102 protein-coding genes and 4 pseudogenes (2 of these 106 cut by a window edge) are annotated in these 112,111 nt (G+C 70.4%); 61 read left to right on the top strand and 45 right to left on the bottom strand.

Translation table 11 applies throughout. The features are described from left to right. Positions 1-1,091: the 5' portion of a regulator gene (locus tag ACZ63I_RS25520; RefSeq protein ID WP_469341317.1), read on the bottom strand. The gene continues 412 nt to the left of window position 1, outside the view; the window shows 1,091 of its 1,503 coding nt (coding positions 1-1,091); the start codon lies at positions 1,089-1,091; its stop codon lies off the left edge, out of view. Between the two features lie 226 nt (positions 1,092-1,317). On the opposite strand from ACZ63I_RS25520, the gene lipB reads away from it, so the two are divergent. From lipB to ACZ63I_RS25500, 4 genes are all read left to right on the top strand, one after another. Continuing rightward, positions 1,318-2,109: a lipoyl(octanoyl) transferase LipB gene (gene lipB / locus ACZ63I_RS25515; protein ID WP_469341316.1), complete on the top strand. Its 792-nt coding sequence runs from the start codon at positions 1,318-1,320 to the stop codon at positions 2,107-2,109. A 158-nt stretch (positions 2,110-2,267) separates the two neighbouring features. Next, the gene (locus tag ACZ63I_RS25510; protein WP_469341315.1) at positions 2,268-3,293 is read left to right on the top strand and encodes a lipoyl synthase; all 1,026 of its coding nucleotides are present in this window, start codon (positions 2,268-2,270) and stop codon (positions 3,291-3,293) included. A 239-nt stretch (positions 3,294-3,532) separates the two neighbouring features. Continuing rightward, complete coding sequence (locus tag ACZ63I_RS25505; protein WP_469341314.1) at positions 3,533-3,739, top strand: SCO2195 family GlnR-regulated protein; 207 nt, start codon at positions 3,533-3,535, stop codon at positions 3,737-3,739. 10 nt (positions 3,740-3,749) lie between these two features. Then, positions 3,750-4,448: a DUF4191 domain-containing protein gene (locus tag ACZ63I_RS25500; protein WP_469341313.1), complete on the top strand. Its 699-nt coding sequence runs from the start codon at positions 3,750-3,752 to the stop codon at positions 4,446-4,448. A gap of 85 nt (positions 4,449-4,533) precedes the next feature. Here ACZ63I_RS25500 and ACZ63I_RS25495 read toward each other — a convergent pair whose 3' ends face one another. Further along, positions 4,534-5,001, bottom strand: a complete 468-nt coding sequence (locus ACZ63I_RS25495; RefSeq protein WP_469341312.1) for an RDD family protein — start codon at positions 4,999-5,001, stop codon at positions 4,534-4,536. Positions 5,002-5,222: 221 nt separating this feature from the next. Between ACZ63I_RS25495 and glnA the strand changes: the two genes are divergently transcribed. Further along, complete coding sequence (glnA, locus tag ACZ63I_RS25490) at positions 5,223-6,632, top strand: type I glutamate--ammonia ligase (protein ID WP_041990516.1); 1,410 nt, start codon at positions 5,223-5,225, stop codon at positions 6,630-6,632. A gap of 542 nt (positions 6,633-7,174) precedes the next feature. Here glnA and ACZ63I_RS25485 read toward each other — a convergent pair. Continuing rightward, positions 7,175-7,468, bottom strand: coding sequence for a hypothetical protein (locus ACZ63I_RS25485; RefSeq protein WP_469341311.1), 294 nt, complete (start codon positions 7,466-7,468; stop codon positions 7,175-7,177). A gap of 671 nt (positions 7,469-8,139) precedes the next feature. Here ACZ63I_RS25485 and ACZ63I_RS25480 point away from each other — a divergent pair. Then, entirely contained in the window at positions 8,140-9,015 is an 876-nt protein-coding gene (locus ACZ63I_RS25480; protein ID WP_469341310.1) for a hypothetical protein, read from the top strand. A gap of 579 nt (positions 9,016-9,594) precedes the next feature. On the opposite strand, the gene ACZ63I_RS25475 is transcribed toward ACZ63I_RS25480, so the two are convergent. Continuing rightward, positions 9,595-10,458: a toll/interleukin-1 receptor domain-containing protein gene (locus ACZ63I_RS25475; RefSeq protein WP_469341309.1), complete on the bottom strand. Its 864-nt coding sequence runs from the start codon at positions 10,456-10,458 to the stop codon at positions 9,595-9,597. A 42-nt stretch (positions 10,459-10,500) separates the two neighbouring features. After that, entirely contained in the window at positions 10,501-11,010 is a 510-nt protein-coding gene (locus ACZ63I_RS25470; protein WP_469341308.1) for a hypothetical protein, read from the bottom strand. 901 nt (positions 11,011-11,911) lie between these two features. On the opposite strand from ACZ63I_RS25470, the gene ACZ63I_RS25465 reads away from it, so the two are divergent. Next, complete coding sequence (locus tag ACZ63I_RS25465) at positions 11,912-12,181, top strand: HAD-IA family hydrolase (RefSeq protein ID WP_469341307.1); 270 nt, start codon at positions 11,912-11,914, stop codon at positions 12,179-12,181. A 35-nt stretch (positions 12,182-12,216) separates the two neighbouring features. On the opposite strand, the gene ACZ63I_RS25460 is transcribed toward ACZ63I_RS25465, so the two are convergent. Further along, positions 12,217-12,591 (bottom strand): hypothetical protein, encoded by a 375-nt coding sequence (locus ACZ63I_RS25460; RefSeq protein ID WP_469341376.1) that lies wholly within the window; start codon positions 12,589-12,591, stop codon positions 12,217-12,219. On the opposite strand from ACZ63I_RS25460, the gene ACZ63I_RS25455 reads away from it, so the two are divergent. Together ACZ63I_RS25455 and ACZ63I_RS25450 are read left to right on the top strand one after the other, a co-directional pair. Next, positions 12,529-12,933, top strand: a complete 405-nt coding sequence (locus ACZ63I_RS25455; RefSeq protein WP_469341381.1) for a MerR family transcriptional regulator — start codon at positions 12,529-12,531, stop codon at positions 12,931-12,933. The two genes, ACZ63I_RS25460 and ACZ63I_RS25455, sit on opposite strands and share 63 nt — an antisense overlap. Positions 12,934-13,160: 227 nt before the next feature. Further along, positions 13,161-13,391: pseudogene (locus ACZ63I_RS25450) on the top strand (hypothetical protein); the annotation flags it as partial. Positions 13,392-13,430: 39 nt separating this feature from the next. On the opposite strand, the gene ACZ63I_RS25445 reads toward ACZ63I_RS25450, so the two are convergent. Beyond that, positions 13,431-14,141 (bottom strand): DUF4328 domain-containing protein, encoded by a 711-nt coding sequence (locus ACZ63I_RS25445; RefSeq protein ID WP_469341306.1) that lies wholly within the window; start codon positions 14,139-14,141, stop codon positions 13,431-13,433. A 150-nt stretch (positions 14,142-14,291) separates the two neighbouring features. Here ACZ63I_RS25445 and ACZ63I_RS25440 point away from each other — a divergent pair, with 150 nt between their 5' ends. After that, a complete protein-coding gene (locus tag ACZ63I_RS25440; RefSeq protein ID WP_469341305.1) occupies positions 14,292-15,428 on the top strand; it encodes a Fic family protein in 1,137 nt (378 codons plus the stop codon). Positions 15,429-15,457: 29 nt separating this feature from the next. Here the strand turns inward: ACZ63I_RS25440 and ACZ63I_RS25435 are convergent, their stop codons facing one another. Continuing rightward, positions 15,458-15,919 (bottom strand): VOC family protein, encoded by a 462-nt coding sequence (locus tag ACZ63I_RS25435; RefSeq protein WP_469341304.1) that lies wholly within the window; start codon positions 15,917-15,919, stop codon positions 15,458-15,460. A 186-nt stretch (positions 15,920-16,105) separates the two neighbouring features. Here ACZ63I_RS25435 and ACZ63I_RS25430 point away from each other — a divergent pair, with 186 nt between their 5' ends. The 3 genes from ACZ63I_RS25430 (at position 16,106) to pspAB (ending at position 18,152) form a co-directional block, all read left to right on the top strand. Continuing rightward, positions 16,106-16,453, top strand: coding sequence for a VOC family protein (locus ACZ63I_RS25430; RefSeq protein ID WP_469341303.1), 348 nt, complete (start codon positions 16,106-16,108; stop codon positions 16,451-16,453). A 143-nt stretch (positions 16,454-16,596) separates the two neighbouring features. Further along, a complete protein-coding gene (gene htpX / locus ACZ63I_RS25425) occupies positions 16,597-17,511 on the top strand; it encodes a zinc metalloprotease HtpX (RefSeq protein WP_469341302.1) in 915 nt (304 codons plus the stop codon). A gap of 44 nt (positions 17,512-17,555) precedes the next feature. Further along, a complete protein-coding gene (gene pspAB / locus ACZ63I_RS25420; RefSeq protein ID WP_469341375.1) occupies positions 17,556-18,152 on the top strand; it encodes a PspA-associated protein PspAB in 597 nt (198 codons plus the stop codon). A gap of 15 nt (positions 18,153-18,167) precedes the next feature. Here the strand turns inward: pspAB and ACZ63I_RS25415 are convergent, their stop codons facing one another. Both ACZ63I_RS25415 and ACZ63I_RS25410 read right to left on the bottom strand, forming a co-directional pair. Next, the gene (locus ACZ63I_RS25415) at positions 18,168-18,557 is read right to left on the bottom strand and encodes a hypothetical protein (protein WP_469341301.1); all 390 of its coding nucleotides are present in this window, start codon (positions 18,555-18,557) and stop codon (positions 18,168-18,170) included. A gap of 89 nt (positions 18,558-18,646) precedes the next feature. After that, positions 18,647-19,132, bottom strand: coding sequence for a potassium channel family protein (locus ACZ63I_RS25410; RefSeq protein WP_469341300.1), 486 nt, complete (start codon positions 19,130-19,132; stop codon positions 18,647-18,649). Between the two features lie 201 nt (positions 19,133-19,333). Here ACZ63I_RS25410 and ACZ63I_RS25405 point away from each other — a divergent pair, with 201 nt between their 5' ends. Together ACZ63I_RS25405 and ACZ63I_RS25400 are read left to right on the top strand one after the other, a co-directional pair. After that, a complete protein-coding gene (locus tag ACZ63I_RS25405) occupies positions 19,334-23,155 on the top strand; it encodes an Ig-like domain repeat protein (protein WP_469341299.1) in 3,822 nt (1,273 codons plus the stop codon). A 176-nt stretch (positions 23,156-23,331) separates the two neighbouring features. Beyond that, on the top strand, positions 23,332-24,288 hold the full coding sequence (locus ACZ63I_RS25400; RefSeq protein WP_469341298.1) for an alpha/beta fold hydrolase: 957 nt from the start codon (positions 23,332-23,334) through the stop codon (positions 24,286-24,288). A gap of 3 nt (positions 24,289-24,291) precedes the next feature. On the opposite strand, the gene ACZ63I_RS25395 is transcribed toward ACZ63I_RS25400, so the two are convergent. Next, the gene (locus ACZ63I_RS25395) at positions 24,292-24,741 is read right to left on the bottom strand and encodes a GNAT family N-acetyltransferase (protein ID WP_469341297.1); all 450 of its coding nucleotides are present in this window, start codon (positions 24,739-24,741) and stop codon (positions 24,292-24,294) included. Between the two features lie 184 nt (positions 24,742-24,925). Between ACZ63I_RS25395 and ACZ63I_RS25390 the strand changes: the two genes are divergently transcribed. Both ACZ63I_RS25390 and ACZ63I_RS25385 read left to right on the top strand, forming a co-directional pair. Then, complete coding sequence (locus ACZ63I_RS25390; RefSeq protein ID WP_469341296.1) at positions 24,926-26,617, top strand: SMI1/KNR4 family protein; 1,692 nt, start codon at positions 24,926-24,928, stop codon at positions 26,615-26,617. Further along, positions 26,605-27,135 carry a GNAT family N-acetyltransferase gene (locus tag ACZ63I_RS25385; protein WP_469341295.1) on the top strand — a complete coding sequence of 177 codons (531 nt, stop codon included), beginning with the start codon at positions 26,605-26,607 and terminating at the stop codon, positions 27,133-27,135. The genes ACZ63I_RS25390 and ACZ63I_RS25385 overlap by 13 nt, the downstream gene beginning before the upstream one ends. 68 nt (positions 27,136-27,203) lie before the next feature. On the opposite strand, the gene ACZ63I_RS25380 is transcribed toward ACZ63I_RS25385, so the two are convergent. After that, positions 27,204-27,479, bottom strand: coding sequence for a hypothetical protein (locus tag ACZ63I_RS25380; RefSeq protein ID WP_469341294.1), 276 nt, complete (start codon positions 27,477-27,479; stop codon positions 27,204-27,206). Positions 27,480-27,704: 225 nt separating this feature from the next. Between ACZ63I_RS25380 and ACZ63I_RS25375 the strand changes: the two genes are divergently transcribed. Next, positions 27,705-28,973 (top strand): sialidase family protein, encoded by a 1,269-nt coding sequence (locus ACZ63I_RS25375; protein WP_469341293.1) that lies wholly within the window; start codon positions 27,705-27,707, stop codon positions 28,971-28,973. On the opposite strand, the gene ACZ63I_RS25370 is transcribed toward ACZ63I_RS25375, so the two are convergent. Continuing rightward, the gene (locus tag ACZ63I_RS25370) at positions 28,970-29,881 is read right to left on the bottom strand and encodes a Gfo/Idh/MocA family protein (RefSeq protein ID WP_469341292.1); all 912 of its coding nucleotides are present in this window, start codon (positions 29,879-29,881) and stop codon (positions 28,970-28,972) included. The genes ACZ63I_RS25375 and ACZ63I_RS25370 overlap by 4 nt on opposite strands. Before the next feature lie 205 nt (positions 29,882-30,086). Here ACZ63I_RS25370 and ACZ63I_RS25365 point away from each other — a divergent pair, with 205 nt between their 5' ends. The 6 genes from ACZ63I_RS25365 to ACZ63I_RS25340 all read left to right on the top strand — a co-directional run bounded on the left by ACZ63I_RS25365 (position 30,087) and on the right by ACZ63I_RS25340 (position 37,584). After that, complete coding sequence (locus ACZ63I_RS25365) at positions 30,087-31,676, top strand: hypothetical protein (RefSeq protein WP_469341291.1); 1,590 nt, start codon at positions 30,087-30,089, stop codon at positions 31,674-31,676. Further along, entirely contained in the window at positions 31,673-32,872 is a 1,200-nt protein-coding gene (locus tag ACZ63I_RS25360) for an ARPP-2 domain-containing protein (RefSeq protein WP_469341290.1), read from the top strand. The genes ACZ63I_RS25365 and ACZ63I_RS25360 overlap by 4 nt, the downstream gene beginning before the upstream one ends. 421 nt (positions 32,873-33,293) lie before the next feature. Continuing rightward, positions 33,294-33,881 carry a winged helix-turn-helix domain-containing protein gene (locus ACZ63I_RS25355; RefSeq protein WP_469341289.1) on the top strand — a complete coding sequence of 196 codons (588 nt, stop codon included), beginning with the start codon at positions 33,294-33,296 and terminating at the stop codon, positions 33,879-33,881. A gap of 157 nt (positions 33,882-34,038) precedes the next feature. Further along, positions 34,039-35,301, top strand: a complete 1,263-nt coding sequence (locus ACZ63I_RS25350; protein ID WP_469341288.1) for a sensor histidine kinase — start codon at positions 34,039-34,041, stop codon at positions 35,299-35,301. Then, entirely contained in the window at positions 35,286-35,939 is a 654-nt protein-coding gene (locus tag ACZ63I_RS25345; protein WP_041990477.1) for a LuxR C-terminal-related transcriptional regulator, read from the top strand. Before ACZ63I_RS25350 ends, ACZ63I_RS25345 begins: the two co-directional genes overlap by 16 nt. A gap of 145 nt (positions 35,940-36,084) precedes the next feature. Next, entirely contained in the window at positions 36,085-37,584 is a 1,500-nt protein-coding gene (locus tag ACZ63I_RS25340) for a DUF1996 domain-containing protein (protein ID WP_469341287.1), read from the top strand. 92 nt (positions 37,585-37,676) lie between these two features. On the opposite strand, the gene ACZ63I_RS25335 is transcribed toward ACZ63I_RS25340, so the two are convergent. Beyond that, the gene (locus ACZ63I_RS25335) at positions 37,677-38,138 is read right to left on the bottom strand and encodes a hypothetical protein (RefSeq protein WP_469341286.1); all 462 of its coding nucleotides are present in this window, start codon (positions 38,136-38,138) and stop codon (positions 37,677-37,679) included. A 115-nt stretch (positions 38,139-38,253) separates the two neighbouring features. Between ACZ63I_RS25335 and ACZ63I_RS25330 the strand changes: the two genes are divergently transcribed. Continuing rightward, a complete protein-coding gene (locus tag ACZ63I_RS25330; RefSeq protein WP_469341285.1) occupies positions 38,254-40,242 on the top strand; it encodes a hypothetical protein in 1,989 nt (662 codons plus the stop codon). A 248-nt stretch (positions 40,243-40,490) separates the two neighbouring features. Here ACZ63I_RS25330 and ACZ63I_RS25325 read toward each other — a convergent pair whose 3' ends face one another. Further along, positions 40,491-40,859, bottom strand: coding sequence for a hypothetical protein (locus tag ACZ63I_RS25325; protein WP_469341284.1), 369 nt, complete (start codon positions 40,857-40,859; stop codon positions 40,491-40,493). A 52-nt stretch (positions 40,860-40,911) separates the two neighbouring features. On the opposite strand from ACZ63I_RS25325, the gene ACZ63I_RS25320 reads away from it, so the two are divergent. Next, positions 40,912-41,610, top strand: a complete 699-nt coding sequence (locus tag ACZ63I_RS25320; RefSeq protein WP_469341283.1) for a TetR/AcrR family transcriptional regulator — start codon at positions 40,912-40,914, stop codon at positions 41,608-41,610. Here ACZ63I_RS25320 and ACZ63I_RS25315 read toward each other — a convergent pair. From ACZ63I_RS25315 to ACZ63I_RS25305, 3 genes are all read right to left on the bottom strand, one after another. Beyond that, positions 41,601-42,284 carry a DUF4230 domain-containing protein gene (locus ACZ63I_RS25315; RefSeq protein WP_469341282.1) on the bottom strand — a complete coding sequence of 228 codons (684 nt, stop codon included), beginning with the start codon at positions 42,282-42,284 and terminating at the stop codon, positions 41,601-41,603. The genes ACZ63I_RS25320 and ACZ63I_RS25315 overlap by 10 nt on opposite strands. Before the next feature lie 119 nt (positions 42,285-42,403). Continuing rightward, positions 42,404-44,446: an ATP-binding protein gene (locus tag ACZ63I_RS25310; protein ID WP_469341374.1), complete on the bottom strand. Its 2,043-nt coding sequence runs from the start codon at positions 44,444-44,446 to the stop codon at positions 42,404-42,406. 74 nt (positions 44,447-44,520) lie between these two features. Beyond that, positions 44,521-46,215 carry a glycoside hydrolase family 13 protein gene (locus ACZ63I_RS25305; protein ID WP_469341281.1) on the bottom strand — a complete coding sequence of 565 codons (1,695 nt, stop codon included), beginning with the start codon at positions 46,213-46,215 and terminating at the stop codon, positions 44,521-44,523. A gap of 143 nt (positions 46,216-46,358) precedes the next feature. Between ACZ63I_RS25305 and ACZ63I_RS25300 the strand changes: the two genes are divergently transcribed. After that, the gene (locus tag ACZ63I_RS25300; protein ID WP_469341280.1) at positions 46,359-47,252 is read left to right on the top strand and encodes a phosphatase PAP2 family protein; all 894 of its coding nucleotides are present in this window, start codon (positions 46,359-46,361) and stop codon (positions 47,250-47,252) included. Between the two features lie 39 nt (positions 47,253-47,291). Here the strand turns inward: ACZ63I_RS25300 and ACZ63I_RS25295 are convergent, their stop codons facing one another. Next, a complete protein-coding gene (locus tag ACZ63I_RS25295; protein ID WP_469341279.1) occupies positions 47,292-50,297 on the bottom strand; it encodes a bifunctional [glutamine synthetase] adenylyltransferase/[glutamine synthetase]-adenylyl-L-tyrosine phosphorylase in 3,006 nt (1,001 codons plus the stop codon). 205 nt (positions 50,298-50,502) lie between these two features. Between ACZ63I_RS25295 and ACZ63I_RS25290 the strand changes: the two genes are divergently transcribed. Further along, on the top strand, positions 50,503-51,015 hold the full coding sequence (locus ACZ63I_RS25290; RefSeq protein ID WP_469341278.1) for a pyridoxamine 5'-phosphate oxidase family protein: 513 nt from the start codon (positions 50,503-50,505) through the stop codon (positions 51,013-51,015). A 4-nt stretch (positions 51,016-51,019) separates the two neighbouring features. Here the strand turns inward: ACZ63I_RS25290 and ACZ63I_RS25285 are convergent, their stop codons facing one another. Then, positions 51,020-52,630: a serine/threonine-protein kinase gene (locus tag ACZ63I_RS25285; protein ID WP_469341277.1), complete on the bottom strand. Its 1,611-nt coding sequence runs from the start codon at positions 52,628-52,630 to the stop codon at positions 51,020-51,022. Between the two features lie 59 nt (positions 52,631-52,689). Here ACZ63I_RS25285 and ACZ63I_RS25280 point away from each other — a divergent pair, with 59 nt between their 5' ends. After that, on the top strand, positions 52,690-53,568 hold the full coding sequence (locus ACZ63I_RS25280) for a GNAT family N-acetyltransferase (RefSeq protein WP_469341276.1): 879 nt from the start codon (positions 52,690-52,692) through the stop codon (positions 53,566-53,568). A gap of 16 nt (positions 53,569-53,584) precedes the next feature. Here the strand turns inward: ACZ63I_RS25280 and ACZ63I_RS25275 are convergent, their stop codons facing one another. Next, on the bottom strand, positions 53,585-54,466 hold the full coding sequence (locus tag ACZ63I_RS25275) for a GNAT family N-acetyltransferase (RefSeq protein ID WP_469341275.1): 882 nt from the start codon (positions 54,464-54,466) through the stop codon (positions 53,585-53,587). A 70-nt stretch (positions 54,467-54,536) separates the two neighbouring features. Beyond that, positions 54,537-55,508, bottom strand: coding sequence for a hypothetical protein (locus ACZ63I_RS25270; protein ID WP_469341274.1), 972 nt, complete (start codon positions 55,506-55,508; stop codon positions 54,537-54,539). Positions 55,509-55,665: 157 nt separating this feature from the next. Here ACZ63I_RS25270 and ACZ63I_RS25265 point away from each other — a divergent pair, with 157 nt between their 5' ends. Next, positions 55,666-56,037 (top strand): VOC family protein, encoded by a 372-nt coding sequence (locus tag ACZ63I_RS25265; RefSeq protein ID WP_469341273.1) that lies wholly within the window; start codon positions 55,666-55,668, stop codon positions 56,035-56,037. A 5-nt stretch (positions 56,038-56,042) separates the two neighbouring features. Next, positions 56,043-56,414, top strand: coding sequence for a hypothetical protein (locus tag ACZ63I_RS25260; protein WP_469341272.1), 372 nt, complete (start codon positions 56,043-56,045; stop codon positions 56,412-56,414). Positions 56,415-56,443: 29 nt separating this feature from the next. On the opposite strand, the gene ACZ63I_RS25255 is transcribed toward ACZ63I_RS25260, so the two are convergent. Both ACZ63I_RS25255 and ACZ63I_RS25250 read right to left on the bottom strand, forming a co-directional pair. Beyond that, positions 56,444-57,292: an NmrA family NAD(P)-binding protein gene (locus ACZ63I_RS25255; protein ID WP_469341271.1), complete on the bottom strand. Its 849-nt coding sequence runs from the start codon at positions 57,290-57,292 to the stop codon at positions 56,444-56,446. Further along, entirely contained in the window at positions 57,289-57,714 is a 426-nt protein-coding gene (locus ACZ63I_RS25250) for a nuclear transport factor 2 family protein (RefSeq protein WP_469341270.1), read from the bottom strand. Before ACZ63I_RS25250 ends, ACZ63I_RS25255 begins: the two co-directional genes overlap by 4 nt. Before the next feature lie 92 nt (positions 57,715-57,806). Here ACZ63I_RS25250 and ACZ63I_RS25245 point away from each other — a divergent pair, with 92 nt between their 5' ends. Further along, positions 57,807-58,382: a TetR/AcrR family transcriptional regulator gene (locus ACZ63I_RS25245; RefSeq protein WP_469341269.1), complete on the top strand. Its 576-nt coding sequence runs from the start codon at positions 57,807-57,809 to the stop codon at positions 58,380-58,382. A 5-nt stretch (positions 58,383-58,387) separates the two neighbouring features. Here ACZ63I_RS25245 and ACZ63I_RS25240 read toward each other — a convergent pair. After that, a pseudogene (locus tag ACZ63I_RS25240) lies at positions 58,388-58,831 on the bottom strand (epoxide hydrolase); the annotation flags it as partial. Here ACZ63I_RS25240 and ACZ63I_RS25235 point away from each other — a divergent pair. Then, positions 58,821-59,138: pseudogene (locus ACZ63I_RS25235) on the top strand (CGNR zinc finger domain-containing protein); the annotation flags it as partial. The pseudogenes ACZ63I_RS25240 and ACZ63I_RS25235 sit on opposite strands and share 11 nt — an antisense overlap. A 31-nt stretch (positions 59,139-59,169) precedes the next feature. Here ACZ63I_RS25235 and ACZ63I_RS25230 read toward each other — a convergent pair. Then, positions 59,170-59,256: pseudogene (locus ACZ63I_RS25230) on the bottom strand (glutamine synthetase); the annotation flags it as partial. A gap of 262 nt (positions 59,257-59,518) precedes the next feature. On the opposite strand from ACZ63I_RS25230, the gene ACZ63I_RS25225 reads away from it, so the two are divergent. Both ACZ63I_RS25225 and ACZ63I_RS25220 read left to right on the top strand, forming a co-directional pair. Beyond that, entirely contained in the window at positions 59,519-60,352 is an 834-nt protein-coding gene (locus ACZ63I_RS25225) for a hypothetical protein (protein WP_469341268.1), read from the top strand. Continuing rightward, a complete protein-coding gene (locus ACZ63I_RS25220) occupies positions 60,349-60,579 on the top strand; it encodes a hypothetical protein (RefSeq protein ID WP_469341267.1) in 231 nt (76 codons plus the stop codon). The genes ACZ63I_RS25225 and ACZ63I_RS25220 overlap by 4 nt, the downstream gene beginning before the upstream one ends. 833 nt (positions 60,580-61,412) lie before the next feature. Here the strand turns inward: ACZ63I_RS25220 and ACZ63I_RS25215 are convergent. Further along, positions 61,413-62,774 carry a glutamine synthetase family protein gene (locus tag ACZ63I_RS25215; protein WP_041990448.1) on the bottom strand — a complete coding sequence of 454 codons (1,362 nt, stop codon included), beginning with the start codon at positions 62,772-62,774 and terminating at the stop codon, positions 61,413-61,415. Positions 62,775-63,044: 270 nt separating this feature from the next. Then, positions 63,045-63,647: a MarR family winged helix-turn-helix transcriptional regulator gene (locus ACZ63I_RS25210; protein ID WP_469341266.1), complete on the bottom strand. Its 603-nt coding sequence runs from the start codon at positions 63,645-63,647 to the stop codon at positions 63,045-63,047. 80 nt (positions 63,648-63,727) lie between these two features. On the opposite strand from ACZ63I_RS25210, the gene ACZ63I_RS25205 reads away from it, so the two are divergent. The 4 genes from ACZ63I_RS25205 to ACZ63I_RS25190 all read left to right on the top strand — a co-directional run bounded on the left by ACZ63I_RS25205 (position 63,728) and on the right by ACZ63I_RS25190 (position 67,421). Further along, positions 63,728-64,159, top strand: a complete 432-nt coding sequence (locus tag ACZ63I_RS25205; protein WP_469341265.1) for a hypothetical protein — start codon at positions 63,728-63,730, stop codon at positions 64,157-64,159. A gap of 80 nt (positions 64,160-64,239) precedes the next feature. Next, complete coding sequence (locus tag ACZ63I_RS25200; RefSeq protein WP_469341264.1) at positions 64,240-64,890, top strand: DUF3105 domain-containing protein; 651 nt, start codon at positions 64,240-64,242, stop codon at positions 64,888-64,890. Then, positions 64,887-65,543: a DUF305 domain-containing protein gene (locus tag ACZ63I_RS25195; protein ID WP_469341263.1), complete on the top strand. Its 657-nt coding sequence runs from the start codon at positions 64,887-64,889 to the stop codon at positions 65,541-65,543. The genes ACZ63I_RS25200 and ACZ63I_RS25195 overlap by 4 nt, the downstream gene beginning before the upstream one ends. Before the next feature lie 117 nt (positions 65,544-65,660). Next, positions 65,661-67,421, top strand: a complete 1,761-nt coding sequence (locus ACZ63I_RS25190; protein ID WP_469341262.1) for an NAD+ synthase — start codon at positions 65,661-65,663, stop codon at positions 67,419-67,421. A gap of 40 nt (positions 67,422-67,461) precedes the next feature. Here ACZ63I_RS25190 and ACZ63I_RS25185 read toward each other — a convergent pair whose 3' ends face one another. From ACZ63I_RS25185 to ACZ63I_RS25175, 3 genes are all read right to left on the bottom strand, one after another. Next, positions 67,462-68,487 carry an endonuclease/exonuclease/phosphatase family protein gene (locus ACZ63I_RS25185; RefSeq protein WP_469341261.1) on the bottom strand — a complete coding sequence of 342 codons (1,026 nt, stop codon included), beginning with the start codon at positions 68,485-68,487 and terminating at the stop codon, positions 67,462-67,464. Positions 68,488-68,703: 216 nt separating this feature from the next. After that, complete coding sequence (locus tag ACZ63I_RS25180; RefSeq protein WP_469341260.1) at positions 68,704-69,327, bottom strand: TetR/AcrR family transcriptional regulator; 624 nt, start codon at positions 69,325-69,327, stop codon at positions 68,704-68,706. A 70-nt stretch (positions 69,328-69,397) separates the two neighbouring features. Beyond that, positions 69,398-71,023, bottom strand: a complete 1,626-nt coding sequence (locus ACZ63I_RS25175; protein WP_469341259.1) for an MFS transporter — start codon at positions 71,021-71,023, stop codon at positions 69,398-69,400. A 195-nt stretch (positions 71,024-71,218) separates the two neighbouring features. Between ACZ63I_RS25175 and panB the strand changes: the two genes are divergently transcribed. The 3 genes from panB to ACZ63I_RS25160 all read left to right on the top strand — a co-directional run bounded on the left by panB (position 71,219) and on the right by ACZ63I_RS25160 (position 74,202). Continuing rightward, a complete protein-coding gene (gene panB, locus ACZ63I_RS25170; RefSeq protein ID WP_469341258.1) occupies positions 71,219-72,094 on the top strand; it encodes a 3-methyl-2-oxobutanoate hydroxymethyltransferase in 876 nt (291 codons plus the stop codon). A 219-nt stretch (positions 72,095-72,313) separates the two neighbouring features. Next, positions 72,314-73,351, top strand: coding sequence for an ATP-binding cassette domain-containing protein (locus ACZ63I_RS25165; RefSeq protein WP_469341257.1), 1,038 nt, complete (start codon positions 72,314-72,316; stop codon positions 73,349-73,351). Further along, positions 73,348-74,202 carry an ABC transporter permease gene (locus ACZ63I_RS25160; protein WP_469341256.1) on the top strand — a complete coding sequence of 285 codons (855 nt, stop codon included), beginning with the start codon at positions 73,348-73,350 and terminating at the stop codon, positions 74,200-74,202. Before ACZ63I_RS25165 ends, ACZ63I_RS25160 begins: the two co-directional genes overlap by 4 nt. A gap of 24 nt (positions 74,203-74,226) precedes the next feature. Here ACZ63I_RS25160 and ACZ63I_RS25155 read toward each other — a convergent pair whose 3' ends face one another. Next, positions 74,227-77,556, bottom strand: coding sequence for an ATP-binding protein (locus ACZ63I_RS25155; RefSeq protein ID WP_469341255.1), 3,330 nt, complete (start codon positions 77,554-77,556; stop codon positions 74,227-74,229). A 191-nt stretch (positions 77,557-77,747) separates the two neighbouring features. Between ACZ63I_RS25155 and ACZ63I_RS25150 the strand changes: the two genes are divergently transcribed. Continuing rightward, on the top strand, positions 77,748-78,569 hold the full coding sequence (locus ACZ63I_RS25150; RefSeq protein ID WP_469341254.1) for a site-2 protease family protein: 822 nt from the start codon (positions 77,748-77,750) through the stop codon (positions 78,567-78,569). Here the strand turns inward: ACZ63I_RS25150 and ACZ63I_RS25145 are convergent. Both ACZ63I_RS25145 and npdG read right to left on the bottom strand, forming a co-directional pair. After that, positions 78,559-78,753 (bottom strand): hypothetical protein, encoded by a 195-nt coding sequence (locus ACZ63I_RS25145; RefSeq protein WP_469341253.1) that lies wholly within the window; start codon positions 78,751-78,753, stop codon positions 78,559-78,561. The two genes, ACZ63I_RS25150 and ACZ63I_RS25145, sit on opposite strands and share 11 nt — an antisense overlap. 84 nt (positions 78,754-78,837) lie before the next feature. Continuing rightward, complete coding sequence (gene npdG, locus ACZ63I_RS25140; RefSeq protein WP_469341252.1) at positions 78,838-79,551, bottom strand: NADPH-dependent F420 reductase; 714 nt, start codon at positions 79,549-79,551, stop codon at positions 78,838-78,840. 109 nt (positions 79,552-79,660) lie between these two features. Between npdG and ACZ63I_RS25135 the strand changes: the two genes are divergently transcribed. After that, complete coding sequence (locus ACZ63I_RS25135; RefSeq protein WP_469341251.1) at positions 79,661-80,272, top strand: hypothetical protein; 612 nt, start codon at positions 79,661-79,663, stop codon at positions 80,270-80,272. 79 nt (positions 80,273-80,351) lie between these two features. Here ACZ63I_RS25135 and ACZ63I_RS25130 read toward each other — a convergent pair whose 3' ends face one another. Next, entirely contained in the window at positions 80,352-80,582 is a 231-nt protein-coding gene (locus tag ACZ63I_RS25130; protein WP_469341250.1) for a hypothetical protein, read from the bottom strand. 68 nt (positions 80,583-80,650) lie between these two features. On the opposite strand from ACZ63I_RS25130, the gene map reads away from it, so the two are divergent. Both map and ACZ63I_RS25120 read left to right on the top strand, forming a co-directional pair. Next, positions 80,651-81,508 carry a type I methionyl aminopeptidase gene (map, locus tag ACZ63I_RS25125; RefSeq protein ID WP_469341249.1) on the top strand — a complete coding sequence of 286 codons (858 nt, stop codon included), beginning with the start codon at positions 80,651-80,653 and terminating at the stop codon, positions 81,506-81,508. A gap of 190 nt (positions 81,509-81,698) precedes the next feature. After that, positions 81,699-82,364: a biliverdin-producing heme oxygenase gene (locus ACZ63I_RS25120; protein ID WP_469341248.1), complete on the top strand. Its 666-nt coding sequence runs from the start codon at positions 81,699-81,701 to the stop codon at positions 82,362-82,364. Between the two features lie 22 nt (positions 82,365-82,386). Here ACZ63I_RS25120 and ACZ63I_RS25115 read toward each other — a convergent pair whose 3' ends face one another. From ACZ63I_RS25115 to ACZ63I_RS25105, 3 genes are all read right to left on the bottom strand, one after another. Then, on the bottom strand, positions 82,387-82,998 hold the full coding sequence (locus ACZ63I_RS25115; protein WP_469341373.1) for a PhzF family phenazine biosynthesis protein: 612 nt from the start codon (positions 82,996-82,998) through the stop codon (positions 82,387-82,389). A 136-nt stretch (positions 82,999-83,134) separates the two neighbouring features. After that, positions 83,135-84,730, bottom strand: a complete 1,596-nt coding sequence (locus ACZ63I_RS25110) for an HtaA domain-containing protein (protein WP_469341247.1) — start codon at positions 84,728-84,730, stop codon at positions 83,135-83,137. A 61-nt stretch (positions 84,731-84,791) separates the two neighbouring features. Beyond that, complete coding sequence (locus ACZ63I_RS25105; protein WP_469341246.1) at positions 84,792-86,180, bottom strand: HtaA domain-containing protein; 1,389 nt, start codon at positions 86,178-86,180, stop codon at positions 84,792-84,794. Between the two features lie 170 nt (positions 86,181-86,350). Between ACZ63I_RS25105 and ACZ63I_RS25100 the strand changes: the two genes are divergently transcribed. From ACZ63I_RS25100 to ACZ63I_RS25070, 7 genes are all read left to right on the top strand, one after another. Then, complete coding sequence (locus ACZ63I_RS25100; protein WP_469341372.1) at positions 86,351-87,307, top strand: heme/hemin ABC transporter substrate-binding protein; 957 nt, start codon at positions 86,351-86,353, stop codon at positions 87,305-87,307. 84 nt (positions 87,308-87,391) lie between these two features. Further along, on the top strand, positions 87,392-88,420 hold the full coding sequence (locus ACZ63I_RS25095; protein WP_469341371.1) for a FecCD family ABC transporter permease: 1,029 nt from the start codon (positions 87,392-87,394) through the stop codon (positions 88,418-88,420). Continuing rightward, positions 88,417-89,298 carry a heme ABC transporter ATP-binding protein gene (locus tag ACZ63I_RS25090; RefSeq protein ID WP_469341245.1) on the top strand — a complete coding sequence of 294 codons (882 nt, stop codon included), beginning with the start codon at positions 88,417-88,419 and terminating at the stop codon, positions 89,296-89,298. Before ACZ63I_RS25095 ends, ACZ63I_RS25090 begins: the two co-directional genes overlap by 4 nt. 191 nt (positions 89,299-89,489) lie before the next feature. Continuing rightward, positions 89,490-90,638, top strand: a complete 1,149-nt coding sequence (gene efeO, locus ACZ63I_RS25085) for an iron uptake system protein EfeO (protein ID WP_469341244.1) — start codon at positions 89,490-89,492, stop codon at positions 90,636-90,638. Positions 90,639-90,684: 46 nt separating this feature from the next. Then, positions 90,685-91,938, top strand: a complete 1,254-nt coding sequence (gene efeB / locus ACZ63I_RS25080; RefSeq protein ID WP_469341243.1) for an iron uptake transporter deferrochelatase/peroxidase subunit — start codon at positions 90,685-90,687, stop codon at positions 91,936-91,938. A gap of 32 nt (positions 91,939-91,970) precedes the next feature. Further along, the gene (efeU, locus tag ACZ63I_RS25075; protein ID WP_469341242.1) at positions 91,971-92,936 is read left to right on the top strand and encodes an iron uptake transporter permease EfeU; all 966 of its coding nucleotides are present in this window, start codon (positions 91,971-91,973) and stop codon (positions 92,934-92,936) included. Next, positions 92,869-93,804 carry an SCO2278 family lipoprotein gene (locus tag ACZ63I_RS25070; RefSeq protein WP_469341370.1) on the top strand — a complete coding sequence of 312 codons (936 nt, stop codon included), beginning with the start codon at positions 92,869-92,871 and terminating at the stop codon, positions 93,802-93,804. The genes efeU and ACZ63I_RS25070 overlap by 68 nt, the downstream gene beginning before the upstream one ends. A gap of 129 nt (positions 93,805-93,933) precedes the next feature. Here the strand turns inward: ACZ63I_RS25070 and ACZ63I_RS25065 are convergent, their stop codons facing one another. Next, positions 93,934-94,686: a bifunctional DNA primase/polymerase gene (locus ACZ63I_RS25065; protein ID WP_469341241.1), complete on the bottom strand. Its 753-nt coding sequence runs from the start codon at positions 94,684-94,686 to the stop codon at positions 93,934-93,936. A 218-nt stretch (positions 94,687-94,904) separates the two neighbouring features. On the opposite strand from ACZ63I_RS25065, the gene ddaH reads away from it, so the two are divergent. After that, positions 94,905-95,786, top strand: coding sequence for a dimethylargininase (ddaH, locus tag ACZ63I_RS25060; protein WP_469341240.1), 882 nt, complete (start codon positions 94,905-94,907; stop codon positions 95,784-95,786). Between the two features lie 17 nt (positions 95,787-95,803). On the opposite strand, the gene ACZ63I_RS25055 is transcribed toward ddaH, so the two are convergent. Continuing rightward, positions 95,804-96,190: an STAS domain-containing protein gene (locus tag ACZ63I_RS25055; protein ID WP_469341239.1), complete on the bottom strand. Its 387-nt coding sequence runs from the start codon at positions 96,188-96,190 to the stop codon at positions 95,804-95,806. A gap of 195 nt (positions 96,191-96,385) precedes the next feature. Then, a complete protein-coding gene (locus tag ACZ63I_RS25050; RefSeq protein ID WP_469341238.1) occupies positions 96,386-97,537 on the bottom strand; it encodes a small ribosomal subunit Rsm22 family protein in 1,152 nt (383 codons plus the stop codon). A gap of 138 nt (positions 97,538-97,675) precedes the next feature. Here ACZ63I_RS25050 and ACZ63I_RS25045 point away from each other — a divergent pair, with 138 nt between their 5' ends. Continuing rightward, on the top strand, positions 97,676-99,052 hold the full coding sequence (locus ACZ63I_RS25045) for a hypothetical protein (RefSeq protein WP_469341237.1): 1,377 nt from the start codon (positions 97,676-97,678) through the stop codon (positions 99,050-99,052). 138 nt (positions 99,053-99,190) lie between these two features. Here the strand turns inward: ACZ63I_RS25045 and ACZ63I_RS25040 are convergent, their stop codons facing one another. Continuing rightward, positions 99,191-100,504, bottom strand: a complete 1,314-nt coding sequence (locus tag ACZ63I_RS25040; RefSeq protein WP_469341369.1) for a Bcr/CflA family multidrug efflux MFS transporter — start codon at positions 100,502-100,504, stop codon at positions 99,191-99,193. A 79-nt stretch (positions 100,505-100,583) separates the two neighbouring features. On the opposite strand from ACZ63I_RS25040, the gene ACZ63I_RS25035 reads away from it, so the two are divergent. From ACZ63I_RS25035 to ACZ63I_RS25025, 3 genes are read left to right on the top strand one after another with little or no spacing between them, the layout of a single operon-like run. Next, positions 100,584-101,600, top strand: a complete 1,017-nt coding sequence (locus tag ACZ63I_RS25035) for a Gfo/Idh/MocA family protein (RefSeq protein WP_469341236.1) — start codon at positions 100,584-100,586, stop codon at positions 101,598-101,600. A gap of 58 nt (positions 101,601-101,658) precedes the next feature. Continuing rightward, on the top strand, positions 101,659-102,477 hold the full coding sequence (locus tag ACZ63I_RS25030) for an SDR family oxidoreductase (protein WP_469341235.1): 819 nt from the start codon (positions 101,659-101,661) through the stop codon (positions 102,475-102,477). A gap of 43 nt (positions 102,478-102,520) precedes the next feature. Next, complete coding sequence (locus ACZ63I_RS25025; RefSeq protein ID WP_469341234.1) at positions 102,521-103,453, top strand: PhzF family phenazine biosynthesis isomerase; 933 nt, start codon at positions 102,521-102,523, stop codon at positions 103,451-103,453. Here the strand turns inward: ACZ63I_RS25025 and ACZ63I_RS25020 are convergent. The 3 genes from ACZ63I_RS25020 to ACZ63I_RS25010 form a co-directional block, all read right to left on the bottom strand. Next, on the bottom strand, positions 103,443-103,817 hold the full coding sequence (locus tag ACZ63I_RS25020) for a hypothetical protein (RefSeq protein ID WP_469341233.1): 375 nt from the start codon (positions 103,815-103,817) through the stop codon (positions 103,443-103,445). The two genes, ACZ63I_RS25025 and ACZ63I_RS25020, sit on opposite strands and share 11 nt — an antisense overlap. 2,584 nt (positions 103,818-106,401) lie before the next feature. Continuing rightward, positions 106,402-106,824, bottom strand: a complete 423-nt coding sequence (locus ACZ63I_RS25015; protein WP_469341232.1) for a hypothetical protein — start codon at positions 106,822-106,824, stop codon at positions 106,402-106,404. A gap of 78 nt (positions 106,825-106,902) precedes the next feature. Beyond that, entirely contained in the window at positions 106,903-107,847 is a 945-nt protein-coding gene (locus ACZ63I_RS25010; protein WP_469341231.1) for an aldo/keto reductase, read from the bottom strand. Positions 107,848-108,265: 418 nt separating this feature from the next. Here ACZ63I_RS25010 and ACZ63I_RS25005 point away from each other — a divergent pair, with 418 nt between their 5' ends. The 3 genes from ACZ63I_RS25005 to ACZ63I_RS24995 form a co-directional block, all read left to right on the top strand. After that, positions 108,266-109,399 carry an ABC transporter substrate-binding protein gene (locus tag ACZ63I_RS25005; protein WP_469341230.1) on the top strand — a complete coding sequence of 378 codons (1,134 nt, stop codon included), beginning with the start codon at positions 108,266-108,268 and terminating at the stop codon, positions 109,397-109,399. A 76-nt stretch (positions 109,400-109,475) separates the two neighbouring features. Further along, the gene (locus ACZ63I_RS25000; protein WP_469341229.1) at positions 109,476-111,173 is read left to right on the top strand and encodes a sugar ABC transporter ATP-binding protein; all 1,698 of its coding nucleotides are present in this window, start codon (positions 109,476-109,478) and stop codon (positions 111,171-111,173) included. Then, positions 111,170-112,111, top strand: the 5' portion of a protein-coding gene (locus tag ACZ63I_RS24995) for an ABC transporter permease (protein ID WP_469341228.1). The gene runs 27 nt beyond the window's last position; 942 of the gene's 969 nt are visible here — the first part of the coding sequence; the start codon lies at positions 111,170-111,172; the stop codon falls past the right edge of the window. Before ACZ63I_RS25000 ends, ACZ63I_RS24995 begins: the two co-directional genes overlap by 4 nt.

The raw sequence follows: 112,111 nt of genomic DNA, 5'->3' as shown, positions 1-112,111 counted from the left end.
GCGGCGGCCGTCCTGGCCTCGCCGAGCACGCCGTGGCCGCGCGCCTCGACGGCGTGCAGCAGGGCCTGGACGACGGGCGGCGCCGCCGAGCCGACGCCCTGCTGGGCGACGCGCGCGAGCTGGACTGCTTCGCGGCCGTGGCCGAGGTAGACGGCCTGCCGGCTCATCGTGATCAGCACGTACGAGCCGTACGCCCGGTCGGCGGCTGCCTGGGAGAGCCGGAGCGCCTGGACGAAGTAGCGCTGGGCGAGGCCGTGGGCCGCGATGTCGTACGACGTCCAGCCGGCGAGCCGGGTCAGCTCGGCCGCGGCGCCGAACAGCCTGCGTCCGGTGCTCTCGCCGTACGAGCCGCGCAGCATCGGCTCGGTCTCGTGTTCGAGATAGCGGACGAGCGCCTGCCGGGCGTGGCCGCCGCCGTACGTCTGGTCGAGGGTGCGGAACAGCTCGCCGACGGAGCGCAGCGCCTCGATGTCGCCGGAGGTGACCCGCTGCCCCGCCGCGCGCTCGGTGCGCTGCCGTGGCACGCCGGGGACGCCGGGCACGGCAGGGACGCCCGGGACGCCCGGTGCGGCGGGGAGGGCCGGTGCGGGCCGGGCCGGGCCCGGTACCCGGCCGTTCGGGGCGTGAGCCGCTTCCGGCCGGCCGACCCGGTCGTCCGCCCGGCCGATCAGCCAGTCGCGGCTCGGCACGACGAGTCCGGCCGGGGTGAAGGCGATCTTGCGGAGTTCCGTGTGGCTGCCGGAGTCCTTGCGCCAGAGGCCGGCCACGATGTCGACGGCCTCCTCCGGGGTGGCGGCGAATTCGAGGCCCGCGTAGACGGGGGCACAGGCGTCGAGCCCCAGGTCCTGCGCGGCGAGCCGGCGGCCGAGTCTGCGGGTGAAGACCTCAGCGATCAGTGCGGGGGTGGTGCCGCGGGGTTGCTGCCCGCGCAGCCAGCGCGTCACGGACGTTTTGTCGTACCGCAGATCGAGGCCGTGTTCCAGGCCGAGTTGGTCCACCCGGCGGGCGAGGCCCGCGTTGGAGAATCCGGCTTCCGCGATGAGTGCGGCGAGCTGGCGGTTGGGAATGCGCTGCGGAGGTCGTTCCGACATCAGCTCTACGGTCTCCTGCCTTCCGGGCCCAAGAGCAGCCCTCATGGAACGGCGCGAATTTAGCGGCAGTGGCCGCCCTCACCGGGATGTTCGACCTGGATTCATCCGATCGTGTGAGGATTCTGGGCATAGCTGACGCACACCTGCCGGGCTGCTTGTCGGAGTGCCGCCGTACAGTTGCGGGAGCGCGACATGTGCACGGAGCGGGTCTGAAGGAGGCACTGCCGTGAGTGAGCTGCGGTTCGTTCATCTGGGGTTCGGCGAGCAGGCCGTCGAGTACCGGGAGGCGTGGCAGGAGCAGCGCCGGGTGCACTCGGCGCGCTTCGCCGACGAGGTGCCCGACACCTGCCTGCTGCTGGAGCACCTGTCGGTGTACACGGCCGGGCGGCGCACGGAGGACAGCGAGCGCCCGCTGGACGGCACCCCGGTGGTCGACGTGGACCGCGGCGGGAAGATCACCTGGCACGGCCCCGGGCAGTTGGTCGGCTATCCGATCGTGCGGCTGCCGCGCCCGGTGGATGTGATCGCGCATGTCCGCCGGCTGGAGGAGGCGCTGATCCGTACCGCGACCGACTTCGGTGTGGCGACCACCCGGGTGGAGGGCCGCAGCGGGGTGTGGGTGCTGGGCGACCCGGTGGAGAAGCGGCCTTCGGGCCTGTCGCTGGACTTCGACCCGAGACTGAAGGACGACGAGTTCGACCCCCGGCTGAACGGCCCGGAGTACGCCCCGTCCAACGCGGGCCAGCGCCGGGAGGACCGCAAGCTCGCCGCGATCGGTATCCGCGTGGCCAAGGGCGTCACGATGCACGGCTTCTCGCTGAACGTGAACCCGGACAACAAGGAGTACGACCGGATCGTGCCCTGCGGGATCCGGGACGCGGGGGTGACGTCGCTCGCGTACGAGCTGGGTCATGACGTGACGATCGCCGAGGTGCTCCCCGTCGTCGAGGGGCATCTGCGGGACGTGCTGGAGAACGCCGAACCGGCGCCGCGCGAGGTCGAGCGCGCCAGCGCGTGAGGCGGCGCCAGGGCCGCCGGCCGTAGGGGCCGCCGGGGCCGGGGGGAATGCGGCCTTCTGGCGGGGGGTTGGCCAGACGTAATGCCACGCAAACAACGGGCGTAACCTGGTATTCGCCGAAGAATCGAATGCCGCGCCAGCAGAGAGAGGTGCCGGACGTGTCCGCTGTCGCACCCGACGGACGCAAGATGCTGCGTCTGGAGGTCCGGAACAGCCAGACCCCCATCGAGCGCAAGCCCGAATGGATCAAGACCCGGGCGAAGATGGGCCCCGAGTACACCAAGATGCAGGCCCTGGTGAAGTCCGAGGGGCTGCACACGGTCTGCCAGGAGGCGGGCTGTCCCAACATCTACGAATGCTGGGAGGACCGCGAGGCGACCTTCCTCATCGGCGGCGACCAGTGCACCAGGCGCTGCGACTTCTGCCAGATCGACACGGGCAAGCCCGAGCCGCTGGACCGTGACGAGCCGCGCCGGGTGGGTGAGTCGGTCGTCACGATGGACCTGAACTACGCCACGATCACCGGCGTCGCCCGCGACGACCTGGCGGACGGCGGCGCGTGGCTGTACGCGGAGACGGTGCGCCAGATCCACGGGATGACGGCGGAGCGCGCCGACGGCCGTACCAAGGTCGAGCTGCTGATCCCCGACTTCAACGCGGTTCCCGAGCAGTTGGCCGAGGTCTTCTCGTCCCGGCCCGAGGTGCTCGCGCACAATGTGGAGACGGTGCCCCGGATCTTCAAGCGGATCCGCCCCGGCTTCCGGTACGAGCGGTCCCTCGAAGTGATCACGCGCGCCCGCGAGGCCGGTCTGGTCACCAAGTCCAACCTGATCCTGGGCATGGGCGAGGAGCGCGCCGAGGTCAGTGACGCGCTGCGCCATCTGCACGAGGCGGGCTGCGAGCTGATCACGATCACGCAGTACCTGCGCCCTTCGGTGCGCCACCACCCGGTGGAGCGCTGGGTGAAGCCGCACGAGTTCGTCGAGCTGCAGCAGGAGGCCGAGCAGATCGGCTTCTCCGGTGTGATGTCGGGACCGCTGGTGCGTTCGTCGTACCGCGCGGGCCGGCTGTACCGGCAGGCGATGGAGCGCCGTGGCGCGCCGGTCGACGGGCAGGGCGTCGCGCAGAGCGTGGGACAGGCCGCCGGACAGACCGTCGGACAGGGCGTCGGACAGGCCGTGTGACGCCGACTGTGTGAAGCTGGGCACAAGCGGCTACTTGCCAGTAGAGGCCGGGCGTGCCGCGGTCCGCACGTTCCCCGCAGGTCGGGGGCGCGTACGGGCCGCATCGGCGTGAGAGGGCCCCTCCGTCAAGGTTTCATTCGCGTTTGACCGCTTGGTCACGCCCTGGTAACACCTGTCGGTAACGCTGGACGTACTCACCGCGCTCACTCGCGACCACAGCTCCGAAGGGGACCGACATCATGCAGGCAGCGCCTGTACGACCCGTCACCGAAACCGTCTCCAGCGCCCTGCGCGCCGTCGAGTCGCTGCTGATGAGCGGCGGACAGCGGACAGCCCGCCGCAACGCGTGGACTTCCGTCCTCGAAGACCGCCGCAGGGCCAAGGACCGGGTGGAGGCGCAGCACGTTCTGGAGGCCGTGTCGAACACCGCTTCCCAAGCCACGTAAACTCCCGTACATGGCGAGGAAGGAAAACGCAGACTCTGCTGCGAACCAGGGGCGACTGAAGCAGATCGCTCAGACCTACAAGATGACCAGGCGGGTCGACCCGAAGGTCGGTCTTGTCGTCGGCGGCGTCGGAATCGTCACCTTCGGTGTCCTCCTCGCGGTCGGTTTTCTGATCAACCACCCCCTCTATCTGGGCATTCTGGGTTTCATCCTGGCGTTCCTCGCGATGGCGATCATCTTCGGCCGCCGTGCCGAGCGTGCCGCCTTCGGACAGATGGAGGGACAGCCCGGCGCCGCCGCCGCCGTCCTGGAGAACGTGGGACGCGGCTGGACGACGACGCCCGCCGTCGCGATGAACCGCAACCAGGACGTCGTGCACCGCGCGGTCGGCAAGGCGGGCATCGTGCTGGTGGCGGAGGGCAACCCGAACCGGCTGAAGGGCCTGCTGGCCGCCGAGAAGAAGCGGATGGCGCGCATCGTGATGGACGTGCCGGTGCACGACATCATCGTCGGTGACGGCGAGGGCCAGGTGCCGCTGAAGAAGGTCCGTACGACGCTGCTGAAGCTGCCGAGGGTGCTCGACGGGCCGAAGGTGACGGCGACGAACGACCGGCTGCGGGCGCTGGGCGACCTGATGAGCAACATGCCGCTGCCGAAGGGTCCGATGCCGAAGGGCATGCGGATGCCGAGGGGCGGAAAGGCGCGCTGACGCGCGGCGTCACGAACGTCGGAGGGCGGCCCGGGGAGACCCGGACCGCCCTCCTTTACGTGTAAGCGTCCTTTACGTGTAAGCGTCAGATCCGAACCTGAACGGCGCCGGAGGCGCGGTCGTGCAGTCCGCGTCCGTCGCGGTCCCAGATCAGCGCGGGGACGGCGAGGCAGAGCAGCACGCTGCGGACGAGGACCCGGCCGATGCCGAGCCGGCCGCCGGTCAGCCTGACGACGCGCAGCCCGAAGAGCCGCTTGCCGGGGGTCGAGCCGACCGTTCCGACGGTCAGGAGGCTCAGTACGAGGAGGACGAGCAGCGCCCAGTTCCCGGCGCGGTGCATCTCGCCGCCGGCGAGCAGCCCGTACGAGATGACCAGGCAGAGCACCCAGTCGACGAAGATGGCGCCGAACCGGCGGCCGAGCGGGGCGACGGAGCCGGGGCCCTGTTCCGGCAGCCCGAGCCGCTCACCGCGGTAACCGAAATCAACACCCATGTCCTCGGCGGCCGCGCGCGGTCCCGAGAGCCACGATCCGATTGCTTGCCTGTTGTCCACCCCCACACGGTACTGCGACCGGTTCCGCACCGTCCGGACGGGGTACGCGAATCCCAAGGTCAACACCGCGCACCCAGGGCGGTTAACTTGGGTGAAACAACCGGGTCATGCTGGAGAAATGCCGGAAACCTATGGTCGGCTCCAGCGTGTGCCCCCACATCGGCCGCACGACCAAGCGATAAGCCCCCGCCCCTCCCCGGGTCGGGAGGAGGAGGAGCTGGATGTTCCAGAACGCCGACGAGGCCAAGAAGTTCATCGCGGACGAGGACGTCAAATTCGTCGACGTCCGATTCTGCGACCTGCCTGGCGTGATGCAGCACTTCACGATCCCGGTCGGCTCGTTCGACCCGTCCGAGGAGCTGGCCTTCGACGGTTCGTCGATCCGCGGCTTCCAGGCGATCCACGAGTCGGACATGGCGCTGCGCGCCGACCTGTCGACGGCCCGGGTCGACCCGTTCCGCCGCGACAAGACGGTGAACATCAACTTCTTCATCCATGACCCGATCACGGGTGAGCAGTACAGCCGCGACCCGCGCAACATCGCCAAGAAGGCCGAGGCGTACCTCGCCTCCACCGGTTTCGCCGACACCGCGTACTTCGGCCCCGAGGCCGAGTTCTACGTCTTCGACAACGTGCGCTTCAACACGACGGCGAACGAGAGCTTCTACCACATCGACTCCGAGGCAGCCGCCTGGAACACCGGCTCCACGGCCGACAACCGCGGCTACAAGGTGCGCTACAAGGGCGGTTACTTCCCGGCCCCGCCGGTCGACCACTTCGCCGACCTGCGCGCCGAGATCTCCCTGGAGCTTGAGGCTTCCGGCCTCCAGGTCGAGCGCCAGCACCACGAGGTCGGCACGGCCGGCCAGGCGGAGATCAACTACAAGTTCAACACGCTGCTCGCTGCGGCCGACGACCTGATGCTCTTCAAGTACATCGTGAAGAACGTGGCCTGGCGCAACAACAAGACCGCGACGTTCATGCCCAAGCCGATCTTCGGTGACAACGGCTCCGGCATGCACGTCCACCAGTCCCTGTGGCAGGGCGGCACGCCGCTCTTCTACGACGAGCAGGGCTACGCCGGCCTGTCGGACATGGCGCGCTACTACATCGGCGGCATCCTGAAGCACGCCCCGTCGCTGCTGGCGTTCACCAACCCGACGGTCAACTCGTACCACCGCCTGGTCCCCGGCTTCGAGGCCCCGGTCAACATGGTCTACTCGCAGCGCAACCGCTCGGCGGCGATGCGTATCCCGATCACCGGCTCGAACCCGAAGGCCAAGCGCGTCGAGTTCCGCGCCCCGGACCCGTCGTCCAACCCGTACCTGGCCTTCTCGGCCCTGCTGCTGGCCGGCCTCGACGGCGTCAAGAACAAGATCGAGCCCCCGGAGCCGATCGACAAGGACCTCTACGAACTGGCCCCGGAAGAGCACGCCAGCGTAGCCCAGGTCCCGACGTCCCTCCCGGCGGTCCTCGACGCCCTGGAGGCGGACAACGAGTACCTCCAGGCGGGCGGCGTGTTCACGGCGGACCTGATCGAGACGTGGATCGACTACAAGCGCACCAAGGAAATCGCCCCGATCCAACTCCGCCCGCACCCGCACGAGTTCGAGCTGTACTTCGACATCTAAACCGCGGAGCTCGAACTCGATAAGCAACAGCCGATCGCAACGAGCGTTAGCCCCGCCGGACCCTGGGGCTAACGCTTGTTTCGTCTTCCCAGGCCGACCCATCCGGGCTCCGGGTGACCTCCTCCGGCAAGCTGAGGACGCTATTGAGCCGCCTTCACGCCGATTGCCCCTCAGAGGGCTTAGGGATACGCCAGACGATCTGGAATCGCTCGGCATCGGGAAGTCCGGACGGACCCACCGGACCGATCTGCTTGATCAGGTAACCGAATGCAATACGATGCGCCTCCTCAGACACCTCATCCCAGGTGCCGGAGCCACGATCATCACTTCGGGCATCAAGCTCAGGTCGGACTCGTTCTCCAGCATCTCCGCCCGGTCATCGCGATCCATCGTCTCGTCGGCGCGCATGGCATGGAACGACTCGGGGCCCAATCGCCGAAGCACCTCCTGGCAGCCGTGCCCGAAGGCCGCGTACGCCTCTATGGCCTCCCGGTCGGGTTTGTGGCGGTCTTACGGCGTACCCTCCTCCTCGCTACTGACAATCACTGAAACGATTTCAGCCCGCCCGACTCTCTTTCGGTGATCACGCCCCACAGGGACAGGAACCTGGCCGCCTCGGACTCCTCGCCGCGAGGTGAGCTGCACAGTCCGGCCAGCACTACGACGATATGGTGAACTATTTTCCAGCGCGGTACCCGGATCCCGCCGACGGCAGAGCGCACGGTCTCGTGGCCGGCATCTGACAACTGATCTTCGCGGCTGCGGATGAGCGTGCTCACCTTCCGGAAGCTCAACCGTCCGGCCGCGCGGTGCAGTTCCTGCGGCGCCTCGGCCAACTCCCGGTGTGCACCTGTCAGCGGCCTGGATTGTTGCGTGTGCGGCAAGTCTTTCGGCAAGGACCTCGCCGCCATACCGCTCGGCCGACACCGACGTCCAGGCTCTTGGGTTGCCGCCCGTGTCTGACCCGGCTAATCACCCAGGCGCGACGAACCACGACGCCGCCCGGATCCAGGAGGCCCAGCAGGCTCCAGCGGAGTTCTCGACCTGGGCGCCGGCACATGAACGCCATCTCGCCAGGCTCAGGAGCGCGCAAGAGGCAACGGCGACAGTGGCCAAGTTGGCCCGAGGCGGCGACATCTAGGCACTACGCGTCGCCTGGCCTCTGGTCTCACTGGAGTCCGCGTACACCTGGGTTGCAGAGAAACCAGAACCGCCCGCCTCCGTGGCACAGTCCGAGGGTTGAACGTGGCAGCGGTCGGTCTGGTCGAGGATGCCCGGCGTGAAGGACCACTGGACGATATTCATGCGTTGGGCGCCGGGCCGCACCTCAAGTAGACACTACGGCCAGGGCTCGTTTTTGTGTCACTCAGTCGGGAAGTTCTGTCGATGCGGCAGGATACGACCAGAACCCCCATAAAAGAGATCACCTGAGGATACAGATAGCGCAATATTGATCATCTGTGATCAAAGGTGAGGAACCTCGTCGCTGACAACATATAATCAGTGAATGACTATCGATAATGCAGAGCCGGAGGAGCCAAACGAAGAACTCGTCTCACGAATCGTCAAGGTAACCCCTGAACTCGCCGAATTTTTCCTGACTAAGGCTGCGGTGAACAGACGCCTGAACACGAGTCAGGTCAGAGTTCTGGCGGAAACCATTCTCCGAGGAGAATGGAAGCTAACTCACCAGGGAATTGCCTTCGATAGCGATGGGGCACTTCTCGACGGTCAGCACCGTCTCCATGCAATCATGGAGGCAAAAACCACAGTAGAGATGATCATTTTTGAGGGACTATCAAAAGAAGTCTTCTCAGTTCTTGACACTGGAAAGCGTCGAAGTGCGGCCGATACTCTCTTCTCGACCGGCGAGAAGTACTTGCCCCAGCTTTCCTCTACCGTCCGCCATGTAATTCTCTTCAAGACGATGCCTAATGTCCCCTGGAGAGGCGCCCAGGCTCGTGTTTCGAATGACCAGATCCTGGCGGAATACAACGAGGATCCGGAAGGTTACAGAGAATCGGTCACCATCGGTCGCGAGCTTTCAAAGCACCTGTTCGCGAGTTGGCCCGCAGTGTCAACGGGGGTTTTCTTAACCACTGAGGCGGCGCCCGCCGGAGAGATCGAATCATGGATCTCCGGCCTTAAGTCAGGTGCGAGCCTGGATCCCCACGATGCGAGGCTCGCACTACGTGAAGTGGCGAAAGACATCCAGAAGCGGGGTTCCAAGCGCAGGATGAACATGCGCGACCAGGTGGCGATCTACATCAAAGCATGGAATGCCTGGGTCGATCCCGAGAAGGCCGGAGAACTGCGCCTTCATCGACTGAAGAAAACGGAGAAAATGCCTATGCCAATCAAATTGCCATTTGAGTTCAAGTAACTTGATCCAGAGCCAAATCGGTAAATCTCTATTTGTCTAAAATATAGGACTCCGACTTTCATCAGGGATGAGTATTTTCATTGCACTCGCAGGTTGACCACATCGTTGTCCAAATACTATTCAACGAAACAGGTCACAAAAGAGTTCCGAATATAAGGAAGCGGACGGTTCTTAACGGCCATGTCCAGTCGGCGGGTTGATCGTTATCCCGGTTATGGCAGCTCCGCCGTGGATCGTGCCGGATATCCGGGCTGCAAACCCAATCTGGACCGACAATAGCGTGCAGGATGCTGTTTCCGCTGCGTACCACATTTAGTGGTAACACCTGCCAGGAGTCGACTCTTCCTGGGCATCTCGTACTGGCGACGTCCGCGAACCTAGCACCAGCGGTGCAAAGGGGCTCCGAACAGGGACTTAGTGAGTTGACTGGGACGGGTCGGCTCCTGGCGCCACCTGACCACCGACAACACGGCACATCGCACGTGATCATCCCCTACCGCTGACAACCGCAAGGACGCCATCCAGCTCGTTCCGCCAAAACATGGGGCGACATTCACGAAGCCTTCCGCCAGGAAGGATTCAGGCGCGACTGCTGCGAACGATGACCTTCCCGGACTCCCCGAATACGATTACTTCCCGGCCAAGAGATTTTGCGAGTCGTTCGATAAAGTCACGCGAAATCGACTGCGAAGGCCGGCCTGAGCTTTGCACCACAATAGTCACATTCTCACCCTCCCAAGAGGAACTGAGAGCCTCCCAGCCAATCTTAGCGAATGACAACGAAATGAACTTCTCTTCGCTGATACGGCGAATTTCTCGAGGCGGTCGCCTCGATGTGCCGTCCGCTCGTAGTTCGCACCTCTCGATCTCGGCCATCCGGTGGTCAAGTTGGCGAGAAATGAGAAGGATCTCCTCCGTCATATCAGCTTCGGAGCGTCGCACGGAATCCAATAGACCATCTGTTTCCTTGATGTTTCTTACAATGCTCTCGAAATCCGGCCAGCTTCTCTGGAATGCTCGCTCTAGCCTTTCACGGGAGATTGCCAAATTTCCTGCAGTATCGTTGATGTCGAACAGAAATTTCTGTGCGTCTTCCATGCTGCCACCGTTGATAGCCTGGAACTGACTAAGAGGGCTGATTAGATCGGTCATCCTCATACCCACTAGGAACGGAATTACATAGCCCCCGTCAACCTGCTTAGAGAGAGCTCCAGCCTCAAAGTTGATCCAAGTCGAATTTTGATTCTCTGGTGTTACACAGATGATCCCGAAGTTCGTTTCGGAAAGCTCATCAGTAATCTCTCGAACCCCTCTACTCCCTGCGGAGATGTCCAGACTAGAGAGCCAGGGATTAACATACTGAAGTACGTCTGGCAACCAGGACCACAGGGCTTCAGCAGTCTTCTTTGAACGCTCCCCTGACCAACTCAGAAATACTTTCATAGCGATGCCCTTCTGGGTGGTGGATTCATCGTCAGACTCGAATCAGCCGGACTCACGCGCCGCCCTAAGCAGGAGCGCCTGTTCCGCCTTCAGCGCGGCGTACGAGTCTCGGACATAAAACAGAAAATTGGACCCAGGATGGCGAATCAAAGTGGACTTATCGTGACCCGCGCCCTCCCAATCCTCCATAAGGGCCTGATAGGTCGCCGTGTGAGCACAAAATTCTAGAACCACCGGAGGCATTTCGATCCCGATGATCAAATCCCCCTGTGCCGTGATAATCTCTCTTATTTGTTGGGCGATCGGCGCGAACACCGATTTAATCCACGTACGCCATCGCATCTCTTCCACTTCCGGGAACGGACTTCCGACTGAAATTACGCCAACTGGCTCGATGTATCTTCTCCGGTATTCATTCCACGCCTTCTCGTTTGTTTCCGCGAGAACGAGAAGTGGGCCGTAAAGGTCTTTTAGTTGACTGCTAACCCTGTCGATTCGTGCCTGTTGAAGAGATCTACGAGCCTCTCCTTGGTGGTTCAGCCAGTAGGCCACGACGGCAATTAGGATGCTGGCGCAAGCCGTTACCATTGCTGCTGTCATTAGACCCGATTACACCCTTCTAATACTATTGAAGCATGACTTATAGGAACCTCGCCACCTTGCGAACACAATACTCTCAGAATGACCAAAGAAGCCTTTTCGAAAAGATATTCAAATCTCGCACAATCATTCCACGGAAAAGTGAATACCCGCTCGGTCGTTCGACATCAGGTTCGCAGGGTCAGGTGACCCTCCAGTAGGACGCGGACCGTCACAGCGGATCGGGCCGCAACTACGTTGACAAGATCACCTGATGGCCGTCATCGTCACCAACTGCCCAGTCCACCTTTGGAGTTTCCTCACCCATCAGCAATTGAGACCTCTCGGAGAGTCTTCGCCGGCACCCCGTCGGCCTTTGTCTGCGACACCCGCTGGGGCGAGATCTGTCGGCGCGCGGGGCAGGGCCACGCGCTGCGTGCCCAAGACGAACAACGAACAGGACTAAACCTTTAGGCCACTTGACCGGACATTGAACCCCGCAGATCACCGGGGCGCGCTATTGATCATCGGATGCGAGCCTGGGGAGATTACTGACAGCGCCTGGGCGTTTCTCAAGCCCCTGCTGCCACCTGTGGGGCGGCTTCGTGGTCGGTGGCGCCGGACGGGCTGGCCTTCCAGGGGCCTGGCCTGAGCAATTCGGCCTGTGACAGACCGTTCACGGGAGCTTCGCCCGCTGGGCCGACGGCATTTGGGACCACCTCCCGGCCGCAGCCCAGTGGCAGGCGGAGGCGTACTGGCTGGTCGCGATCGTCTTCACCATGGTGCGAGCCCACCAGCACACTGCGGCCAAAGGAGGCTCAAGGAACACGCACTCGGACGCTCGCGCAACGGGCTGACCGATGAACTTAACCTCTTGGGCCGGATCGGGTCCGGGCCCGGACGGCCCCGGACCCGGTCCGGCCGCTTCGTCGCGGACAAGGGCTACTCGGCCCGAATCAGTCTGGTCAAACCCGATCTGCAAGTGCTGCTGACCGCCACGGAGCGCGTCGACGCGCAGCCCATCGATTGCCTGTTCGTCGACGACACCGGCGAGAACGTCGAAGTCGTCAGGGAATTCGGCATGGTGGCCCACCACTTCAGGGGCGCGGCGGGGTTGTGCACCGTCCTCAGTACCTGCCTCTGATCCCCGGTTCTGCCACCACGAGGTAGGCAGCAAGCTCAGTGCTCGTACGACGCGTAGGTGAGGTAGCCGTTGTCGCCTTTGCGCAGAGGCAGGTGCGAGCGGAACCGATCGACCAGGTCGGCGTTGGCGAGGTAGGCGCGGGCGAAGCGGATCAGGTCGGCGCCGAGGCCGCGCCAGCGCTCGGCAGCCGCGCGGTCGGCCGCCACCGGGTCCGCCGGGTGCACCGGACTGACGACGAGCGCGCCCGGCCAGACGCAGCGGAGCCCCAGGAGCGTCTGCTGGTCCGTGGAGGCGGTGAGGTGGACGTAGGCCAGGTTCAAGGGTGCCAGTGCGGTGAGCAGCGCGCCGTGCAGCTCCGGGATGTCCTCGTCGACGGCATCCCACAGGCCCGCGCCCGGCGAGAGTCGGATGCCGACACGCGCGCCCCCGACGGCGTCCGCGGTGGCCGCGACCGCTTCGACGGCGAAACGCGGGTCTACGTCGAGACGGACCTTTATCGAGTGGAACTCCGCCAGTCCCTCTACGCGGTCGGCATCGCCAGCAGCGCCATCACGGAGATCCTGCCGTGCGTCGACACGCCCAGCGCGGACCACTCCGACCACGCGTGGGCACGCGTCCGGGAGCACCGGGACGGCATCGCCGGCAAGATCGACGAACTCGCCCGGATGCGCGACGCACTCGACGACGTCCTGGAACAGCACCGACTCCGCCAGCAGAACGCCCCGACCCCTGACGGCGATACCGGTTGCTGAGCGGCCCGCTGTCCCGAGCACCGGAAGTCCGTGTTCGCGCCTACGCAGTTGACCATGGCCCCCACCTCCAGCGAGCGGCCGTCCGACAGCTCCACCAGTCCTCGGCGAGGAAGCGTGCCAGTCCGCTGGGGGCAGTCGGCGCCACAGGTCCGCGGTGACACCGCGGAGGCTGTCGACTCCGGGGCGCCAGTCGCCCCGCCCCGGTCCCGTCATGGGTGACGGAGGAAGATGCCGCCGACGAGGTACTGACCATGCCTTTCGATATGGCCGGCAGAGAGGCGTACGAGGCGGCCAACCGCGTACCCCTGGAGCGCGCCGATCGCTTGGTCGCGGTCTGGAACGGCCGACCGCCGGGCGGCAAGGGCGGCGGCACGGCCGACGTGGTCGTGGACGCCCGCGCCGCCGGCGTCCCGGTCGATGTGGTGTGGCCGGAGGGTGCGGTGCGAGCCGGGGTGTGAACTCGGCGCCTTCGCCCCGGCGTTAACGACCTTTGTGGTTCAGACGGTCGCGTACGGTCCCTCTGCCGCCTTGGTGTGCTGCATGTGCGTCAGCTTCCGTACGAAGAGGATCGCGAGGGCGGCGGCCGCGATGTCGGCGGCGTCGGCGGCGAGTATGAGGCCCACCGACTGCCGGTACGTGTCGAGGTTGTCCGACCTGCCCAGTGCCGAGCCGAGTCTGGCGAGGACCAGCGAGAGGATCCACGTGGCCCACCACGCGGTCAGCGGCGTCCGCGGTACCGCGCTCCGGTATCCGTCGGGCCTGGTCGGGGTGCTGGCGTCCCAGGACGCGGAGGCGATGCCGTGCGGTATCCAGAGTTGCCCGAGGGGGATGAACCAGCCGCCGATCGCCCAGCCGGCGGACCGGCCCCGGATGTCCTGGACGAAGACCTCGGCGTTCTTGCGGGACCGGTGGAACCAGATGATGAACACGACGGCGGTCGCGCTCAGCGCCGACACGTAAAAGCTGGAGGCGAGGCCGACCAGCCGGTCGGCCCGTTCCCCGTCCTCCACGGTGTACCAGGCGAACCCGCCGTCCGAGACGCCGCCCAGCAGGCTGTACATGTTGACGTGCGCGACGATCGAGAACACGTCCGTCGCGGCGCACAGCGCGAGCAACGCGGTGACGGCGAGGGACAGCCCCTTGGTCGGCTTCAACCGCGGTCTTACGTACAGATTGCGCGGCGGTTTGAAGGCAGGCGTGCGCGACATGACTGAGAGAACCCCCCACGGGTACGGCAGCCGATCACCGAAGGACCGAGCAGCCCCCCAGCTTGGGTTCTGCTTATATCACCGCCCAGTCGTCGGCACAGGCACGGACGATCATTCGACGTGGTGATTACGTCAATCTATCGTTGGTGCATGCTCTACCCGACTCCCGCTCTTACTTCTGATGACGAGCGCGTCCTCGACGCCATCGGGCAGATGCGCGAGGTCCTGCGGCACCAAGTGCGGGTAACGCCTGCGAAGTGGACCGCGGGGTTGCGGAAGTTTCTCACTGCCGACGCCGTGGCTGCATCCAACTCCATCGAGGGCTTCAAGGTCGCCACCGTCGACGTCGAGGACCTGATAGAGGGTGAGCGCGACGTCGAAGTCTCCGAGGAGAACCGCGAGGAGACCCTCGCCTATCAGCGGATGATGACGTATGTGCAGACGCTGCACGACGTCGCGGACTTCAGTTACGGCAAAGGCCTTCTCAACGCCCTCCATTGGATGCTCCAGGGGCATCGCCACAGCCCGCGCAAACCCGCCGGCCAGTGGCGTCGAGGCCCGGTGTACGTCACCGACACCCGCGATCCGAGCATCGCCACGTACACCGCACCCGACGCCGGGGATGTCCCCGCGCTCATGGGCGAACTTGTCGACTGGCTCAATGACGACGACGGCTCCCACCCGCTCGTACGGGCCGCCATGGCGCACCTGCATCTGGTGTCGGTCCACCCCTGGGCCGACGGCAACGGCAGGATGTCCCGGTCCCTGCAGACACTCATGATCGCTCGTGAGGGTGTTCTCGCCCCGGAGTTCTCCTCCATCGAGGGCTGGCTCGGGCGCCCGGGCAACACATGGGAGTACTACCGCGAGCTCAACAGCCGCGGCACCGTGTACCTACCCGACCAGGATGTCTCCAGTTGGGTTCGCTTCAACCTCACCGCGTACCACCAGCAGGCGCAGACCGTGCAGAGTCGCCTCGATCGCTCGGGGCGGGTCTGGGGCGAGCTCGCGGCTTTCGCCGAATCGACCCACCTGGATGAGCGAGCTGTGACCGCTCTGCACGACGTGGCCATGGCCGGGCGCATCCGTCGCTCTCGCTACGAGCATGCTGAAGGCCTCAGTCTGCAACAGGCGCAACGCGACCTACGCGATCTCGTCACCGCCCAGATCCTGGTGCCCGTCGGACGTACCCGGGCCCGTTACTACACGGCCGGCCCCCGCTTCCCGCAGCAGGCCCTGGACGTGGCGCACACGCCTATGACTCTGGTCGATCCGTACGGCGGCTGACCTCGGCGTACGGGTCGCGGTCGCGTAGGTCAGTCCAGGCAGAATTCGTTGCCTTCCGGGTCTGTCATGACGATGAAGCCCGCGTTCAGTGGGGGTTCTGGGTCGCTGCGGTGGAGGCGGGTGGCTCCTAGGGAGACCAGGCGGGTGCATTCGGATTCCAGGGCTGCCATGCGGGCCTCGCCCTGGAGGCCGGGGGCGGCTCGGACGTCCAGGTGGACCCGGTTTTTGGCCACCTTGTCCTCCGGGACCTGCTGGAAGAACACGCGGGGGCCGTGACCCTCCGGGTCCTCGATGGCTGACCTGGTGTTGCGTTCCGCCTCCGGGACGCCGAGTTGTGCCAGGAAGTCGTCCCAGGCGGCCAGGGGGTCCGCGCCCTCGGGGAGGTCCACTCCGGGTGGGGCCGGGTGGATGTAGCCCAGGGCTTCGCGCCAGAAGGTCGACAGGGCCTTGGGGTCGTGGGCGTCGAAGGTGACCTGGATGTGGCGGCTCATCGGGGGGCTCCGTTCTGGGTGGGGGCGGTGTGGGCTGTGGTGTGGACGACACGGTTTCACCCCTTGCGGACAGGTTCTGTCCGCCATACCGAGGTCAGGCTGCTGGGGGTACGGCTGACCGATGAGTCCTGGGGGGTGCGGGAGTCTGGTGTTCGTACAGGAGTGTTTCGAGAGTGGGAGTCGGCCATGGCCGTAGGGATTTTCGCGGGGATCGCGGTGCGTGACTACGCGAGCGCGCTGGAGTGGTACAAGCAGTTGCTGGGAGCGGAGCCGAGCTTCTACCCCAACGACATCGAAGCGGTCTGGCAGCTTGCCGAGAACCGGTACGTGTACATCGTCCAGGACACCAAGCGTGCCGGTGGCGCGGTGAGTCTGATCTGGATGGACGAGCCTGATGCCGAGGTCGCGCGGATCGCCGAGCGGGGGTTGCTGCCGGTGGAGATGGAGAAGCACGGCGCGGTGTGCAAGTGGGTCTTCCATGACGCCGACGGCAACGAGACGGGCATCGGCGGTGAGGTCTCTTCGGCGGAGTAGGTCTCCCCGGCCCCTCGTCGATCGTTCGTAGGGGCGTTTCGGACACCGGACGCGCCAGTCCGTCGCCGACCCGTTCACAGCTTTTTGGTCAGGAAAGTGACAGAAGGAGGAGAATTGACCGTGCGGGGGTAATCGCACAGGAGATGATGATGACGCGGAGTCGCTACACCCCGGACCGCGGCCTGACCACGCGCATGGTGACCACCATGTTTCTGATCGGTCTGCTGTACGTGGTGCTTGTCGGTGTCCTGCTCGCCGTGTTGCAGGGTGCCTGGTTGATCATCGTGGTTGTCGCGGGCGCGCTGTTCGCGGCGCAGTTCTTCTTCAGTGACAAGATCGCCGCGCTGAGTATGGGGGCCCACGAGGTCACCCCCGAAGAGGCGCCCGAGCTGCATGGAGCCGTCGACCGGATCTGCGCGCTCGCCGACATGCCGAAACCGCGCGTTGCCATAGCGCGGAGTGACCTCCCGAACGCCTTCGCGACCGGGCGCAGCGAGCGTACGGCGCTGGTGTGTGCAACGACGGGGCTGCTGCGCAGGCTGGAGCCCGCCGAGCTTGAGGGCGTGCTGGCGCACGAGATGTCGCATGTCGCCCATCGCGATGTCGCGGTCATGACCATCGCGTCGTTCCTCGGGGTCCTCGCCGGACTCATCGCCCGGGTCGCGCTCTGGAGCGGGCTGGCCCGCGGCGGCAACCGCGACTCCAGTCCCCTCGGCCTGGCGCTGCTGCTGATTCCGCTGGTCAGCGCGGTGGTGTATGTGATCGGTTTTCTGCTGACCCGGCTGCTGTCGCGCTACCGCGAACTGTCCGCCGACCGGGCGGCAGCCCTGCTCACCGGCCGGCCTTCGGCGCTGGCCTCGGCGCTGACGAAGGTCAGTGGCCAGATGGCGCGGATTCCTACGGAGGACCTGCGGAAGGCCGAGCCGTACAACGCGCTGTACTTCATCCCCGCGTTCTCGTCGAAGGAGAGCCTGGGCCGGCTGTTCTCCTCGCACCCGACCCTTGAGCAGCGCCTCGACCAGCTCGCCCGTATCTCGGACGACCTCGGCCGCGCGTGAACCGTGCAGGACCCAAGACCATCACCAGGCAGGAGTCCGTACCCGTGGGCCTTCTCGACACCATCCTCGGCCGCAGCAAGCCGGTCCAGCCGAACCTTGACCAGCTCTTCGCCCTGCCGTCCGCCGCGCTCACTCTTGAGGCCGGCACCGGATTCCGGCCCACCGGGGCGGGCTCGGTGTGTTTCGCCGGTGTCGAGGGCGGTGAATTCGCGCGCATTCGGCAGGACATCGGGGAATTGCTCGACGTCGACACGTCCGCCGACGATTCCCCGGTACGGTTCAGCCGCGACTCGTACGGCTACAACTGGCTTCTCGCCCAGCGCGCGCCCGATGACATCTCGGCTCTGGTGACCGATCTGCACGCGGTCAACACGTCACTCGAAGCAGCGGGCTTCGGGCCGCAGCTCCTCTGTTCTCTGCTCGGTTTCCGCAATGACGCGGACGGTACCGGCGAACAGCCTCTCGCGCTCGTCTATCTCTACAAGCGAGGCGCTTTCTTCCCTTTCGCTCCACTGCCCGGCAGTACGGAGAAACGCGACAGCCAGCTCGAACTCCAGGTGCGGGCGGCGCTCGGCGCCGATCTGCGGATCGAGCCTGATCTCGCCCGCTGGTTTCCCGTCTGGGGTGCTCCCGGGCTGTGACGACATCAGGGTCTCTCAGCGGTGCCACGGGCGCCTTCTGTGCCTGCCCGCCTTCGCATCCTTGCTGGTAGGAGCCGTCGGCGCGGGCGAGGCATCGCCCGCACCGCCGTCCGTCGGCGGGTGCAGCCCCTCCGTCGAATAGTCCGTCGCCGCGATGGCGTCGATCAACTCCTGATCGGTGAAATCCTCCGAGCCGGGGATATGCGGTACGAATCCGACGAGGCCGCCCTCGCTCAGCACCTCAGCTTCGAGACCGGAGCCGCCGCCCATGTCCCACAGGGCTTCCACATTCAGATCCAGGACCACCCGGATTCCGAACTCGTAGACCCCCGTCTCGGCCACATGCGCCATCACCCCGCGGTCGCGCAGCGCGGCGACCAATCGACTGGCACGTTCAGATTCCACGGCAGGTACCGCCTTTCGCAACGCTTCCATCCACTGTATTCCCGACGGGTGCGGGACGCGGTTCTCCGCTTACGTACGCAGTTCTCCCCTCACGTACGCGGATCCCTGATCAGTTGCTCCAGGCGATCGAAACGCTCATGCAGCGCGCGGATCTCCTCACTCGCGTCCGCCTTCCCCCGCTGTTCCAGATGGCCCGCGTCCGCGACCATCGCGCGCACCCGGCGCGCCGCCGAGCCGACGAACCAGGTCGCGATGGCCGCCGTCACGATGCTGAACGCCGCGATCCCCACGAGCATCACCAAAGTGGCGATAACTCGCCCCCAGGCGGTGACGGGATAGAAGTCGCCGTAGCCGACCGTGGTGGCCGTCTCGATCGACCACCACAGCGCCCGGGGGAAGCTGGTGATCGTGGCGTGCGGCGCCGACTCCTCGATCGGGACGATCACCCACGAGCCCACGAGCAGGAGCAGGACCGTGAATCCGGCCGCCCAGAGCGCGGCTCGGACGTGCAGGCGCCGGCCGTGCGCGCTCGCCAGCAGGCTCCTCAGGACGTACAGGAAGGACGACGGCTGCACGGCGACACCTCGGTGCGGGTGGGTGCGGGTGTAGTGAAATAAGCCAACTTGTCCTTTATAGCGTTACGTCGTGATCAATTGGCTGGAACGTTTCGATTTCCTGATCGATTTCACCTAGTTGCGGTGTCAACCTTTCTCCCGGCTGTCGAACCGATCGCTGTCTCCGCGCCGCTCGGCGCTTGGGAGTGAGGTCAAGCACAAGTGAAGATATCCAGACCAACCAGGACGCTTCTGCGTCCGTTCGCCGGCTGCATAGCCGGACTGCTGACGGTGGGCGCGCTGTCGATCGCGTCGGCCCCGGCAGCATTCGCCGCATCCGCTGCATCCGCCGCATCCGCAGCGACGACGTCCGCCGCCGACTCGTCCGTCGTCGCCTCGGGTGACGGGTGGACCGTCACCCAGGGCGCGGGCGGCTATCTCGTATCGCTCACGCTGGAAGCCCCGTTGCCCGTCAAGGACGACGTACCCGAACTCTTCGCCGACGGGACCGATCTCGGCCCCGCCGCCGAGTCGGCGGACGGCCGTACGCTGACGATCGCGACCCCCGACACCTCCGTGGCGACCGCCAAGAAGATCACCTGGCAGTGGTCTAGCGGCGGTTCGAGCACAGCCGTCGGGCCGACCACGCTGCCCTCGGCGAGCGCGCAGGCCAAGGCGCAGCGCAAGCTCACCTCGCAGGCCGTGCCCAACGAGATCGGCGGCTCGGGCACGACGTCCGACGACCCGACCACCATCGGCACCGGCGGATACACCATCGCCGACTACAACTTCGGCGCCCAGTCCGTTCCGCTCGCCGACATCGGCGGCATCCGCGGCGAACTCGAAGGCCGCGTCTACGTACCGACCGACAAGAAGCCGCACCCGCTGGTGGTCTTCCTGCACGGCCGGCACAGCTCCTGCTACAACACCACGACGCTCAGGGGCGCGAGCGGCTGGCCCTGCCCGGCCGGCACCACGCCGATCCTGAGTTACGCCGGTTACGACGCCGCCGCCGAGGCCCTGGCCGCCGACGGCTACACCGTCGTCTCGGTCTCCGCCAACGCGATCAACGCCAACGACAACCAGCTCTCCCCCGACGACGGCGCGATCACCCGCGGCCAGCTCGTCCTGGACACGCTGACCATGCTCAAGAAGGTCAACGCCGGGGAGCCGGTGAGCTACCACGACGCCGCGACCGACCAGGACGTCACCTTCGACCAGGCCCTGACGGCCGGTCAGTCGACCTACCCGGCGGGCACGTTGAGCGCCACCTCGCTCGCCGGCACCATGGACTTCAGCAAGATCGGGCTGATGGGCCACTCACGCGGCGGCGAGGGTGTCGTCACAGCGGGCACCCTCAACGAGGCGCTGCCCGAGCCGTGGAACATCAAGTCGGTCTTCCCGCTCGCCCCCATCGACTTCACCCGTACGACCCTGCCGGACGTCATGACGACGACGCTGCTGCCGTACTGCGACGGCGACGTCTCCGACCAGCAGGGCCAGCACTTCTTCGCCGACTCGCGCGACGCCTTCTCCGACAACGTCCTGCGCTCCAACCTCTGGGTCATGGGCACGGACCACAACTTCTTCAACTCCGCCTGGACCCCGCCCTCCCCGGCCGCCTCGGACGACTGGTCGGCGGCCGACGACGCGGTGTGCGGCACGAGCGCCAAGGCGCTGGCGTCCGGCAAGAACATCCGGCTCACGGCGGCGCAGGAGTACCAGGTCGGCGCGGCCTACATCTCCGGCTTCTTCGAGTCGACGCTGGGCGGCCGGAGCCAGTTCGACGGCATGTTCGACGGTTCGCAGGAACTGCCGCCGTCCGTCGCCGACTTCGCCGATGTGCGGACGGTCGCGCAGCAGCCCGCCTCGAAGCGCTCCGACATCACCTCGTTCAAGACCACCAGCCCGCTGATCGGGACCACGTCAGGGGCCACGGCCACGGTCTGCGCCAACAAGTACGGGCGTACGGTGCCCGAGCCGTACCCGTACTGCACCAACCCGGGCTCCACGCTGAGCAATCAGCAGGTGCCGCACTGGACTCCGGCGTCCTTCGCGCCGAACGTCCCGCTCAACGTGATGACCCACCTGACCTGGACGGCGGCGACCGGCGCACTCGGTGTGACGCTGCCGGCCGCCAAGCAGAACGTGTCGGCGTACAGCGAGCTGACGGTGTCCATGTCGCCGGACGAGAGCGTCACCGCCGGTACGGACATGACGCTGGGCGTCACCGACTCGGCGGGGCACAAGTGGACCGGCCTCGTCTCCGAGTTGAACAAGTGGGGCGTGACCAGGATGCCCGCCAGCGGTACGTCGACCAACCTGGGCAAGATCGTGCTCCAGCAGGTGTCGGTGCCCACGGCGACGCTGGCGGCGGCGGGTCTCGATCTGAAGCATGTCACCAACGTCAGCTTCACTGCGGCCGTCGGTGTGGACGGTGTACCGACCGGCGGTGTGTATCTGTCGGACCTCGGCTTCGACAGCAAGGGCCTCGGCACGGCGAGTGTGCACACGCGGCCCACGGTCAACGTCGCTCCGAGCACGGCCGAGGAGGGCAACGGGCCGGGCGCCGACGAGGTCGCCGTCTATCTCTCGAAGCCCAGCACCACGCCCGTCTCGGCGTACTTCACCGCGATCGGGTCGGCGACCGGCAAGGTCGGACTCGCCATGCAGAAGGTCACCTTCGACCCGGGGACGACCTGCCAGGTCCTCGACATCCCGGTGAGCGGTGACACCACGGCGGGTACGACGGCGAGCACCGCGTACAAGCTCGGCGTCTCGAACTCCACCGAAGCGGTGCTGGGCAGCCATGACTTCGGCACCATGACGGTGCGCGAGGACGACGGGGTGACCGGCACGGCGACCGTCGCACCGCCCGTCGGTGTGCAGGGCGACGTCTGCGCCGAGCACGAGGCGCTGGCGCACCCCGGCACACTGACGGCGGACGACACGAAGCCGGCGCCCGGCGGTACGGTCACGCTCGGCGGCGCGGGCTACCGCGACGGCGAGAGTGTGGCGTTCGGCATCGGTTCCACCGTGCTCGGCAGCGCGATAGCCGGGCCCGACGGGACGGTCTCGTTCCCGGCCGTGATCCCGGCGGACCAGCCCTTCGGGGCCGCCACGATCAGCGCGGTCGGCGCGGGCTCCGGCTTCACCGAGTCCGCCGGCATCGCCGTACTCGCGACGACGGCCACCACACTGACCCTCGAACCGGCCGCTCCGAAGATCGGCCAGAGCGTCACACTGAAGGCCGCTGTCACGGGCGGTGTCGACGGTACGGTGGTGACCTTCTCCGACGGGACGACGGCGCTCGGCACCGCGAAGCTCAGCGGTGGTACGGCGTCCTTGAAGGTGCCGGCCGGCTTCAAGGCCGGTACGCACGCCTTCACCGCGGCCCTGGCGGCGACGCCCACCACGGACGCGTCCGTCTCCGACACGGTGCAGCTTGTGCTGACGAAGGGTCAGAGTTCCATCGCCATGGCCCTGTCGGCGAAGTCCGCCTCGTACGGACACGCGGTCTCCGGGGTGTTCTCGGTGGCCGGCGCGAGCGGCGGCACGGTGACCGTGAACTACGGCACCGGCAAGCTGTCGGCGAAGCTCGGCGCCTCGGGCGCGGGCAAGTTCACCCTCCCGGCCACCTTGTCGGTGGGGGCGCACACGGTGTCCGTACGGTACGACGGAAGCGACTCCGTCGACCCGAGCGGTACGGCTTCGCAGAAACTCACCGTCGCCAAGGCGAAGTCGTCCGTCACCCTGACCCTGTCCAAGACCAAGCTGGCGCGGGGCAAGTCCGAGACCGTCAAGGTGACGGTCGGCGGGCACAGCGCCGCCGCGTACCCGACGGGCACGGTCACCGTCACGGCGAAGGTCGGCGGGACCACCACCACCCACAAGGTCACGCTGAAGGCCGGTGCCAAGGGCAAGCTCAGCTTCTCGATCACACTGCCGAAGAAGAAGGGCACGGCGTCCGTCACCGCCAGTTACGGCGGGGACGCCAACTTCACGTCGAGCACGTCGGCGCACAAGCAGGTGAAGCTCACCTGATGCCACTGCCGCACTGAGAAAGCGCGGGGGGAGGGACCGGCCGCCGGTCCCTCCCCCCGCCGTCTTGCCAGAACGGCAAGTCTCCTTGCCTTCCCCGCCGCCGGGAGCGAAGGCTGGGACCCGCGGGCATCAGCAGCGTCCGTCCGCACCGTTCGCACCGTCGCGCAGGAGGACATATGCAGCACCGATCGGTCGACGTCCCGGGCGGCCGTATCCATCTGGTCGAGGAGGGCACAGGCCCGCTCGTCCTGCTGGTCCACGGCTTTCCCGAGTCCTGGTATTCGTGGCGCCACCAGATCCCCGCCATCGCGGCGGCCGGCTATCGCGCTGTCGCCATCGACGTACGCGGTTACGGGCGGTCGTCGAAACCCGCGGCGGTCGAGGACTACCGGATGCTGGCGCATGTCTCCGACAACGCCGGTGTCGTACGGGCCCTGGGCGAGGAGACGGCGACGATCGTGGGCCACGACTGGGGCTCCCCCATCGCGGCCAACTCGGCGCTGCTCAGGCCCGATGTCTTCACGGCGGTGGGGCTGCTCAGCGTGCCCTACGCGCCTCGCGGCGGCCCCCGGCCGACCGAGGCCTTCGCGCGGATCGGCGGGGACGACGAGTTCTACGTCAGCTACTTCCAGCAGCCGGGCCGGGCCGAGGCGGAGATCGAACCCGATGTACGCGGCTGGCTGGCCGGGGTCTACTCCGGGCTCTCGGGCGAGACGATGGCGGCCGACGGCAACAGGATCTACTTCATCGCCCCCGGCGGGAAGATGTCCGACCGGTTCACCGGAGGGCCGCTGCCCTCCTGGCTCACCGAAGACGAACTCGACCACTACGCGGGCGAGTTCGAACGTACCGGACTGACGGGGGCACTCAACCGCTACCGCAACGCCGACCGGGACTGGGCGGATCTCGCGGCCTGGGACGGCGCGCCGATCACCCAGCCGTCCCTGTTCGTCGGAGGCGCGCTCGACGCGTCGACCCGCTGGATGTCCGACGCCATCGCGGCGTATCCGACGACACTCCCCGGCCTGACCGGCTCGCACATCCTGCCGGACTGCGGGCACTGGGTGCAGCAGGAGCGGCCGGACGAGCTGACCGAGCTGCTGGTCAACTGGCTTACCGGGCTCAAGGGTTGAGGGTCACGTGGTGACCTGGATGACCATGTCGGGGCGGTCCCACTGCACGGCAGGCGGGTTCGCGGCCAGTGTGCCGGTGCGTACCGCCCCCACACTGCGGTAGAAACCCTCGGCCGGCGGGTGCGCGACGACCCGCACCCGGTCGAGTCCGGCCGCGCGCGCCTCGCCCTTCATGTGCGCGACGAGACGGCGGCCGATGCCCTGCCCCTGGACGTCGTCGGCGACGAACATCAGGTCGAGTTCGGGCGGGCTGAGCACGAGCGAGTAGAAGCCGAGCAGCCGTCCCTCTCCGGCCACGGCGGCGAAGACCCGGTGGGTCTCGATGTAGTCGGGGCCCACCCGGAAACCGTCGGTCATCGCCGCGTAGGGGCCTTCGTACGCCCTGGAGCGCTGCACGATCCGGCTGAGCCGCTTGGCGTCCCGCGCGGTGGCCCGTCTGATGATCAGCTCCATACGTCCATGCTGACATCTGACAGGGGGCCCGGCCTGCGGGGGGCACCTCGGGGGGGGCGCCTCCGGAGCATCGCGGGGGTCACCTCCGGAGCCTCGCGGGGTCTCGCGGGGTCTCGCGGTGAGGGGTGGCGGAGAGGTGCACAACGGTCTGCTCATTGTCAGTGGGTCCTGGCACCATGAGTCCATGAAGATCTACAACTGGCGTCCCTTCCTTGAGCGGTGGAGCGCGGACTGGGCCGACTCCCCCGGTGCTCTCGGGCGGGACTGTGCGGACGAGGAGACCCTGCGGACCCGCTGGCTGGGGTTCGAGCCCGTGAGCGAGGAGCGCATCGCCGCGCTCGAAGAGCGGCTCGGTACGCGGCTGCCGCCGACGTACCGGTCGTTCCTCGCGACCACCGACGGCTGGCGGCCGGCCGGCACCTCGGTCCACCTGCTGGGCACGGCGGAGGGTGTCCACTGGCTCGGCCGTACCGAAACGCGGGAGGAGTACGAGGCGCGGCTCGGCGCGCATCCGTCGGAGGAGGAGGTGCTGATGGCGGGCATGTGGGACCGCGCCCTCCAGTTGTCCGTGGACTCGGACATGATCGACGTCCTGCTCGACCCCGGCGATGTGAACGCCGACGGGGAGTGGGCCGTATATCTCTATTGCGGCTGGTCAGGGGAGTTCCCTGACCGCTACGAGTCGTTCATGGACGTCATGCAGCATCTGTTCCGCGACTTCCACCGGCGCATCGAGAACGGCGGCGCCGCGGTCAACGAGACGGCGCGCGAGCTGGACGCGGCCGTGGAGGAGGCGCGGCTCGCGTGTCTGGCGGGGGCGGATGTCGACGAGCAGTTGGAGCTGCTGTCCGACGCGGCGGCGCACGGCAGGGGCGCGGCGGCCGAGCTGGAGAGGCAGGTGCGGTCGATGCTCGCCGAACAGCGCGTGAGCGGCCAGGAGTACCAGGCGCCGGGGGCCTTCGGACGGGCCGTGACCGCCGCCCGTGAGCAGGCGCGCTGGGGCGAGACGGAGGCCGCGTGGCAGACGGTGGCCGCCGCCGTGCCGGACTGGGAGCCGGGCGGCGCCGGCGAGATCGCCCCCGTCCGGCTGCTCGCTGACCCGGTCCTCGGGCCTGTGATCACCCCGGAGCGGGGCAGGTACATCCTGGAGACGCCGCGCGCCGGACACGGCGCCACCGACCGAACGGAAGCGACCGCCCCCCACACGGCCGCCTCCTCGGCGGAGGACGGGCTCGACTGGCTCGCGGGCTCCGAGCAGTACGGCCGCGCCTACCGCTTCGTGTGTGTGCACGGCGTCTCGCCGCAGGAGCTGGCGACCCGAATAGGCAGCGGGCCGCTGCTGCCGCCGTGCGACGAGAGGGACGTCCGGCGGATCCGGTCCGAGGGTGACAATAAGGGGGTCGCCCGGGTGGGAGCGGGCGGAGGCGGCTGGAGCTTCGCCTTCGAGACGATGACCGGTCCGTACCAGCCGGGGCGGGTCGAGGGCCCGGCGGACGAGGCGTCGGCGGGCACCCGGTCGGTCGTGGTGTGGGTCAGGGGCGGCAACGCGTCGGGGAGCACGCCGGGCACGTTCCACTTCGCGTACGCGGAGGACGGCAGGGGCGTGCACGGATTCACCGTGCACGGCGGGAAGACCGAGCAGTGGGGGCCGCTGCCCGACAGCCTCGATCCCGAGGTGCTGCTGCCGGGTGCGGGCGTCCCCGAGCTGGACGTGGACGACGAGTTCGAGGCGCTGGCCGCGATAGCGGACGAGTTCGGGCTCTCGTTGCCGTCGTTCGCGATCCAGCATGGGCGGCTGCATGCCGTCGAGTCGCGGGACTGGATCAGGCCGCCGGGTCCTGGCGAGTCGTACGCCACCTTGGAATGGACCAAGTGATCCACACCGGCCCGATCGGCACGGAGCGGCTGACCCTGCTGCCGCTCCGTGTCGGGCATGCCGAGGAGATGGCCGTCGTGCTGTCCGATCCGGCGCTGCACGCCTTCATCGGCGGGACGCCGGCGACCGAGGCCGAGCTGCGCGCGCGGTACGAGCGCCAGACGGCCGGCTCCCCCGACCCTCGGGTGTCTTGGTGCAACTGGGTGATCGAGGCGGACGGCGGACGGCTGGTGGGGACGGTCCAGGCCACGGTTACGGAGCCGGAGCAGGAACCGGAGCCGGGCGGCGGGGCGGGTCCCGTCGCCGAGATCGCCTGGGTGGTGGGGACGCCCTGGCAGGGCCGGGGCATCGCGACCGAGGCCGTCAGGGCGCTGGTGGACCGCCTCGGCAGTCAGGGCGTGCGCAGGTGCGTCGCGCACATCCACCCGGACCACACCGCGTCCGCGGCGGTCGCGGCGGCGGCCGGTCTTGCGCCCACCGGTGAATGGCACGACGGCGAGATCCGCTGGCGCCGCTGAACGGAGCGGAGCGACACCAGCGGATCGGGGCGGGTCGGGTCGATCGGTCAGGTCAGGGATCGGCGCGGTCAGCGGATCAGGGCGCGGACCATCCGGCAGGTCGTGTCGGACGGACGGTGGATCCCGACCCGGTCCGCTGTCGCGCGTATCCGTCGGTTGTCGGCATTGGCCGGGTGGTAGACACCCGTGTCGAGCAGGGCGATGGCCAGACGCATGGCCTTGAGCCGTCGGTTGTGGGTCACATACCACTCACGGGGCTGCCCGGCGGGCAGTGGCTTGCGCTTGAGGGGCGGCAGGATTTCGAAGGTTTTGGTGGTGGTTGTCGTGATCGTGGCAACAGCCATTCGGCGACCTCCCGGCACGGTGGTTGGAACCCTCACGAACTCCCTCCATTTTACCGCCCCCCACTGACAATCACCCCTGGCCAGAGGGTGTTTGGCAGGGGACGCACGGTACGGCTGTGACCCCGGGGGCGGGCTTCGCGCGTGGCGTTCACCCGGTGATCGTTTTGTCCGGCTATCTTCCCTTTCGATATGAGAATCTGTCGACGCGCCTTGTTTCCGCTGGCCTTGTGCGTTGCCACGGCCCTCACTCCGAGCCTGAGTGCCACTCCGGCTGCGGGCACCACCCCGGCCGCAGGCGCCACCCCGGCTGCGGGCACCACCCCGGCCGCAGGCGCCGCGCCCGCGCCCTGCCCGCCGTCCGTCCCTTACCGGTCGGGGACCGCCGGCTACCACACGTTCCGTATCCCGGCCGCGCTCCAGGTACCCGGGGGTGCGCTGCTGGCCTTCGCCGAGGGCAGGCGCGACTCGGCGGCGGACGACGGGAACATCGATCTGGTGCTGCGCCGCTCCTTCGACGGCGGCTGCACCTGGCAGCCGCTCCAGGTGGTCGCCGACGCCGGGGCCGACACCGTCGGCAATCCCGTGCCGGTGGTCGACCCGCGCAGCGGGGACGTGGTGCTGCTGTCCTGCCGTACGCTCGGCGGCGCGACCGAGCGGCAGGTGCGGTCAGGCGCCGTCCCCGCGTACGTCCGGCGGGTCTTCCTCCAGCGCAGCGCGGACGGCGGTGCGAGCTGGACGCCGCAGCGGGACATCACCGACACGGTCAAGCCCGCCGACTGGCGCTGGTACGCGACGGGCCCCGGCCACGGCGTGGCACTGCGCCACGGCCCCCGGCGCGGCCGGCTGCTGGCGCCCGCGAACAACAGCTCGGCCGTCACGGGGAAGGGCGGCGCACACGCCCTGTACAGCGACGACGGCGGGCTGAGCTGGCGGATCGGCTATCGCAGCGGTGCGGCGGACGAGGCGCTGGCGCTCAGCGAGACCACCCTGGCGGAGCTGCCAGGCGGCCGGATCTACGTCAACGCCCGCGCCCATGACGCCACTTCGGGCAGCAACCGCGCCGCGGCCTACAGCGGTGACGGCGGGCTGACCCTGTCGTCGGCGTTCCGGCCGCAGCCGCAGCTCACCGGGCCCGTGGTGCAGGCCAGTGTGCTGCGGAGCGGCCCGGCGGGGACGGGGCCCCTGCTGTACTCGGGCCCCGCCGACCCCGCGGGCCGCCGCCGGATGCGGGTGTGGGCGAGCCGTGACGGCGGGGCGTCGTGGCGTCCGCTGTGGACGGTGTCCGACGCCCCGGCCGGCTACTCGGACCTGGTGCGCTTCCGGGCGGGTGGCAGGACCGGCGGGACCGCGCGGACGGGGCTGCTGTACGAGACGGGGGCGCGCACGTACAGCGACACCATCGCCTTCGCCCCGCTGCCGGTCCCGCTTGCCCCGCCCCGGCCCCCGCGGGCGCCGATGCCCTGGGCCGGACGAGACCTCGCGGACACGCCTTAAGGCTTGGCTCCCGACCCCGCGCTCTCCTCCGCCTGGACCAGGATCTCCGTCAGCCGCAGCCCGAACCGTACGTCGCAGTCGTGCGGCCGTCCCGTGCGCACGGCCTCCAGCAGCGCGTCGATCGCCGCCTCGAACGAGGTGACCGGGTCGCCCCACTCCTTCGGCAGTGACGCCGTGCCGTGCAGGCCGCTGATCTCGATGCCCGTGCTGGCGCCCGCCTGCGGGGCGCTCAGGCTCAGCGCCGCCGAGCTGGCGGCGCCCGAGGTGTGCCGCAGCACCAGATGGGTCAGGTCGGGCTCGGTGCGTACGGCCGTCACGTCCGTCACATCGCCGAGCAGCGGGATGAGGACGGACAGCGCGTGCGGGCCGACGTCCCACAGGCCGCCCTTCTCGCGCCGCCAGGGCGAGTCGGCGTACGGGCTGTCGGCGCCGGGGCCGTACAGCGCGCCGAGCCAGTGCGCGTGAGCGGTGAACCAGTCGCCCTTCGCGGCCTGTTCGTCGATCCAGCGCGCCGTGCCGGGGGCGAAGCGGGCCGTGCAGAAGACGACCGACTGCACACCGGCGGCCTCGGCGGCGTCCGCCACCTCGCGGGCGCCCGCCACGGTGGTGGCGACCGGCTTGTCCATGATCAGGTGGCAGCCGGCCGCCGCCGCACGCGCGGCGAGCGGGGCCTGGATGTCGGGCGGCAGCGCGAAGGCGACGGCGTCGCTCGTCTCGAACAGCGCGTCGAGGCCGCTGTCGCCGGAATGCGCCGGTACGTCATGGTTGGCGGCCAGCGCCGCCGCGGCCTCGGGACGGCGGCCCCAGACGCCGCTCAGGTCGAGGCCGGGATGGTCGGCGAGGGCGGGGGCGTGGGTGCGCTGCGCCCAGGGGCCGGTGCCGAGGAGTCCGATGCGTGGCTTGCTCATACCGCTCAGTGTGCCGGTTCCGTGGAAAGTGTGAGAGGCCGGGAGGTAAAAGCACGCGAGGTCGGCGGCCCTACCCGCGTAGAGTTCACGGCGCCGGCCGCGGGCCTTCGGTGTGACTTCCGGGACTTGCCTTTACAGCAATCATTTCGCTGCTCACGCCCCCATGCCCCGGCCGGCTCTCCGACGCCTGCACCGGGGGGACGCCATGACGGGGAGCACGGAACACACCACGACCGCGGAAACCACGGGGACCACAGAAAACACGGCAACAACAGCAAGCACGGAGACCACCGGAACCACGGAGACCTTCGCCGATCTGGTCGCGGCCGAGGACGTGCTGCTCTTCGTCAACGCCGCCGTGACGGCGACCGGGCAGCGGGAGTTCCGCTCCACCGCGCGCACCCAACGCCTCTCACTGGCCTTCCTGCACGAGTACGTGCGCGTCAACTACCGCCCGGTGTACGCCGCCGCCCTCGCGCTCGACATCAACGACCACAACGCGGCGCTGATCATCGAGCAGTTGCTGCGCACCGCGCGCGACGCGGACCCTGCGGAGAAGCGGGCCGAGGGTCAACTGATCGCCGCGCGGCTCGCCGTCCTGCCGCCGCAGCGCGTCTACCGGCTGTTCGGCCGGCTGCGCGCCGCCGGGGTCACCAACCGCCGTACCCGCGCCATCCTGCGGGACTGGCTGGCGGCCCGGCCCGATCTGGGCCATGACGCGGTGAAGTACCGGCACGGCCTGAAGACGGCCGCGCGCCACTTCCATCTGCCGCTGGCGGACCAAGGGCACGCCGAGGTCGGGGACTTCCTGTTCGCCCCCGCCCGCCGCAAGCGCTACGACCACGCGCTGCTCGACGCGTACCGCCGCGCGCACTTCGAGCAAGGCGCCCTGTACGAACTGCCGTTCACGGTCGCCGAGGGCTTCGCGGCCAAGCACGGGGTGGACCGCGCCGCCCTGCTGGAGCGGGCCGCGCCCCGGATGACCCGCTTCGAGCGGCTGCGGACGCAGCGCGGCGCCGAGGACGGATCCGTCCGGCGGGCCGACCTGTCGGTCATGCCGCTGACCCGACTCGCCCTGTACGCGCTGTCGTTCGCCCCCGCCGAGCGGGCCGCGCGCCGCGAGGAGCTGACCGGGGCGCTGCGCGCCGCCGCCCGGCGCACGGCGGGGCCGTACCGGAACACCTGGGGGCGGGTGGCCGCCGTGCTGGACGACAGTTACTCCTCGGCGGGCTCGGGCGAGAAGCGGCGCCGTCCGCTCGCGGTCGCGCTGGCCTGCCACTTCCTGCTGGCCGAGCTGGCGGAGCCCGGTGGCTACACCCCGTTGTGGACGTCGGGTGCCACCGATCCGCTGCTGGCGCGTCCGCTCGGCCCCACCCCGCTCGGGATGCGGATCGTCGACGCGCTGGAGCGTACGCCGGACCGGCTGGTGATCGTCTCGGACGGCTGGGACAACGCGCCTCCCGGGCTGGCCGCCGAGGTGCTGCGGGTGTGGCGGACCCGGCTCGACCCGGAGCGCCGGACGAGCGTCGTGCATCTCAACCCGGTGTACAACGCGGATGTCTTCGACGTACGGCGGCTGGCGCCGTCCGTGCCGACCGCCGGCATCAGGGACGCGGAGGATCTCCAGGCGCTGGTGCAGATCGCCCGGTTCGCCGAGGGCCGTACGGGACTGGCCGAGCTGCGGACCTATCTGGACCTGCGGGTACGGCTGTTCGTGGCCGACGACCGGTGCTGCGCGTTTCCCGGCGACGTCCCGGACGCCGTTCCCGGCGCGACCCCCGAGGAGCCACGATGACCCGCCCCGAAGGGGCCCGCCTCGAACCGGCAGCCCCGCTCGATTCCGCCCGCCTCGAACCGGCCCCGCTCGATCTGACCGGGCTCACCGCCCGGCCCGCGCAGGTGTGGGGCGGCATCCGGCTGGTGCCGCTCGTCCGGGACGAGCCGGTCGCGGGCCTGCGGCTGCACCGCGAGGTCTACGACAGCTTCGGTGTCGTCGAACTGGACCGGCGCACCGCGTACGTCTCGTACATCCCGCACGGCTTCGTCGCCGACTGGTCGGGTGCGGAGAACGACGAGCAGGCGCGCGGCGAGGGCGCCGCGTACGGCACGCAGCTCGGCGCCGGCCGGCCGCACACCGTCCCGGTGCGCCGCCACCACCGCATGGTGAAGCACCGCAAGCCGACCGCCCGCGCCCGCTTCCTGCCGCTGCATCTCGCCCTGGAGGGCTATCTCTCGCTGCATTTCGGCGGCCCGTCCATCGCCTGGGACGAATGGTCCCAGCAGGCGGTACGGCAGGGGCTCACACCGCGCGAGGAGGACACCTTCCTCGGGCTCGACGTGCGCGGGCTCGCCGACGCGCTGCGGATCTTCGAGATCCACCCCGGTCAGTGCGGTGTCATGGTCTACGCGGCCGACGCGCTCGCCGCCGCCTTCGTCGTACCGCACCCGGCCGACTACCGCGCCCTGCACCCGACGCTGGTGCAGGACATGTACGGCGAACTGCTGTACCAGTACGCGTTCTTCGGCGGCCCGGTGGCGGAGTTCACCGCGCGGATCCGGGACACCCGGGAGCTGGCGACGCTCGCGGATCTGCGGGCGGCGGCCGGCGCGCAGGAGCGGGAGTGGTCGGAAAACCACGACGCGGTGCTGGCGCGTGCGCTGCTGACCACGTCGTACTCGTTCGAGCGGGTGTACCGGATGGGCGGCTTCGAGCTGCGCAGATTCCTCCCGCCGTTCGCCCGCGACGAGGCGGAGCAGCACATCGGCGAGCTGATCGTGGACGGTGCGGGGCGTACGGCGTATCTGAAGACGTTCCGGCTCTCCGGCGCCCAGATCAGGCGCGGCCATCTGCTGAGCAGTCTGGCCGCGCACGACTGGCGTCTGGAGTCGACGGCAGCCGCGCTCGGCACGGATGCGGCGGAGCTGGTGCGGCGGATCCGTGCGGCCGGTTTCGGGCGTTTCCTGAAGGGACGGCCCGAGCTGGGCGGGTGACTCCACCCTCGTCCCTCTCTGTCCGAGCAGGACGGACAGGGACGCGCAGGACGGCAGGGCCGGATCAGGGCCGGATCCCCGCCCGGCGGCTCCGATACGGGTACGCGGGGGACGGCCGGCGCTGTGGCGGCCGTCTCCTTTGCGTACTCCTGGCATCGGTCCCGCTGTCCGGCGCCCCGGAATCTGCTTCAATGGGGGCATGGCCAGCTTCCAGCACACCGCGACGGGTCGCACCGACCTGGAGCCGTTCTGGCCGTCCCGGCAGCATCACGACTTCGACCGGGTGTGTTGCCGCGCAAGGAACGCGTCGGCCCTCTAAAGCCTCCCCAGGTCTTCGGCCGCCGCGCACGACGTACGTCCGTGTCACCCACGTCCGTCCCGCCTCCCAGGCGACTCCTTCGCGCGAAAGAGCTGACCCCTCATGGCGAACTCCCGTTCTTTCTCCGTGGCCACCGCCGCGAGCAACGCACCTACCCCGCTGCACCCGCAACCCGCGAGACTGCGCGCCGTCGAGCAGTCCGACATCGACCAGGAGGGGCCCACCGCCCAGGTGGTGGACTTCCTGCCGCCGGGGGCGACCTGGCTGCCCGCGCCGCCGCACACGCTGCCCACCCTGCCGGGACAGCCGCCGATGATCGGCTACCTGGTACTCGTACCGGCCGATCTCGACCCGCGCGGCGCCGTGCGGGCCGTCGCGCCCCAGCAGCAGGGCCAGGCCGGGGCCGCCGCCGGTCCCGTACAGATCGACGGCGCCGAGCGGACCGCCCTGGTCGACGGCAAGCAACTCGACCTGACCTACCTGGAGTTCGAACTCCTCGCCCATCTGGTCGCGCATCCGCACCGGGTGCACACCCGGGACCAGCTCGTCACCACGGTGTGGGGGTACGGGCACGTGGGCGACGGGCGGACGGTGGACGTGCATGTGGCGCGGCTGCGCCGCAAGCTGGGCGCCGAGCACCGCCACACCATCCAGACCGTGCGCCGGGTCGGCTACAAATACGCTCCCTGAGACCCCGGCCTGTCCCTGCCCGACGGTGGTGCTAGCACCACCCGAGGACGGGGGCGGAAGCGGCTGCCGTGCCGCGCACGGCCCGGTCAGGCTGGTACCCGAAGCCCGGAGGTCGGGCCGACGGAGGCCGGACCGGCCGTGAGAGGGAGTGACCGTGATGAACGGGACCAAGACCCGACAGGCGCTGATCGCGGCCGCCCGATCGCTGGGCCTCGGGATCTACGCCCTGACCGCTTCGATCGTGCTCTTCGTCCTGTCGGTGGTCTCGATCTCGCTCGTCCTGGCCGGAGTCGGCTTCTTCACGACTCCCGTCGTCCTGACGGCGGTCAGGAACTACGCCGGCCAGCGGCGGCAGCTCGCCGCCGCGTGGTCGGACGTCCGGATCGACTCGCCGTACCGGCCGTTCCCGAAGGACGTCAGGAGCGGGATCACCGGACGCGTCGAGCGCACCACGCTGATGATCAACGACAGGGCGACCTGGCGTGATCTGCGGTGGCTGCTCGTCGACATGACGGCCGGCTTCGCCGTCCTGATCCTGAGCGCGTCCCTGTTCCTCTACGGAGCCATGGGGTTCGTGCTGGCGCTCGGGCTGTGGCGGGCGTTCCGGCACGACCCCTACTGGTTCGCCTTCATCCCGGTCGACAGCCAGCTCACCGGCGTCCTGGCCGCCGTACTGGGCGCGGGTTTCCTGGTCGCGGGAGAGCGCTACTGCGCCGCCCTGCTCAAGGGGCACTTCACCCTGACCCGTTCGATGATCGCCCCCGACCACGAGCAGGAGCAGGCGCTGCGGATCGCCCGGCTCACCGAGTCCCGGCACGACGCCCTGGACACCTCGGCCGCCGAGCTGCGCCGAATCGAGCGGGATCTGCACGACGGCGCGCAGGCCAGGCTGGTCGCGGTGGGCATGGACCTCGGCACGATCGAGGCGCTGATCGAGAAGAACCCGGCCAAGGCCAAGGAACTCATCGGCAAGGCCCGCCAGTCGTCGGCGGAGGCCCTCACGGAGCTGCGCGACCTGGTGCGCGGCATCCACCCGCCGGTACTCGCCGAGCGCGGCCTCGGGGACGCGGTGCGGGCCCTCGCGCTGCGGCTGCCGGTGCCGACCGAGGTGGCCGTGGACCTGCCGGGCCGGGCGGACGCGCCGGTCGAGTCGGCGGCGTACTTCGCGGTCTCCGAGACGCTCACCAACGCGGTCAAGCACGCCGACGCGAGCCGGGTCTGGGTCGACGTCTCGTACGGCGGCGGCATGCTGCGCGTCGCGGTCACCGACGACGGGAAGGGCGGCGCGCGGACCGACGGCGGGACGGGGCTGAGCGGACTTGAGCGCAGGCTCGGTACATTCGACGGCATCCTGGCCGTCAGCAGCCCGTCCGGCGGCCCCACCATGGTGACCATGGAGATCCCTTGCGAGTTGTCCTAGCCGAAGATCTCTTCCTGCTGCGCGACGGTCTGGTCCGGATGCTCGAAGCGTACGACTTCGAGATCCTGGCCGCCGTCGAGACGGGACCAGAACTGACCAGAGCGTTCGCCGAGTTGGAGCCGGACGTCGCCGTCGTCGACGTCCGGCTTCCGCCGTCCCACACGGACGAGGGGCTGCAGTGCGCGCTCGCCGCCCGCCGCGCGCGGCCGGGTCTGCCGGTGCTCGTCCTGTCCCAGCATGTCGAACAGCTCTACGCCCGGGAGCTGTTGGCCGACGGGACAGGCGGGATCGGCTATCTGCTCAAGGACCGGGTCTTCGACGCCGACCAGTTCATCGACGCGGTGCGCCGGGTGGCCGGGGGCGGCACGGCGATGGACCCGCAGGTGATCCAGCAACTGCTGTCGCGGCGGGCCCAGGACAAGCCCATCGGCCGGCTCACCCCGCGTGAGCGCGAGGTGATGGAACTGATGGCGCAGGGCCGGTCGAACGCCGCCATCGCCGCCCAACTCGTCGTCACGGAGCGGGCGGTGGCGAAACACACGTCGAACATCTTCGGAAAGCTCGGGCTGCCCGTGTCGGACGACGACAACCGGCGGGTCCTCGCCGTGATCGCCTATCTCGACCACGGTCAGGAATGAGCGGTATCCGCCCGGTTTGGTGTCGGAGATTTCTATGAATTCACTGAGCGTCTGAACAGGCCGCGAATACGGTCCGTATGGAACGGAGCGCTTCTCCCCCTGCCGCAGATTTCCCTGTAACCGGCAACGAAGCTTGAGGAGTTCCATGCGACGCGCAACAAGAAAACGCTCGACACTGGCGAACCGGGCGATTGCCGCTGCGGCTGCCTTGCTGCTGGGCGGGGGTGGGCTGGTAGCGGTCAATGTCTACGCATCCGCCGGAGAAGGCCACGCCGGCAAGTCCCAGCAGCAGCACACCCGTTTCGCCGGGCATCACGTGTCGACCATCCACTGTCCCGATGTCTCCAACCAGTTGACGGACGTCCCCCCGGCGGCCCGCCCCCAGGTGGACCAGCAACTGGCGGCGATCGACAGCCAGATAACCGATGCCTACAAGCGGTTCGCCGACCGGCGGACCCAGATCGACCAGGATCCGGCCGTCGCCAAGAGCGCGGTCCTCGACCCGCTGAAGGCCCAGCGCCTCACCGGACTGAACCGGATCTACGAGGCGCTGCGCCGCGCCGGCCACCGGCCGCACCGGCTGGACGACCTGGCGCCCTGCTCGATGCAGGGTGACGACAACGGCGGTGGCCAGGGCGATCCGAGCGCTTCCCCGAGCCAGGACGCGGGCACCAACCCGAGCGCCGATCCCGGTGCCGACCCGAGCGCCGCCCCGAGCGGCGACCCCGGTACGGGCGGCGGCCAGGCGGGCCAGGGCGGCAACGGCCCCGAGGCGTCCGACTTCGTCGACATCAAGAGCGTCCGGCCGAACGTCCGCACCCCGCGCCAGGCGCGCGGCGGCTCGAAGGGCAGTTTCACCAGCAATTGCGGACGTAATGAGGAGGGCAAGCACAATTCGGACAACGTCATTGTCGCTCCCGGCGTGAGCAATGGCGCGCACCACGTGCACGATTACGTGGGAAACAAGGCCAATGACGCATTCGCCAGCGACGACGCTTTCGCCGCGGGTGAGACCACATGCAGCAACCCCGGTGACAAGTCGACTTATTACTGGCCGGTGGTCCGGCTGCAGAACGGCAAGGCCGAGGACGACGCCAACGCGGACGGCGGCGGCAAGGAAGGAAATGCCGGAGAGATTCAGACCCCGGCCCAGGCGACCATCAAGTTCGTCGGCAGCCCGGTCGCCAAGGTGACGGCGATGCCGCGATTCCTGCGCATCATCACCGGTGACGCCAAGGCGTTCACCAACGGTGACGCCAACGCCAACGCGTCGTGGAGCTGCACCGGATTCGAGAACCGCCAGCTCAAGGACAAATACCCGATCTGCCCGCAGGGCAGCAAGGTGGTCCGCACCTTCAAGTTCCAGAGCTGCTGGGACGGTCAGAACACCGACAGCGCCAACCACCGCACGCACGTGGCGTTCGCCGACCAGAACGGCCGCTGCGCGGCCGGGTTCAAGGCGATCCCGCAGCTCCAGCAGCGCATCGTGTACGACGTGCCGCCGGGCCCCGGCTTCGCGCTCGACTCGTTCCCCGAGCAGTTGCACAAGCCCATCACCGACCACGGTGACTTCATCAACGTCTTCGACGAGGCCCTGATGAACCGCCTGGTGAGCTGCATCAACAGCGGGCGAAGCTGCCGCTGAGGCACTGCCGGCACCGGTCCCGCCGCTGCCACCCGCCACCTGCCGCCCGCCGTCCGGTTCCGGGGAGGAGCCGGGCGGCGGGTCTCGCGGTGTCAGCCCGTGCCCTCCATCCCGGGCATCCCGCTCATGTCCATCCCCGGCATCCCGCTCATGTCCGTCCCCGGCTGGTGGGACGCTCCCGTCTCCACCGTCCCGCCGAGCCGGCCGCGCAGCGCGGCGACGACCGTCGGGGTGCCCACGGCAACCCACTTGCGGCCCACGAGGTACGAACCGCCGTAATCCTTCGCCTCGTTGATCCACTCGCGCTGGCCGCGGTCGGTCGCGAACGTGGCGAGCACGTACTTCCCGTCCCCGGTCGTGCAGTTGGCCTGCCGCAGCTCGCTCGCGTCGGTCTGCAGGTTGGGATCGCACTTCGCCTTCGATGCGATCTGTTCGAGGCTCCCGGTCGCCGTCTTCGGCACCTCGGGGGCCTCGTCGTCGTTCGCGCCGCAGCCCGCGAGCAGGACCAGGGCCAGGGCCGCGATCGCAGGTGCCGTTCGTCGTTCGGTACGCATGCGGTCATCGTGCCCCCCGCGTACGGCGTCGCGCGGGGGAACGGCGGGATGGCGCGTTTGCCCGATCTCGCACCGGGCGGAGTGACCATCGCACCATTCGATCGTTCTGCGGTACGTGCGCCCCACCGATGCCGTCACCACCGCAGCCCCCGCCCCCGGTTCCGCCGCCTCCGTCGGCGTCGACCAGGCCGAGGCGTCCCTCGTCGAGCACTACCCCCGTCTCGTACGCATCGCGTATCTCGTCCTGCCGCCGTCGCTCGGCCGCAACCGGCGGGTGCTCACCGCGCACGCGCTGGCGCAGCGCGCCCTGCCGCGCGGGAAGGTACGGGCCGCCGACGGGACGGGCATTCCCGCCCCGCGCTCCACCGAAGCGGGTTCGCCCGCGCAGGACGCCGGTTACGTGTTCGTACGCGGCCGGGTGCTGCGCCAGGCGCTCGACGCGGGGCTGCCGCTGCGCAGGCTCTCCTGGCCCAAGCGGGCCCAACTCCCGCCGCTGCTGCCGCACGTGTGGGGGCTGCGGCTGTTCCCGCGTTCCGGCGGCGCCGACGAACTCGCCCTGGACCAGTGGCTGTCGGCGCTCTCCGGGCCGGCCCGCGCCGCTTTCGTGCTGCGCGCGCTGGAGCGGCTGGCCGACCCCGACGTACGGCGGGTGCTGAGCGCCGCGGGGACGGCGGCTCCCGCAGCCGCGCTCGCCGAGGTGGACAGCGCGGCGCGCTCCGGGCCGGCGGCGGGGGCGGCGGAGCTGCTGCTGTCGCCCGAGTTCGACCCGTGCTCGCTCCAGGCGCGCCCCACCGACCTGATGCGCCGCCGCCAGCACGGCAAGGCCGCCCTGGCCGCCGCAGCGGCCCTGCTGGTGTGCGGGGCGCTGCTGGGCATCCCCGGCGACGGCTGGGCCCCTGACGGCGCAGCCGCGCCCTCGTACGCCCTCAACCCGGCGGCCGAGTCGGCGCTGGATCCGGCGAAGGTGGTGCGGATCGCGCCGACCGCCTGGGAGAGCGCCCCGCGCACCGACTTCACGGTCTGGCCCGCGCGCGGCGGGCTGACCCACGACACCGGGCTGCTGCGGCGCGCGCTGGCGGTCTGGGCGCGGCCGGGCCCCACCGTCCATGTCTCGGCGACCCCCGGCACGCCGTCGGGGCCGCCGATGGGCTCACCGCAACTGCTGTACGCGGGCGTGGTGAACGGGGCGCGTGTCGTGCTGCTGCACGACGGGCTGCGGGTCGTGCGGTACGCCGAGTCGGCCGGGGGCGAGACGGGCGCGGCGCTCGACTTCGCCCGGGTCGACGGCGCTGACGGCGCCTCGTCCGACGCGCTGGTGGTGGGCCGCTCCGACGGCAACGTCCGCTATCTGACGGCGCCTTGGGTCGGGTCCGCCTCCGTGCGCGACCTGCTGACCCCGGCCGTCGCCGCGCGGCCGCTGCACCGGAACGCGGACGGGGTGACCGACCCGATGTCGAGCCCCACCCCCGCGGGCACCTGCACGTCGTGGGACACGCTGGACGTGCGGGACGTGCGGGACGTACGGGACGGCTCGGCGCACCGGCTGCTCACGGATCTGGGCGAACTGGCCCCCGCCCGGCTGACGTACGGGTCCCCCACCGACCCGAAGGACCCCACCGGCGAGGCGGCGCGGGCGTCCTGGGCGCGGTCGGCGTGCCTGCTGTCCACGATGCGCTCGCACGGCGTGCGGTCGGTCAACTCCTGGCAGTACGCGAGCCAGGAGCTGCCCGAGTCGAACGGCACGGCACGGTGGGTGTGCACGCGCGGCGACACCTGGCGCGGCGCGGGCAGCAGGGAACTGGCGCAGTTCCAGGCGCCGTCGCTGAACACGTCGGCGACGGGGGCGGTGGCGGCGCAGGCGGAGGACTCCCCCGCGTGCGGGACGCGCGCCGGGCAGGTGCTGGCCGGTGTGCTGTGGAAGTCGCGCGGCGGCAACTGGTTCCTGCTGGCGGCGGGCAGTTCGCAGTTCCGGTCCCTGTCGGCGTCCGGCGGTGTGACGGGCACGTCGGACGGGCGGCTGCTCGCCGTACCGGCCAAGGAGGGCGCGCGGGCGTCGCTGGACGGGCAACTGGCGGACGGCTCGGAGACGGGCGCGCTGCGCTGAGCGGACCGTAACGGCACGGCGTGGCGCGGCCGCCGCCCTCGGGGCGGGGCTCGCGCCGCGCCTGCACGGGGCAGCGCGCGGCGCCGGAGTTGACGTGTGGCGAGCGCAGGCGGGCAGTTCGGCACGGCCGGGAGTGCGCGGCCGGCCACCACCGACCGACCGTCGCGGGCCGGACGGACCTCGCGGGCCGAACGGCCGTCACGGGCCGGACGGCCGTCGCGGGCCGGACGAGACAGGGCGGGCGCGACCTAAGGCAGCAGCAGCCAGTCCGCGCCGAGGGCCGCGATGAGGCCGACGCCCAGCAGCCACGTACCGAGCCGGGTGCGGCCGTGTCTGCTCAGCTCGATCACCACACCGCACAGGATCATCGCGAGTCCGTACACCCCGACCACCAGCAGCGACGTGCGCTCCGCCAGTCGCATCGCGAGCAGCCCCGCCATCACGGCGAGCACCACCGAGGCCAACGCGACGCGGATACGCCGGGCTTGACGGGGTGTCAGGCCGGGCTCGGGGTCCGCCGGTAGGTCGACGGCCTCGTCCGGGTCCAGCTCCTGGTCCCGTTCCTGGTCCAGCTCCTGGTCGTGTGCCTGGTCCTGCTCCTGGTCGGATGAGCTCATGAACGGGGAGCGTAACGGACACCTCGCCGCCTCCGCCCGTTAGGCTGTTCATATGACGACCGGGGTGCGCCGAAGGATGGGCGTCGAAGAACGGAAGCAGCAGCTCATCGGTGTGGCGCTGGAGCTGTTCAGCAACCGCTCGCCCGAAGACGTCTCGATCGACGAGATCGCCGTCGCGGCCGGTATCTCCCGGCCGTTGGTGTACCACTACTTCCCCGGCAAGCAGAGCCTCTACGAGGCGGCGCTGCGGCGCGCGGCCGACGAACTGGCGGCCCGCTTCCGCGAGCCGCGCGAAGGGCCGCTCGGGGAGCGGCTGCTGCGGGTGATGGGACGGTTCTTCGACTTCGTCGAGGAGCACGGGCCCGGCTTCTCCGCGCTGATGCGCGGCGGCCCCGCGGCCGGTTCGGTACGGCGGGCCAACGCGATGATCGACGAGGTGCGGCAGGCGGCCTACGAGCAGATCCTGTCGCATCTGGAGGTGTCCGACCCGCCGGCGCGGCTCGAACTCGTGGTGCGCTCCTGGGTGTCGCTGGCCGAGGCCACCGCGCTGCTGTGGCTGGACGGCAAGCGAATACCGCGCGCCGAGCTGGAGTTGCAGCTCGTACATGACTTCGCCGCCCTGGCGGCGGTGAGCGCCGCTCAGGACGACGAGATGGCCGGGCTGCTGCTGCGCATCGTCGCGGTCGAGCCGGCCGACGGACCCTTCGGGGTCCTGGCCGGCCGGCTCGCCGGGCTGCTCGCTCAGGCGTAAGTCACGCTTACCTGGGTGAAGCCGAGGGAGTGCAGCAGGCCCTGGAGCATGCTGGTGGTGTTCTTCTCGGCGCGCGCGTTCAGCTCGCTCTCCTTGGCCGCCTCGCTGATGTGCTTGGCCGCGAGCTGGTTGACCGCCTTCTCGCTGCCGGGGTTGTCGGAGAACAGATCGCCGAGCCGGTCGAGCAGGCCGCGCTGCTTGTCGACCGTGTACGAGCGGTCCGGGTCGAGGGCCGCCTTGCCGAGCGTCGCGTGCGGGAGACGCAGCGTCGCCGTGGTGCGGTCCTTGTTCGTCTTGACGCTGTTCTCGCCGATGTGGCTGAAGTCGACGTACGAACTCACAGTCCCGGCGCCGACATACAGGGTGCGGGTACCTCGGATCGCGTCCGGCAGGAACTTCGCGTCCTTCTCCAGGTCGACCACGACCTGGAAATTGCCGGAGGCCGCCTCGTAACGGTCCAGGTCCTGGATGGACTGGAGGAGGGTCGGCCCGGTGCGGTCGTGGGTCTCGCTACCGAAGAAGTCGTCGAAGCCGGGGATCAGGTCGAGCCGGCTGCCGAAGAAGAGCAGCGCGAGCACGACGACCAGGGCGATGGGCAGCTTGGCCCACCAGGACAGACGCGACGTGCGCGTCTCGGGCCGGCGGTTGTCCGGTTTCACGTCGGTGGACGTCATGCCTAACTGGTTGCCCGTACGCGCCAGTTCAACCGGAACCGGCGCGCTTCGTTACCGGCCGGTGCCGTTCGTTACGGGCCCGGGTTCTTCGTTATCCGTTGGAGGCCGTTCGGGGCCTGCTAGAAGCCCTCGTCACCGGACACATGCCCCTGGAGCACCCGGACAAGCCCCTTCTCCCTGTCGTCCTCAAGACCTTCGTTGAACGCGTTGTCGTACGCCGGACCCCCGACGGCTTCCCGGGCCTGGCGCTCCCACTCGGCGCGTACAGCGGCGAGTTCGGGGCTGCCGCCCTCCGGGTGGCCGATCATGTGCCAGTGGGCGAGCCCCGCGCCGTACGCGTGCGCGGCACCGACGCCGTTGCCCTGGGCGGCCATCGCACCCGCGAGCAGATCGAGGCCCAGCGCGATGCCGAAGCTGTCGCGCAGCTCGAACTTGCCCAGCAGCATCGCCCGCGCGTGGCCCTCCGCCTCGCGCGGTTTGCCCTTCATGAGCTGGACCAGGGCGAGTTGGTGGTCGGCGTAGGCCCTGGACCACCGTTCGCCGTAGCGCAGGCTCAGCCGCTGGACGGCGGTGGCCTCCTCGCCCGCCTCGTCGAGCCGGCCGAGGGCGGAGAGGGCGAAGACCCGTATGACCATGCAGCGCAGTTGCGAGGGGGTCTTGACCGGGTCGCCCGACAGGGTGCGCACGGCCCGGTCGCAGAGCGTGTAGGCGGCCTGGGGCCTGCCCATCAGCAGCGAGGTGAAGCCGAGGGTGTGCGCGGCCAGCAGCCGGGACTCGGGGTCCTTGTCGTGCCAGGCGGAGATGCCGCACTCCTCGCCGTAGCGGTACGCGGCTTCGTGGTCGCCCTGGAGCGCGAGGACGATGCCGAGCGCCCACAGGGCGCGGGTGTGGTCGGGGCCCGGCGCGTCGTGGGCGTCGACGGCGCGCTCCAGGAAGTTGCGGGCCTCGTGCAGATGGCCGCAGCAGCTCCAGAACAGCCCGGCGCGGCCGGCCATTTCGACGGCGGTCGCCGGGTCGGTGCGCAGCAGGTGCTCGATGGCGGCGCACAGATCGGCGTGCGTGTCGGCGACCCGGCGGTACCAGGCGACCTGGCGCGGGCCCAGCCAGCCCGCGTACGCCTGCCGGGTCAGCTCGGCGAAGTGCGCGGCGTGCCGGTCGGCGATGAGCTGCTCCTCGCCGAGTTCGGCGAGCCACATGGCGCCGTACTCGCGCAGGGTGTCCAGCATCCGGTAGCGGCTGCCGTCCTGGCGGAGCACGGACTGGGCGGTGAGTCCGGCGAGCGCCGCCGGGATGTCGGCGGCGGCGAGCGGACCGCCCGTGCAGACGGCGACGGCGTCCTCGGCGTCGATCTGGCCCCGGAAGACGGAGAGTCTGGCCCACAGCAGACGTTCGAGCGGTGCGCAGAGTTCGTGGCTCCAGCCGATGGCCGTGCGCAGGGCGCGGTGGCGCTGCGGCCAGACGCTCTTGTCGGTGAGGATGTCGAACCGGGAGGTGAGGCGGGCCGCGATCTGTTCGACGCTGCTGTCGCCGAGCCGGGCGCAGGCGAGTTCGACGGCGAGCGGGATGCCTTCGAGCCTGCGGCAGATCTCGGCCGCGGCGACGGCGGTGCGCGGGTCGTCGAGGCTCAGGTGCGGTGCGATACGGGCGGCGCGGTCGCGGAAGAGCTGGAGGGCGTCCTCTTCCCCGTCGAGCGGCAGCGGGGTGACGTCGATGCGGTGTTCGTCCGTCGCGCCGAGCGGATGCCGGCTGGTGGCGAGGACGGTGAGGCCGGGCGCCGCAGTGAGGAGTTCGCCGACGAGGTGGCGGCAGGCGTCCACGAGCCGTTCGCAGCAGTCGAGGACGAGCAGCAGCTTCCTGTTCGCGAGCCATTCGCAGAGCGCTTCGACGGGGCTGCGCGTGGTGTGGTCGAGGAGTCCGACGGCTTCGGAGACGGTGGAGAGCAGCAGCCGCTCGTCGTACAGCGGCGAGAGGTCGACCCAGGCGACTCCGTCGGGGCGGCGCTCGACCGCCGTACGGGCAGCGCGCAGGGCGAGCCGGCTCTTGCCGACACCACCGCTGCCGATCAGGGTGATCAGCCGGTGCTTCTCGATCGATGCTTCCAGGACGGCCAGTTCGGTCCTGCGCCCCACGAAGCTGGTCGTCTCACGCGGAAGGTTTCCCACCACGGGACACAGTTTGGCGCAGTTGCGGCTCGCTGTCGGCACCCGTGGCGGGATCTGTCACAAACCCGTTGACGTCATTGGCCGGTTTCCGCCGGGTGCGCGGACCACCAGACCGTGGTGTCGGCGGGCAGTACGGTCTTGTCGGCGGCCAGCGGTCCGCTGGCGAGCAGCACGCTGCCGTACCCGGCGAGGCGTACGGGGCTGTCCGTCGTGTTGACGGCGCAGACGAAACCCGGGCGGCCGAAGACGAGTACGCCGTCCGGTGCTTCGAGCCATTCCACCTCGGCCCCCGCGCCGAGGCCGGGGTGGTCCTTCCGTGCGGCGAGCGCCGCGCGGTACATCTCCAGGGTGGAACCGGGGTCGCCGGTCTGCGCCTCGACGCTCAGCCCGGCCCAGCTCTCGGGCTGCGGCAGCCAACTGCCGCCCGCGCCGAAGCCGTACGAGCCGCCGTCCCTGGTCCAGGGGATCGGCACCCGGCAGCCGTCGCGGAAGCCGTCCTGGCCGGCCGCGCGGAAGAACGACGGGTCCTGCCGCACCTCGTCGGGCAGGTCGGTGACATCGGGCAGCCCCAACTCCTCGCCCTGGTAGAGGTAGGCGGAGCCGGGCAGCGCCAGCATCAGCAGCGTCGCCGCGCGGGCCCTGCGCAGCCCCAGTTCGCGGTCGCCGGGCTGCCGGGTCTGGATGCCCGCGCCCGGCGGACCGGCGAAGCGGGTGGCGTGCCGCGTCACGTCGTGGTTGGAGAGCACCCAGGTGGTGGGCGCGCCGACGGGGCGCATCGCGGCGAGCGAGAGGTCGATGACCTGGCGCAGCTCGTCGGCCCGCCAGGCGGCGCTCAGATACTGGAAGTTGAACGCCTGGTGGAGTTCGTCCGGGCGGACGTAGTTCGCCGTACGGTCGACGGTCGGGGTCCAGGCCTCGGCGACGGCGATCCGCTCGCCGGGGTAACTGTCCAGCAGGACGCGCCAGTCGCGGTAGATCTCGTGCACGCCGTCCTGGTCGAAGAACGGCAGGATGCCGTCGGCGAGCAGCCGGACCGTGCCGCCGTCGCCGATGTCGGGCATGCCGGGCGCCTTGACGAGGCCGTGGGCGACGTCGATCCGGAAGCCGTCGACGCCCGCGTCGAGCCAGAAGCGCAGGATCGAGCGGAACTCGTCGGCGACCGCCGGGTGGTCCCAGTTGAAGTCGGGCTGCTCGGGTGCGAAGAGATGCAGATACCAGTCGCCGGGCGCGCCGTCGGGGTCGGTGGTGCGGGTCCAGGCGGGGCCGCCGAAGACCGAGGGCCAGTCGTTGGGCGGCAGTTCGCCGTCGGGGCCCTTGCCCGGACGGAAGTGGTAGCGGGCGCGCAGCGCGGATCCGGGGCCGTCCCGCAGGGCCTGCCGGAACCACGGGTGGTCGCTGGACGAGTGGTTGGGCACGAGATCGAAGATGACGCGCAGACCGAGCACGTGGGCGTCGCGGATCAGCGCCCGCGCGTCGTCGAGCGTGCCGAACATCGGGTCGACGGCGCGGTAGTCGGCGACGTCGTACCCGGCGTCGGCCTGCGGGGACGCGTAGAAGGGGCTCAGCCACACCGCGTCGACGCCGAGGTCCCTGAGGTGCGGCAGCCGGCCGCGCACCCCGGTGAGATCGCCCATGCCGTCGCCGTTGGCGTCGGCGAAGCTGCGCGGGTAGACCTGGTAGATCACCGCGTCCCGCCACCAGCCGGAGCTGGGCACCGGTGCGCGGCGCCCGGAGGCGCCGACGGCGGTCGCGGCGATGTGCTGGGTCATGATGTCCCTGAAGTGTCTTGTTGTCGCTTGATGTGGCTTGATGCCGGAATTCGCGGCCCTGTTCGCGACTGCCCGCGAATGCGGGCCCCCCGCCGCCGGGGGATGATCGGTCGGATGGTGGGTATCTGGCAAACTCTCTCACTATGGGTGAAACGACCGTGCAATCGCAGGAAGGCCGACCGGCTGCCACGTCACCCACGAAGGACGAGGAAGCCGAGGCGTCAGAAGTGACAGAACCGCAGGCCACGGCAGCCCGCCGGAGCTGGATCCAGCGGGCGAGGACGCCCCGCCACCCACGGATCTGGTTCGAGATCCTGCTGATCGGCGTCAGTTACTGGGTATATTCGCTGATCCGGAACGCGGTCCCCGAACAGCGCGTCAAAGCCTTGCACAATGCGAACTGGATTTGGCATACCGAACACACTTTGGGAATCGCGTTCGAACAAACGGTCAATCACGCCTTGAATTCTGTGACCTGGCTTATTGTAAGCATGAACTACTACTACGCAACTCTGCACTTCATTGTCACCATCGGTGTGCTCATCTGGTTGTACCGCCGCCATCCGGGCCGTTATGCCGCCGCCCGGCTCGCCCTTTTCGCGACCACCGTGGTGGCCCTGCTCGGTTACTACCTGTATCCGCTGGCGCCGCCGCGGCTGATGACGCACACCCACTTCATCGACACGGTCGCCGTGCACCAGACCTGGGGCTCGATGTCGGCGGGCAGCCTCAAGCAGGTGTCGAACCAGTACGCGGCCATGCCGTCGATGCACATCGGCTGGTCCCTGTGGTGCGGGATCACCATCTTCGCGCTGGCCAAGGCGCCCTGGGCGCGGATCCTGGGCCTGCTCTACCCGTGTGTCACGCTGCTGGTCATCGTCTCCACCGCCAACCACTTCGTGCTGGACGCGGTCGGCGGGGCGCTCTGCCTGGCCTTCGGGTACGGCGTGTCGTACGCGTGGTACCGGCGGCTGCCGTACCAACTGCCCAGACTCCCGGCGGCAGACGAGAAGCAGCGGGCGTCCGTCGGCTCCTGAGCGGCCCGCTGTCCGGGGCGCCCGGTCACGCGGCGCGCGCTACGTCGCGTCGTAGAACAGCTCCTCCATCACGGCGCGCGCCCTGCGCGTCGTACGGCGGTAGTCCTCCAGCATGTCGCCGATGTGGCCGGGTCCGTAGCCGAGGTAGCGGCCCATCGCGCCCAACTCCCGGCCGTCGGAGGGGAACGTGTCGCCGGGCCTGCCCCGCACCAGCATCACGCCGTTGCGTACCCGCGTCGCCAGGACCCACGCCTCGTCCAGCGTCCGCGCCTCCTCCTCGCCGAGCAGACCCGCGTCCCGCGCGGCGGCGAGCGCGGCGCGGGTGCGGGTGGTGCGCAGCCCCGGCTCCGCCCACGCGTGCCGCATCTGGATGAGCTGGACCGTCCACTCGACGTCGGAGAGCCCGCCGCGGCCCAGTTTGGTGTGCAGGGTCGGGTCGGCGCCGCGCGGCATCCGCTCCGTCTCCATCCGCGCCTTGAGCCGGCGGATCTCCCGTACCGCGTCCTCGCCGAGGCCCTCGACGGGGTAGCGCAGCGGGTCGATCAGCTCGATGAACCGGCGGCCCAGGTCAGCGTCGCCCGCCATCGGCTCGGCGCGCAGCAGGGCCTGGCTCTCCCAGCCCAGCGACCAGCGGCGGTAGTACGCGGCGTAGGAGGCGAGCGTGCGGACCAGCGGGCCGCTCTTGCCCTCGGGGCGCAGATCGGCGTCGATCATCAGCGGCGGGTCGGCCGTGGGGATCTGCAGCAGCCTGCGCATCTCGGCGACGACGGTGTTGGCGGCGCGGGCCGCCTCCGGCTCGTCCACGCCTTCCCGCGGCTCGTGCACGAAGAGCACGTCGGCGTCGGAGCCGTACGCCAGTTCGTGGCCGCCGAAGCGGCCCATGCCGATGACGGTGAAGCGGGTGGGCAGGGTGTCGCCCCACTCCGCCCGCACGGCGGCGCGCAGGGCGCCCGCCAGGGTGGCGGCGTTGAGGTCGGTGAGGGCGTTGCCGACCCGGTCGACCAGTGCGCCGGGATCCTCCTCCGCCGGGCTGTCCTCCGTACCGTACGAGCCGATGAGGTCGGCGGCGGCGGTACGGAACAGCTCCCGCCTGCGCACGCCGCGCGCCGAAGCGACGGCGCCCTCTGCGGTGTCGGCCCTGCCGACGGCGGCGATGACCTCCTGCTCAAGGCCCGCGCGGGCGCGCGGCTCAAGACCGTGCGGGTCGCCGAGGATGGCGACCGCCTCGGGCGCCCGCAGCAGCAGGTCGGGGGCGAGTCGCCCGGCCGACAGGACACGCGCCAGATTTTCGGCGGCCGCGCCCTCGTCCCGCAGCAGCCGCAGATACCAAGGCGTCTTGCCGAGGGCGTCGGAGACCTTGCGGAAGCCCAGCAGCCCGGCGTCCGGGTCGGCGGAGTCGGCGAACCAGCCGAGCAGCACCGGCAGCAGCGTCCGCTGGATGGCCGCCTTGCGGCTCACGCCCGACGACAGCGCCTCCAGATGCCGCAGCGCTGCCACCGGGTCGGCGTAGCCGAGCGCTTCGAGCCGCTGCCCAGCCGCCTTCGCGCTGAGCCGGATCTCCCCGGGGGCGAGCTGGGCGACGGCGTCGAGCAGCGGCCGGTAGAACAGCTTCTCGTGCAGCCGGCGCACCACCGAGGCGTGCCGCTTCCACGCCTTGTTCAGCTCGGCGACCGGATCGCCGCGCAGGCCGAGGGAGCGGCCGAGCCTGCGCAGATCCGCCTCGCCCTCGGGCACGAGATGGGTGCGGCGCAGCCGGAAGAGCTGGATGCGGTGCTCCATGGTGCGCAAGAAGCGGTACGCCTCGTCCAGTTGGGCGGCGTCCGCCCTGCCGACGTAGCCGCCGGCCGCGAGGGCGGCCAGCGCTTCGAGCGTCGAACTGCGCCGCAGCGACGAGTCGTTGCGGCCGTGCACCAACTGCAGGAGCTGCACGGCGAATTCGACGTCCCGCAGGCCGCCGGGCCCGAGCTTCAGCTCGCGCTCGACCTGCCCGGCCGGGATGTTGTCGACGACCCTGCGGCGCATCTGCTGCACGTCGGGCACGAAGTGGTCGCGCTCGGCCGCCTGCCAGACCAGGGGGGCGAGCGCATCGATGTACTCGGCGCCGAGCGCCGCGTCCCCCGCCACCGGACGTGCCTTGAGCAGCGCCTGGAACTCCCAGGTCTTGGCCCAGCGCTGGTAGTAGGCGAGATGGCTGCTGAGCGTGCGGACGAGCGGCCCGTTGCGGCCCTCGGGCCGCAGATTCGCGTCGACGGGCCAGATGGTCCCCTCGGCGTTCGTCTCGGAGCAGATCCGCATGAGGTGCGAGGCGAGCCGGGTGGCCGCCTGGACGGCCCTGCCCTCGTCGGCGTCGTCGGGCGCGTCCTCGGGGAGGTCGCCGACGAAGATCACGTCCACGTCGGAGACGTAGTTCAGCTCATGGCCGCCGCACTTGCCCATGGCGATGACGGCGAGCCGGCAGGCCGCCGCGTCCTCGGGCGCGGCGGCGCAGGCCATCTTCAGCGCCGCGCGCAGGGTGGCGGTGGCGAGGTCGGCCAGCTCGGCCGCCGCCTGCGCCACGTCCGTCGTACCGCACACGTCCCTGGCGGCGATGGCGAGCAGGCAGCGGCGGTAGGCGACCCGCAGCGACACGGGGTCGGTGGCGCCGGCCAGGCCGCGCTCGAACTCGGCGACACCGGGGTGCAGGTCGGCGGACTCGTAGGTGACCAGGACCTGCCAGTCCGCCGGGTGCCTGGCCAGATGGTCGCCGAGCGCCTCGGAGGCCCCGAGCACCCCGAGCAGCCGGTCCCGCAGCGGCTTCGCCGTGACCAGTGTGTCCAGCAGGACGCTGCGCTCCTTCGGCTCCTGCGCCTCGGCCAGCCGGACGAGGCCGCGCAGGGCCAGATCGGGATCGGCGGTGGCGCCGAGCGCGTCGAGGAGCAGCGGGTCGGACCGTATGCCGGACATCTCGGGGGCGTCGAGGAACCGCTCGGCGGTGGAGGGGTCGGTGAAGCCGTGCCGCAGCAGACGGGTGAACGTACTGCTCCTGCGCCCCGGCAACGACGTCATCTGGGTCTCTCTCTCCTGTCGCACCGCCCCCGGACCACGGGGGTCCCGGGCCTGCCGGGCCTCTCGGACCTGCCGGACCTCTCGGATCAAGGTCCGGATCCGAGAGTAGCCGCAGCCCAGCGATGAGTCTCGACCGCGCGCACGGTCTGCATTCTGCGTAGGGCAGGAGCCAACGTACGGAGCGAACGACCGAGAGGACCGCGTCATGGCGCAGCAGACACCGCGTACCGAGCTGGACGCCCGTTACGGCGAACCGCAGGCCACCGCGACGGAGTGGGGGCGGGCGGTGGCACTGCTGACGGAGGCGGAGGTGTTCTGGCTGACGACGGTACGTCCGGAGGGCCGCCCGCACGTCACCCCGCTGCTGGCGGTGTGGTCGGACGGCGCGCTGTACTTCTGCACGGGGGCGCGGGAGCGCAAGGCGCGCAATCTCGCCGACAACCCGGAGGTGGTGCTGACCACCGGCACGAACGCCCTGCACGGCGGCTGCGACCTGGTCGTCGAGGGCCGGGCGGTACGGGTGACGGACGACGCCCGGCTGACCGCGCTCGCCACGGCGTGGGAGGGCAAGTACGGCGCTGACTGGCACTTCGACGTACGGGACGGCGCGTTCACCGGCGAGCAGGGCAATGTGGCGTACGTCTTCGAGGTGGCGCCGCGCACGGCGTTCGGCTTCGGGAAGGCGCCGTACAGCCAGACGCGGTGGGAGTTCGGGTGAGGTGTCAGGGGGCGGCCCGGTCGACCGGGGCCGCTGTGGGCGAGCGCCGCGACACGGCCAGCACAATGGTCAGCCCCAGGCCGACGCCCAGCCACACCAGCAGCGCCCAGAGCGCACGGATGATCCAATCGCCTTCCTCAAGACCTTGGATGACGAGATAGCAGGACGCCGACACCAGGGAGACGAACGAGAGCAGTTCACCGGAACCCGAGGGAAGCCCGGAAACCCCCTCCCCCATCGCCGAGACGGCACCGGCCACCAGCAGGGAGAGTGGTAGTTCCAGAATTCCGACGAGCAGCATCCACCAGGAGAAATCGACCACGAGCCCGCCGACGGCGCAGGCCAAAGGCACGCCGATGATCGAGCAGCCGAGAAGCGCGCTTTCCATGTCGGGCCTGGTCTTGCTCCACAGCACGTTCAACACCAGCGCGACGGCCAGCGCGATCGCCGGGGCCCACCACAACTCCGTCTTCGGAGTGGTCGCGATCAACCCGACGTTGACGGCGGCGCCGCCCAGTACGACGACCCGTCTGGTCGTCCGGCGCGACAGCCGGTCCGGCACGGCGGGTTTGGTCTTGGCAGCCGGCGCCGGGCTGACCGCTGCCGGCTCCTCAACGACCGGCGCCGCCACGGGCGAGTTGACCACCGGCGGCTTCGCCGGAGCCGGGACCGGGGCCGTGGCCGTCGGCGCGAAGGCGTCAGCCACGCGCACCGGCGGAGGCACCGGCGGCGCGCTCACGCGCGGCGGCGCGGCCTGCGCCTGCGCTCCGTCCGGGAGCGCGCCGATCCGGTCCGCCACCGTGCGGGCGTCGGCCGGGCGCAGGTCCGGGTCCTTGGCGAGCAGGTCGAGCACCAGCGCGTCCCACTCGGGCCCGAGCCCCGGCCGGTGGGCGCTGGGCGGAGTCGGCGGCTCGTCCAGGTGTTTGCGCAGCACCACGTGCCACGCGCTCGCGGGGAACGGCGTACTGCCGGTCAGCAGTACGTACAGCACACAGCCGAGCGAGTAGAGGTCGCTGCGCGCGTCGAGCGCGCGGTCGCCGCGCGCCTGTTCCGGTGACATGTAGGCGGGCGTGCCCATCATGCCGCCGGACGCGGTGAGCGTGGTGAGGTCGGTGGTGCCGGTGAACCGGGCGAGACCGAAGTCGAGGACGACAGCGCGTCCGTCCTCGTTGAACATCACGTTCGCCGGTTTGAGGTCGCGGTGCACGATGTCCGCCTTGTGGGCGACCTCCAGGGCCCGGCAGATGTCCCGCGCCCATGCCTTGATTTGGGCGAGATCCGTCCGCGTACCGTTCAGCAGGCGGTCGAGGGAGCGGCCGGGCAGCTCCTCCATCACCAGGAACAGCACGGTGCCGGTGGGCAGTTCCTCCGTACCCGAGTCGTGGACGGTGACGATGTGCGGGCTGTTGAGCCGGGCCGCCGCCATCGCCTCGCGTTCGAACCGCTCCGCCGACACCCGCTCGGCCTCATCACCCAGCCCCGCCTGCGCGTTGAGCGTCTTCACCGCGACCGGGCGGCGCAGCCGCTCGTCCGTGGCGTGCCACACCGTGCCCATACCGCCCGAGCCGATGCGCGCGCCGATCCGGTAGCGACCGGCCAGCAGTGTGCCTTCCACGCGGCATCTCCCCCTCTTCCACGACGTTCGCAGTCTGTCACCGGTGGTTGGCTTGCTGTGTGACTTCGGACAAGGAATCGCCGACCCGGGCCCCGGACGTGCTGGCCCGGATCGACCGCTATCAGGACGCGCTCCCCCGCAGGGCCGGGCGGGCGGAGGACTTCGGGCCGTTGACGCTATTCGTACGGCGCGACGGCGGCGGCCCGCTGCACGCCCGCCCGTCGCCCGGCGGCGCCGCCGCACGGCGGGCGGTGCGGGCGGCGGATGTCGAGCGGGTACGCGACCGGCAGCGGGCGCTGGGCGTTCCCGAGGTCTTCGAGTGGGTCGCCGAGTCGGCGCCCGAGCTGCGCGAGGCGGCGGAGGACGCCGGACTGACCGTCCTGGAAAGGCCGTTGCTGGTCTTCCCCGACGACGTACCGGCACCTCTCGCTGCGGCGGACGCCGTACCGGCCGGGATCTCGGTACGTACCGTCGCGGCCGACGACCCCAGGCTGGCGAGCGCGGTCGCCGTCGCGCATCTCGCCTTCGCCGAGCTGGGCACGCACGTCGGTACGGCGGGCGCCGCCGAACTGGCCTTCGCCGTACGGGCGTACGCCCGCGAGACCGCGCGGACGGCCGAGCAGATCCGGGCGGGTACGATGACCGTCGTCGCGGCGGTGGAGCTGGCGGCGGGCGGCAGGGCAGGAGGCGCGCTCAGCTCCGGGATGCTGCCCGGCGTGGTCGACGGCTGCACCGAGATCAGCGCGGTCGGTACCCTGCCTGCCGCGCGGCGGCGCGGACTTGCCACGGCGGTCACGGCGCGGCTGGTGGCCGAGGCACGTGAACTCGGCGCGCGGACGGTGTTCCTGGGCGCGACGGACGAGACGGTGGCCCGTATCTACGGCAGGCTCGGCTTCCGCCGCGTGGGTACGTTCCTGGAGGCGGAACCGGCGCGCTGAGCGCTTCTCCCCGTACTCACAGGTCGAGCTGGAACTCCAGCGAGGTGTGCGTGGGGACGTACCCGAGCGCGTCGTTGATGCTCCGCATGGGCTGATTGGTCTCAGCCGTATCGGTCAACAGACCTTCCAGCTCCGGGTGTTGTTCGCGCGCCTGCCGGATCGACTCGGCCTTCATCCAGCGCCCGAGGCCGTGCCCGCGGTGCTGCGGCAGCACGGCGGTGCCGTAGTGCTGGCCGTCGCCCGTCCCCGTGCCGGGAACGACCAACTCGGTGAACCCGGCGATCGAGCCGTCCGACTCGGCCACGGCGGCGACGGTGTGCAGGATGTCGCCCCGGACCTCGACGGCGCGCGCCGCGCCCTTGACCCGGTCGGCGTCCCAGACCTGCCGGCCGTGGTCGGCGTCGTCCAGCGGCATGTCGTCCATGGCCCGGCGGGACGCGGTGAAGGTGTCGAGCAGCTCGTCGGGCACGGTGCCGTCCCAGGCTGTCAGCCGGTACCCGGGGTGCGGGCGCTCGACGAGGGCGGTGAGCGCGGCGGTGTCGGCGGCGACGAGCGGCAGCCGGGTGTGCGTCAGCGCCAATACCTTCCGGAAGCCCCGGGCCGGCAGGAACTCCTCCCCCGCCGAGCCCGGGTCCGGCTGCGCGATGACGGTACGCCGCCCGTCGGCGCGGGCGGCGGCGACGGCGGCGTCCAGCAGCGCGGACCCGACCCCGGCCCGCCACTCGGCCGGATGCACCCGCAGGTCGAGTTCGGCGAGGTGTTCCTGACCGGCCCCGGTGAACATCCGCAGGAACGCCGTACCGACGGGACTTCCGTCGACGCCGATGGCGAGCCACACGAGCCGGTGGCTGGTGGCACCGCGGTCGGGATCGACGAGCGGGACGACACGTATCGGCACAGCATCTCCGTCATCAGCGGGGGGGATCGCGGCGGGGCCGCAGCGCGGGCTGCGGCGGCGATCCCCAGTATCACTGCTGGAAGTGGCCGGGTCCCACGACTTTCCACTGCTCGGTGTGCGGGGTCCTGACGGCCGGGTAGGGGACGGCGAAGTCCAGCACCTGCTTGGTGGTGCGCTTGATCGCCCACAGCGTGGGCCGCTTGGCGGACCGGTCCCAGGCGATGGCCTGGCCCTCGACGTCCGGCAGGGTGACGGTCGCGTCCCACGTCAGGTCCGAACTCTCCGCCGGGATGCTCATCACGTACGCCTCGCCGAGGTCGTGCCCGGTGAGCCAGAGCCGGCCGTCGGGGCCCCAGGAGCCACCGGAGTTGCTCATGGGCCGCACCCGGTCGAGGATCGCCTGCGGGAGCGTCCAGGACTGCTCGACGGCGAACTTGTCGTTCAGCTTCACGATCTGGGTGTTGTCCGTCCTGCCATACGGCTCGGTCTGCCCGGACCCGACGATGTCGTAGTTGGCGAACCCGGCCCACCAGGCGCCGTCGTGGCGGTCGAGCCAGGTCAGCGAGCCGCGGTAGACGCCGAAGCTGTACGTGTCGATGTGCCGCATGGTGCGGGTGTCGAAGACCTCGACCGAGCTCTTCTCGGGGTACGTGCTGTAGTTGGACGTCGCGGCGTAGAGCTTGCCGCCGACGACGGTGGCACTGTCCATGTGCGTGATGGGCCCGCCCGCGGCACCGACGAACTGGAGCAGCGGCTTGCCGGTGGCCCTGTCGTGCTTGGTGATGGTGCTGTTGTTGACCGCGTAGAAGTACTTCTTGTCGACGGCGACGCCCTGGTTGGCGTCGAAGGTGTCGTACGACCTGGCGAGCGTCGCGGTGAGCACGGGCGGCGCGGGCGCGGCGGCGGGGGCCTTGACGGGCGCCTGCACGCTGTTCGCTGCCTGTACCGGCCCGGCGGCCTGCGCGGGCAGCCCGAACCCCAGCAGCGCTCCAGTGGCGATCGAGGCGACGGCTCCGGTGAGGATCTTCGTTCTGGCGAGCATGGTGTCCTCCATGAAGGATGCGGGTCCGGCGGCAGTGACCGGACCAGCGCCTGACGCGAACTGCTTCGGCCCGCCGCCGAGAACACTCCCGCCCTGCCCGCTCCCCCGTGCAAACTCGACCCGACCGCACCATGAACCGATCACGTAGGGACGGCGCATGCCGCTATCGCTCCACCACATCGTCATCGACACCCACGACCTGCCCGCCCTGGCCCGCTTCTGGTCCCAGGTGCTGGACTGGCGGATCCTCTCCGAACGCGCCCGCGAGGTGGTGATCGGCCCGTCCGAGACCGCCCCGGTGGGAATCTGCTTCATGCCGTCCCCGGACGACAAGACCACCAAGAACCGCCTCCACCTGGACCTGACCCCGTCCCCCGAGGACCGCGACGCCGAAACCGCCCGCGTCCTCGCCCTGGGCGCGACCCGGGTGGACGTGGGCCAGTCGGGAACGGAGTCCTGGACGGTTCTCGCGGACCCGGAGGGGAACGAATTCTGCGTGATCCGCCCCAAAACGACCCTGATCGCCTGACGCCCATGACCGCCAGGCGGAGGAGCCCTCAGGAGAAGAAGCAACTGAGCTATCTCAAGGACCGGCGCAACAAGTACGGCGAGAACGACAAGCGTTCACGCAAGAGCATCCGGCACCACAAGCGGGCCACCAACAGCGCCAACCGCCGACGGATGCAACTCACCCTGGCCCGCCTGACCAACTCCCCGGTCGCCGACACCGACCCCGTCGAACGGGCCGTGTCGCGGCGGCGGCCCAAGTCGTGGAAGAAGGTTCCGGATGCGCCGCTCGGAGAGGTGGTTGTCGGGGGCCTGGAACGCCGAGTCCGCACCGGAACCGAAGACGGTCGGCGTGCGCGCGTACGTATCGCCAAGGTGCGCAGGCGACTTGGCGAATGAGGCGGGCGCCCGCCGGTCGCGGTGGAACGTCAACTGCCTGATCGCAGCTCGCTTTCGAGAAGGGCGCGGAAGGTGCGTGCGGGGCGGCCCGTGAGGCGTTGGATGGTGTCGGTGACGCGGTCCTCGGAGCCCTCGGCGATGGCCTGGTCCATGGCGGCCAGCATCGCGGCGAACTCCGCCGGGATCTGCGCCGCGAGGTGGTCGCGGAGCTGTTCGTACGACAGCGGGCGGTGGGTCACCGGGCGGCCGGTGACCTCGGTGGTGATCGCGGCGATGTCGTCGTAGCTGAGCGCCTCGGGTCCGGTGAGGACGAGATCGGCGTCGGGGGCGTGCGCGTCGGTGAGGGCGCTGACGGCGACGGCCGCGATGTCTTCGGCGTCGACGAAGCCGACGCGGCCGCTTCCGGTCGCGGACCGGATGATGCCCTCGTCGCGGATGCTCACGGCGTGTGCGTGCGCGCCGGTGAAGTTCTGCATGAACCAGGAGGGCCGCAGCACCGCCCACTCGTCGAACAGACCGGGCAGCGCCTGGTGCACCGCGCCCACCGCGGGCCCGCCCTCGGGGATGGCCGAGGAGCTGAGCAGCACCGCGCGGCGCACGCCGACCGTACGGGCCTGGCGGAGGAACGGCAGCATGACGGCCGCGGGGTCGGAGTCGCCCAGCGGCGGGATGAGATAGACGCGGTCGACCCCGTCGAGGGCGGCGGCGTGGGTGTCTGGGGCGTACCAGTCGAAACCCACCGGCTCGGCGCCCGGGACGGGAGTGGCGCGCCGGCTGGCGGCCCGGACCCGGTGGCCTGCGGCCGTGAGTTGCGCGGCGGTGCGGCTGCCGGTGGTGCCGGTCGCGCCGATGACCAGTGTGGCGGCTGCGGCGGTCATCGGTTGCTTCCCGCGAAGTCGGTGCCGGGTTCGAGCACGGCGAGGGGGTTCCAGTAGTCGCGGTACGAGGTGAAGCGGCCGTCCTGGACGGTGACGACAGCGATGTACGTCATGTCGAACGGGCTGTCGGTCTCCACCCGGCGGCCGACGCCGCGCATCTCGACCACGATGACCTCCGGATCGGCGGTCTCGTGGATCCGCAGGGCGGGGAAGTCGTGCAGATCGATGTGGTCCGGGTAGTGCCGCATGTAGTCGGCGACGGCCGCCCTGCCGTCCAGCCGCGCGGGCCAGCCGTCGGGGGCGAAGGGGAATTCCATGACGCCGCCCTCGGCCCAGAGGCCGACCCAGCCGGACATGTCCTTGTCCAGCAGCAGTCGCAGACTGTGGCGGTAGAGATCCGCCGGGGAAGTCGGTGCGGACATGAGTATCCTCCCTCTCATACAATCCGGACCTCGGGTCCGGATTGATATCGACGATACGGACCCGGGGTCCGTTTCGCAAATGGAGGAGCACCATGACCGAGCGCAAGCCCCGCAAGGACGCCGCCCGCAACCGCGAAGCCGTCCTCGCGGCAGCCGACGCGCTCTTCGCCCGCAGCGAGAGCCCCGAAGAGATCACCATGGCCGACATCGCGGCGGCGGCCGGCGTCGGCAAGGGCACGCTCTTCCGCGCCTTCGGCGACCGTCCCGGGCTGCTCCGCGCGCTGTACGAGACGCGACTCGAACCGCTCAGAGAGGCGATCGAGACCGGCCCCCCACCCCTGGGCCCCGCCGCGCCACCCCGCGACCGCCTGCCGGCCCTGCTCGACGCCGTCCTCTGCTTCAAACTCGACAACCGCCGCCTCGCGCTGGCCCTGGAGGAGGTCGGGAGCAACAGCCCTTACCAGGCCGGGCATTACGAGCGCTGGCACCGTCTGCTCCGCGACGTACTGGACCAGATCCCGGACCTCACCGACACCGACTTCACCGCCCACGCCCTCCTCGCCGCCACCCGCGCCGACCTCATCGAGCACCTGGCCGAAAAGGAGCGGGTACCGCGCGAGCGAATGCGCGCCCAACTGGCCGCCTTCACCGCCAGAGTCCTGGGCTGATCCCCTCACCCCCGCGGTCCGGCATGAGCGGCCAGCACCGCCGCGAGGCCGTCCTGTAGATCCTTGACGAAATACTCGGGGACCTCCAACGACGGGAAGTGCCCTCCGGCTTCGGGCGACTCCCACCGGACGATCTGGCGGTACCGCTCCTGCGCCCAGGGGCGCGGGTACTTCTCGATGTCGCGGGGATACGTGCTGATCGCCGCCGGGACGTCGACCCGGAGTTCAGGGTCGAGCGAGGCGTGGCTTTCGTAGTAGATACGGGCCGATGACGCACCGGTCCTGGTCAGCCAGTACAGGGTGACGTTGTCGAGGAGCCGGTCCCTGGAGATGGTCTCGAACGGGCTGTCCTCGGTGTCGGTCCACTCGGCGAACTTGTCGAGGATCCAGGCGAGCAGCCCGACCGGTGAGTCGACGAGCGAGTAGCCGATGGTCTGCGGGCGGGCCGCGGCCGTCCTGACGCCCGAGGGCAATCGGCGCTGGCGGCTCAGCTCGACGTCCTCCGTGGAAGACGCCCTGGGAGTCATCGCGGCTGACGCGATCAGCATCATCACCGGCGAGCGAGACGGAAAACTGGCCTTGTGCGCCTCGCCGACCTGCCAAGCGGCCTTCTTCGACACCAGCCAGAGCCGCACCCGCAGATGGTGCGACATGAACACGTGCGGGAACCGTCAGAAGAAGGCGCGTTTCCATGCCCACAGGCACGGTGCCGACGCCGCTGCCGGCGCCAAAGACAGCGGGGCCGACGGTCAGTGACCGTCGGCCCCGCGTGGTGTTCCGTCCGGAGTCAGAGCACCGGGAGGCTCTTGCGGAGTTCGAAGGCCGTTACCTCGCTCCGGTACTCCTCCCACTCCTGCTTCTTGTTGCGCAGGAAGTGATGTGAGGCCCCTCCGAACTGCGGTCATGCACTGATCATCGCTGTGACCAGGTGCCGAGCTGTCAATGGTTGTCAACGATAGTCACCGTTGAGTGACCTTCCACGGCCCCGAGACGGCCCAGCGCGGATCCTGTGGGCTACGCCGAAGCGCGCCCCTAAGGGGGTGCGTCCAGCGCTCGTCGTGCACCAAGCCCGCCAGGCCCCTGTCATCGCCCCCTGTTGCGATCGGCAGGCGGTCAAGCACTGCTAGAACTGTCCTATGACCTTGCCGTGCAGCAAGTCCCAGATCGAGCGCCTGGGCAAGCGATTGATCACCCAAGGGGATCCTGCGGAAGAGGATCTCTCTCTACTCAACGAGCTTCTCGTTGCCTACGACGAAATCTTGGCATCGGCCATGGATGACGTTCGAGAACTGGGATTCAACCCGACGGGGCGGATCAAGAACACTGGAACGATCCTGGAGAAGCTTCACCGCCATGGGGGCTCATGGCTCAAGAGCATCCAGGATCTAGCGGGCATGCGCGTTGTACTGGCAACCGGACGGGTCGAACAGGATGCCGTTACGGCGCTGATCATGGACCTCTTCGCGAAGAGCTGCCCTCGGGAGCCCAAACTCATTGACCGCCGGAAGAACCCAAGCGCCGGCTATCGCGCCGTGCATGTGGTCATCTACCCCGAGGGAGTGGCCGTCGAGGTGCAGGTGCGCACCCGGTGGCAGCACGAGTGGGCGGACGTCTTCGAGAAGCTGGCAGACCTGGTCGGCCGCGGTATCCGATACGGCGAGCCACCCATCGAGTGGTGGGACGTGATCATGGCCGCACATGGGCATGCGTCGCCAGAAAGGCTGGCCAGCCTGCGGGAGCTACACGACACGTCCTTCGCCGTGCACGAAGCCATGGTCAGGTCGGCACTGGCGATGGCAGAGCTTATCGAGGCGCTGGAGCAAGAGGAAGCGGCTGGCACAGATCCAGATCATCCAGAAATGCGGAAGTTGTGGCAGTACGTGCAAAATGACCTAGCCGATTTCAGAACCCGCATGGGCGACATGACCCCTGTGCCAACCATGGAGCAGCTTGGTACGGTAGAGGCATGACGAATGTCCTTGTGGTGTACGACCGCTCCGCTGGTCGACTGCTGCGCGAAGAGCAGTATGACCGCCGCCAGGATGCCCTACGTGCGCGCTTCGCCACGGAGAGGGAGTTCAAGGGGTGTTCGAACGTCGAGGTTGTGGTCCTGGGGGCCAAGAACCGTAACGACCTTCTGAAGACTCACGCTCGCTACTTCCTGGGCCTGGACGAGCTCGCCGCCCGCATGGCGTGACATCTGGCTTGCGAGCCACGCCGTAGACGCGGCTGCCCACCAGCGTCCACTTGATCCGACTGCTACGCTCCGTCGCTACGCTGATCTTCGATCACGGAGCGTAGCAGTCGGATCAAGCGGACGCCACCCTCTTTCCTTGGGCTTTACCCTCCACCGGCTCCCGCCTCCACGATCCACCCGACTCCCATCCCGTTCGCCTTCGACCCACACACCGTGGAGCGGGCGTGGTTCAGGGCGTCAAGGTGGAGCGCGCCACTGTACGAACGACCTTGACGCCCTGGGCCGCGACTGCTCGGCTCCGCCTGGGTCGAAGGTGGTCGGGATGGGAGCCCCACGACGCTCGCCACGCTCCGGCCGGCACTCGCGAACGGCGGCCCTCCCATCCCGGAGTCTGAGCGCCCCCGCCGGAGGCATGTCTTGAAGCCGCGGGCTTGGTCTCGTCTCATGCCCCTCCGGGCCTATCCACTGCGGGCGTGTGTCGGCGGCGGCAGCGCCGAGCGGGCCGAAGGCAGGAGCGCGGGCGCAGCCAGAGCCGGGAAGCGCGCCCGGCGGAGCGGAGCGCAGCCGGGTGCCTTGACGCGGGAGAGAACATCAAGGCTCTGAGCACGTACCTCGGGCACACAGATCCCGGGTTTACTCTGCGGACGTACACGCACCTGCTCCCCAGCAGCGAAGGGCGGGCCCGTCTCGCCATGAACCGCGTTGTACCAGGACCGCCTTTCTCAGCCTGCCGGCCCACAGAGGGCCCAGGGCTGATCATGGTCGCGGGCGGGTCGTCTCAACTTGACTGAGCGAACCGCCCGCGAAGTGTTCGTTAACCCTCTGACCTGCCCCTACAGCACCGGTAGGCTCTTGCGGAGTTCGAAGGCCGTTACCTCGCTCCGGTACTCCTCCCACTCCTGCTTCTTGTTGCGCAGGAAGAAGTCGAAGACGTGCTCGCCCAGGGTCTCCGCGACCAGTTCGCTGCGTTCCATCAGGGCGATGGCCTCGCCCAGGTTCTGCGGGAGGGGCTCGATGCCCATCGCTCGGCGTTCCGCGTCGGAGAGGGCCCAGACGTCGTCGTCCGCGCCCGCCGGGAGTTCGTAGCCCTCTTCGATGCCCTTCAGGCCCGCTGCGACCAGGACCGCGTAGGTGAGGTAGGGGTTGGCGCCCGAGTCGATGGAGCGGACCTCCACGCGGGCCGAGCCCGTCTTGCCCGGCTTGTACATCGGGACGCGGATCAGGGCCGAGCGGTTGTTGTGGCCCCAGCAGATGTACGAGGGGGCCTCGCCGCCCGAGCCGGCCGTGCGGCTGGAGCCGCCCCAGATGCGCTTGTACGAGTTGACCCACTGGTTGGTGACGGCGGAGATCTCGGCGGCGTGCTTCAGCAGGCCGGCGATGAAGGAGCGGCCGACCTTCGAGAGCTGGTACTCGGCGCCCGACTCGTAGAACGCGTTGCGGTCGCCCTCGAAGAGGGAAAGGTGGGTGTGCATGCCCGAGCCCGGGTACTCCGAGAACGGCTTCGGCATGAAGGTGGCCTGCACGCCCTGCTCCAGCGCGACCTGCTTCATGACCAGCCGGAACGTCATCACGTTGTCGGCCGTGGACAGCGCGTCCGCGTAGCGCAGGTCGATCTCCTGCTGGCCCGGGGCGCCCTCGTGGTGGCTGAACTCCACCGAGATGCCCATGGATTCGAGCATCGTGATCGCCTGGCGGCGGAAGTCCATGCCCACGTTCTGCGGGGTGTGGTCGAAGTAGCCGGAGCTGTCGGCGGGGGTGGGGCGGGTGCCGTCGACCGGCTTGTCCTTCAGCAGGAAGAACTCGATCTCGGGGTGGGTGTAGAAGGTGAAGCCCAGGTCGGAGGTCTTGGCCAGCATCCGCTTCAGCACGTAGCGCGGGTCGGCGAAGGACGGCGAGCCGTCGGGCATCAGGATGTCGCAGAACATCCGGGCCGTGCCGGGCGCCTCGGCGCGCCAGGGCAGGATCTGGAAGGTCGCCGGGTCGGGCTTGGCGATCATGTCGGACTCGTAGACGCGGGCGAAGCCCTCGATCGCCGAGCCGTCGAAGCCCATGCCCTCGTCGAATGCCTGCTCCAGCTCGGCGGGCGCGACGGCGACCGACTTCAGGAAACCGAGTACATCGGTGAACCACAGACGCACGAAGCGGATGTCGCGCTCCTCCAGCGTCCGGAGCACGAATTCCTGCTGCTTATCCATGTTTGCTGTCCTACCCATCTTTGCTGGTCAGGCCATCCGCTCCGATGCCGAGGGCACGTGGGGGGCTCCTGGGGGCACGCATCGGCACACGAGCATCCCACCGCACGATTTCCAGCACGTTGCGAGGTTCTGTACGGGGCCTCGCGACGGGGTGGAAGTGCGTCCCCGCTGCCCATAGTGCCTGCCCAGACGGCGTGCGGCTAACAGCGGACCGCAATCGGCGCCGCAAGGGGGAGCAAAACGGGAGGTAAGAGGAGGGAAAGAAAGGGGTCAGGAGGCGTGTCGCGGGTGGGTGTCCGACCAGCCGGGGGGATACGCCTCCGCCGTGTCGCCGGGAATCGCCGGCTCCCCGCCCGCCTCGGTGAACGCGGCCAGCGCGGTGACCAGGGCCGACCGCTGGCCGGGGCTGAGCCGCTGGACGATCACCGCGACCTCGCGGTGGCGCGCCGCCTTCACCTCGGCGACCAGCCTGCGCCCCTCGGGGGTCAGCCGCAGCATCGTCTCGCGCCGGTTGTCGGGGTTGCTCTGCCGGTCGGCGAGGCCCGCGGCGATCAGCCGGTCCAGCATCCGCATGGCCGTGGACGGATTCACCGCGAGCCGCTCGGCGAGCCGCACGAGCTTGGCGTCGCCGTGTGCCGCGAGCACCATCAGCAGCCGGAACTGCGGCAGGGTGACCGCGTCGGTGACGGCGGCGAGGGAGCGGGCGGACACGGCGATCAGCAGCCGGGACGCCGCCAGCACCGCGGCGGTCACGTCGTCGACGCTCGGTTCGGCGTCCGGGGCGGCGGACGCGTTCGGAGCGTCCGGGGCGGCGCTCGGCTCGCCGACGCTGTCCGATTCGTCCGGTGAGGGCGGCTCTGCGGGCTCGGTCATGGCTCTTTGTACCGCGTCGGACCCCGCTCCCGTACCGCGCTGTGCCCTACCGAGGGTCGTACGCACTACGATCTGCGCCCATGGGGGGACCGCGGCACCGTCAGCGAATACGGGTCACGCGTCCCACGGCGCTGGTGGGTGTCGTGGCGACGCTGTTCGCCGCACTCCTCATCTGCGCCGGCTCCGCCGACCACCCCGGCATGACGGACGGGGCGGACACGACGGCTACGACGGTTACGACGGCCGCGACCGGCATGACCCTCGTCACCGGCGCCGGGCCCGGCCGTCCCGCCGAGGCCGCCTTCGTCTGCCCGTACGACCCCACGGGGTGCAGCCTCTTCCCGCATCTGAGCCCCGCCGTACTCACCGTGCCGCCGCCGGCCGCGCCGCTCGGCGCCGACGTGCAGCCCGTACGTCTCGAACTGCCCCGTCCCGACGGCCGGTCGCTGCGGTCCGGCGGGGCGCGGGCCCGCCCGCCCGACCTCCATGTCCTTCAAGTGCTGCGCACCTGACGGAGCCGGTTTCCCCGGCCCAGGGTTCCGGTCAGGAACCCCCCTCCGTCCCCCAGTCACCCCCATAAGGACACACCATCATGGCTTCCAAGTCCCAGTCCGCCGAGCGCAAGGCCCGAATAGAGGAGATGCGCCGCGCCGAGCACGCGCGCGAGCGGCGCAACCGCATCCTCACGATCTCCATCAGCGCCGTGGTGGTGCTGGCGCTCGTCGGGTTCGGTGCCTTCGTACTCAACAAGAAGTCCGACGAGAAGGACGAGCAGCAGGCCGCGGCCAAGGCGCCCATCAAGGGTGAGAAGTCCTGGGACGCCAAGAAGCTGACCCGCAACCACGTCGAGAAGGCCGTCAGCTACCCGATGAAGCCGCCGGTGGGCGGCGACCACAACCCGGTGTGGATCAACTGCGACGGGGAGGTCTACAAGAAGGCCATCCCTGACGTCAACGCCGTCCACGCGCTGGAGCACGGCGCCGTGTGGGTCACGTACACCGACAAGGCGTCGGCCGACGACGTGAAGGCGCTCGACGACAAGGTCTCGAAGACCCCGTACTCGCTGATGAGCCCGTACCAGGGCCAGGCCGGCGCGATCATGCTGACCGCGTGGGGCAAGCAGGTCACGGTGGACAGCGCGAGCGACCCGCGGGTCAACGCCTTCTTCACCAAGTACGTGCAGGGCGCGCAGACGCCCGAGCCCGGCGCCGCCTGCACGGGCGGGCTGGACGGCCCCAAGTGAGCCGCACCAACTGGGCGGCGATCACCGCCGTCGTGCTGGCGCTGCTGTTCGCAGGTACGGCCAGTGTGATCGCCGCGGGGAACGACGACGGGCCGAGCGGGCCGTCCACCCCGACGACGCAGTCGGCCGACGCGGGCTTCGCCCGTGACATGGCGATCCACCACCAGCAGGCCGTCGAGATGTCCTTCATCGTGCGCGACGACACGGACGACGAGGACGTGCGCCGGCTGGCGTACGACATCGCCAACACCCAGGCCAACCAGCGCGGGATGCTGATGGGCTGGCTCGACCTGTGGGGGCTGCCGAAGACGGCGGCCGACCAGGCGCCGATGTCGTGGATGCCGATGGACCTGCAGATGGGTCCGGGGCACGCGATGCACCAGGCCCACGACGGCTCGCTGATGCCGGGCATGGCCACCAACACCGAGCTGGACCAGCTCCGCACGGCGCGCGGCAAGCAGGCCGAGGTGCTGTACCTCCAGCTCATGACCGACCATCACAAGGGCGGGATCTCCATGGCCGAGGCGTGCGTGAAGCTGTGCGCGCCGGGCACCGAGCGGGATCTCGCGCAGGGCATGACCCTGTCGCAGCAGTCCGAGATCAAGCTGATGGCGGACATGCTCAAGGAGCGGGGCGCGAAGCCCCGCCCGTAAGCGAGCAGCGGGCAGCGGTCGGCGAAGGGTCGCGGTGCGCGATCGCCGGGCGCGGCCGGGGTGCATGTCCCCGGCCGCGCCCGGCATCGCGTCAGAGAGACGATTACACTGGGCCGCGTGCCTCAACTACGTCTCGCCCTGAATCAGATCGACTCGACGGTCGGCGACCTCGCCGCGAACTCCGAGGCGATCGTCCACTGGACCCGGCACGCCGCCGAGCAGGGCGCGCATGTCGTCGCGTTCCCCGAGATGGTGCTGACCGGCTACCCCGTCGAGGACCTGGCCCTGCGGTCGTCCTTCGTCGAGGCGTCCCGCACGGCGCTGCGCGCGCTCGCCGCGCGCCTCGCCGACGAGGGCTTCGGCGAGCTGCCGGTGATCGTCGGCTATCTGGACCGCTCCGAGCACGCCCAGGCGCGCTACGGACAGCCCGCGGGGGCCCCGCAGAACGCCGCCGCCGTGCTGCACGGCGGTTCCGTCGTGCTGACGTTCGCCAAGCACCACCTGCCGAATTACGGCGTGTTCGACGAGTTCCGCTACTTCGTCCCCGGCGACACGATGCCCGTCGTACGGGTCCACGGCGTCGACATCGCGCTGGCGATCTGCGAGGACCTGTGGCAGGACGGCGGCCGGGTGCCGGCCGCCAGGTCGGCGGGTGCCGGGCTGCTGGTGTCGATCAACGCGTCACCGTACGAGCGCGAGAAGGACGACACCCGGCTGGAGCTGGTGCGCAGGCGCGCCAGGGAGGCCGGCTGCACCACGGCCTACCTCGCGATGATCGGCGGCCAGGACGAGCTGGTCTTCGACGGCGACTCGATCGTCGTGGACGAGCACGGTGAAGTCGTGGCGCGCGCACCGCAGTTCTCCGAGGGCAGCGTCATCCTGGATCTCGATCTGCCGGCCGCCGCCCCCGAACCGCCGACCGGTGTCGTGGACGACGGGCTGCGCATCGACCGCGTCGTCCTGTCGGAGAAGCCGCTCCCGGCCTACGAGCCCGAGCTGACCGGCGGTTACGCCGACCGGCTCGACGCGGACGAGGAGATCTACTCCGCCCTGGTCGTGGGGCTGCGCGCGTACGCGGCGAAGAACGGCTTCAGCTCCGTACTCATCGGACTGTCGGGCGGGATCGACTCCGCGCTCGTCGCCGCCGTCGCCTGCGACGCGCTCGGCGCGCCGAACGTGTACGGGATCTCGATGCCGTCCAAGTACTCGTCGGAGCACTCGAAGGGCGACGCGGCCGATCTCGCCGAGCGGACCGGGCTCAACTTCCGTACCGTCCCGATCGAGCCGATGTTCGACGCGTACATGGGCTCGCTCGCTCTGACCGGGCTCGCCGAGGAGAACCTCCAGGCGCGGCTGCGCGGCACGCTGCTGATGGCACTGTCCAACCAAGAGGGCCAGATCGTGCTCGCGCCGGGCAACAAGTCCGAGCTGGCGGTGGGCTATTCGACGCTGTACGGGGACGCGGTCGGCGCGTACGGCCCGATCAAGGACGTCTACAAGACGGCGGTGTTCCGGCTCGCCCGGTGGCGCAACCGCGCGGCCGAGGAGCGCGGCCAGACCCCGCCGATCCCGGAGAACTCCATCTCCAAGCCGCCGAGCGCCGAACTGCGCCCGGGGCAGGTCGACACGGACTCGCTGCCGGACTACGACGTGCTGGACCGGATCCTGGAGCTGTACGTCGACCGCGACCAGGGCAAGGACGCGATCGTGGCCGCCGGCTTCGACGAGGCCATGGTGACGAGGACCCTGCGGATGGTGGATGTCGCGGAGTACAAGCGGCGGCAGTACCCGCCGGGCACGAAGATCTCGGCGAAGGGCTTCGGCAAGGACCGCAGGCTGCCGATCACCAACCGCTGGCGGGAGAAGACCGCCAACTGACAGGCGGCCACCTGACAGGCGGCCACCCGGGCAGGCAGGCTCAGAGTTCGACGCGCGCCGCGATCGGCAGATGGTCGCTGCCGGTCCTCGGGAGCGTCCAGGACGAGGTCGGCTCGACGCCGCGCACCATGATCTGGTCGATGCGCGCCATCGGGAAGGCGGCGGGCCAACTGAACCCGTAGCCGTCCCCCGCGGCGCCCTGGGTGGAGCGCATCTGCGAGGTGACCGAGTTCAGCGAGCGGTCGTTCATCGTGCCGTTGAGGTCGCCGAGCAGGATGACCCGGTCCAGCGGTTCGTCGGCGATGGCCTCGCCGAGCGCGTCGGCGCTGTTGTCGCGCTGGTTGGCGGTGAATCCGGCGTGCAGCTTGACCCGTACGGACGGCAGGTGCGCCACGTAGACCGCGACCTTGCCCTCGGGCGTGGTGACGGTCGAGCGCAGGGCCCGGGTCCAGCCCATCTTCGTGTCGACGGGCTCGGTGCCGGTCATCGGGTACTTGCTCCACAGCCCGACCGTGCCCTGCACGGAGTGGTACTTGTACGCCGCCGCAAGGCCCTTGACGTACGTCGGCACGTCGCCCGCCGTCAGTTCCTCCAGCGCGACGACGTCGGCGCCCGACTTGACGAGGTCGCGGGCGGTGCCGGTCGGGTCGGGGTTCTCCGCGTTGACGTTGTGCGTGGCGACGGTCAGGTCACCGCCGCTGACCCCCCTCTCCAGGAGCAGCCCGCCGAAGAGGTTGATCCAGACGACGGCCGGGAACAGCAGGGCGATCAGCGCGGTCGCCGAGCGGCGTACCAGGGCGAGCACCAGGATCACCGGCACGAGCAGGCCGAACCAGGGCAGGAACGTCTCGATGAGGCTGCCCAGGTTGCCGATCTTGTTGGGGATCTTCGAGTGCAGGCTCATCAGCAGCGCCACCAGCACGGCGAGGACGGCGAGGACGACGCCGCGCCGCCAGACGTTCCGGTCGCCCCGCCAGCGGTCGACCGGGTTCAGCACTCGTCGGACCCCCGTGCGCTCGTGGTGCGAGCCGGCCGTCACCGACTCCGCCGTGTACTCCTGCGTCATGTCCGCCGCCCTCACTGCCTTGCCGTGGTGCACGCCCGCCCATGACCCTAGGGGATTCGAGAGGCGGTTTCGTTGCCGTCCCGCGACGGCTGTACGGACACGAGGACGTAACGGACGGGCCACGGGGTTCCGGTCGTGGACGAATGGGCGGCGGCTGTGACAGAACGCGCATGTGGCGCTCGTCCGCCCCGCATCGCCCCGCATACGCCGGGCGCGTCAGTGGTCCTCGCCCCGGGGGCGCAGCCCCTCCAGCACCGTACGGACGATCTGCTCGGCCAGGCCGTCGGGGAGTTCGCCGTACGGGCGGTGCACCGAGCGCATCAGCATGGGGCCCGTCAGCAGGTCGTTCATGAGCTGCGGATCGACGTCGTCGCGCAGCTCGCCCGCGGCGACCGCGCGCAGGATCACCTCGAAGACGGCGGCGCGGCGCGGTGCGATGACGGTGTCGTGGTACTCGTCCCACAGCCTGGGGTGGCTCTTCATCTCGACGAAGACGTTGTGCAGCATCGCCGAGGAGCGCTGGGCGAGGCCGCGTACCCGCATCGCCTCCAGGATGACCACCAGGTCGTCCAGGGCCGAGGTGCCGGGCAGGGCGGGCTCGGGCGGTTCGACCTCGCGCAGGACGTCGACGAACAGCTCTTCCTTGCCGCGCCAGCGCCGGTAGATGGTGGCCTTGCCGACGCCTGCCGTGCGGGCGATGCGCTCGATGGAGAGGGCGCCGAGCGGGACGCCCTCCTCCAGCAGGGTCACGACGGCGGCCAGGATCGACCGCTCGACCGCTTCACTGCGTGGCCTGCCGCGCCGCTGCTCCGGTGCGTGACCCTGATCGCGCGCCTGCACGTACTCCGCCTCTCGCCGTCCCCCGGGCCCCCGCCTTGTCGATTCTCCCGCACGGCGGGGGCCGGGACCGTCAGCGCCGGGCGGCCGGTTCCGTGGCCGGTTCCCGCTTCTCGTCGCCGCCGTTCGGCGCCTCGCCGGACCCGTCGGCCGCCGGGCGGCCCGGCAGGAAGAGGACGACCACGAGGGCGCCGATCAGCGCCACGGCGGCCGAGCCGATGGCCGTGATGTGCATGGCGTGCAGGAAGGCGTCGTGCGCGGAGGTGATCAGCGGCCTGCCCGCGGGGCCGAGCTTCTCCGCGATGCCGATGGTCGCCTCGATCGACTCCCCCGCCGCGTCCCTGGCCCCGGCCGGTACGGCGCCGAGGTGCCCCTCGATGCCGCTGCGGTACGTCGCCGACAGCACCGAGCCGAGTACGGCGATCCCGAGCGCGCCGCCGACCTGCCGGAAGGTGTTGTTGACGGCCGAGCCAGAGCCGGCCTTCTCCCGGGGCAGCGCCTGCATGATCGAGACGGTCACCGGCGGCATGATGTGCGCCATTCCGGTGCCCTGGACGAAGAAGACGACGCACAGCACCCAGACGGGCGTGCTGGCGTCGAAGAAGGCGAACATCGCGAGTCCCGCGGCGACGAGCACCATGCCCGCCGTGCAGACGGCGCGCGCGCCGAACCGGTCGACGACGAGCCGGGCCCGCGGCGCGAAGACCATCTGGGCGGCGGCCAGCGGCAGGATCAGCAGCCCGGACTGGAGCGCGCTGTAGCCGCGCACGCTCTGCAGGTAGAAGGCGGAGAAGAAGGTCACGCCCATCAGCGCGAAGAACACCAGCGCGATGGCGGCGACAGCGGCGGCGAAGGCCGGCTTCTTGAAGTACCCGACGTCGATGGCCGGATGGCTGCTGCGCTTCTCGTGCCAGACGAAGCCGGCCAGCACGGCCACCCCGCCCAGCAGCGGGCCGAGCGAGGAGGCCGCGGTGAAGTCGGCCAGCTCGCCGCCGCGGATGATCCCGTACACCAGCAGGACGAGTCCGACGATGGACAGCAGCACGCCCAGCGGGTCGAGCTTCCCCGGCCTGGGGTCCCTGGAGTCCGGCACCAGCAGCACCATGGCGATCAGCGCGACGGCCGCGACCGGCACGTTCACCAGGAAGATGGAGCCCCACCAGAAGTGCTCGAGCAGCAGTCCGCCGGTGATGGGCCCGATCGCGATGCCGAGGCCCACACCGCCCGCCCAGATACCGATGGCCTTGGGCTGCTCGTCGCGCTCGAAGACGTTCATCAGCACGGCCAGCGTGGCCGGCATCACAAAGGCGGCGCCGAAGCCCATCAGGGCGCGGTACGCGATGAGTTCGGCGGGCGAGCCGGACATCGAGGCGAGCGCCGAGCCGACGCCGAAGACGACGATGCCGAAGAGCAGCACCTTCTTGCGGCCGATGCGGTCGCCGAGCAGTCCCGCGGTGAAGAGCAGTCCGGCGAAGACGAGCGTGTAGGCGTTGATGGCCCATTCGAGCTGGCTCTGGGTGGCGCCGATGCCGGTGGGCTTCGGCGCGGCGATGGTCTTGACGGCCACGTTCAGGATCGAGTTGTCCAGCACGACGATGAGCAGGCTGAACATCAGGACGGCCAGGATGGCCCAGCGCCTGCGGTGGACGGTTTCGGGTATGCGTGGCGCGGCGGCGGGGCCGCCGGACGGTATGGACATGGCGAACAGCGTAGGGCAATTTCGATACGAGACCGTCTCGTATTGGAAACTCTTTGCCCTTTTCGGGTCTCCTCGCGGGCCCGGCGAGACCCGCCTGCCCCACCCCCACTTCCCGTCAGCCCCGCGGAGTGCCACCATGGGTGTGGTCCGGGGACGCCGTCAGGGCGCCTCGAGATGACGAAAGGGCCGTCGGCCATGACGCTCCACTCTGCGCAGAACCCGCCCGCGGGCAGCCACTCCGACAGCGGCAAGGCGCTGTACGGCGGCAAGAGTTCCCGGCGCATCACCGTCCATGACATCACCGCGGCGAAAGACCGCGGCGAGAAGTGGCCCATGCTCACCGCGTACGACGCGATGACGGCGTCCGTCTTCGACGAGTCCGGCATCCCCGTGATGCTCGTCGGCGACTCGATGGGCAACTGTCATCTGGGCTACGAGACCACCGTGCCGGTCACCCTCGACGAGATGACGATGCTGGCCGCCGCCGTCGTGCGCGGCACCAAGCGCGCGCTGATCGTCGGCGACCTGCCGTTCGGCACGTACCAGGAAGGGCCCGTACAGGCCCTGCGCAGCGCCACGCGGCTGGTGAAGGACGCCGGCGTGGGCGCGGTGAAGCTGGAGGGCGGCGAGCGCTCGCACAGCCAGATAGAGCTGCTGGTGCAGTCCGGTATCCCGGTGATGGGGCACATCGGGCTCACCCCGCAGTCGGTCAACTCGATGGGCTACCGGGTGCAGGGGCGCGGCGAGGAGGCGGCGCAGCAGATGCTGCGCGACGCCAAGGCCGTGCAGGACGCCGGTGCCTTCGCCGTCGTGCTGGAGCTGGTACCGGCCGAGCTGGCCGCCGAGGTGACCCGGATCCTGCACATTCCGACGGTCGGGATCGGCGCGGGTCCCGAGACCGACGCGCAGGTGCTCGTGTACACCGACATGGTCGGCCTCACGGGCGGCAAGGTGCCGCGCTTCACCAAGCAGTACGCGAATCTGCGGCAGACGATGGGCGACGCGGCGCGGGCGTTCGCCGAGGACGTCGTAGGCGGAACGTTCCCGCAGGAGGAGCACACGTTCCACTGACGCGCGTCGTGCACCGAAGCGCCTCCCACTGACCACTCCTCGCACATCCGACAGCCCGCCGATCATCCCCCGTCGGCGGGCTGTCGCACGTCGTCGTCCGGTCGCCGCATGGCCGCCGCATGGCCGCCGCCCGCCCGGTGTCGGGGCGTTGTCGGCGGTGTCGGCGGCCTGTCGGCGGCCTGTCGGTGGATTGTCGGTGGCGTCTGGTGCTATGTACCCATGACGCGAATCGACAAGAACCCCAGCGGCAGCCGCACGGGCATCGCCGTCGAGGTGCGGGGGCTGGTCAAGCACTACGGCGCGACCAAGGCGCTCGACGGCATCGACCTGGACGTGCGCGAAGGCACCGTCCTCGGTGTCCTCGGGCCCAACGGCGCCGGTAAGACAACTCTCGTACGGATCCTCTCCACACTGGTCCAGCCCGACGCGGGCACGGCGGTGGTCGCGGGCTACGACGTGCTGCGCCAGCCCAGGCAGTTGCGCCGCACCATAGGCCTCACCGGCCAGTACGCCTCGGTGGACGAGAAGCTGTCCGGCCGGGAGAACCTCTACATGATCGGCAGGCTGCTCGACCTGTCCCGCAAGGACGCGCGCCGCCGTGCCGACGAGCTGCTGGAGCGCTTCTCGCTCACGGACTCCGCCAAGCGGCCCGTGATGCAGTACTCCGGCGGTATGCGGCGCAGGCTCGACCTGGCCGCCTCGATGATCGGGCAGCCCGCCGTGCTCTACCTGGACGAGCCGACGACGGGCCTCGACCCCAGGACCCGCAACGAGGTCTGGGACGAGGTGCAGCGGATGGTCGCCGAAGGCGCGACGGTCCTGCTGACCACGCAGTACATGGAAGAGGCCGAGCAGCTCGCGAGCGAGCTGACGGTCATCGACAAGGGCAAGATCGTCGCCAGCGGCGCCGTGGACGAGCTGAAGGCGAAGGTCGGCGGCCGCACGCTGCAGATCAGGCCCACGGACCCGGCCCAACTGCCCGCGATGGCACGGGCGCTGACCGAGGCGGGTCTTGACGGGGTGTCCGGTACGTCCGTGGTGCCCGACGAGGGCCTGCTGTACGTTCCGATCCTCAGCGACAGCCAACTGACGGCGGTCATCGGACTGCTGGCCGAGCGCGGCTTCTCCGTCGCCCATATCGGCACCCATCTGCCCAGCCTGGACGAGGTGTTCCTGGCCATCACCGGCGAGAAGCTGACCTCCGATTCCGACACCGGGGCCGACGCCGGCTCCGCGCCCGAGGAGGTCGCCGTATGAGCACCACCACGCTTCCCGCATCCGCACCCGAGCAGACGGGCGTACCGGCCCGCAAGCCGGTCGACGAGGGGCGGATCGGGCTGCGCGCCAATGTGCGCCACATCGGCGCGCTGGCCCGGCGCAACGTCCTGCAGATCAAGCAGGACCCGGAGTCGATGTTCGACGTCCTGCTGATGCCGATCATCTTCACGCTGCTGTTCGTGTACGTCTTCGGCGGCTCCGTCGGCGCGAGCATCGGCGGCGGCCGTGAGGCCTATGTGAACTATGTGGTGCCCGGTCTGATGGCGATGATGGGCATGAACATCGCGATGGCGGTCGGCACGGGAGTCAACGACGACTTCCGCAAGGGCGTCATGGACCGGTTCCGTACGATGCCGATCGCCAGGTCGTCGGTGCTGATCGCGAAGATCGTGGTCGAGATCGGCCGGATGCTGGTCGCCACGGCGATCCTGCTCGGCATGGGCTTCCTGCTCGGCATGAGCGTCGGGACCTCCGTCCTGGAACTGCTCGCCGCCGTCGGTCTATCGCTGGTCTTCGGCGCGTCCCTGATGTGGGTCTTCATCCTGCTGGGTCTCACCATGAAGACGGCGCAGGCCGTCCAGGGGGTGGCCATGCTGGTCCTGATGCCGCTGCAGTTCGGCTCGTCGATCTTCGCACCGCCGTCGACGATGCCCGGCTGGCTGCAGAACTTCACCGACTACAACCCGCTGTCGAATCTCGCCGACGCGGCGCGCAATCTGCTGAACGGCGGCCCGGTGGCCCACTCCGTGTGGATCACGCTGGCCTGGGCGGCGGGGATCACGCTGGTGACGGCGCCGCTCGCGGTGGCCAGGTTCCGCAAGAAGTCCTGAGCCGACGACCCGGTGCTCCCGGGCTCAGACGAGGGCGACGGCCTCCTCCATCGTGAGGCCGCCGCCCTCGGCGCGTGCCGCCTCGTAGCGGGCCGTGTCACCGCCGAGCGACGCCAGCACGGCCTCGTACGCCCCCCGCATGATCGTCCGCTCGGTGGCGACGCGGAAGTGGCCCGCGGGCAGCAGGGCCTCGTACGCGCCGATCAGCCGGGCCGCGTCGTCCGCCCGTTCCCCGCCGAGACCGCCGAGCGCCCAGGCGGCCGTCAGCAGATGCAGGGCGGCCATCTCGGGGGCGATCATCCGCGACAGCGGTTCGTTCGCCTGTATCGCGGCCTCCCGCGCCAGCACGCGCGCCCGCGCGAAGTCGCCGTCCGCGCAGTCCAGCCAGGCGAAGGCGCCCTTCGCGAACCCCTCGAAGACTGCCAGCGAGTCGCTGGTGAGCGCGGGCCGCAGCAGCTCCAGTTGCTCCCTGGCCTCGTCCCTGCGCCCGCTGCGGCCGAGCCACATCGCCAGGAACAGCCGGGCGATCGGCACCGGTTCGCGGTCGGCCCGGTCGTCCGCCGCCTCCTCGCCCTCGGCCAGCGCCGCGCGCAGGATCCGCTCGCCCTCCTCCGCGTGGTCCGCCTCCAGCAGATTGCCCGCCAACCGGCAGCGCAGCAGCGTCACATGGCCGCGGGCGCCGAGACCTTCGGCGTAGCGGATGGCCGCGGTGAAGTCCTCGACGGCGCCGTCGAAGTCGCCGGCCCGCTCCCTGGCCTCGCCGTGCGCCGACAGCGCCTCGGCGGCGCCCCAGTCGTCACCGAGCCGCTCGTAGATCTCCCGGGCCCGGTCGGCGTCCCTGGCCGCGTCCTCGGCCGAAATGCCCCGGTTGGCGAGGAGGTTGGCGCGTGTCTGGAGCGCGGCTGCCAGCTCCCAGTCGAAGCCGAAGTCCTCGCAGGCGTCGACCGTCGCGTCGAGAGCCGCCAGCAGCCGTTCCCCCTGGCCGGTGAAGAGCATCGAGAAGAACCACATCGTGCCGGGGAACCGGCAGGTCTGCGGCAGTCCCGCGCGGTAGACCTCGCTCACGGAGCCGAGCCATTCGACGCGTTCGTTCATGGTCCAGTCGCGGTCCGAGTGATCCATGCTGACCAGCTCGATCAGCCGGACCTCGCGGCGCGCCTCCAGCAGCACCTCGGGGCTCATGGGCGGCGGCGCGTCCGTGCACCGCTCGTGGACCGGCTCGGCGGGCTCCAGGGGCGGGGCGAACGGATCGGGGCCGAGCGCCGCTCCCGCGCTCGCCCACTGCATGGCGTCGAAGCGCAGGTCGCGCATCTGCCAGTACCAGGCGAGTGACAGCACGAGGCAGAGCACTTCCTGCTCGTCCTCTGCGGCGACGGCCCTGCGCAGCGCGGTGCGTACGTTCTCGTTCTCCAGCTCCAGCCGGGCGAGCGCCGCGCGCTGTCCGCCGCCGCGCAGTTCGGGGTCGCTGGTCCTGGCCAGCTCGCGGTAGTAGGTCAGATGGCGCCGTTCGGTGGCCTGCCGGTCGCCGGCCTCGTCCAGCCGCTCGGCGGTGTACTCGGCGACGGTCTCCAGCAGCCGGTAGCGCATGCCGCCGTTCTCCGAAGGGGCCGCGACGACAAGGGACTTGTCGATGAGCGAGCCGAGCAGCCCGGCGACCTCGCGGGCCGGTACGCCGGGTCCCGCGCACACGGACTCGGCGGCCGTCAGGTCGCAGCCGCCGGAGAAGACCGACAGCCCGCGCAGGACGGCGCGTTCGGGCAGGGCCAGCAGGTCCCAGGACCAGTCGACCACGGCCCGCAGGGTCTGCTGGCGCGGCAGTACGGTCCTGCTGCCGCTGGTCAGCAGCCGGAACCGGTCGTCGAGCCGGTCGGCGATCTGGCGCGGCGTGAGCAACCGCAGCCGGGCGGCGGCCAGTTCGATCGCCAGCGGCAGCCCGTCGAGCCGGCGGCAGATCTCCGCGACAGCGGCGGGATCGTCCGCCGGATCGAACTCCGGCCGCACCGCCCGCGCCCGCTCCGCGAACAGTTGGTGCGCCGGGTCGCGCGGCAGCGGCTCCACGGGCCGCAGGGCCTCGCCGGGCACCCCGAGCGGTTCCCTGCTGGTGGCCAGGACGGTCAACTCGGGGCAGTGTGCCAGGAGTTCCTCGGCGAGGGTGGCGGCAGCGCCGATCACATGCTCGCAGTTGTCGAGGATCAGCAGCATCCGGCGGCGCGCGCAGTGCTCGGCCAGCCGGGCGAGCGGATCGCCGGAATGCCGTTCCACGGCGCGCAGTTCTTCGGCGCCCGCGCCGCGCAGCACGGTCTCGCGGGCGCCGAGGGCGGTCAGTACGGCCTCCGGGACGCCCTTGGGGTCGTCGAGGGGGGCGAGTTCGGCGAGCCACACGCCGTCCGGCCACCGCTCGGCCATCGCTTCCGCCGCCTCCTGCGACAGCCGGGTCTTGCCCGCGCCGCCGGGGCCGAGCAGGGTGACGAGCCTGGCCCGGCCGAGGTCGTCACGGAGGGTGTCGATGTCGCTCTCGCGGCCGACGAAGCTGGTGAGCCTGGCCCGGAGGTTGCCGCGCGCCCTCGCGGGGGCCCCGGCGGGCGCGGGACGGGCGCCCCGGAGCTGCGGGGGCGCCGGGGGCGGCGGCTCGTGCCCTTCGTGGAGCAGTTCCTGGTGCAGCGCGGCCAGTTCGGGCCCCGGGTCGGCGCCGAGCCGGTCGGCGAGCGCGTGTCTGACGTGCTCGTACGCGGCAAGCGCCTCCGCCGGGCGTGACGCGTCGCGCAGGGCGCGGATGCGCAGCGCCTGGAGTGGTTCGTCCAGCGGGAACTCGTCGCAGAGGGCGGCCAGTTCGGGTAGGGACTCCTCGGCGGCGCCCAGCGCGACAGCGGCGGCCAGCCGGGCCTTGCGGGCGCCGGTCCGCCGGGTCTCCCAGCGGACCGCCTCGGGCGCGCGCTCCGGGAGGTCGGTCAGGGCAGGCCCGTGCCAGAGCCCGAGCGCGTCGTCGAGCAGCCCCGCCGCCTTGGCCGGGTCGCCCGCCCGCAGCGCCCTGGCGCCCTCGTCGGCGAGCCGGCCGAAGCGGTGCAGATCCACGTCCTCCGCGTCGACGCCGAGCTGGTAGCCCCCTTCGTACGAGGCGACGGCGCCGGAGCCGAGCGCCCGCCGCAACCGGCCCACCAGGGCCTGCACGGCGCCCACCGCGTCGGCGGGCGGATCGCCGTCCCACACCTCGGCCACGAGCACGGCGACGGGCACGGTACGGCCGGGCCGCAGCGCGAGGGCCGTCAGCAGGGCACGCAGCCGCGCCCCGCCGATGGCGACGGGGGTGCCGTCGTCGTGCAATGCCCGGGTCGTGCCGAGGACGGAGATACGCATGGCCCCATTGTCCCTGTACGCGCCCGGCAGCTCACACCGTCCGCACGCTTCCGGCGCTGTGCCGGGCGACCACCCGGGCGACCACCCGGACGCCGACGGGACCGGGGGAACCAGGTGCCCCGTCGGGTCGTTTCCCCCGCGTCACCAGTACGGTCGATCCGCACAGCCGCCGACCAACGGGAGAACCACCCATGACCACCGCCATCAACCGCAACAGCGACCGGCGGATCAGTCCCGTCTTCGTCGGGATCGTCGCCGTCACCGCGGTGGCAGGCTGGGCCGTGTGGGAGAGGTACGCGGCCAGCGCCGGTTTCGCCGTCTTCCTGTTCGTCACGGGCGGCTGGATCGTCTCGCTCTGCCTGCACGAGTACGCGCACGCCCGCAGCGCCCTGCACAGCGGTGACATCTCCATCCCCGGCAAGGGCTATCTGACGCTCAACCCGCTCAAGTACACGCACGCGCTGCTGAGCATCGTGCTGCCGGTGGTCTTCGTGATCCTCGGCGGGATCGGGCTGCCCGGCGGTGCGGTCTTCATCGAACGGGGCCGCATCCAGGGCCGCTGGAAGCACAGCCTCATCTCGGCGGCGGGCCCGCTGACCAACGCGCTGTTCGCCGTCGTCTGCACGGCGCCGTTCTGGCTGGGCGGGCTCGACGGGGTACCGATGGAGTTCCAGTACGCGCTGGCGTTCCTCGCGCTGCTCCAGGTCACCGGCGCGATCCTGAACTTCCTGCCGGTGCCGGGGCTCGACGGCTACGGAGTGATCGAGCCCTGGCTCTCGTACAGGATCCGCCGCCAGGTCGAGCCGTTCGCACCGTTCGGGCTGATCGCGGTGTTCGTCATCCTGTACATCGGCAGCGTGAACGAGGGCTTCTTCGACGCGGTCGACGCGGTGCTGCGGTGGCTGGGCGTCAGCAACCCGAACGCGGCCTACTGCGGGCAGAACCTCTACCAGTTCTGGACGAGCACCGACCCGTACTGCAAGGCGGGCGCCGGGCTCGGCTTCAGCCGGTGACGGTCGTCGTACGGGCCGCGCGCTCCGCCTTCGCCCTGCGCAGGTAGTACCAGGACATGTTGGACGAGAGTCCCGCGATCAGCACCCATACGATGCCGAGCAGATTGCCCTGGACGAAGGAGATGACGGCGGCTGCGACGGCGAGGACGCAGACGACGGTGGCGTACACGGCGAGGCGGGGCATGGGGGTCGGCTCCTGTCGGCGGCTTCCGGACTGCGGTCGTACGCCGTCCAGTGTCCCCCATGCCCGCCGCCCGGCGGACGCCGGTCAGACGTCCGTGGCGCGCAGGCCCGCGTGGGCCTTGTAACGGCGGTTCATCGAGATCAGGTTGGCGACCAGCGACTCGACCTGGTGGGCGTTGCGCAGCCGGCCCGCGAAGACGCCCCGCATGCCGGGGATCCGGGCGGCGAGCGCCTGGACGAGGTCCGTGTCGGCCCGTACCTCACCGAGCACCATCACATCGGTGTCGATCAGCTCGATCTCCGGGTCCTGGAGCAGCACCGCCGAGAGGTGGTGGAAGGCGGCGGTCACCCGGGAGTCCGGCAGGAGCGCGGCGGCCTGTTCGGCCGCGCTGCCCTCCTCGGGGGTGAGGGCGTAGGCGCCCTTCTTGTCGAAGCCGAGCGGGTTGACGCAGTCGATGACGAGCTTGCCCGCCAGTTCGGCCTTGAGGGACTCCAGGGTCTTGGCATGGCCGTCCCACGGCACGGCGACGATGATCACGTCGCTGCGGCTCGCGCAGTCGGCGTTGGCCGCGCCCTCGACGCCGTGGCCGAGTTCGGCCGCCGCCGCCTCGGCGCGCTCGGCGGCGCGCGAGCCGATGATCACTTTCTGTCCCGCCCTGGCCAGCCGGTAGGCGAGACCGCGGCCCTGGTCGCCGGTGCCGCCGAGCACGCCGACCACGAGACCTGACACATCGGGAAGGTCCCAGGGGTCCTTGGCGGGGGGCTTGGGCGCGGCGCTGCCGTCGTCAGTAGAAGTCATGCCACTGACATTAGTTCGCGTCGGCGGATCGCGTCGGCGCTCCCCGTTCGGGTGAGGCGCGGCCGATCGGCGGGTGTGGGCGGGGCGGGCTGCGGCAGGATGCGGCGCCATGGATGCCGTACGTGTCGCCCTGCTGCGGGAAGTTCTGGCCGGTACGCGCTGGCCGTCGGCGACCCGGCGGTTCGCCGGGACGCTGCGCTCCTCCGTCGTCCCGCAGGGCGGTGGGCTGCTGCTGGTCGGCACGGAGGAGTACGAGCCGTGGCATCTGGCGGCGCATCTGGTCGACGAGGCGGCCTGGTCGGGGCAGCCCGAGCTGGCCCCCACGCTGGTACGGCACCAGGTGCGGCCGGGCGAACCGGCTCATCTCGCCGTCGGGCTCGGCCGGCTCGCCGGGGCGGGCCGGGGCTCGACGCTGCTCGTGGTGGCGCCCGACCGACCGGGCGAGGGGCTGCTGGAGCGGGTGCACGACGCGCGCAGGGCCGGTGCGACGGTGCTGGCGCTCGACAGCGGCGACCCGGAGGTGCACGGCCTCGCCCACGAGGCGCTGACGGTGCTGGAGTCCGACGCGGTGCCGGGTGTGGACTTCGACACAGTGCAGCATCTGGTCAGCGCGGCGGCCGGGGAGAACAGCGTGCCGGGACCGCGCGGCCGGCGGCGCTTCAGGGACCGGCTCTCCCGGTTCGCCGACCGGCTGACGGCGCCGCCCCCGGCCCGCTGGTAGGGGGCGCGGCGCGGGAGCGCACCGTACGAAACGCGGTTGCACCGCGCACCCTCAGGAGATCGGGCTCAGGAGATCGGGCTCAGGAGGTCGGGCCGTCGCCGCGGTTCGCGTCGTGCCAGTGGGGGTCGTTCTCCCACTCCTCGTTGCGCTCGCGCGCCGTCTCCATCGCGTGCTCGGCCTCCTGGCGGGAGGCGTAGGGCCCCATCCGGTCCTTGGCCGGGCAGTCGGGGCCCTCCTCGACCTTCTTGTGCTGCAGGCAGTAGTACCACTCGCCGGGTTTGCCGGCTGTGCGCTTCTTGAACAGGGCCATCTTCATTCCTTCCCTCGACGCCATGCTGCCCCATGAGGGGCGTTCGAACGCTGGATAGACTCTTTGTTATGTCTGGCCAGTCGCTGCTCGTACCAGGGGAGCTCTCTCCCGCACGCTCCGTCCCCGGAAACATCCGGCGCCCCGAGTACGTCGGGAAACCGATGCCGGCGCGGTACACCGGGCCTGAGGCGCAGACCGACGAGATCATCGAGCGGATGCGGATCGCGGGCCGGATCGCGGCCGACGCGCGGGAGGAGGCGGCGAAGCACATCGCGCCCGGGGTGACCACGGACGAGCTGGACCGGGTGGCCCACGCGTACATGTGCGACCACGGCGCCTACCCCTCGACGCTCGGCTACCGGGGCTTCCCCAAGTCGCTGTGCACCTCGGTCAACGAGGTGATCTGCCACGGGATCCCGGACTCGACCGTGCTGCGGGACGGCGACATCGTGAATCTGGACGTCACCGCCTACATCCACGGTGTGCACGGCGACACCAACGCCACGTATCTCTGCGGCGATGTGGACGAGGAGTCGCGGCTGCTCGTCGAGCGGACCCGCGAGTCGCTGAACCGCGCGATCAAGGCCGTCAGGCCGGGCCGGCAGATCAATGTCATCGGGCGCGTCATCGAGTCGTACGCGAAGCGCTTCGGCTACGGCGTGGTCAGGGACTTCACCGGGCACGGCATCAATACCTCGTTCCACTCGGGTCTGGTGATCCCGCACTACGACAGCCCGCAGGCCACGACCGTGATCAAGCAGGGCATGACGTTCACCATCGAGCCGATGCTGACCCTCGGCGGACACGACTACGACATGTGGGACGACGGCTGGACGGTCGTGACGAAGGACCGCAGGCGGACGGCGCAGTTCGAGCACACGCTGGTGGTGACGGCGACGGGGGCCGAGATCCTCACGCTGCCCTGAGCCGGGCGCCGGGTGGCGGGAGCCATGAGCCGGGTGGCGGACGCCGGGGTGGCGAAGTCTTACCGACAGCACGTCGGGAAACTGTTGACTTAGGTAAGCCTAAGTTAGAGGATCGGTGCTGGCGGCGCGCTGTGCCGCCGGCGCAGGCGCGTTCGCCTGCTCCCGCACCTCTCGGCCCCGGAGGCCAGCCTTGGACGCAACCGCCACCGCCACCCCGTTCTCCACCCTCCTGCGCGAGGCCACGCACGAGGAGCACACCCGGACGAACACCTCCACCTTCATGACCGACATGCTCGACGGCGGGCTCGGCGTGGACGCCTACACCCGGTACACCGAGCAACTGTGGTTCGTCTACGGGGCGCTGGAACGCGCCACCGACCTGCTGGCGGACGATCCGGTGGCCGGCCCCTTCGTCCGGACGGAGCTGGCCCGCACGCCCGAGCTGGAGCGCGATCTCGCGTATCTGAAGGGCGCCGACTGGCGCACCGGGCTGGAGCCGCTGCCGGCGACGGCCACATACGCGGCGCGAATAGAGGAGTGCGCCCGCACCTGGCCGGGCGGTTACGTCGCCCACCACTACACGCGCTACCTCGGCGACCTGTCCGGCGGCCAGATCGTCCGCGACACGGCGGAGAAGACCTGGGGCTTCGCCCGCAAGGGCGACGGGGTGCGGTTCTACGTCTTCGAGTCGATCGCCAACCCGGCGGCCTTCAAGCGGAGTTACCGCGAGATGCTCGACACGGTGGCGGCCGACGAGCTGGAGAAGCGCCGCATGGTCGAGGAGTGCAAGCGCGCTTTCGACTTCAACGGCGCCGTGTTCGCCGAGCTGACCGCGTCCTTCTCACGCACCGCGTGACCGTACCGGGGCCGGACGCTCCCTAGGCGGGGTCGTCGCCCGCAGGCCCCAACAACCGCACCCGGCCGCCGAGTTCGATCTCGCCGTCCGGGGCGGGCGCCGTGATGAGCTGGGAGCCGCGGCCCTGGGTGATGTTCAGGGCGCGGCCGAGCCGGTCCGTGAGCAGCAGCGCCGCTGCGCCCGTGGCCTCGTCCTCGTCGATGCCGTCGTCCCGGCGCGGAAAGGCGCGGGCCCTGACCCGGCCCGCCGCCTCGTCCTGCCAGGCCCAGGCGTAGAGCCAGCCCTCGCCGGGCGGCGGCGCGGGCAGCGCGTCGACCTCGGCGACGGAGCCGTACTGCCGCAGCTCGCGCGGCGGCGCCCATTCGGGCCGTGCGGTGATCCAGGTGAACTCGCCGTCCTGGCGCACCCACACCTCGCCCGCCGGCGGGTTGACCGCTTCCACGTCGAGCAGCCAGGCGACCCCCACCAGCGGGTGTCCCGCGAACGGCAGCCGCAGCCCCGGTGTGTAGATGTCCACCACGCCGCGCTCCGGGTCGTCGACGAACACCGTCTCGCTGTAGCCGAGTTCGGCGGCGATGGCCTGCCGGGACGCCTGGTCGGGATGGTTTCCGCCCTCGCGCACGACGCCGAGCATGTTGCCGTGCCGGCCGTCGGCGGCGCAGAAGACGCGGAGCACGTCGATGTCAGTCACCCCGGCATTGAAGCACCACGGCGCGCACGGCCGCACCGCCGGTTCTCGGGCGGTGCGGCCGTGCGCGTGCGCTGTCGGGTCAGCCGGCGTGCGGTGCCGTACGGCGGCGGCGCGCGGCGAAGACGACGGCTGCGCCCGCCGCAGCGATGGCGCCGGCGGCGCCGAGGAGGGCGCCGGTGGGCAGGTCGGAGCCGGTGGAGGCGAGGGCGCCGGTGTCGGTCGTCAGACCGCTGCCGCCGACGGAACCGCCGCCCGTGGTGCCGCCGGTGCCGGAGCCGCCCGTGCTGCCGGACGGGCTGTCCGTGCCACCCGTACCGCCGTTGCCGCCGATGCCGCCGGGGAGGTCGGCGTCCGCGTCCAGGGAGACCGCGAGTGTGAGCGTGTCGAGGGCCGTGCCCGCCGGGTACATCCCGCCGAACGCCTTGGTGCCGTCGGCGGTGAGGGTCGCGGGGACGGCGCTCAGGGTCAGCACGCCGTCCTTGGCGGCGAGTTCACCGGCCGGGAGGTCGAGCGTGGCGAAGGTCAGGTCCTGGTACGTCGAGACCTTGCGCGTCTCGCGGTCCTTGGTGGCCACATCGGCGACGAGCGTGCCCTTGCCGTCCTTCACCGCGACCTGGAAGCCGCTGAGGGTGAGGTCGAGGACGTACTCGCCTGCCTCCTGGTGGCCGAGGAAGCGGACGCTGCCGCCGAAGGACGCGGCCAGGCTCTGCGCGTCGGCGTCGAAGGTGCCGGTGCCCTTGGGGAAGCGGTACGCGGCGCCCGACTGGGTGGCGCCCGCGGCGAGTTCGACCTTGCCGGCCGCGATCGGGCCCGTGATGTACGTACGGAAGGACTCCTTGACGCCCCAGTCGAGGTTGCCGTCCACGATCGCGCCGTCCACGGCGGCCGGCTGGGAGGCGGAGGGCGGGACCGGGGTCGAGCCGGTGGGCGTCGGGGTGGGCTTCGTGGTCGCGGGCGGGTCGGTGGGCGCGGTCTCGGTGGGGGTGGGCTCCGGGTCTGTGCCGGGGTCGGTGACGGTCGGCGAGGGGTCGGGCTCCGGGGTCGCGTAGTGGACGGCGAGCGTGGCCGGGTCGAGCGCCGTGCCTTCCGCGTACATGCCGTTGAACGCCTTGGCGCCGTCGGCGGTCAGCTTGGCCGGGATGTCCTTGAAGACCATCGCGCCGTCGGCCGTCTCCGGGCGGACGCCCGCCAGGTCGATCGAGGCGAGGTCGATGTCGTCCTGGGTGGCGCCGTTGAGGGTGACGTCCGCCTGGATGGCGCCTGTGGTGCCCTCGGTGACGAGCTTGACGTCGGCGACCTTGATGTCGAAGCCGTGGGCGGCCGACGAGAAGCGCACGGCGCCGTCGAAGTCCGTGCTGACGTTGTGGGTGGCCGGGTCGTAGGAGCCGGTGCCGTTGCCGAAGGTGAAGGCGCCGTTGCCGGCCGCCTGGGTGGCGCCGTCGGACGGGGTGACGGTGCCGGCGGCGATACCGGTCACGTAGGAGCGGAAGGACTGCTTGAGGCCCCAGTCCAGGGTGGAGTCGGTCAGCGCGAGCTTCGGTGCGGCGGCGGGCGCCGCCTGCGCCGCGGCGGGTCTGCCGGCGGCGAACGCCGGGAGCGCGAAGGCCGTCGCTCCCAGGGCGGTCACCGTCGCTACGGCGGCGGCGAGTGCTATGGGACGGGCGGTGGTTGCCATGGTTCGGAGGTCTCCTCTGAGGTGGTGTGTCGTGCTGCGTGAGGGGGTGGTGCGAGCGGGCTCAGCGCGCGGTGCGTCGCCTGAGGGCGACGTACACGCCGAGTGCCGCGAGGACGAGCACACCGGCGCCGATCGCCGCGTAGGTCCCGGCGCCGGTGGACGGCGCGGACGAAGCGGCTTCGGCGGGCTGCTCGGTGGGGTCGGTGGTGGCGCGCGGCGGCGCGGACGGCGCCGCCGACGCGGCCAGGGCGGTGTCGCTGCCGAGGTCGGGCAGGGCGGGCAGTTGGGCCTTCGTGTCGACGGCGACGGCGAGCGAGAGGGGGTCCATCGCCGTGCCCGCCCCGTAGAGGGAGCCGAAGACCTTGGCGCCCCGCGAAGTGAGCTTGGTGGGAGCCTCGTTGACCCGTACCAGCCCCTTCTTGGCGGTGAGGTCCTGCGCGGGGAACGTCACCAGGGGCACGGCGTTCGCGGACAGCGTGCCGGTGCCGTCCTTCACCCGCACGGTGACCTTGGTCAGTGTCAGGTCGAGTCCGGTGCCCTGGAAGCGGACACTGCCGTCGAAGGCCGCGTCCAGTGTGCGGTGGGCGGGGTCGTAGCTGCCCTTCCCGCGCGGGAAGCGGAACAGCGCGCCGCCGTCCTGCGCGCCGCCGCTCAGCGTCCACTTCCCCTGGGCGATGGGGCCGGTGACGTACTCGCGGTAGGTGCGGCGGACGCCCCAGTCGACGGCCGCCGTCCGGAAGGCGCCGGCGGTGTGTTTCTTCGGTGTGCGGGATTTCGGTGTGCCCGGTTTCGACGCGGACGTCGTCGCCGGGGCCGGCTCGGCGGGGGTCAGTGTGTCGACCGAGAGGCTGACCGGGTCGAGCGCGGTACCGGCCGTGTAGTACCCGGCGAAGGCGGTGGCGCCCTGCGCGGTGAGCCTGGCAGGGAGGTTGTTGAGGGTGACGGGGGTCGAGCCGCCGCGCATGGAGATGCCGGACAGGCCGAGGGTGGCGAGCGGGACCTGGGCTGCCGTACTGACCCTGCCGGACCCCTTGGCCTTGCTGGTCATGTCCGCGTAGAGGGTGCCCGCGCCGCCGGAGATCCGCACCGTCGGCCGGCTGATGGTGAGGTCGAGTTCGTACGAGCCGTCCGTCTTGCGGTGGCCGAGGAAGTGCACGCCGCCCGAGAAGCCGGCCCGCAGCGCGCCGCTGTCCGGGTCGTAGGAGCCGGTGGCCGAGTGGAACTGGAACTGGCTGCCGCCGACGGTCGCCGCGCCTCCGGTGAGGCGCCAACTCCCGTTCGCGATGGGCCCGGTGACATAGCTCTGGAACGAGGACTTGATGCCCCAGACGAGTCTGCCGCCCCGCACCGTACGGTCCGCCGCCTGCGCGCCGCCTGCGGGGAGCAGCGCTCCCGGCAGGGCGACGAGCAGTGCGGCGGCAAGTACGCGCACGGGTCTGAAGGGCAGCATAGCGGGACTCCTGGAGGGCGTGGGAGATACGGGACTCGCTAGGAAGGTAAGGCTAACCTAAGCTACATTCAAGCCAGAGCGGAACCCTCCGCCACCACAGGAACAGGACGGTGCACTCCGTGCACAGATCACGCCTGGCGGGTGCACTCGTCTCGGTGCTCGCCCTCGCCATGACCGCGACCGGCTGCGGCGCCGACGGTGGCACCAGCGCGAGCAGCACCGGCACCGCCGCACGCCCGGTCGACCGCGTCGAGCCGCTGGCGACAACCCCCGTACCCCGGCTGCCCGTCACCGTCGACTCCGCCGACGGCGGCAGGACCACCGTCACCTCGACCGACCGGATCGTGCCGCTCACCGGCTCGCTGAGCGAGATCGTCTTCACCCTGGGCCTCGGCAAGCACGTCGTGGCGCGCGACATCACCGCCACCTTCGCGCAGGCGGCCCAACTGCCCGTGGTGACACGGGCGCACGACGTCTCGGCGGAGAGCGTGCTCTCCCTGCGCCCCACGCTCGTCATCGCCGACACGACCACGGGACCCGCCGAGGCCGTCGACCAGATACGCGCCGCCGGTGTGCCGCTGCTCGTCGTGAAGCCGGCGAAGTCGCTCGCCGATGTGGGCCCCCGGATCGACACGGTGGCCGCGGCCCTCGGCGTCAAGGCGGCGGGCACCGCGCTCAAGGAGCGTACGGAGCAGCGGATCGCCGCCGTACGGAAGGACATTCCGGCGCACGGGAAGGGCGGCGGGCCCCGGGTCGCCTTCCTCTATCTGCGCGGTTCGGCCTCGGTGTATCTGCTCGGCGGCGCCGGGTCCGGGGCGAGTTCGCTGCTCGAAGCGGCCGGAGCCGTCGACGCGGGCAAGGCGTCCGGGCTGCGGAAGGACTTCACGGCCATCACCAGCGAGGCGCTGGCGAAGGCGGCGCCCGACGCGATCCTCGTCATGACCAAGGGACTTGAGTCCGTGGGCGGCCCCGAAGGGCTGGTGAAGATCCCGGGCGTCGCGGAGACCCCGGCGGGGATGGACCGCAGGATCGTCTCGGTCGACGACGGGGTCCTGCTGAACTACGGCCCGCGCACCGACGAGGTGCTGAAGTCGGTCGTCGACCAGCTCTACCCGGACGGGAAGTGACGGGCCGTGACATCGACGTCACGACCGACGTCCGGACCGACGCCGTCCCCGGCGTCACGTACGTCCGCCGCGCCGCGCGTACGGCTGCCCGGTAACACCGCGCTGCTGACCGGCGGGATGCTCGCCGCGCTGCTGCTCCTCGCGCTGCTCTCCGCCGGCATCGGCGCGTACCACATCCCCTTCGGCGACGTACTGGCCTCCGTACAGCACCGGTTGGGGCTCGGCGGTACCCCGCTCGACCGGGTCGGCGAGAGCGTCCTGTGGAACGTACGGCTGCCGCGCGTGGTGCTCGCGCTGCTCGTCGGCTCGTCGCTGGGCTGCGCCGGGGCCCTGATGCAGGGGGTGTTCGGCAATCCGCTCGCCGAACCCGGCGTCATCGGGATCTCGTCCGGGGCCGCCGTGGGCGCCGTCGCCTCGATCGCGCTGGGGCTGACCTTCTTCGGCAACTGGACGGTGACCGTCTGCGCGTTCGCCGCCGGGCTGGTGACCGTCCTGCTGGTGTACGCGCTGTCCCGCTCCGGCGGCCGTACGGAAGTGGTGACCCTGATCCTCACCGGCATCGCGGTGAACGCGTTCGCCGGGGCGCTGATCGGTCTGTTCATCTTCTTCGCCGACAGCGCGCAGATCAGCCAGATCACCTTCTGGCAGCTCGGCTCGCTGGCGCAGGCGACCTGGCCGAAGGTGCTCGCCGTGCTGCCGTGCGCGCTGGCGGGCCTCGCCGTGGCGCCGTTCTCCGCAGGCAAGTTGGATCTGCTCGCGCTCGGTGAGCGGCCCGCCCGCCATCTCGGCGTCGATGTGGAGCGGCTGCGGGTGGTGCTGGTCCTGGTGGTGGCGCTGCTCACGGCGGCCGCCGTCGCCGTGGCCGGAATCATCACGTTCGTCGGACTGCTCGTACCGCACCTGCTGCGGATGGCGCACGGGCCCGGACACCGGTTCTTGGTGCCGGGCAGCGCACTGGGCGGCGCGCTGGTGCTGGTGGCGGGCGATCTGGCGGCCCGTACGGTCGCCGCGCCCGCCGAGCTTCCGCTGGGGGTGCTGACGGCCCTGTTCGGCAGCCCGTTCTTCTTCTGGCTGCTCCGCAGGACCCGGCGCGGACAAGGTGGCTGGGCATGATCATCAACCGTCTCTTCGGTGACGCGCGCGGACTCGCGCTGCCCGAACGCCCCTCCCCCGGCGCGCCCGTCGCCGAAGCCACCGGACTCCATGTCCGGCTCGGCGCGCGCTCCGTGCCCACCAAGGACACGCCCGGTAGGGACGTGCTCGCCGGGATCGATCTGCGGGTGCGCGCCGGTGACGTGCTCGCGCTCGTCGGACCCAACGGCGCCGGCAAGTCCACGCTGCTCGCCGCGCTCGCGGGCGATCTGCCGCCCACGGACGGCGGGATACGGCTCTGCGGCCGTCCCGCCGCCGACTGGTCGGCCGCCGAACTCGCCCTGCGCCGCTCCGTGCTGCCCCAGGCCGCCACCCTCTCGTTCCCGTTCCCGGTCGGGGATGTCATACGGATGGGCCGGGCGCCCTGGGCGGGCACGGAGCGGGCCGACGAGGACGAGGCGGCCGTCGCGGAGGCGATGGCGGCCACCGAGGTCGGCGCGTTCGCCGGCCGGCCCTTCTCCGCGCTCTCCGGCGGCGAACGGGCCCGGGTCGCGCTGGCGAGGGTGCTCGCCCAGCGGACCCCGCTGCTGCTGCTCGACGAGCCGACGGCCGCGCTCGATCTGCGCCACCAGGAACTGGTGTTGCGGATCTGCCGGGAGCGGGCGGCCGCCGGGGACGCCGTCGTGGTCGTCCTGCACGATCTGGGGCTCGCCGCAGCGCACGCCGACCGCGTCGCCGTACTGCACGACGGCGTGATCGCCGCCGAGGGACCGCCCGCCGAGACCCTGGACGCCGAACTGCTCAGCCGGGTCTACCGGCAGCCCGTCGAGGTGTTTCCGCACCCGCGGACGGGGGTGCCGCTCGTGATCCCCGAGCGAGCACCGAAACCGCCTTCTTGACCTGCGCTTTACCTGATCGTGGGACGACCCGCAGCAGACCGTGACCGCACTGTGTCCCGGACCTGAAAGTGACCGAAGAGTGAGATACGTATCACTGGACGGACGCCCATCGGCCAGGTAAGCCTTCGTTAAGTTAGGTCTGCCTCACCTGCTCGTGCCACCTACCTCTTCCAGCCATTGTGGAGCCCCGCATGCGCCCCGTCCGTCTCTCCGTCGTCACCGCGGCCACCGCACTGGCCGCTCTGACCGCCGTCACCGGCTGCGCCGACAAGAGCGACTCCAAAGCCTCCAGCGGCGGCAGCGGCTCCATCCAGGTCACCGCCAAGGACGACTCCTGCACCGTCTCGAAGAAGTCGTTCCCCTCGGGCCATGTCGAACTGGCCGTGGAGAACAAGGGTTCCAGAGTCACCGAGGTCGAACTGCTCTTCCCCGACGACCGGATCGTCACCGAGCGCGAGAACCTCGGCCCCAGCACCAGCGCGAAGATCACCGCCGAGGTGAAGGCCGGTTCGTACGAGATCGCCTGCATCCCCGGCATGAAGGGCGACGGCATACGCCAGAAGGTCACCGTCACCGGCGGTACCGCCGCCAAGCGCAGCCCGGAGATGGACGCGGCCGTCGCCGGCTACCGCAAGTACGCGCAGGAGCAGGCCGACGCGACGCTGCCGAAGGTGAAGGTGTTCACCGACGCCGTGCGCGCGGGTGACCTGGAGGCCGCCAAGAACGCCTTCGCGCTCTCCCGCGTGGGCTGGGAGCGCACCGAGCCGGTGGCCGAGTCCTTCGGCGACATCGACCCGAAGACGGACACCCGCGCCGACGGCCTGGAGGCGGGCCAGAAGTGGACCGGCTGGCACGCGCTGGAGAAGCAGCTCTGGCAGGACAAGAAGCTCGGCTCCGACGCGGCGCCGCTCGCCGACCTGTTGGACAAGGACCTCGCCGACTGGCAGCAGCGCGTGGGCAAGGCCGAGATCACCCCGACCTCCATGGCCAACGGCGCCAAGGAGCTGCTGGACGAGGTCGCTTCGGGGAAGGTCACGGGCGAGGAGGACCGCTACAGCCACACCGACCTGTCCGACTTCAAGGCGAACGTCGAGGGCGCCCAGCAGGCGTACGAACTCCTCAAGCCCATCGCGTCGAAGAACGACGCGGCGCTCACCACCGAGCTGGACAAGCAGTTCACCGCGATCGGCGCGCTGCTCGACAAGTACCGCAGCACGTCGAGCCCCGACGGCTTCGTCTCGTACGACAAGGTCACCAAGGAGCAGCGCAAGGAGCTTTCGAACGGCGTGAACGCGCTCGCCGAGCCGCTCTCGAAGCTCGCTGCCGCCGTCACCAAGTAAGCCCGGGATGAGGCCGAGCAAGACCGAGATGAGGGGAGAGCCCACGATGGACGAGGCGACCAACTCGTCTTCCCCGTCGCGCCGTTCGCTGCTGGGCTGGGGCGGCGCCGGGCTCGCGCTCGGCGCCGCCGCGGCCGGCGGTACGGTCGCGGCCCTGCGGGACGGGGGCGGTGACTCGGCGGCGCCCGCCGCCGATACGGGCGCCGCCGTGGCCTTCCACGGCCCGCACCAGGCCGGGATCGCGACCGCGGTACAGGACCGGCTGCACTTCGCCTCGTTCGACGTGACGACGGAAGACCGCGCGGAACTGGTCCAGTTGCTGAAGGACTGGACGCGGGCCGCCGAGCGGCTGACCGCGGGCAGCACCATCGGCGAAGGCGCCTTCGGCGGTATCGACGAGGCGCCGCCGGACGACACGGGCGAGGCGGTCGGGCTTCGCCCGTCCCGGCTCACCCTGACCGTGGGCTTCGGCCCAGGCCTGTTCGCCAAGGGCCGGTTCGGGCTCGAAGGACAGCGCCCGCCGGCCCTGGCCGACCTGCCGAAGTTCCCCGGCGACAACCTCGACCCGGCGCGCAGCGGCGGCGATCTGTGCGTCCAGGCCTGCGCCGACGACCCGCAGGTCGCGGTGCACGCGATCCGCAACCTGGCGCGGATCGGCTTCGGCAAGGTCGCCGTCCGCTGGTCCCAACTGGGCTTCGGCAAGACCTCGTCCACCACCCCCGACGCCCAGACGCCGCGCAACCTCTTCGGGTTCAAGGACGGCACGGTCAACATCTCGGGCACCGACACCAAGACGCTCGACGAGCATGTCTGGGTGCCGGAGAAGGACGGGCCCGGCTGGATGACCGGCGGCTCCTACCTCGTGGCCCGCCGGATCTCGATGCGCATCGAGATCTGGGACCGCACCGGGCTCAAGGAGCAGGAGGACGTCTTCGGCCGCGACAAGGGCGAAGGCGCCGCCTACGGCAAGGCGCACGAGCGTGACAAGCCCAACCTCAAGGCGCTGCCGCCGACTTCGCACGTACGCCTGGCCCACCCCGACACCAACAACGGGGCCAGGCTGCTGCGCCGCGGCTACTCCTTCACCGACGGCACCGACGGACTCGGCCGGCTCGACGCGGGGCTGTTCTTCCTCGCGTACCAGCGCGACATCCGCGACGCCTTCATCCCCGTACAGACGCGCCTCGCGCGCACCGACGCGCTCAACGAGTACATCCAGCACGTGGGTTCAGCGGTCTTCGCGATCCCGCCGGGCGTCCGCGACAAGGACGACTGGTGGGGCCGGGCCCTGGTCTCCTGAGCAACTGATCTCCTGAGCAGAAGGGTCCCGCCGTGTTCGGCAACTATCTCATCGGTCTGCGCGAGGGTCTTGAGGCCAGTCTCGTCGTCTGCATCCTGGTGGCCTATCTGGTGAAGACGGGCCGGCGTGACGCGCTGCGCCCGATCTGGATCGGGGTGGCCGTCGCGATCGTCATCGCGCTCGGTTTCGGCTTCGGGCTCGAATACGGCTCGCAGGAGATGACGTTCGAGGCGCAGGAGGCGCTCGGCGGTTCGCTGTCGATCGTCGCCGTCGGTCTGGTGACGTGGATGGTCTTCTGGATGCGGCGCACGGCGCGGCACTTGAAGTCGGAGCTGCACGGCAAGCTCGACACCGCGCTCCAGATGGGCACCGGGGCGCTGGTCGCCACCGCGTTCCTCGCCGTCGGCCGGGAGGGCCTGGAGACGGCGCTGTTCGTGTGGGCGTCGGTGCGCGCTTCGCAGGACGGCACCCACGGGCCGCTGCTCGGTGTGGTGCTCGGCATCGCGACCGCCGTCGTACTCGGGTACCTCTTCTACCGGGGCGCGATCCGGATCAATCTGGCCAAGTTCTTCACCTGGACCGGCGGCATGCTGGTGATCGTCGCCGCCGGCGTCGTCGCGTACGGTGTGCACGACCTCCAGGAGGCCGACATCCTCGGGGGGCTGACGAACACGGCCTTCGACATCAGCGACACGATCCCGCCGGACAGTTGGTACGGCACGCTGTTGAAGGGCGTCTTCAACTTCCAGCCCGATCCGACGGTCCTTCAGGCCGCGGTGTGGCTGGTGTACCTGATCCCGACGCTCGGCCTGTTCCTCGCCCCGGTAGGGTTCGGACGGTCAGCGCGGGGCGGGGTCAAGGAGCAGAAGGCGACCGATGAGAAGGCCGATTCGGGCAGCGGCGGGGCTCGCGACGGCGGCGGCGCTGTCGTTGGCGGCGAGCGGGTGCGTGACGGTGCACGGGGAGCTGGCGGTTCTTCCGGCGGTCCAGCGCGGTGAGGCCGCCAAGGCCCTGGCGCGGTTCACCGACGCGTACAACGCGGCCGACAAGGCGTACGATCCGGCGCTCGACGCGAACCGGGTGACCGGCGCGCTCGGCGCGATCAACCAGGCGGGGCTCAAGGCGCGGAGCATCACGAGCCCCGAAGGCAACGCCGGGCACCAGGACCTCGAACTGACCGACCCGGTCTTCACCATCCCCAAGAAGGCGGGCTGGCCTCGGTGGTTCCTCGCCGTCGCCGACAGCAACCGCGACGCGGACAGCGGTCCCGGGGACAACAGTTGGGTGCTGGTGTTCCTGCGGCACAGTGTCAGCGAACCGTGGCAGGCGGCGTACTTGACGATCCTGTCCCCCGACGAGATCCCCGAGTTCAAGACGGACAAGGACGGTTGGGCGCAGCCGGTGCCGGCAGCCAGCACCGCGACGGCGGTGCGGCCCAAGGAGCTGAGCGGCCAGTACGCCTCGTATCTGCGGAGCGGGCGGCCCGCCAACTTCGCGCCGGGCCCGCACACCGACGGGTGGCGCGCCGACCGCGCGAAGGACGCCAAGCTGCCGGGGCTCAGCACGCAGTACATCGACCAGCCGGTGGCCGGCGGGGACTTCGCGCCGCTGGGGCTCGCCACGGAGGACGGCGGCGCGCTGGTGTTCTTCACGACGCGGTTCTTCGAGCGGCAGACGGCGGCGAAGGGCTACCGGCCGAAGGTGAGCGCCGATGTGGAGGCGCTGATGACGGGCGACGTGACGAACACCATCACCCAGGAGTCGGTGTCGAGCGCGGCCGTGTACGTGCCGAAGCGCGGCGCCGACCCGTCGCAGGTGGTCGTGGCGGGCCGGCTCCAGGGCATCACGGGAGCGAAGGGCTCGTGACGCCGCGGCGGACGGGCTCGTAAGGCCGCGGCGCCGGGGATCACCACGCTGGAACGAAAGGCTCGTCACGCCGGAGCGAAGGGCTCGTAAGGGCTCGTAAGGGTCGTAAGGGCTCGTAGCCGGCGGCGCTCAGCGGCCGAGCGGCCAGGCCACCGCGTGCGGGTCCAGCTCGCCGTTCTCCCCCGCGTACCGGGCACAGGCGTCGGTCAGCGTCTCCAGCAGCGACAGCGGATCGGGCAGCGGATGCTCGGGGCCGCGCAGCCATCCCACGGACAGCTCGCCGGGCAGCCGGGCGGGCGGTACGAGCACGTAGCTGCCCCGGCAGTGCCAGCGCAGCCCCGGGTGCTCGTCCATCGTCTCGGGGTGGCAGTCCAGCTCGCAGGGCCACCACTCGTCCTCCTCCTCGGGAGTGCCGCGGGTGGCGGTGAAGAACAGCATCCGGTCGCCGCCCGAATCGGCGACGGGCCCGACCTCGACACCGGCGTCCAGCAGCCGCTCCAGCGCCCTGCTGCCCGCTTCGAGCGGTACGTCCAGCACGTCGTGGACCGTGCCGGTCGCCGTGATGAAGTTCGCCAGGGGCTGGTTGCGCGCCCAGCGCTCGATCTGCGCGCGGTCGGTGGTCGACTGCGTCTGCCAGGCGAACGAGATGGGGTGCCTGGCCGGGGTGGGACAGCCGATCCGGTCGCACGAACACCGGTAGCCGACGGGATGCGCCGCCGGGGCTATGGGCATACCGGCCTCGGCGACGGCGAGCAGCAGACCTTCCCTGGCCGCCGCTTCGCCCTCGCGGGCGGAGTCCGCCGCGGCCTTCTTGGGGCGGCGTCGCAGCCACTGGGGAATCCTGCCGTCCGTGCCGCGATAACGGCCGAAATCGTCGCCCATGTATCCCCTCACAACCCTCGCGCTCGCCCCTGCGGACTCTGCCATGGTCGCACCATCCTGCTACCCGCCGGGCCGCTCTCCCCAACCGGGGGCGCGGGCCGAGGTGCCGGGCGGGGGTTCATCACGGACTATGTACTGATATGCGGTACCGGTACGGGCGGCCGGGGGGTACGAACCACCCGATCGGATCACAGCGGTCCGGCCGCTCGGGGCGGACCATGGCTCTCACGCACAATGTCGTGCGCACCATCGCTCGTGAGGAGCCCACATTGCCTCGTGAAGCCTCGCCCCGCCGGTACCTGATGTGCCCGCCGGTCCACTTCAGGGTGACGTATTCGATCAACCCGTGGATGGATCCGGCCAAGCCGGTGGACCTGCCGCTCGCCCTCGCCCAGTGGGAGGACCTGCGCGACCGCTATCTGGCCCTCGGCCACCGCGTGTCCCTGCTGGAGCCGCGCCCCGAACTGCCCGACATGGTGTTCGCGGCGAACGGCGCCACCGTCATCGACGGGCGCGTGCTCGGTGCCCGCTTCGCCTACGAGGAGCGCGTACGGGAGGCCGAGATCCATCTGGAGTGGTTCCGCTCCCGCGGCTACACCGACGTGCTCGAACCGGCGCACATCAACGAGGGCGAGGGCGACTTCGCCGTCACCGGTTCATATGTGCTGGCGGGGCGGGGCTTCCGGTCGAGCCCGCTGTCGCACAGCGAGGCCCAGGAGTTCTTCGGGCGCCCGGTGATCGGGCTCGATCTCGTAGATCCGCGCTACTACCACCTGGACACCGCGCTGTGCGTGCTGGACGAGGCGGCGGACGAGATCATGTACTACCCCGGCGCCTTCTCACCGGGCAGCAGGGCCGTACTCGCCCGGCTCTTCCCCGACGCGCTGATCGCCGACGAGGAGGACGCCGCTGCGCTCGGTCTGAACGCGGTCAGTGACGGACGTCACGTACTGCTGCCGCAGGCGGCCGTCGGACTGTACGAGCCGCTGCGGGAACGGGGCTTCGAGCCGGTCGGCATCGATCTCGGTGAACTGCTCAAGGGCGGCGGCAGCGTGAAGTGCTGCACGCAGGAGCTGCGCGACGCGGGAACTGCGGGCTGACCCGGGGCCGGCACGTCTCAGCAGCCCGCTGAGGCGTGCCGGGCCGGGTCGCGGGGTGCCGGCACATGCGCGACGGGCCGGGCGAACGGCAGCCCGCCGAGCAGGAATTCGCAGCCCGTCAGCTCGATGACGCGGTGCGTCAGCGGCTGTGGACGACGAAGTGTCAGGACACCGCCGGCCTTTGTGACGTCGAGGGAGGCGAGCAGGAACGAGTTGAGCCCGCTGCAGTCGCAGAAGGTGACGGCGGACAGATCGATGTCGACGGTCAGCACGCCGTCGTTCAGGCATCCCTGGACCGACTCGCTGATCAACGAGGCCATGTCCAGATCGATTTCGCCGGACAGAGTGAGCAACGTCCGGTCCGTACTGTCGTGTCGGCGGACAGTCAGTTGGGGTTGCGGCATGACGCCTCGGTTCGGAAGACCCGCCGGTCGGCTGTCGCGGACGGACCGGGCTTCCGATCCTTCCGACGTACGTCCGGTCGGGCGTGCTCCGGCGGCTGCGTCTCGCAACGCCCTACCACCGGCCGCCGGGGTCTCGGGCGTCTCCCGAAGCATAGTCCCGCCAGGGGCCGCACGGGCGGTCGCAGGGCATCTGTCTCAGTCGGTGTCCGGCGGCCAGGCGTCGCCCCAGGCCGTGTCACGCGCGGCCCGGTACAGCGGCCCCTGCCGCTTGGCGACGATCGTCCGGAGCAGCCCGTCGTCCACGGTGCACAGGTCGAGCAGTACCTGCCCCTTGCGGATCTGCGGCTTGCGGACCACCCGCGCCGGTACGGGAACCGCGTCGGAAAGCGGCGCGGCGACCGGCACCGCGTCCCCCTTCGGTTCGTCGACCTGTAGTTCGTCGACCTGTAGTTCGTCGACCTTCGGTTCGTCGACCTGCGGTTCGTCGAAACGTACCGCCGCCACGTAGCTGAACTTCTCGTCCTCGTACGGCAGTGAGCCGCCCTTCACCTGCCGGTGCAGCGACGACCTGCTGACCCGGGCGGCGAAGTGGCACCAGTCCGTGCCCTGTTCGATCGGGCAGCGGCCACTGTGCGGACAGGGCGCGACGATCCGCAGCCCGGCGGCGATCAGTTGGTCGCGGGCCTCGATGATCCGCAGATAGCCGTCGGGGGTGCCGGGTTCGACGATCACCACGGCCTGTCCCGCCCGCGCCGTCTCGTCGACCAGCGCGGCCCGGTCCCGTTCGGTCAGCTCCTTCAGCACGTACGAGACGGTCACCAGATCGGCCTCGGGAAGCTTCAGCGCACCGCCGATCCTCGCCCGCCGCCACTCGGCGGTGCGCGGCCCCACGGCGTGCGACCCCGCCGCCAGCTCCTTGCCCAGGTCGAGCGCGGGGGCGGCCCAGTCCAGCACGGTGGTCGTCCGGGGCGTACCGCCCTCGCCGGCCCCGCCGCCGCCCGGGGGCGTCTCGGGCCGCTGCTCCCAGACCGCTTCGGCGGCCCACACCGCCGCACCCGTGCCGCCGCCGACGTCGAGCTGGCTCGCCGGCTCCCAGTACGGGGCCGCGTCCGCCAGCGCTTCGAGCGCCGCGCGTACGGCTTCGAACGTCGCCGGCATCCGGTACGCGGCGTAGGCGGCGACGTCCGACCGGTCGCGCAGCAGGGGCGCGTCGGTCGGAGTGGTGCCCCGGTAGTTGGCGATCAGCCGGTCGACGGCCTGCCCGGCCTGGCTGGGCGGCAGCCCGTCGAGCAGTCCCGCGAGCGCGGCACGCAGGGCTTCCGCGGTGGAGAGGGTCGTGTCGTTCACCACCGAATCGTAGGGGGTACGGGACGGGCCGCCGGGGCGCGACGGCGCGGACGTAACGGTAAAGAATCGAACTGCTGCGGACAGTGAGGAAGTTGCTAGTCTGACCGGCACGGGGGACCACAGGGGGACCGAGGGACGATGAGACAGCGCGTCGTACGTCTGACTCTCGTGGCCGGGGTGACGGCGCTGGCGATGCTGCTCCTGCTCGCCATGTGCGGTGGCGGCGGTGGTGGCGTTGGTGGCGGGAAGAGCGACGGCCCGGGTGGGTCGGGCCGCTCCGGCGGCTCGGGCGGTCCGACATCCGCTTCGCACGCCGCGCCGGGTGCGGGGCCCGGCACACGGCTGACCGTGCCGCCCTCGTACGACACCGGGCGCGGCTGGGACATCGCGGCCGTCTCCCCCGACTACGCGACGGCGGCGACGACCGGCACCATCGCCTCACTGGAGCGGTCCGGCGCCGACCGGTTCCGGCTGCGGACGCTCGACTACGCGACGGGCACACCCCGTTGGACCGGTGCGCCGTGGCGACCGCTGTTCGCCGCCGACCGCTATCCCGACCGCTACCCCGGGCTGCTGTCCGTCACGAAGGGCGCCCGCGAGTACTTCGCGACCTGGTCGTACGGCAAGCTCGCCCCGCGCGGGCCCGCTCCGCCGGACTCCGTCGTGTCCCTCGACGTGTACGACGCGGCCGACGGCTCCCGGCACCATGTCGAAGTGCCGTGGTCCGGGGACCCGACGGTCTCCGCCGACGGACCGGGCATCCTGATCACCGACGGCCGGGCGACGAGCGCCGTCATGGACCCGGCGGACGGCCACGTGACCAAGGTCCCGCAGAAGTCGCTCGGTTATCCGAAGGACTGCCCCGGCTGCCGCAGCCTCACCGAGGTGCAAGGCGTCACGGACAAGGGCCTGTTGGTGGGCGGGGAGGGCGGGTTCTGGGTGCGCGGCGGCTGGTCCAGCCGTACGGTCGCACCGGCGGGCGCCGACCCGGCGACGGGCAAGGCCGCTTCGGCGGCCGCCGGTTACGTACTCGCGAAGTGGCAGCGTCCCAAGAGCGCCAAGGACGCGGCGACGCACGAGATCTGGGCCGTGCACGACGCGTCGACCGGCAAGGCCGTCGCCAGGGCCGGCTGCCGCAAACCGGCGATCGAGCCCGGCGAGGACCCGCGCCTCCTGGCGTCGCCCGGCGGGCACTTCCTGATCGCGGGGCGGCTCGCCTTCGACCTGGACGCGAAGACGGGCCGCTGCTTCGAGGAGCCCGACGGCACCGAGCCGCTGACCCTGACGTCGGTGACGGACTACGGCACGGCGTACGGCGCGAAGAACGCGCTGAGCGTGCCGGAAGCGGCGGCCGGCGGTGGCATCCCCTTCTCCGTCGACCTGGCGGCCGGTACCCCCGAGGCGCTGGCGGCCAATGTGCGGCTGCCGGTGGGAGAGGCGGCGGGGGTCGGCCTGTTCCGCTGGACGGACGCCCGGGACGTACCGCATCTGACGGGGTACCCGGAGCGCGGCTGACTACCGGGCCCCTCCCTACCCGGCGGGGACGGCTGCGCAGTGGCCTTACCTACGCGGCGGGCGCCGCTGCTCAGTGGCCTTACCTACGTGGCGGGCGCGGCTGCTCAGTGGCCTTACCCACGTGGCAGGCGCGGCTGCTCAATGGCCCTTGACCGGTGGCCGGTTGCGCTGCCAGGGCCGTACCAGACCGAAGAAGCACGCGACGGACCCGACCGCGCAGACCACCTGGACCACGGCCATCGGGACGGCCGTGTGCTCGCCCGCGATCCCGACGAGGGGCGAGGCCACGGCCCCGATGAGGAACGAGGACGTGCCGATGAGGGCGGAGGCCGAACCCGCGGCGTGCGGGGTGCGCATCAGCGCCTGCGTGTTGGTGTTGGGCATCGCGAGCCCCATCGCCGACATCAGGACGAACAGCGCGGCGGCCACGGGGAACAGGCCCACGTCCCCGAACACCCCGGACGTCATCAGCAGCAGCGACACCGCCGCGACGACGACCACACCGAGCCCGAAGGTGAGCGCCTTGTCCATGCTGACGCGGCCGACCAGGATCTTGCCGTTGATCTGCCCGACGATCATCAGGCCGACGGAGTTCACGCCGAACAGCAGGCTGAACATCTGCGGCGAAGCCCCGTAGATCTCCTGCACCACGAACGGCGAGGCGGACACGTACGCGAACAGCGCGGCGAAGGCGAGCCCGCCCGACAGCAGATAGCCGCTGAAGACCCGGTCGGCCAGCAGCGACCGCATGGTGCGCAGGGCGGTCCCCACTCCCCCGCTGTGCCGGCGCTCCGGCGGCAGCGTCTCGTGCAGGGACTTCCACACGACCAGCGTGAGCAGGATGCCGACGACGGTCAGCACCACGAACACCCCGCGCCAGTCGGTGATCCGCAGCACCTGGCCGCCGAGCACGGGCGCGATGACCGGCGCGACACCGGAGATCAGCATCAGGGTGGAGAAGAACCGCGCCATCTCGATGCCGTCATACAGGTCGCGCACCACGGCGCGGGCGATGACGATGCCGGCAGAGCCGGCGAGTCCCTGCAACAGCCGGAAGCTGATGAGGAGTTCGGTGTTGGGAGCGAGGGCGCAGATGGCGGTGGCGAAGATGTAGACGACCATCCCGAGCAGCAGCGGCTTGCGCCGCCCCCACCGGTCGCTCATCGGCCCGATGACGATCTGGCCGAGCGCCATGCCCGCGAGGCACGCGGTGAGGGTGATCTGCACGGTCGCGGCGGGCGCGCCCAGCGAGCGGGTGACCGCGGGCAGCGCCGGGAGGTACATGTCCATGGAGAGCGGCGGCAGTGCCGTGAGCCCTCCGAGTACGAGGGTGACCAGCAGACCGACGCGGCGGGTTGCGGGGGTACTGGTGGCTGTTTGGATGGATTCCTGCTGCCGCTGGCGCGGTATCTGCCCTTGTCGTTTACGAGTGGTTTGGCCGCCGTCCGGCATCCGCGTCTCCATGTAGTTGAATCGACTATCTATGCTCTCAGAGCGGCGGGGCCGGTCAGAACCAGTTAATGAGGCGTTGATGACAGCGGTACGAGCGGGACACGAACAAAAGGTGCGCTGGGGTGTTGTGGCCACCGGTGGTATCGCCGCGCGGTTCACCGAGGACGTCCAGGCACTGCCGGACGCCGAGGTGGTCGCGGTGGCGTCGCGCAGCGAGGCCCCGGCGAAGGAGTTCGCCGGCCGGTTCGGGATCCCTCGCGCGTACGGGGCGTGGGCGGAGCTGTTCGCCGACGACGAGGTGGATGTCGTCTACGTCGCCACCCCGCACTCCGCCCACCGCGAGGCGGCCGGCGCCGCGCTGGCGGCCGGCAAACCGGTGCTGTGCGAGAAGGCGTTCACCATCAACGCCCGTGAGGCGCAGGAGCTGGTGGCGCTCGCGGGCGAGCGCGGTCTGTTCCTGATGGAAGCCATGTGGATGTACTGCAACCCGGTGATCCGCCGGATGGTGCGGCTGGTACGGGACGGCGCGATCGGCGACATCCGCACGGTCCAGGCCGACTTCGGCCTGCAGGGCCCGTTCGCCCCCGATCACCGCTTGCGCAACCCGGACTTGGGCGGCGGCGCCCTCCTCGACCTGGGCGTCTACCCGGTGTCCTTCGCGCAGTTGCTGCTCGGCGAACCGCACCGGGTGCAGGCGGAGGCGCTGCTCTCCCCGGAGGGCGTGGACCTCAACACCGGGATGCTGCTGGGCTGGGACTCGGGCGCGACGGCGCTGCTGAGCTGCTCGGTGACGGGCGCGACGCCGACGACGGCGACGGTGACGGGCACGGAGGGCCGGATCGAGGTCGCTTCGGCGTTCTTCAACCCGGAGCGGCTGGTGCTGCGGCGGGAGGGTGCGGAGCCGGTGGAGTACCCGGCGGCGGACGAGGCTTCGGAGCTGGAAGGAATGCAGCACGAGGCCGCGGAGGTGATGCGCTGCCTGCGGGCGGGCGAGACGGATTCGCCGCTGATCCCGCAGGCGGGGACGCTCGCGGTGATGCGGACGCTGGACCGGGTGCGGGAGCTGGTGGGGGTGCGCTTCCCGGTGGACGCGTAGCCGGGGGTCGTCCCGTATCCCCGGTCGGGTGTGCCCCGGTCCCGTACGCTGCGGGGCCATGAACGCCAAGCAGAAGATCGCAGTGGTGACGGGAGCGGGCTCGGGCATCGGACGGGCGGTGGCGCCGGTGCTGAGCGGCGCGGGCTGGTCGGTGGTGCTGGCGGGACGGCACATCGAGACGCTGGAGGAGACGGCGGCGGCCGTCGGGGCTGCCGCGGGGTCCGCCGCCGGTGCCGCCGCTGAGTCCGGCGCCGGGTCCGCCGCCGGGTCCGCCGCCGACGTGCTGACCGTACGCACGGACGTGTCGCTCCCGGAGGACGTGGACGCGCTGTTCGCGGCGGTGCGTGAGCGATACGGGCGGCTGGACCTGCTGTTCAACAACGCGGGTACGTTCGGCCCGGCCGGCTACGCCCTGGACGAACTGCCCTTCACGGCCTGGCAGAAGGTCGTGAACACGAATCTGACCGGCGCTTTCCTGTGCGCGCAGGGCGCGTTCCGGCTAATGAAGGCGCAGGACCCGCAGGGCGGCCGGATCATCAACAACGGCTCGATCTCGGCCCACACGCCCCGGCCGAACTCGGTGGCGTACACGGCGACCAAACACGGCATGACCGGGCTGACGAAGTCCCTGTCGCTGGACGGCCGCCCGTACCGGATCGCCTGCGGCCAGATCGACATCGGCAACGCGGCGACGGACATGACGGCGCAGATGCAGCGCGGTGTGCCGCAGGCCAACGGCGAGCTGGCGGTGGAGCCGGTGATGGACGCGGCGGACGTGGCGCGGACGGTGCTGCACATGGCGGAGCTGCCGCTGGAGGCGAACATCCAGTTCGCGACGGTGCTGGCGACGACGATGCCGTATGTGGGGCGGGGCTGAGGGGGACGGGAATGGATCCTCGCCCATGACAGTTGCCCGACACATGACGGAACAGCCAGCAGCCGACGTGAGCGACGCGAGTGACGTGCGGGACGCGAGTGACCCGACCGCGACCGACGGCCCCGAGATCCTTCGCTACACCGCCTTCTCCAGCACCCCGGAGGGCGGCAACCCGGCGGGCGTCGTCCTCGACGCCGCCGGTCTTGACGACGGACGGATGCTGGCGATCGCAGCCGAGCTGGGCTACAGCGAGTCGGCGTTCCTGACACCGCCCCCGGCGGGTCTCGGTGAGCCCGGCCGGGCGTTCACCATCCGGTACTTCAGCCCGAAGGCGGAGGTGCCCTTCTGCGGCCACGCGACGGTCGCCACTGCCGTCGCCCTGGCGGAGCGGACGGGCCCCGGCGACCTGGTGTTCGCGACGCGGGCGGGGACCGTACCGGTGACGGTCACGGAGTCCGACGGCGTCCTGCGCGCGACGCTCACCAGTGTGGAGCCGCGGGTCGAGGCCGCGCCCGACGAGGACGTACGGGAAGCCCTGGCCGCGCTCAACTGGCCCGCCACGGACCTCGATCCGGACCTGCCGCCCCGTATCGCCTTCGCGGGAGCCCGCCACCTGGTGCTGGCGGCGGCGACCCGCGCACGGCTGGCGGACCTCTCGTACGACTTCGACCGGCTGGCGGCGCTGATGCACCGGCGGGACCTGACGACGGTCCAACTCGTCTGGCGCGCCTCGGAGTCGGTGTTCCACGTCCGCGACCCCTTCCCGGTCGGCGGCGTGGTCGAGGACCCGGCGACGGGCGCGGCCGCGGCGGCGTTCGGCGCGTACGCCCGCGAACTGGGCGCCGTACCGGCCGACGCGGTCCTCACCCTGCACCAGGGCGAGGACATGGGCCGGCCGGGGGTTCTGACGGTCGAACTGCGCTCGGGGGACGCCCGGGTACGGGTGGGCGGGGCGGGTACGGCGATCAAGGCGTAACGGTTCCGAGGCGCTGCTCGACGCGGTCGATGCGGCGCAGGGCGCGGCGGTTCATCCACACCATCCAGCCGAGGAACAGGACGCTGAAGGCCGCCATCACACCGCCGCGTACGTACTCACCGAGGATGAACCAGAACGCGGACCCGCCGAAGAACATCACGGCGAGCAGCGGAAACGCCCACCCCCGCGCCCGCGTCAGCTTCTCCCGCCGCCGCCGGGCGAGCCGGGCCATGGCCTGCCGCTCGGCGGGATCGTCGGGGATGTCCCCCTTCATGATGCGCCGGTCGAGCGCGGGCACGGCGGCCGAGTCGACCCCGACGGACCCGGCGTCGTGGCGCCGCCGCCTGACGATCCACCACGACATCCACCCGGCGTAGACGACCCCACCGAGCACGGCGCCGGGCCAGGCATCAAGCCCGGAGAAAGCCAACCGCAACCCCACCCAGAGCACCAACGCGGCACTGGCAAGAACCCACCACCGATCCCGCCGCGCCTGCTTCCCTCGCCCGCTCCCCTGCGAATCCGTCGCCTCGTCCACAACGCCACCCCCTGGTCCGTAACACCACTGCTGCGCGGTCGGGTTGCGAGTGCCCGGGGAAGGACGACCAATGCGACGAACGCGGGACAGGGCCGCGAGGCCAACGGGCCGGTGGTGACGGGTGCGTGGCGGGGTGCGGGTGAATGCGCATGGGCCGGGGACTGTGTGGGCCGGAAGGATTAGCCGCCCGAGGGCCGCCCCCTGAGCTTTGAGTATCGCGGCTCCGGCCCGGCCGTCAAGGGCGCTCCTACGTCGCGTCGGCTACGCCGATGACCTGCGGTCACCCTTGACCCCCGAACCTCCACCGCAAGTGCACTTTTTTGGGGGGGCGGCCGGGAGGACCACGGGCAAGCTGGGATCGCGGTGACGGCTGCTTGCCCGACTGCGGGTGCTACGCACCAGTTGCATGGGGGGACTCGGCCTTGCTAAGCGTCCACCCGGGCCGGGTATCGGCTGAGACACATGCCCCGCTGGTCACTCAGAGTGGCCGGGTGCGGGTGAGTGCGCATGAGCCCGAAGCTGTGCGGACCGGAGGGATTAGCCGCCCGTAGGGCCGCCCCCTGAGCTTTGAGTATCGCGGCTCCGGTCCGGGCGTCAAGGGCGCTCCTACGTCGCGTCGCTTCGCGATGACCTGCGGTCACCCTTGACCCCCGGCCCTCCACCGCAAGTACCTCTTTTTGGGGGGGGCGGCCGGGGGGACCACGGGCGAGCTGGGTTCGCGGTGGCGGGTGCTTGCCCGGGTGCGGGTGCTACGCGGCAGTTGTATGGGGCGACTCGGGCTGGCTAAGCGTCCACCCCCACCGGGCAACGGCTGAGACTCATGCCCCGCTGGTCACTGGGGTTGGGTGGGGGACCGGAGGATGCCCTGGTGGGGGTACGGGGCCGGGGTAGCGGGCCGGTGGGTGGGACGGGTGTGACTGGGGTGACGGGGAATAGCTCCTGGGGCGGCGATCGGGCGCCTTTTGCGTGGGTGGTTGCGTTAGACGCACCTCAGGGCGCACCCGGCCGGGGGGTGTGACAGGAGGGACGCGGGATGGCATGTGGGGCAGCCGTCGGGCGCCTTATGCGTGGGGCGTTGCGTTAGGTGCGCTGTCGAGGGCACCCAGGCCACAGATGGGCCTGACGGCGGGGTGGAAGTGGACGGCCGCCGGGGCCTGTTGCGCGGGCGGGCACTCGCAGCCCCTGTCGGGCGCCCCCCGGGGCACACAGGTCACACCCGCCCCACCGCTCGGACACTCCACCGCCCTGATGCGCCCCGACGCGCGCTCAACGCAACCACCCACGCATAAGGCTCCAGATGGCCGCCCCAGAAGCCATCCCCCGTCACCTCAGTCACACCCGTCCCACCCACCGGGTGCTCCCACCGGCCGGATGCACCTGATGGCGCGCTGAACGCAACTCCCCACGCAAAAGGCACCCGACGGCTGCCCCACTAGCCATCCCTCATCCCACCTGTCACACCACCCACCCCGAGTGACCAGCGGGGCATGTGTCTCAGCTACTACCCGGTGGGGGTGGACGCCGAGACGGGCCGAGTCGCCCCATGCAACTGACGCGTGGCACCCGCACCCGGGCAAGCACTCGTCACCGCGATCCCAGCTTGCCCGTGGTCCCCCCGGCCGCCCCCCCAAAAAAAGAGGTACTTGCGGTGGAGGTTCGGGGGTCAAGGGTGGGCGCAGCCCATCGCGAAGCGACGCGACGAAGGAGCGCCCTTGACGCCCGGACCGCAACCGCGACACTCAAACCCCAGGGGGCGGCCCCACGGGCGGCTAACCCCTCCGGCCCACACAGGACCCGGCCCATGCGCACTCACCCGCACCCACCAACCCCGAGTAACCAGCGGGGCATGAGTCTCAGCTACTACCCGGTGGGGGTGGACGCCGAGACGGGCCGAGTCGCCCCATGCAACTGACGCGTGGCACCCGCACCCGGGCAAGCACCCGCCACCACGAGCCCAGCTCGCCCGTGGTCCCCCCGGCCGCCCCCCCAAAAAAGAGGTACTTGCGGTGGAGGTCCGGGAGTCAAGGGTGGGCGCAGCCCATCGCGAAGCGACGCGACGAAGGAGCGCCCTTGACGCCCGGACCGCAACCGCGACACTCAAACCCCAGGGGGCGGCCCCACGGGCGGCTAATCCCCCCGGCCCACCCAACCCCCGGCCCATGCGCACTCACCCGCACCCGACATCCGAGAGTGACCAGGGGGGCATGCCTCCCGACCGACCACCGGCCGGGGCGGACGCTTAGCCAGCCGAGTCCCCCCACGCAACCACCGCGCGGCACCCGCACCCGGACAAGCACCCGCCACCACGAACCCAACCCGCCCGTGGTCACCCCGGCCGGGAAGAAAGCCTTCGACAAGCGCCTGACCAACACCGAACCCAAGCTCCCGTTCGGCCCGTCGCTCCGCAGACCTAGACCATGGTCAGGAGGTGGTCCGTGGGGCCGTAGTCGATCTTCCAGTCGGCATAGACCCCAACGGCGCCGTCCTTCTGGCACCGCAGCCCAACCGTCACCCAGCGGACCAATCCGTCGTCGCCGAGCGAGAACGCGACTGCCGTCTCGAACTCCTCGCTCCCGCAAGGGCAGCCGGCCTCGCCCGGATCCGCGTCCTCCCAGAACTCCTCGCTGTCCGCGATGAACGCACGGTCGCCGCAACCAGCGCACACCCGCTCGGCTGCGCCCTCGACATCGTCAACGAGCACGAAGAAGACGCGCCCACCACACCCCCCGCAGACCGAAGGAACGATCTTCACCGGACGGACGTCGTCAGCATTCCGCAGAAACGCCGCGAGTTCCGCGGAGACACCCTCGCCAACCTGATCATCAGCATGCACAGGCACATCGTTCCAGACGCCCGAACCAGCACCCGTCCACCTCGACCAAAGACATAGGGGCACCCCCCGGCCACCCCCCTACGCCAGCGCCTTGCCGATTTCCGTCAACTGCTCCGGCCTCAGCGGGCCGTACTTCATCGCCCCCGCGTTCTCCTCCGCCTGGGTCACCGAGCGGAAGCCCGGGATCGGGATCGTGTGGGGGCTGCGGGCCCAGAGCCAGGCCAGGGCGCCCTGGGTGAGGGTGCGGCCGTCGCTCGTCAGGATGTCTCGTACCGCCTCGACGCGCGCCGCCCACTCCGGGGCCGGTACGCCGCCCTCGCCGAACCAGCGCAGCCAGGCCGGCGGCACGGCGCGGATGTCGCCGGTGGCGCCCCGGCTGCGGGAGCCCTGCTTGCCGGTCAGCAGGCCCATCGCGAGCGGGCCCCGGTTGATGCTCGCGAGGTCGAGCCGGTCGCAGAGCGCGAGCATCTCCGGCGCGTCCTCAAGGACGTTGCAGGTGTGCTGCACCGCCGCGCAGTTCGCCCCCTCCGCGAACAGCGCCGCGCGCTCCGGGTCGTCCGTGCTCCACGCGTACGCGCGCACCAGCCCCTCCGCCACCAACTCCTCGCAGGTGTCGCGCAGTTCGGCGGCCTGATCCAGCGGCGCGTTCGACAGGTGGAGCTGATAGAGATCGACATGGTCGGTGCCGAGCCTGCTCAGCGACGCGGTCAGCGCGCGCCTGACATACCCCGGCGTCGCATCCGCGTCCGTACGGACCTTGGCCGACTCGTCGAAGACATTGCCCCACTTGGTGGCGATGACCACCTCGTCCCGCCGCCCCCTCAGCGCTCTGCCGAGGACACGTTCGCTGTGACCGGCCCCGTACACATCGGCCGTGTCGAAGAACGTGACCCCGAGGTCGAGCGCGCGGTGGATCGCGGCGACGGACTCGTCGTCGTCGACCTTGCCCCAGCCCTGCGGGTTGCCTTCCCCGTCGCTCCACTCACCGCCGATCGCCCAGCAGCCGAACCCAAGGGCACTCACCTCGATCCCGCTGCGCCCCAGCGTCCTTGCACCGGCTCCCGCTGCTCCTGTGGTTCCTGTGGTTCCTGTGGTTCCTGTTGTGGGTCCTGCCGCGGTTCCTGTTGATTCCATGCCGCAAACGCTAGGAGTTGAAGTCCACACGAAGACAAGCCGCCCCACCATAACAACGTTGTAATGACACGAACAACGGCACCAAACCCCCCATATCCCTCCGTTCGAGGGCGAGTTGACGAGCCGCCGAAAGGCATGAAGTCCGGACTCTTGACAGTGCTGACCGCCATGCTCCATGGTCCTGTACAACGTTGGAATGACCGTCCGGGCCGCACCCGTCCCGGCCCGGTCCGCCTCCCCCCAACGCGCTCCCCCAACGCCTCCCCCCAACCCGCCCCTTCGGCATCAATGAGGATGTGATCGGCGCATGAACACCTCCATCCGGGCCAAGTCCAACCGGGCCAAGTCGTACTCCGCCGCTGTGCTCGCCGCCGGCCTGTGCCTGGCCGCCACCGCGTGCACCAACTCCGGTTCCTCGTCGGACGATTCGGACAGCTCCTCGCCCGCGGCCGACAACACCGCCGCGGCGCAGCAGGTCGCCTCGCCCTCCGCGTCCGCCGCGGGCCCCGGCTGCACGTACCAGTCGTACGGCGGCGGTGCGCCGAAGCTGGACATCACCGACGGCAAGACGGTGGTCGGGTTCTCGCAGTCCGAGTCGACCAGCAACCCGTTCCGCGCCACCGAGACCAAGAGCATCGAGAACGAGGCCAAGCGGCTGGGCGTCAAGCTCATCCAGCGCAACGCCAACGCCGATGTGAACGCGCAGAATTCGCAGATCGAGGACATGATCGCGCAGGGCGCGAAGGCCCTCATCGTGGCGCCGGAGAACTCCGACGGGCTCGGCCCCGCCCTCGCCCAGGCGAAGGCCAAGAAGATCCCGGTGCTCACCATCGACCGCACCGTCGGCGGCAAGGCCTGCGGCGACTTCATCGCCTTCATCGGCTCGGACTTCTACGGCCAGGCCCAGATCGCCGCCGACGACCTCGCGACGGCGACCGGCAGCAAGGCGCAGGTCGCCATCCTGACGGGGACCCCCGGCAACAACGTCTCCACCGACCGGACCAAGGGCTTCCAGGACCGGGTCAAGGAGAAGTACCCGAATGTGAAGATCGTCGCCTCGCAGACCGCCAACTTCGCCCAGACGGACGGGCAGAAGGTCATGGAGCAGCTCCTCCAGGCGCACCCCGACATCAACGCGGTCTACACCGAGAACGACGAGATGGCGCTCGGCGCGCTCCAGGCGATCAAGTCCGCGGGCAAGACCCCGGGCAAGGACATCAAGCTCGTCTCGATCGACGGTATCCAGCAGGTCGTGCAGAACGTCGCGTCGGGCCTGGTCGTCGCGGACATCGAGACCAACCCCCGGTTCGGACCGCTGGCCTTCAAGGCGCTCCAGGACTTCTACGGCACGGACGGCGTCCAGCCCAACGTCATCATCAAGGACGGCCACTTCACCAGCGACAACGCCAAGGACGCCCTCGCCAAGGGCCTTGTGTACTGATCGCGGACTCCCCGTCACGGCAGTGGCAGAACAACCGGCAGCGGCAGAACCGGCAACGGCAGCAAGGAGGAAGACCGTGGTCCAGCAGGACCCCGACCCCCGGAGTGGGCACGTCCTCGAAGTCACCGGGGTCAACAAGAGCTTCGCCGGTGTACACGCCCTGCGTGACGTGGACTTCGGCCTGCGGGCCGGCGAAGTGCACGCGCTCATCGGGGAGAACGGCGCGGGGAAGTCGACCCTGATCAAGGTGATGACCGGTGTGTACCACCCGGACGAGGGGCGGGTGCGGTTCGCCGGGCAGGACAGGGACTTCCGCAACCCGCTGGAAGCCCAGGCGGCCGGGATCTCGACCATCTACCAGGAGGTCAATCTCGTCCCGCTGATGTCGGTGGCCCGCAATCTCCATCTGGGCCGCGAGCCGCGCCGGTTCGGCCTGATCGACGTCCGGCGGATGAACCGCCAGGCCACCGAGGTGCTGGCACGGTACGGCGTGCACGTGGACGTCACCCGCCCGCTGCGCACCCTGGGCCTCGGCGCCCAGCAGATGGTGGCCCTCGCGCGCGCCGTGCAGATCGACGCGCGCGTGGTGATCATGGACGAGCCGACCTCGTCCCTGGAACCCCGCGAGGTCGACACCCTCTTCTCCGTGATCCGGGGGCTGAGGGACCAGGGCATCGCCGTGGTCTACGTCAGCCACCGGCTGGACGAGCTGTACGAGATATGCGACCGCGTCACCGTCATGCGGGACGGCGCGATCGTACACACCGGCGAGATGGCGGGCCTGGAGCGGCTCAAGCTCATCTCGCTGATGCTCGGCCGCGAGATGTCGGCCGTACGTGACAAGGGCGCCACCGCGTTCGACGCCGACCGCCACGACCGCAAGGACGGCCAACCGGCCCTCCGCGTAACGGATCTGACGGCCCGCCACCGGTTGCACGGCGTGTCCCTCGACATCCACCCCGGCGAGGTGGTCGGGCTCGGCGGTCTGCTCGGCGCGGGGCGCAGCGAGACGGCGAAGGCCATCGTCGGGGCGCTGCCCACGGACGGCGGCTCGGTCGAGATCGCGGGCAAGATCCTGCACCGCCGCACACCGGCGGCCGCCATCAAGGCGGGTGTGGTGATGCTGCCGGAGGACCGCAAGGTCGAGGGCATCATCCCCAGCCTGTCCGTACGGGAGAACATCTCGCTCGCCGCCCTGCCGACGCTCTCCAGGGCGGGGGTGGTCTCGCAGGCCAAGCAGGACGAGATCGTGCGCTTCTTCATGGACCGGCTGCGGATCAAGGCGACCGGGCCCGACCAGCGGGTCAGCGATCTGTCCGGCGGCAACCAGCAGAAGGTGCTGCTGGCCCGCTGGCTCTGCCTCAACCCCAAGGTGCTGCTGCTGGACGAACCGACGCGCGGCATCGACGTGGGTGCCAAGGCCGAGGTTCAGGCCCTGATCGACGAACTGGCGGGCGACGGGCTCGGGGTGCTGCTCATCTCCTCCGAACTGGAGGAACTGGTCGAGGGATCGGACCGGGTCGTGGTCCTCAAGGACGGCGGTGTCGTCGGCCATCTGGAGGGCCAGGACGTCACGGAGGAAGCCCTGTTGACGGCGCTGGCCACACCGGGCGAAACCGAAGGCGAATCGGAGACCGGGACCGACACCGGGACCGGGACCGACACCGCTCAAGCACCGCACGACGCATCCGAACCCAGCCCCGAACCCACCTCCGCCCCCGAACCCACCTCCGCCGCCGAACCCGCCCCCGCCCCCAACGAGGAGCGCCGATGACCTCCACCACCTGGGCGGACCGCCCCTCCCTCGACCGCGCCCGGCTCCTGCGGCTGCTCCAGCAGTACGGCGTCTACGCCGCCCTGGCCGTCCTCTTCATCGTGGCCGTCGGGCTCGACACCTCCTTCCTGTCCGTCTCCAACGTCCGCATCCAGCTCTTCCAAGTGGCCCCCACCCTGCTGGTGGCCCTCGGCATGGCGCTGGTCATCGGCACCGAGGGCATCGACCTCTCCGTCGGTGCCACCATCGCGCTCGCCGCCTCCGTCGTCCCCCTGTACGTGGGGTACGGCCTGCCGATGGTCCTGCTGGTCGCCCTGCTCCTCGGCGCCGCATCCGGGGCCGTGAGCGGTGCGATGGTGGCCGTCGCCCGTATCCAGCCGATCGTCGCCACCCTCTCCCTGATGATCGGGGTGCGCGGACTCGCCGAGATCGTCAACGGCAACTCCGCCAAGTCCGTAGTCCAGCCCGGCCTGTTGACGCTCGGCTCGGACAACGTCCTCGGCATTCCCGTGATGGCCTGGATCGCCGGCGGCTGCGCCCTGCTCACCGGCCTCGTGGTCCGCCGTACGACCTTCGGCCGCCAGCTCGTCGCCATCGGCGACAACCGGCAGGCCAGTGGGTTGTCGGGGCTGCCGGTGCGCCGCGTCCTGATCAGTGTGTATGTGATCTCCGGTGTGCTGTCGGCCCTCGCGGGTGTGATGATCGTCGGTCACGGCGCCGAGGCCGACCCCGCGAACCAGGGGCTCAACATGGAGCTGAACGCGATCACCGCGGTCGTCGTCGGTGGCACGGCGCTCTCCGGCGGCCGGGTACGCGTGCTCGGCACGGTCGCCGGCGCGCTGTTCATGCAGCTCATCACGGCCGTCCTGACCCAGCACAACGTGCACACGTCCTACACCCAGATCGTCGAGGCGGTCATCATCTGCTTCGCCGTGTAC

The sequence above is a fragment of the Streptomyces sp. NPDC087906 genome, assembly GCF_055584925.1.
The sequence above is the reverse complement of the archived record's forward strand: the minus strand, read 5'-3'. Positions and strand labels throughout refer to the sequence as shown.

Excerpts from the sequence above, each read along its gene's own strand:
- ACZ63I_RS25505 (WP_469341314.1), top strand. The coding sequence starts at position 3,533 with ATGCAGGCAGCGCCTGTACGACCCGTCACCGAAACCGTCTCCAGCGCC.
- ACZ63I_RS25500 (WP_469341313.1), top strand. The coding sequence starts at position 3,750 with ATGGCGAGGAAGGAAAACGCAGACTCTGCTGCGAACCAGGGGCGACTG.
- glnA (WP_041990516.1), top strand. The coding sequence starts at position 5,223 with ATGTTCCAGAACGCCGACGAGGCCAAGAAGTTCATCGCGGACGAGGAC.
- ACZ63I_RS25480 (WP_469341310.1), top strand. The coding sequence starts at position 8,140 with ATGACTATCGATAATGCAGAGCCGGAGGAGCCAAACGAAGAACTCGTC.
- ACZ63I_RS25475 (WP_469341309.1), bottom strand. The coding sequence starts at position 10,458 with ATGAAAGTATTTCTGAGTTGGTCAGGGGAGCGTTCAAAGAAGACTGCT.
- ACZ63I_RS25445 (WP_469341306.1), bottom strand. The coding sequence starts at position 14,141 with ATGTCGCGCACGCCTGCCTTCAAACCGCCGCGCAATCTGTACGTAAGA.
- ACZ63I_RS25440 (WP_469341305.1), top strand. The coding sequence starts at position 14,292 with ATGCTCTACCCGACTCCCGCTCTTACTTCTGATGACGAGCGCGTCCTC.
- ACZ63I_RS25435 (WP_469341304.1), bottom strand. The coding sequence starts at position 15,919 with ATGAGCCGCCACATCCAGGTCACCTTCGACGCCCACGACCCCAAGGCC.
- ACZ63I_RS25430 (WP_469341303.1), top strand. The coding sequence starts at position 16,106 with ATGGCCGTAGGGATTTTCGCGGGGATCGCGGTGCGTGACTACGCGAGC.
- htpX (WP_469341302.1), top strand. The coding sequence starts at position 16,597 with ATGATGATGACGCGGAGTCGCTACACCCCGGACCGCGGCCTGACCACG.
- ACZ63I_RS25400 (WP_469341298.1), top strand. The coding sequence starts at position 23,332 with ATGCAGCACCGATCGGTCGACGTCCCGGGCGGCCGTATCCATCTGGTC.
- ACZ63I_RS25395 (WP_469341297.1), bottom strand. The coding sequence starts at position 24,741 with ATGGAGCTGATCATCAGACGGGCCACCGCGCGGGACGCCAAGCGGCTC.
- ACZ63I_RS25390 (WP_469341296.1), top strand. The coding sequence starts at position 24,926 with ATGAAGATCTACAACTGGCGTCCCTTCCTTGAGCGGTGGAGCGCGGAC.
- ACZ63I_RS25385 (WP_469341295.1), top strand. The coding sequence starts at position 26,605 with ATGGACCAAGTGATCCACACCGGCCCGATCGGCACGGAGCGGCTGACC.
- ACZ63I_RS25380 (WP_469341294.1), bottom strand. The coding sequence starts at position 27,479 with ATGGCTGTTGCCACGATCACGACAACCACCACCAAAACCTTCGAAATC.
- ACZ63I_RS25370 (WP_469341292.1), bottom strand. The coding sequence starts at position 29,881 with ATGAGCAAGCCACGCATCGGACTCCTCGGCACCGGCCCCTGGGCGCAG.
- ACZ63I_RS25365 (WP_469341291.1), top strand. The coding sequence starts at position 30,087 with ATGACGGGGAGCACGGAACACACCACGACCGCGGAAACCACGGGGACC.
- ACZ63I_RS25360 (WP_469341290.1), top strand. The coding sequence starts at position 31,673 with ATGACCCGCCCCGAAGGGGCCCGCCTCGAACCGGCAGCCCCGCTCGAT.
- ACZ63I_RS25355 (WP_469341289.1), top strand. The coding sequence starts at position 33,294 with ATGGCGAACTCCCGTTCTTTCTCCGTGGCCACCGCCGCGAGCAACGCA.
- ACZ63I_RS25350 (WP_469341288.1), top strand. The coding sequence starts at position 34,039 with ATGAACGGGACCAAGACCCGACAGGCGCTGATCGCGGCCGCCCGATCG.
- ACZ63I_RS25340 (WP_469341287.1), top strand. The coding sequence starts at position 36,085 with ATGCGACGCGCAACAAGAAAACGCTCGACACTGGCGAACCGGGCGATT.
- ACZ63I_RS25335 (WP_469341286.1), bottom strand. The coding sequence starts at position 38,138 with ATGCGTACCGAACGACGAACGGCACCTGCGATCGCGGCCCTGGCCCTG.
- ACZ63I_RS25325 (WP_469341284.1), bottom strand. The coding sequence starts at position 40,859 with ATGAGCTCATCCGACCAGGAGCAGGACCAGGCACACGACCAGGAGCTG.
- ACZ63I_RS25320 (WP_469341283.1), top strand. The coding sequence starts at position 40,912 with ATGACGACCGGGGTGCGCCGAAGGATGGGCGTCGAAGAACGGAAGCAG.
- ACZ63I_RS25315 (WP_469341282.1), bottom strand. The coding sequence starts at position 42,284 with ATGACGTCCACCGACGTGAAACCGGACAACCGCCGGCCCGAGACGCGC.
- ACZ63I_RS25305 (WP_469341281.1), bottom strand. The coding sequence starts at position 46,215 with ATGACCCAGCACATCGCCGCGACCGCCGTCGGCGCCTCCGGGCGCCGC.
- ACZ63I_RS25300 (WP_469341280.1), top strand. The coding sequence starts at position 46,359 with ATGGGTGAAACGACCGTGCAATCGCAGGAAGGCCGACCGGCTGCCACG.
- ACZ63I_RS25295 (WP_469341279.1), bottom strand. The coding sequence starts at position 50,297 with ATGACGTCGTTGCCGGGGCGCAGGAGCAGTACGTTCACCCGTCTGCTG.
- ACZ63I_RS25290 (WP_469341278.1), top strand. The coding sequence starts at position 50,503 with ATGGCGCAGCAGACACCGCGTACCGAGCTGGACGCCCGTTACGGCGAA.
- ACZ63I_RS25270 (WP_469341274.1), bottom strand. The coding sequence starts at position 55,508 with ATGCTCGCCAGAACGAAGATCCTCACCGGAGCCGTCGCCTCGATCGCC.
- ACZ63I_RS25265 (WP_469341273.1), top strand. The coding sequence starts at position 55,666 with ATGCCGCTATCGCTCCACCACATCGTCATCGACACCCACGACCTGCCC.
- ACZ63I_RS25260 (WP_469341272.1), top strand. The coding sequence starts at position 56,043 with ATGACCGCCAGGCGGAGGAGCCCTCAGGAGAAGAAGCAACTGAGCTAT.
- ACZ63I_RS25255 (WP_469341271.1), bottom strand. The coding sequence starts at position 57,292 with ATGACCGCCGCAGCCGCCACACTGGTCATCGGCGCGACCGGCACCACC.
- ACZ63I_RS25250 (WP_469341270.1), bottom strand. The coding sequence starts at position 57,714 with ATGTCCGCACCGACTTCCCCGGCGGATCTCTACCGCCACAGTCTGCGA.
- ACZ63I_RS25245 (WP_469341269.1), top strand. The coding sequence starts at position 57,807 with ATGACCGAGCGCAAGCCCCGCAAGGACGCCGCCCGCAACCGCGAAGCC.
- ACZ63I_RS25225 (WP_469341268.1), top strand. The coding sequence starts at position 59,519 with ATGACCTTGCCGTGCAGCAAGTCCCAGATCGAGCGCCTGGGCAAGCGA.
- ACZ63I_RS25220 (WP_469341267.1), top strand. The coding sequence starts at position 60,349 with ATGACGAATGTCCTTGTGGTGTACGACCGCTCCGCTGGTCGACTGCTG.
- ACZ63I_RS25215 (WP_041990448.1), bottom strand. The coding sequence starts at position 62,774 with ATGGATAAGCAGCAGGAATTCGTGCTCCGGACGCTGGAGGAGCGCGAC.
- ACZ63I_RS25210 (WP_469341266.1), bottom strand. The coding sequence starts at position 63,647 with ATGACCGAGCCCGCAGAGCCGCCCTCACCGGACGAATCGGACAGCGTC.
- ACZ63I_RS25205 (WP_469341265.1), top strand. The coding sequence starts at position 63,728 with ATGGGGGGACCGCGGCACCGTCAGCGAATACGGGTCACGCGTCCCACG.
- ACZ63I_RS25200 (WP_469341264.1), top strand. The coding sequence starts at position 64,240 with ATGGCTTCCAAGTCCCAGTCCGCCGAGCGCAAGGCCCGAATAGAGGAG.
- ACZ63I_RS25185 (WP_469341261.1), bottom strand. The coding sequence starts at position 68,487 with ATGACGCAGGAGTACACGGCGGAGTCGGTGACGGCCGGCTCGCACCAC.
- ACZ63I_RS25175 (WP_469341259.1), bottom strand. The coding sequence starts at position 71,023 with ATGTCCATACCGTCCGGCGGCCCCGCCGCCGCGCCACGCATACCCGAA.
- panB (WP_469341258.1), top strand. The coding sequence starts at position 71,219 with ATGACGCTCCACTCTGCGCAGAACCCGCCCGCGGGCAGCCACTCCGAC.
- ACZ63I_RS25165 (WP_469341257.1), top strand. The coding sequence starts at position 72,314 with ATGACGCGAATCGACAAGAACCCCAGCGGCAGCCGCACGGGCATCGCC.
- ACZ63I_RS25160 (WP_469341256.1), top strand. The coding sequence starts at position 73,348 with ATGAGCACCACCACGCTTCCCGCATCCGCACCCGAGCAGACGGGCGTA.
- ACZ63I_RS25155 (WP_469341255.1), bottom strand. The coding sequence starts at position 77,556 with ATGCGTATCTCCGTCCTCGGCACGACCCGGGCATTGCACGACGACGGC.
- ACZ63I_RS25150 (WP_469341254.1), top strand. The coding sequence starts at position 77,748 with ATGACCACCGCCATCAACCGCAACAGCGACCGGCGGATCAGTCCCGTC.
- ACZ63I_RS25145 (WP_469341253.1), bottom strand. The coding sequence starts at position 78,753 with ATGCCCCGCCTCGCCGTGTACGCCACCGTCGTCTGCGTCCTCGCCGTC.
- npdG (WP_469341252.1), bottom strand. The coding sequence starts at position 79,551 with ATGACTTCTACTGACGACGGCAGCGCCGCGCCCAAGCCCCCCGCCAAG.
- ACZ63I_RS25135 (WP_469341251.1), top strand. The coding sequence starts at position 79,661 with ATGGATGCCGTACGTGTCGCCCTGCTGCGGGAAGTTCTGGCCGGTACG.
- ACZ63I_RS25130 (WP_469341250.1), bottom strand. The coding sequence starts at position 80,582 with ATGGCCCTGTTCAAGAAGCGCACAGCCGGCAAACCCGGCGAGTGGTAC.
- map (WP_469341249.1), top strand. The coding sequence starts at position 80,651 with ATGTCTGGCCAGTCGCTGCTCGTACCAGGGGAGCTCTCTCCCGCACGC.
- ACZ63I_RS25115 (WP_469341373.1), bottom strand. The coding sequence starts at position 82,998 with ATGCTCGGCGTCGTGCGCGAGGGCGGAAACCATCCCGACCAGGCGTCC.
- ACZ63I_RS25110 (WP_469341247.1), bottom strand. The coding sequence starts at position 84,730 with ATGGCAACCACCGCCCGTCCCATAGCACTCGCCGCCGCCGTAGCGACG.
- ACZ63I_RS25105 (WP_469341246.1), bottom strand. The coding sequence starts at position 86,180 with ATGCTGCCCTTCAGACCCGTGCGCGTACTTGCCGCCGCACTGCTCGTC.
- ACZ63I_RS25100 (WP_469341372.1), top strand. The coding sequence starts at position 86,351 with ATGACCGCGACCGGCTGCGGCGCCGACGGTGGCACCAGCGCGAGCAGC.
- ACZ63I_RS25090 (WP_469341245.1), top strand. The coding sequence starts at position 88,417 with ATGATCATCAACCGTCTCTTCGGTGACGCGCGCGGACTCGCGCTGCCC.
- efeO (WP_469341244.1), top strand. The coding sequence starts at position 89,490 with ATGCGCCCCGTCCGTCTCTCCGTCGTCACCGCGGCCACCGCACTGGCC.
- efeB (WP_469341243.1), top strand. The coding sequence starts at position 90,685 with ATGGACGAGGCGACCAACTCGTCTTCCCCGTCGCGCCGTTCGCTGCTG.
- ACZ63I_RS25065 (WP_469341241.1), bottom strand. The coding sequence starts at position 94,686 with ATGGGCGACGATTTCGGCCGTTATCGCGGCACGGACGGCAGGATTCCC.
- ddaH (WP_469341240.1), top strand. The coding sequence starts at position 94,905 with ATGGCTCTCACGCACAATGTCGTGCGCACCATCGCTCGTGAGGAGCCC.
- ACZ63I_RS25055 (WP_469341239.1), bottom strand. The coding sequence starts at position 96,190 with ATGCCGCAACCCCAACTGACTGTCCGCCGACACGACAGTACGGACCGG.
- ACZ63I_RS25045 (WP_469341237.1), top strand. The coding sequence starts at position 97,676 with ATGAGACAGCGCGTCGTACGTCTGACTCTCGTGGCCGGGGTGACGGCG.
- ACZ63I_RS25040 (WP_469341369.1), bottom strand. The coding sequence starts at position 100,504 with ATGCCGGACGGCGGCCAAACCACTCGTAAACGACAAGGGCAGATACCG.
- ACZ63I_RS25035 (WP_469341236.1), top strand. The coding sequence starts at position 100,584 with ATGACAGCGGTACGAGCGGGACACGAACAAAAGGTGCGCTGGGGTGTT.
- ACZ63I_RS25030 (WP_469341235.1), top strand. The coding sequence starts at position 101,659 with ATGAACGCCAAGCAGAAGATCGCAGTGGTGACGGGAGCGGGCTCGGGC.
- ACZ63I_RS25025 (WP_469341234.1), top strand. The coding sequence starts at position 102,521 with ATGACGGAACAGCCAGCAGCCGACGTGAGCGACGCGAGTGACGTGCGG.
- ACZ63I_RS25020 (WP_469341233.1), bottom strand. The coding sequence starts at position 103,817 with ATGTCGTGGTGGATCGTCAGGCGGCGGCGCCACGACGCCGGGTCCGTC.
- ACZ63I_RS25005 (WP_469341230.1), top strand. The coding sequence starts at position 108,266 with ATGAACACCTCCATCCGGGCCAAGTCCAACCGGGCCAAGTCGTACTCC.